Annotated in this window: 88 protein-coding genes and 1 riboswitch (1 of these 89 running past the window's edge); of the genes, 38 read left to right on the forward strand and 50 right to left on the reverse strand. The window is 67.9% G+C overall.

What is annotated here, in order from left to right; genetic code table 11:
• The first annotated feature begins 159 nt into the window (after window positions 1-159).
• Together ENSA7_RS39170 and ENSA7_RS39175 are read left to right on the forward strand one after the other, a co-directional pair.
• Window positions 160-660, forward strand: a complete 501-nt coding sequence (locus tag ENSA7_RS39170) for a YybH family protein (protein ID WP_181234552.1) — start codon at window positions 160-162, stop codon at window positions 658-660.
• Between the two features lie 40 nt (window positions 661-700).
• Window positions 701-1,675, forward strand: a complete 975-nt coding sequence (locus ENSA7_RS39175; RefSeq protein WP_106094559.1) for a DUF72 domain-containing protein — start codon at window positions 701-703, stop codon at window positions 1,673-1,675.
• Here ENSA7_RS39175 and ENSA7_RS39180 read toward each other — a convergent pair.
• The 4 genes from ENSA7_RS39180 to ENSA7_RS39195 all read right to left on the reverse strand — a co-directional run bounded on the left by ENSA7_RS39180 (window position 1,665) and on the right by ENSA7_RS39195 (window position 7,318).
• Complete coding sequence (locus ENSA7_RS39180) at window positions 1,665-3,068, reverse strand: DUF1552 domain-containing protein (RefSeq protein WP_106094560.1); 1,404 nt, start codon at window positions 3,066-3,068, stop codon at window positions 1,665-1,667. The two genes, ENSA7_RS39175 and ENSA7_RS39180, sit on opposite strands and share 11 nt — an antisense overlap.
• Before the next feature lie 14 nt (window positions 3,069-3,082).
• Window positions 3,083-4,681, reverse strand: a complete 1,599-nt coding sequence (locus ENSA7_RS39185) for a DUF1592 domain-containing protein (protein WP_146158665.1) — start codon at window positions 4,679-4,681, stop codon at window positions 3,083-3,085.
• A 303-nt stretch (window positions 4,682-4,984) separates the two neighbouring features.
• Window positions 4,985-6,304, reverse strand: coding sequence for a vWA domain-containing protein (locus tag ENSA7_RS39190; RefSeq protein ID WP_181234553.1), 1,320 nt, complete (start codon window positions 6,302-6,304; stop codon window positions 4,985-4,987).
• A 129-nt stretch (window positions 6,305-6,433) separates the two neighbouring features.
• Window positions 6,434-7,318 carry a phosphotransferase enzyme family protein gene (locus ENSA7_RS39195; protein ID WP_106094563.1) on the reverse strand — a complete coding sequence of 295 codons (885 nt, stop codon included), beginning with the start codon at window positions 7,316-7,318 and terminating at the stop codon, window positions 6,434-6,436.
• Between the two features lie 21 nt (window positions 7,319-7,339).
• Here ENSA7_RS39195 and ENSA7_RS39200 point away from each other — a divergent pair, with 21 nt between their 5' ends.
• Window positions 7,340-8,047: a hypothetical protein gene (locus tag ENSA7_RS39200; protein WP_244924059.1), complete on the forward strand. Its 708-nt coding sequence runs from the start codon at window positions 7,340-7,342 to the stop codon at window positions 8,045-8,047.
• 71 nt (window positions 8,048-8,118) lie between these two features.
• Here the strand turns inward: ENSA7_RS39200 and ENSA7_RS44715 are convergent, their stop codons facing one another.
• From ENSA7_RS44715 to ENSA7_RS39215, 3 genes are all read right to left on the reverse strand, one after another.
• Entirely contained in the window at window positions 8,119-8,640 is a 522-nt protein-coding gene (locus tag ENSA7_RS44715; protein WP_181234554.1) for a hypothetical protein, read from the reverse strand.
• A gap of 215 nt (window positions 8,641-8,855) precedes the next feature.
• Window positions 8,856-9,045, reverse strand: a riboswitch (cobalamin riboswitch).
• 54 nt (window positions 9,046-9,099) lie between these two features.
• The gene (locus ENSA7_RS39210; RefSeq protein WP_106094564.1) at window positions 9,100-9,588 is read right to left on the reverse strand and encodes a hypothetical protein; all 489 of its coding nucleotides are present in this window, start codon (window positions 9,586-9,588) and stop codon (window positions 9,100-9,102) included.
• Window positions 9,589-9,686: 98 nt separating this feature from the next.
• Window positions 9,687-10,340: a hypothetical protein gene (locus tag ENSA7_RS39215; RefSeq protein ID WP_106094565.1), complete on the reverse strand. Its 654-nt coding sequence runs from the start codon at window positions 10,338-10,340 to the stop codon at window positions 9,687-9,689.
• 167 nt (window positions 10,341-10,507) lie between these two features.
• Here ENSA7_RS39215 and thpR point away from each other — a divergent pair, with 167 nt between their 5' ends.
• Window positions 10,508-11,053 carry an RNA 2',3'-cyclic phosphodiesterase gene (gene thpR / locus ENSA7_RS39220; RefSeq protein WP_106094566.1) on the forward strand — a complete coding sequence of 182 codons (546 nt, stop codon included), beginning with the start codon at window positions 10,508-10,510 and terminating at the stop codon, window positions 11,051-11,053.
• Between the two features lie 19 nt (window positions 11,054-11,072).
• Here the strand turns inward: thpR and ENSA7_RS39225 are convergent, their stop codons facing one another.
• The 3 genes from ENSA7_RS39225 to ENSA7_RS39235 form a co-directional block, all read right to left on the reverse strand.
• The gene (locus ENSA7_RS39225; protein WP_106094567.1) at window positions 11,073-12,452 is read right to left on the reverse strand and encodes an MFS transporter; all 1,380 of its coding nucleotides are present in this window, start codon (window positions 12,450-12,452) and stop codon (window positions 11,073-11,075) included.
• Between the two features lie 12 nt (window positions 12,453-12,464).
• On the reverse strand, window positions 12,465-14,375 hold the full coding sequence (locus tag ENSA7_RS39230; protein ID WP_106094643.1) for an ABC-F family ATP-binding cassette domain-containing protein: 1,911 nt from the start codon (window positions 14,373-14,375) through the stop codon (window positions 12,465-12,467).
• Between the two features lie 183 nt (window positions 14,376-14,558).
• On the reverse strand, window positions 14,559-14,948 hold the full coding sequence (locus tag ENSA7_RS39235) for a hypothetical protein (protein WP_146158667.1): 390 nt from the start codon (window positions 14,946-14,948) through the stop codon (window positions 14,559-14,561).
• A 4-nt stretch (window positions 14,949-14,952) separates the two neighbouring features.
• Here ENSA7_RS39235 and ENSA7_RS39240 point away from each other — a divergent pair, with 4 nt between their 5' ends.
• Entirely contained in the window at window positions 14,953-15,465 is a 513-nt protein-coding gene (locus tag ENSA7_RS39240) for a hypothetical protein (protein WP_106094569.1), read from the forward strand.
• 21 nt (window positions 15,466-15,486) lie between these two features.
• On the opposite strand, the gene ENSA7_RS39245 is transcribed toward ENSA7_RS39240, so the two are convergent.
• The 5 genes from ENSA7_RS39245 to mtnB form a co-directional block, all read right to left on the reverse strand.
• On the reverse strand, window positions 15,487-17,625 hold the full coding sequence (locus ENSA7_RS39245) for a serine/threonine-protein kinase (RefSeq protein WP_181234555.1): 2,139 nt from the start codon (window positions 17,623-17,625) through the stop codon (window positions 15,487-15,489).
• Window positions 17,626-17,717: 92 nt separating this feature from the next.
• On the reverse strand, window positions 17,718-18,602 hold the full coding sequence (locus ENSA7_RS39250) for a PEGA domain-containing protein (protein ID WP_146158668.1): 885 nt from the start codon (window positions 18,600-18,602) through the stop codon (window positions 17,718-17,720).
• Between the two features lie 217 nt (window positions 18,603-18,819).
• Window positions 18,820-20,142: an adenosylhomocysteinase gene (ahcY, locus tag ENSA7_RS39255; RefSeq protein WP_106094572.1), complete on the reverse strand. Its 1,323-nt coding sequence runs from the start codon at window positions 20,140-20,142 to the stop codon at window positions 18,820-18,822.
• Between the two features lie 29 nt (window positions 20,143-20,171).
• The gene (locus ENSA7_RS39260; RefSeq protein ID WP_106094573.1) at window positions 20,172-20,618 is read right to left on the reverse strand and encodes a 1,2-dihydroxy-3-keto-5-methylthiopentene dioxygenase; all 447 of its coding nucleotides are present in this window, start codon (window positions 20,616-20,618) and stop codon (window positions 20,172-20,174) included.
• A gap of 9 nt (window positions 20,619-20,627) precedes the next feature.
• Window positions 20,628-21,311, reverse strand: coding sequence for a methylthioribulose 1-phosphate dehydratase (gene mtnB, locus ENSA7_RS39265; RefSeq protein WP_106094574.1), 684 nt, complete (start codon window positions 21,309-21,311; stop codon window positions 20,628-20,630).
• Window positions 21,312-21,464: 153 nt separating this feature from the next.
• Between mtnB and ENSA7_RS39270 the strand changes: the two genes are divergently transcribed.
• From ENSA7_RS39270 to ENSA7_RS39285, 4 genes are all read left to right on the forward strand, one after another.
• Window positions 21,465-21,908 (forward strand): hypothetical protein, encoded by a 444-nt coding sequence (locus ENSA7_RS39270; RefSeq protein ID WP_106094575.1) that lies wholly within the window; start codon window positions 21,465-21,467, stop codon window positions 21,906-21,908.
• A 124-nt stretch (window positions 21,909-22,032) separates the two neighbouring features.
• Window positions 22,033-22,860 carry an MYXO-CTERM sorting domain-containing protein gene (locus tag ENSA7_RS39275; RefSeq protein ID WP_181234556.1) on the forward strand — a complete coding sequence of 276 codons (828 nt, stop codon included), beginning with the start codon at window positions 22,033-22,035 and terminating at the stop codon, window positions 22,858-22,860.
• Between the two features lie 156 nt (window positions 22,861-23,016).
• Complete coding sequence (locus ENSA7_RS39280) at window positions 23,017-24,081, forward strand: DUF58 domain-containing protein (RefSeq protein WP_106094577.1); 1,065 nt, start codon at window positions 23,017-23,019, stop codon at window positions 24,079-24,081.
• Complete coding sequence (locus ENSA7_RS39285) at window positions 24,078-26,303, forward strand: transglutaminase TgpA family protein (RefSeq protein WP_106094578.1); 2,226 nt, start codon at window positions 24,078-24,080, stop codon at window positions 26,301-26,303. Before ENSA7_RS39280 ends, ENSA7_RS39285 begins: the two co-directional genes overlap by 4 nt.
• A gap of 41 nt (window positions 26,304-26,344) precedes the next feature.
• Here the strand turns inward: ENSA7_RS39285 and ENSA7_RS39290 are convergent, their stop codons facing one another.
• Window positions 26,345-27,766, reverse strand: a complete 1,422-nt coding sequence (locus tag ENSA7_RS39290) for a cytochrome P450 (protein ID WP_106094579.1) — start codon at window positions 27,764-27,766, stop codon at window positions 26,345-26,347.
• A gap of 150 nt (window positions 27,767-27,916) precedes the next feature.
• Here ENSA7_RS39290 and ENSA7_RS39295 point away from each other — a divergent pair, with 150 nt between their 5' ends.
• Complete coding sequence (locus ENSA7_RS39295) at window positions 27,917-28,483, forward strand: endonuclease dU (RefSeq protein ID WP_106094580.1); 567 nt, start codon at window positions 27,917-27,919, stop codon at window positions 28,481-28,483.
• Window positions 28,484-28,547: 64 nt separating this feature from the next.
• Complete coding sequence (locus ENSA7_RS39300; protein WP_106094581.1) at window positions 28,548-29,417, forward strand: tetratricopeptide repeat protein; 870 nt, start codon at window positions 28,548-28,550, stop codon at window positions 29,415-29,417.
• A 61-nt stretch (window positions 29,418-29,478) separates the two neighbouring features.
• Here the strand turns inward: ENSA7_RS39300 and ENSA7_RS39305 are convergent, their stop codons facing one another.
• From ENSA7_RS39305 to ENSA7_RS39325, 5 genes are all read right to left on the reverse strand, one after another.
• Window positions 29,479-30,906, reverse strand: a complete 1,428-nt coding sequence (locus ENSA7_RS39305; RefSeq protein ID WP_106094582.1) for a nitrogenase component 1 — start codon at window positions 30,904-30,906, stop codon at window positions 29,479-29,481.
• Window positions 30,903-32,894 carry a nitrogenase component 1 gene (locus ENSA7_RS39310; RefSeq protein WP_106094583.1) on the reverse strand — a complete coding sequence of 664 codons (1,992 nt, stop codon included), beginning with the start codon at window positions 32,892-32,894 and terminating at the stop codon, window positions 30,903-30,905. Before ENSA7_RS39310 ends, ENSA7_RS39305 begins: the two co-directional genes overlap by 4 nt.
• Window positions 32,891-34,015, reverse strand: a complete 1,125-nt coding sequence (locus ENSA7_RS39315; protein ID WP_181234557.1) for a nucleotide-binding protein — start codon at window positions 34,013-34,015, stop codon at window positions 32,891-32,893. Before ENSA7_RS39315 ends, ENSA7_RS39310 begins: the two co-directional genes overlap by 4 nt.
• A gap of 103 nt (window positions 34,016-34,118) precedes the next feature.
• Window positions 34,119-34,949 (reverse strand): DUF4215 domain-containing protein, encoded by an 831-nt coding sequence (locus ENSA7_RS39320; RefSeq protein ID WP_106094585.1) that lies wholly within the window; start codon window positions 34,947-34,949, stop codon window positions 34,119-34,121.
• Window positions 34,950-35,157: 208 nt separating this feature from the next.
• Window positions 35,158-35,631: a MarR family winged helix-turn-helix transcriptional regulator gene (locus tag ENSA7_RS39325; RefSeq protein WP_106094586.1), complete on the reverse strand. Its 474-nt coding sequence runs from the start codon at window positions 35,629-35,631 to the stop codon at window positions 35,158-35,160.
• Window positions 35,632-35,823: 192 nt separating this feature from the next.
• Here ENSA7_RS39325 and ENSA7_RS39330 point away from each other — a divergent pair, with 192 nt between their 5' ends.
• From ENSA7_RS39330 to ENSA7_RS45970, 4 genes are all read left to right on the forward strand, one after another.
• Entirely contained in the window at window positions 35,824-37,029 is a 1,206-nt protein-coding gene (locus ENSA7_RS39330) for an acetyl-CoA C-acetyltransferase (protein ID WP_181234558.1), read from the forward strand.
• A 23-nt stretch (window positions 37,030-37,052) separates the two neighbouring features.
• A complete protein-coding gene (locus ENSA7_RS39335) occupies window positions 37,053-39,209 on the forward strand; it encodes a 3-hydroxyacyl-CoA dehydrogenase NAD-binding domain-containing protein (protein ID WP_146158670.1) in 2,157 nt (718 codons plus the stop codon).
• A gap of 18 nt (window positions 39,210-39,227) precedes the next feature.
• Window positions 39,228-39,974 carry a hypothetical protein gene (locus tag ENSA7_RS39340; RefSeq protein ID WP_146158671.1) on the forward strand — a complete coding sequence of 249 codons (747 nt, stop codon included), beginning with the start codon at window positions 39,228-39,230 and terminating at the stop codon, window positions 39,972-39,974.
• Between the two features lie 196 nt (window positions 39,975-40,170).
• Window positions 40,171-40,293, forward strand: a complete 123-nt coding sequence (locus ENSA7_RS45970; protein ID WP_280524070.1) for a hypothetical protein — start codon at window positions 40,171-40,173, stop codon at window positions 40,291-40,293.
• Here ENSA7_RS45970 and ENSA7_RS44720 read toward each other — a convergent pair.
• Window positions 40,284-40,442 carry a hypothetical protein gene (locus ENSA7_RS44720; protein WP_181234559.1) on the reverse strand — a complete coding sequence of 53 codons (159 nt, stop codon included), beginning with the start codon at window positions 40,440-40,442 and terminating at the stop codon, window positions 40,284-40,286. The two genes, ENSA7_RS45970 and ENSA7_RS44720, sit on opposite strands and share 10 nt — an antisense overlap.
• A 139-nt stretch (window positions 40,443-40,581) precedes the next feature.
• Between ENSA7_RS44720 and ENSA7_RS39345 the strand changes: the two genes are divergently transcribed.
• Window positions 40,582-40,953 carry an RNA-binding S4 domain-containing protein gene (locus ENSA7_RS39345; protein WP_106094644.1) on the forward strand — a complete coding sequence of 124 codons (372 nt, stop codon included), beginning with the start codon at window positions 40,582-40,584 and terminating at the stop codon, window positions 40,951-40,953.
• An 11-nt stretch (window positions 40,954-40,964) separates the two neighbouring features.
• Here the strand turns inward: ENSA7_RS39345 and ENSA7_RS39350 are convergent, their stop codons facing one another.
• Together ENSA7_RS39350 and ENSA7_RS39355 are read right to left on the reverse strand one after the other, a co-directional pair.
• Window positions 40,965-45,938 carry a hypothetical protein gene (locus tag ENSA7_RS39350; protein WP_146158672.1) on the reverse strand — a complete coding sequence of 1,658 codons (4,974 nt, stop codon included), beginning with the start codon at window positions 45,936-45,938 and terminating at the stop codon, window positions 40,965-40,967.
• A complete protein-coding gene (locus tag ENSA7_RS39355) occupies window positions 45,917-47,623 on the reverse strand; it encodes an ATP-binding protein (RefSeq protein WP_106094591.1) in 1,707 nt (568 codons plus the stop codon). The genes ENSA7_RS39350 and ENSA7_RS39355 overlap by 22 nt, the downstream gene beginning before the upstream one ends.
• 353 nt (window positions 47,624-47,976) lie before the next feature.
• On the opposite strand from ENSA7_RS39355, the gene ENSA7_RS39360 reads away from it, so the two are divergent.
• On the forward strand, window positions 47,977-49,425 hold the full coding sequence (locus tag ENSA7_RS39360; protein WP_106094592.1) for a CotH kinase family protein: 1,449 nt from the start codon (window positions 47,977-47,979) through the stop codon (window positions 49,423-49,425).
• A gap of 40 nt (window positions 49,426-49,465) precedes the next feature.
• On the opposite strand, the gene ENSA7_RS39365 is transcribed toward ENSA7_RS39360, so the two are convergent.
• From ENSA7_RS39365 to ENSA7_RS39375, 3 genes are read right to left on the reverse strand one after another with little or no spacing between them, the layout of a single operon-like run.
• Window positions 49,466-50,356 carry a TapB family protein gene (locus ENSA7_RS39365; RefSeq protein ID WP_106094593.1) on the reverse strand — a complete coding sequence of 297 codons (891 nt, stop codon included), beginning with the start codon at window positions 50,354-50,356 and terminating at the stop codon, window positions 49,466-49,468.
• A gap of 53 nt (window positions 50,357-50,409) precedes the next feature.
• On the reverse strand, window positions 50,410-51,777 hold the full coding sequence (locus tag ENSA7_RS39370; RefSeq protein WP_106094594.1) for a DUF1552 domain-containing protein: 1,368 nt from the start codon (window positions 51,775-51,777) through the stop codon (window positions 50,410-50,412).
• The gene (locus tag ENSA7_RS39375; RefSeq protein WP_106094645.1) at window positions 51,774-53,519 is read right to left on the reverse strand and encodes a DUF1592 domain-containing protein; all 1,746 of its coding nucleotides are present in this window, start codon (window positions 53,517-53,519) and stop codon (window positions 51,774-51,776) included. Before ENSA7_RS39375 ends, ENSA7_RS39370 begins: the two co-directional genes overlap by 4 nt.
• Window positions 53,520-54,039: 520 nt before the next feature.
• Here ENSA7_RS39375 and ENSA7_RS39380 point away from each other — a divergent pair.
• The 3 genes from ENSA7_RS39380 (at window position 54,040) to ENSA7_RS39390 (ending at window position 58,112) form a co-directional block, all read left to right on the forward strand.
• Complete coding sequence (locus tag ENSA7_RS39380; protein ID WP_106094595.1) at window positions 54,040-55,995, forward strand: nucleotide-binding protein; 1,956 nt, start codon at window positions 54,040-54,042, stop codon at window positions 55,993-55,995.
• Between the two features lie 128 nt (window positions 55,996-56,123).
• Window positions 56,124-57,251 (forward strand): SprT-like domain-containing protein, encoded by a 1,128-nt coding sequence (locus tag ENSA7_RS39385; protein WP_106094596.1) that lies wholly within the window; start codon window positions 56,124-56,126, stop codon window positions 57,249-57,251.
• Window positions 57,252-57,296: 45 nt separating this feature from the next.
• The gene (locus ENSA7_RS39390) at window positions 57,297-58,112 is read left to right on the forward strand and encodes a mechanosensitive ion channel family protein (protein ID WP_181234560.1); all 816 of its coding nucleotides are present in this window, start codon (window positions 57,297-57,299) and stop codon (window positions 58,110-58,112) included.
• Between the two features lie 14 nt (window positions 58,113-58,126).
• On the opposite strand, the gene ENSA7_RS39395 is transcribed toward ENSA7_RS39390, so the two are convergent.
• Window positions 58,127-59,374 carry a Crp/Fnr family transcriptional regulator gene (locus ENSA7_RS39395; RefSeq protein ID WP_181234561.1) on the reverse strand — a complete coding sequence of 416 codons (1,248 nt, stop codon included), beginning with the start codon at window positions 59,372-59,374 and terminating at the stop codon, window positions 58,127-58,129.
• A 145-nt stretch (window positions 59,375-59,519) separates the two neighbouring features.
• Between ENSA7_RS39395 and ENSA7_RS39405 the strand changes: the two genes are divergently transcribed.
• From ENSA7_RS39405 to ENSA7_RS39415, 3 genes are read left to right on the forward strand one after another with little or no spacing between them, the layout of a single operon-like run.
• On the forward strand, window positions 59,520-60,926 hold the full coding sequence (locus tag ENSA7_RS39405; RefSeq protein WP_181234562.1) for an NHL repeat-containing protein: 1,407 nt from the start codon (window positions 59,520-59,522) through the stop codon (window positions 60,924-60,926).
• Window positions 60,927-60,971: 45 nt separating this feature from the next.
• Window positions 60,972-61,679, forward strand: coding sequence for a hypothetical protein (locus ENSA7_RS39410; RefSeq protein ID WP_146158673.1), 708 nt, complete (start codon window positions 60,972-60,974; stop codon window positions 61,677-61,679).
• A 10-nt stretch (window positions 61,680-61,689) separates the two neighbouring features.
• On the forward strand, window positions 61,690-63,429 hold the full coding sequence (locus ENSA7_RS39415) for an IgGFc-binding protein (RefSeq protein ID WP_106094601.1): 1,740 nt from the start codon (window positions 61,690-61,692) through the stop codon (window positions 63,427-63,429).
• Here ENSA7_RS39415 and ENSA7_RS39420 read toward each other — a convergent pair.
• From ENSA7_RS39420 to ENSA7_RS39455, 7 genes are all read right to left on the reverse strand, one after another.
• Entirely contained in the window at window positions 63,416-65,062 is a 1,647-nt protein-coding gene (locus tag ENSA7_RS39420; RefSeq protein ID WP_106094602.1) for a DEAD/DEAH box helicase, read from the reverse strand. The genes ENSA7_RS39415 and ENSA7_RS39420 overlap by 14 nt on opposite strands.
• A gap of 103 nt (window positions 65,063-65,165) precedes the next feature.
• On the reverse strand, window positions 65,166-66,854 hold the full coding sequence (locus ENSA7_RS39425; RefSeq protein WP_146158674.1) for an alkaline phosphatase D family protein: 1,689 nt from the start codon (window positions 66,852-66,854) through the stop codon (window positions 65,166-65,168).
• 23 nt (window positions 66,855-66,877) lie between these two features.
• Entirely contained in the window at window positions 66,878-67,579 is a 702-nt protein-coding gene (locus ENSA7_RS44725) for a hypothetical protein (RefSeq protein WP_181234563.1), read from the reverse strand.
• A 7-nt stretch (window positions 67,580-67,586) separates the two neighbouring features.
• The gene (locus ENSA7_RS39440; protein WP_181234564.1) at window positions 67,587-68,120 is read right to left on the reverse strand and encodes an OmpA family protein; all 534 of its coding nucleotides are present in this window, start codon (window positions 68,118-68,120) and stop codon (window positions 67,587-67,589) included.
• 127 nt (window positions 68,121-68,247) lie between these two features.
• Window positions 68,248-68,889, reverse strand: a complete 642-nt coding sequence (locus ENSA7_RS39445) for an RNA polymerase sigma factor (protein WP_106094607.1) — start codon at window positions 68,887-68,889, stop codon at window positions 68,248-68,250.
• A gap of 95 nt (window positions 68,890-68,984) precedes the next feature.
• Window positions 68,985-69,401, reverse strand: a complete 417-nt coding sequence (locus ENSA7_RS39450; protein ID WP_106094608.1) for a hypothetical protein — start codon at window positions 69,399-69,401, stop codon at window positions 68,985-68,987.
• Window positions 69,402-69,443: 42 nt separating this feature from the next.
• Window positions 69,444-71,792 carry a serine/threonine-protein kinase gene (locus ENSA7_RS39455; protein ID WP_181234565.1) on the reverse strand — a complete coding sequence of 783 codons (2,349 nt, stop codon included), beginning with the start codon at window positions 71,790-71,792 and terminating at the stop codon, window positions 69,444-69,446.
• Between the two features lie 194 nt (window positions 71,793-71,986).
• Here ENSA7_RS39455 and ENSA7_RS39460 point away from each other — a divergent pair, with 194 nt between their 5' ends.
• Genes ENSA7_RS39460 through ENSA7_RS39470 form a run of 3 tightly spaced genes read left to right on the forward strand, consistent with a single transcriptional unit; the run spans window position 71,987 to window position 79,827 of the window.
• Window positions 71,987-73,864, forward strand: coding sequence for a caspase family protein (locus ENSA7_RS39460; protein WP_146158675.1), 1,878 nt, complete (start codon window positions 71,987-71,989; stop codon window positions 73,862-73,864).
• On the forward strand, window positions 73,861-78,408 hold the full coding sequence (locus ENSA7_RS39465) for an nSTAND1 domain-containing NTPase (protein WP_106094611.1): 4,548 nt from the start codon (window positions 73,861-73,863) through the stop codon (window positions 78,406-78,408). Before ENSA7_RS39460 ends, ENSA7_RS39465 begins: the two co-directional genes overlap by 4 nt.
• Before the next feature lie 3 nt (window positions 78,409-78,411).
• Window positions 78,412-79,827 (forward strand): SIR2 family protein, encoded by a 1,416-nt coding sequence (locus ENSA7_RS39470; protein ID WP_106094612.1) that lies wholly within the window; start codon window positions 78,412-78,414, stop codon window positions 79,825-79,827.
• Between the two features lie 65 nt (window positions 79,828-79,892).
• On the opposite strand, the gene ENSA7_RS39475 is transcribed toward ENSA7_RS39470, so the two are convergent.
• The 3 genes from ENSA7_RS39475 to gspC all read right to left on the reverse strand — a co-directional run bounded on the left by ENSA7_RS39475 (window position 79,893) and on the right by gspC (window position 83,520).
• The gene (locus ENSA7_RS39475) at window positions 79,893-80,753 is read right to left on the reverse strand and encodes a gp53-like domain-containing protein (protein ID WP_106094613.1); all 861 of its coding nucleotides are present in this window, start codon (window positions 80,751-80,753) and stop codon (window positions 79,893-79,895) included.
• 19 nt (window positions 80,754-80,772) lie between these two features.
• Window positions 80,773-82,281, reverse strand: coding sequence for a gp53-like domain-containing protein (locus ENSA7_RS39480; protein ID WP_106094614.1), 1,509 nt, complete (start codon window positions 82,279-82,281; stop codon window positions 80,773-80,775).
• 297 nt (window positions 82,282-82,578) lie between these two features.
• On the reverse strand, window positions 82,579-83,520 hold the full coding sequence (gspC, locus tag ENSA7_RS39485; RefSeq protein WP_106094615.1) for a type II secretion system protein GspC: 942 nt from the start codon (window positions 83,518-83,520) through the stop codon (window positions 82,579-82,581).
• 261 nt (window positions 83,521-83,781) lie between these two features.
• Here gspC and ENSA7_RS39490 point away from each other — a divergent pair, with 261 nt between their 5' ends.
• On the forward strand, window positions 83,782-84,003 hold the full coding sequence (locus ENSA7_RS39490; RefSeq protein WP_106094616.1) for a hypothetical protein: 222 nt from the start codon (window positions 83,782-83,784) through the stop codon (window positions 84,001-84,003).
• A 32-nt stretch (window positions 84,004-84,035) separates the two neighbouring features.
• Here ENSA7_RS39490 and ENSA7_RS39495 read toward each other — a convergent pair whose 3' ends face one another.
• Window positions 84,036-84,290: a hypothetical protein gene (locus ENSA7_RS39495; RefSeq protein WP_146158676.1), complete on the reverse strand. Its 255-nt coding sequence runs from the start codon at window positions 84,288-84,290 to the stop codon at window positions 84,036-84,038.
• Window positions 84,291-84,523: 233 nt separating this feature from the next.
• Here ENSA7_RS39495 and ENSA7_RS39500 point away from each other — a divergent pair, with 233 nt between their 5' ends.
• Both ENSA7_RS39500 and ENSA7_RS44730 read left to right on the forward strand, forming a co-directional pair.
• Window positions 84,524-88,666, forward strand: coding sequence for a DEAD/DEAH box helicase (locus tag ENSA7_RS39500; RefSeq protein WP_181234566.1), 4,143 nt, complete (start codon window positions 84,524-84,526; stop codon window positions 88,664-88,666).
• Between the two features lie 181 nt (window positions 88,667-88,847).
• Window positions 88,848-89,996 (forward strand): hypothetical protein, encoded by a 1,149-nt coding sequence (locus tag ENSA7_RS44730; RefSeq protein ID WP_219908143.1) that lies wholly within the window; start codon window positions 88,848-88,850, stop codon window positions 89,994-89,996.
• Between the two features lie 305 nt (window positions 89,997-90,301).
• Here ENSA7_RS44730 and ENSA7_RS39510 read toward each other — a convergent pair whose 3' ends face one another.
• Together ENSA7_RS39510 and ENSA7_RS39515 are read right to left on the reverse strand one after the other, a co-directional pair.
• Window positions 90,302-91,708: an NHL repeat-containing protein gene (locus tag ENSA7_RS39510; protein WP_106094619.1), complete on the reverse strand. Its 1,407-nt coding sequence runs from the start codon at window positions 91,706-91,708 to the stop codon at window positions 90,302-90,304.
• Between the two features lie 192 nt (window positions 91,709-91,900).
• Window positions 91,901-92,527 carry an RNA polymerase sigma factor gene (locus ENSA7_RS39515; RefSeq protein WP_106094620.1) on the reverse strand — a complete coding sequence of 209 codons (627 nt, stop codon included), beginning with the start codon at window positions 92,525-92,527 and terminating at the stop codon, window positions 91,901-91,903.
• 94 nt (window positions 92,528-92,621) lie between these two features.
• Between ENSA7_RS39515 and ENSA7_RS39520 the strand changes: the two genes are divergently transcribed.
• From ENSA7_RS39520 to ENSA7_RS39545, 6 genes are all read left to right on the forward strand, one after another.
• Window positions 92,622-95,399 (forward strand): serine/threonine-protein kinase, encoded by a 2,778-nt coding sequence (locus tag ENSA7_RS39520; protein ID WP_181234569.1) that lies wholly within the window; start codon window positions 92,622-92,624, stop codon window positions 95,397-95,399.
• Window positions 95,396-96,418: a trypsin-like serine peptidase gene (locus ENSA7_RS39525; RefSeq protein WP_106094622.1), complete on the forward strand. Its 1,023-nt coding sequence runs from the start codon at window positions 95,396-95,398 to the stop codon at window positions 96,416-96,418. Before ENSA7_RS39520 ends, ENSA7_RS39525 begins: the two co-directional genes overlap by 4 nt.
• 12 nt (window positions 96,419-96,430) lie before the next feature.
• On the forward strand, window positions 96,431-96,886 hold the full coding sequence (locus tag ENSA7_RS39530; protein ID WP_106094623.1) for a hypothetical protein: 456 nt from the start codon (window positions 96,431-96,433) through the stop codon (window positions 96,884-96,886).
• Window positions 96,887-97,145: 259 nt separating this feature from the next.
• Window positions 97,146-97,529: a Nif11 family protein gene (locus ENSA7_RS39535; protein ID WP_146158677.1), complete on the forward strand. Its 384-nt coding sequence runs from the start codon at window positions 97,146-97,148 to the stop codon at window positions 97,527-97,529.
• Window positions 97,530-97,536: 7 nt separating this feature from the next.
• Window positions 97,537-100,821 carry a type 2 lanthipeptide synthetase LanM family protein gene (locus ENSA7_RS39540; protein WP_106094625.1) on the forward strand — a complete coding sequence of 1,095 codons (3,285 nt, stop codon included), beginning with the start codon at window positions 97,537-97,539 and terminating at the stop codon, window positions 100,819-100,821.
• 263 nt (window positions 100,822-101,084) lie between these two features.
• Entirely contained in the window at window positions 101,085-101,678 is a 594-nt protein-coding gene (locus tag ENSA7_RS39545; RefSeq protein WP_146158678.1) for a hypothetical protein, read from the forward strand.
• A gap of 692 nt (window positions 101,679-102,370) precedes the next feature.
• Here the strand turns inward: ENSA7_RS39545 and ENSA7_RS42815 are convergent.
• Window positions 102,371-102,562: a hypothetical protein gene (locus ENSA7_RS42815; protein ID WP_146158679.1), complete on the reverse strand. Its 192-nt coding sequence runs from the start codon at window positions 102,560-102,562 to the stop codon at window positions 102,371-102,373.
• On the opposite strand from ENSA7_RS42815, the gene ENSA7_RS39555 reads away from it, so the two are divergent.
• Window positions 102,561-102,803, forward strand: a complete 243-nt coding sequence (locus tag ENSA7_RS39555; protein ID WP_146158680.1) for a hypothetical protein — start codon at window positions 102,561-102,563, stop codon at window positions 102,801-102,803. The two genes, ENSA7_RS42815 and ENSA7_RS39555, sit on opposite strands and share 2 nt — an antisense overlap.
• Window positions 102,803-103,162: a DUF3703 domain-containing protein gene (locus ENSA7_RS39560; RefSeq protein ID WP_106094629.1), complete on the forward strand. Its 360-nt coding sequence runs from the start codon at window positions 102,803-102,805 to the stop codon at window positions 103,160-103,162. The genes ENSA7_RS39555 and ENSA7_RS39560 overlap by 1 nt, the downstream gene beginning before the upstream one ends.
• 39 nt (window positions 103,163-103,201) lie before the next feature.
• Here ENSA7_RS39560 and ENSA7_RS39565 read toward each other — a convergent pair whose 3' ends face one another.
• Together ENSA7_RS39565 and ENSA7_RS39570 are read right to left on the reverse strand one after the other, a co-directional pair.
• A complete protein-coding gene (locus tag ENSA7_RS39565; protein ID WP_106094630.1) occupies window positions 103,202-105,214 on the reverse strand; it encodes a calcium-binding EGF-like domain-containing protein in 2,013 nt (670 codons plus the stop codon).
• A 14-nt stretch (window positions 105,215-105,228) separates the two neighbouring features.
• On the reverse strand, window positions 105,229-106,545 hold the full coding sequence (locus tag ENSA7_RS39570) for an FG-GAP repeat domain-containing protein (RefSeq protein WP_106094631.1): 1,317 nt from the start codon (window positions 106,543-106,545) through the stop codon (window positions 105,229-105,231).
• Window positions 106,546-106,633: 88 nt separating this feature from the next.
• On the opposite strand from ENSA7_RS39570, the gene ENSA7_RS39575 reads away from it, so the two are divergent.
• The gene (locus ENSA7_RS39575) at window positions 106,634-107,737 is read left to right on the forward strand and encodes a hypothetical protein (protein ID WP_244924060.1); all 1,104 of its coding nucleotides are present in this window, start codon (window positions 106,634-106,636) and stop codon (window positions 107,735-107,737) included.
• Between the two features lie 8 nt (window positions 107,738-107,745).
• On the opposite strand, the gene ENSA7_RS39580 is transcribed toward ENSA7_RS39575, so the two are convergent.
• From ENSA7_RS39580 to ENSA7_RS39610, 6 genes are all read right to left on the reverse strand, one after another.
• A complete protein-coding gene (locus ENSA7_RS39580) occupies window positions 107,746-108,642 on the reverse strand; it encodes a hypothetical protein (protein ID WP_106094633.1) in 897 nt (298 codons plus the stop codon).
• A 57-nt stretch (window positions 108,643-108,699) separates the two neighbouring features.
• Window positions 108,700-109,335 (reverse strand): hypothetical protein, encoded by a 636-nt coding sequence (locus ENSA7_RS39585; protein ID WP_106094634.1) that lies wholly within the window; start codon window positions 109,333-109,335, stop codon window positions 108,700-108,702.
• Window positions 109,336-109,362: 27 nt separating this feature from the next.
• Window positions 109,363-110,139 (reverse strand): hypothetical protein, encoded by a 777-nt coding sequence (locus tag ENSA7_RS39590; RefSeq protein ID WP_146158681.1) that lies wholly within the window; start codon window positions 110,137-110,139, stop codon window positions 109,363-109,365.
• 14 nt (window positions 110,140-110,153) lie between these two features.
• Complete coding sequence (locus ENSA7_RS39595) at window positions 110,154-113,249, reverse strand: TonB-dependent receptor (RefSeq protein ID WP_181234570.1); 3,096 nt, start codon at window positions 113,247-113,249, stop codon at window positions 110,154-110,156.
• Window positions 113,250-113,414: 165 nt separating this feature from the next.
• Window positions 113,415-114,206: a TlpA family protein disulfide reductase gene (locus tag ENSA7_RS44740; RefSeq protein WP_181234571.1), complete on the reverse strand. Its 792-nt coding sequence runs from the start codon at window positions 114,204-114,206 to the stop codon at window positions 113,415-113,417.
• Window positions 114,207-114,413: 207 nt separating this feature from the next.
• A protein-coding gene (locus tag ENSA7_RS39610; RefSeq protein ID WP_106094638.1) for an efflux RND transporter permease subunit crosses the window boundary here: on the reverse strand, window positions 114,414-115,343 show its 3' portion. 2,238 nt of this gene lie beyond the right edge of the window; the window shows 930 of its 3,168 coding nt (coding positions 2,239-3,168); the start codon falls outside the window, past its right edge — the gene reads right to left on this strand; the stop codon is at window positions 114,414-114,416.

Below are 115,343 nucleotides of genomic sequence, written 5' to 3' on the forward strand. Positions count from 1 at the left end.
ACCCCGCTGAGCGAGTCCACCCCCAGCCCCTTGTGCGCCATCAGCTCGGGCACGAGCCGAAACCACAACACAGCCAGCGCAGCTCCCGTCGCGACGCCAAGCAAGATGAAGAACAGCTCGCGCGCGCGCAGCCGCGTGTTCTCTGGCACCTTGTTGCTCATGAGCGGCCGCATCATACACGCAAGCCTGACCGCGGCCAGCCTGCTGCTCGCGCCCGCCTGCGCGCCGTCCCCCACCCCGACCACGCCGCCTCCCTGCCCCGGCGCGTACGACGAGGCCGCGGTCGTCGCAGTACTCGAGACCCAGCGAGCGGCGTGGAACCAGGGCGACCTCGACGGCTTCCTGGCCGGCTACGAACCCTCCGAAGCCCTACTCTTCACCTCGGGCGCAAGCATCCGCCAGGGCTTCGAAGAAACCCGCGACAAGTACCGGGCCCGCTACGGCGACGCACCCGAGACCATGGGCACGCTGGCGTTCGAGATCCTCGACGTCCGCGCGCTCGGCCAGTGCGCGGACGCGGCGATCGTGCTCGGCCGCTGGGCCCTCACCGACACGCCAGAAGCAGGCGCGGGCGTGTTCTCGGTGATCCTCGAGAAACGCGGTGCCAGCTGGCAGATCGTGCACGACCACACCTCCGCGGAAATTTTACCGGTGCCCTGAGCGCCGATCGAAGCCGGCGCAAAGACGCTATCCTCCCCACGTGCCCGACCAGCTGGAGATGTTCGGTGCCCGCGAGGCCGGGAGCATCGGCCGGTCGAAGCTCGGGCTCGCCGAGCTGCCCGCGCAGGTCCACGAGCTGGGCCGGCAGCTGCCGCCGCACCTGCGCATGGGCACGTCGTCGTGGAGCTTCGCGGGCTGGACGGATCTGGTCTGGGATCGCGCGGCCAGCCAGCGCGTGATCGCCAAGCAGGGTCTCGCCACCTACGCACGCCACCCGCTGTTTCGCACGGTGGGGCTCGACCGCACGTACTACGCGCCCATGCGCACGGACCAGCTCGCGGCCCTGACCCACGACCTACCGGACGACTTCCGGCTGCTGGTCAAGGCCCACGCGGAGTGCACGACGGTCAAGTTCTCGGAGCGCTCGTGGCACCGCGGCCGCGCGGGTCAGCGCAACGAGCTGTTCCTCGAGCCGAAGTACGCGACCGAGGTGGTGGTCGAGCCGTTCATGCAGGGGCTGGGACGTCACGGCGGGGTCCTACTGTTTCAGTTCCCGGCCCAGAGCGTGCCGGGCGGGCCCAAGAGCTTCGCGCATCGGCTCGGCGACTTCCTGGCGGCGCTGCCGAAGGGGCCGCAGTACGCGGTCGAGATCCGCAACGCGGACCTACTGACGCCGCGCTATGTCAGCGCGCTCGAGCGGGTGGGCGCGACTCACTGTGTGGCCGAACTCCCGGGCATGCCGGATGTCCACAAGCAGTGGGAGGTCAGCGGCGGCAGCGATCGCCCGGCGTTGGTGATGCGCTGGATGCTGGCGCGCCAGCACAACTACGAGTCCGCGCGGCAGGCCTACGCGCCCTTCGATCAGCTCGTCGACGAGCACCCGAGCGTGCGCCAGGCCTACGCCAAGATGATCGTGAGCAGCAGCAAGCCGGCGTTCATGATCGTCAACAACAAGGCAGAGGGCTGCTCGCCGCTGTCGATCCAGCGGCTGGCCGAGCTGCTGATCAGGCCATGATGTCGGCCAGCGGCGTGCCGGAGCCGGCGCCCTCGCCCTGACCGTTGAGCTGCTCGCCGACCCAGCTGGCGTTGCGATCGAAGCCCTGCAGGATCGCCAGCAGGACGTCGGAGGTGTTGCCGCTGGTCGGGCCGGGGTGGCTGCCGTAGCTGTAGTTCCCCGACAGGGCCTCGGGCTGGTAGTGGACGCCGGGGTACTTGAGGTGACCGCCGCCGTGGCCGGCGACGAGCATGGGGTGGCGGCGGATCGAGTGGACCGAGCCGTCCGAGGCGTCGCTGCTCATGAGCACCATGGAGTTGTCGAGCAAGTTGGTGCCGTCGAGCTCCATGGTGTCGCGCATCTTGGTCAGCAAGTACGCGAAGCGCTCCATCATGTAGATCTGCCCGTTGTCGAACGGGGCCCCGAGCGCCCAGCTCTGGACGTTGTGGCTGTACTCGTGCCACGAGCTGTTGCTGCCGACGATCTCGTTCAGGGTCGGCTCGGCGGCGCCCTCGAGGAACAGCATGGTGGCCACGCGGGTCAGATCACAGTTGAACGCGTAGCAGATCAGGTCGCTCATGAGCTCGTTGACCAGGGTCAGCTGCTCGTTGTTGATCGACTCGTCGTTGGTGAACATCGGGTCGTTGGGCAGATCGCAGACCGGGGCGGCGGCGCTGAGCTTGGCCTCGAGCGCGGCGATGCTGTCGAGGTGGGCCTCGAGCCGGACGTTGTCTTCGGTGCCCAGCTTGGACTGCAAGGTGGAGACCTCGCCCTTGACGGAGTCGAGGATGTGCAGCCGCAGCTCGCGGTCGTCCTTGGGCTGGACGAAGCTGCCAAACAGAGCCTGCCAGGCCGCGCTGGGGTTGGTGATGGCCGGGTTGGGCTGCAGATGACCACGATGCGAGAGGTTGTGCATCGTGGTGCCCTCGTCGGCGGGGCTCTGGGCCTTGGAGGCGCCCAGGTGCACGCCGGGGATCGGGGTCTGACCGGCGAGCACTTCGGAGATCACGGCGTCGAGCGTGGGGCCGCCAGCGTTCGAGAAGAAGCCCTGTCCCTGGCCCTTGTCGGCGAAGCTGTAGCCGCTGAAGACCGTCATGCCCTCGTGGTGGGTGATCTGATCCTTGGCGCGGTTGGTGGTGCCCGTGACGACGTTGAGATAGTCCTTGAGCGCGGCCAGGGGCTGCATGTGATCGTTGAGCTGCCAGTCGGGGCCGACCCCAATGGGCTCGAAGCGATCGAGCATGAAGCCGTTGCCCCTAAACCACGAGATGTAGCGGCGCGGCTGCGAGCTGCCGTCGGCGAACGCGGTCTGCTCGAGGTTCATCATGGCGTCGAGGGCCGGCAGGGCGATGCTGGCGATCCCGCCACCGAGGGCTCCACGAAGGAATGTGCGACGTTTGAGGTGCTTGCGCATGGCGTGGGTCCTTCCTACTTGGGCTCCCCGACCTGCAAGAACAACTCGCTGGTCACGAACGCGATCAGCAGCTCTTGAAAGCGGTAGTTTGCGGTCTCGAACGATGCGTAGAGCTCCTGCAGCTCGGCGCTCTCTCGGGTCGGGTTCTCGAGGCTGCCGCGACCAAAGCGGATCATGTTGTTGACAATGCACTGGCCCAGGCGCGGGTCCATGGCCACGCTGGCGGCGAGATCGGCGGCGCTGCCGATCTGTCCGAAATCGGCGTACTCGGTGACGGGATCGACCGGGAGGCCGTTGGGCTCGTGGGTGCGCCAGGCTCCGAGCGGATCGTAGTTCTCGAGCGTGAAGCCGAGCGGATCCATGTGGGTGTGACACACCGCGCACGAGTCGACCTCGAGGTGCACGGTCTCCATCAGCTCACGCAGGGTCATCTGCGTGTTTGCGGGCGGATCGGGTAGGTTCGGGTTGACGTCGGGCGGCGGCGGCGGGATCGCGTAGCACAAGAACCGCTGCTGAATGTAGAGGCCGCGGCGGGTGGTGGAGTTGCCGTCGTAGTGCGAGTTGCGAGCGAGCACGCTGGCGTGGGACAGGAACCCGGCGCGGGCTTGCTCGGCCGGCAGCATGACCTGATCCCAGGCGTTGTCGGGCGCGGGCAGACCGTAGAGCTCGGCGAGCCGCTCGTCGACGAAGGTGTAGTCGGCCTCGATGAAGTCGCGGAAGTCGGTGTCCTGGGTCCAGATCACGTCGCGCAGCAGCAGCTCGGTCTCCTCGACCATCGAGTCGACCAGGGCGTCGCTGTAGAGCGGGAACGAGGCTGGGTTCTTGGCGGAGATCTCCTCGAGCGCGAGGTACTCGGCGAAGAACTCGGACACGGCCTCGGGCGCGCGCTCGTCGTTGAGCATCGCGCGGGCCAGGGTCTCGACCGACTCGACGCTGTCGTAGTTGCCAGCCTCGGCCGACTTCAGCAGCGTCAGCGAGGGCGCGCGCCCGATCAGCAGCAGCGACAGACGGGTGACGACCTCGGGGCCGGTCAGCCAGTACTCTTCGGGCTCACTGGGATCTTGCTCGCCGGTCTCGACCACATAGATGAAGTCGGGCGAGAGCAGGATGCGGACCAGCTCGTACTTGAGCCCGGCGTTGAAGTCCCCGCCGCCCCAGACCTGGGCCTCGAGCGCGATCTCGACGATCCGCGCGACCTCGTCGTCGGTCAGCGGACGTCGCCACGCGAGGTGGCCGAGCGTCTGCGCGACGGTGGTGTAGCAGGCTTGATCGGGCGAGTCCTTCACGCACGGGACGATCCCGGCGAGCGTGTTGGGGTTGGCGATCGCAGCGTCGGCGATCTGCAGCGCCGAGGCCTCGTAGGTCTCGACCAGATCGAGGCTGGGCGAGATCAGCGAGTTGCCGATCGCGGTGTAGCCGTACAGCGACTGATCCGCGGGTGGGATCGCGACGGCGCCGGCCTGCGGCCCGAACATGTACGCGATCGTGTTGATGTACTGGTAGTCGAGCAGGCGACGCATTCCACCAGGCGGAGGCGTGTAATCGTCGCCACCTGTCTCGTCACCGGACTCGCCACCGCCCTCGGTGCCAGCCGAGGTGTCATCGTCCGCCATCGGATCGTCGTCGCCCTTGCACCCCGGTGCAGCGACGAAGAGCGACAGCGCGCTCAGGCAGCGGACGGCGTTCAGAGCGAGAGGCTTGCGCAAATTCAAGAGGACCCCCTGGGTTTGTCGACCCACCCTGGATCGGCCCTCGGAGTCTATACGGGGACCCCCCTCGGCATCCAACAGGAACGGCGGTTTTTCTCGTTCCTTTACCTACGATTGACCCAGGAGCTTTACGCGCTTAACGCACATGGTGGGCGCCCATCCACGTCGTTCATGGATGGACGCCCACAGAAACTACCGATACGCAGCTCAGCCCGGGTTGCAGTGGTACTCCACGTCGGCCTCACCAACCATCTTCACGGCGTCACACGCAGCACCACACAGCTCGATCGCGTCGTAGGGGCCGTTGGGGTTGGTATAGACCCAGCCGTCCTCGTTGTTGCAGTTGTTGACCATGTCCCACTCCATGCCGTCGACGAACACCTTGGTGAACTCGGGGAAGAAGGGCGGCTCCTCGAGCGGGATCGTGCAGGTCTTGACGCTGTCGATCACCCCGGTGAGCGCGGCTTCGAGCTGGGCCTGATCCTGAGAGTTGAAGAAGCTGACGGTCCCACCTTCTTGGGCGACCGCGTTGAGCACGGTGGTGGGGTTGATGTTGTTCGGATCGCCGCCGACCCCGTCGTTGATGATCATGTTGGCGATGTCGATGCCGACCACGTAGGTGGGGATGTCGTCGTTGTCGAACGCCTGACCCACCAACGTCGGCAGCGCGCTGTCGTAGACCTCGAACAGCTCCTGGTTGTTCTGGGCATTCTCGTTGCAGTTCGCGGCGCCGTCGGTGACCAGGATCATCGCCCTCGGGATCTGCGGATCGAGGCTGCTCAGGTGCGCGTAGGCGGTCTCGATGCCGAGCGTCGCGGGCGTGCCCCCGTAAGAGTTGACCACGTTCGCCCCCGGGATGGCCGCGAGGATCGTCGGGCCGTTGGCGGTCGAGACCGTGACCTCGGGGAAGTCCGAGGTGATGCACGCGGCCGGGCCGTACACGTTCTGGGCCTGGGCCGACGGGAACAGGTTGGCGCCGAAATTGATCTTGGTGTCGAAGCTGCCCGTGATGTTGGAGACGACCTGGTACAGGCTGTTCCAGCGGGTGATCTGCGGGGTGCCGTTGTTGTTGTCGTGATCCCAGGAGTTCGTGAACATGCTGCGCGACTTGTCGAGCACCAGCATGACGTTGGGGGCGACGGGATCGACGGTGACCTGGAATTCGTCGCAGGCGTCCTGGGTGTCGCCATCGCCGTCCCCGCTGGTGTCGCCGTCTCCGTCTCCGTCCCCGGTGTCGCCGTCTCCGTCCCCGGTGTCGCCGTCTCCGTCCCCGCTGGTGTCGCCGTCTCCGTCTCCGTCTCCGTCTCCATCACCATCGCCGTCGCCAGGATCTCCGTCGCCATCGCCGTCCCCGTCGCCGTCGCCGTCACCATCGCCGTCGCCGTCGCCGTCGCCAGACATGGTCGCCGTGTTTCCCTCGGCGCTGTCGCCATCGCCGTCTCCGGTCGCGGTCTCGCCACCGGACACACCCTTCGTCTCTGCGTCCCCGCTGCTGCTGTCGCCGCAAGCAATGGGAAGCAGAGCCAAGACTACGGATAAGCGCTGGATACGGATCATGTTCAAGCTCTCCCGGTGCCCGCCACGAAGCGCGACGAGTCGACACCGCCACCATGATAGGGAGTCGCGCGCGAAAACTACAAGCTTCAGATCGACGGCTCAGGGTCCGGCCGGCGACCAAGCCCCGGCCCGCGCCAGGACCCGGCGACCGAGCGCGACAAAGCTGGGGTCGCCGTGCCGCAGACCCCAGGCCAAGCTGGCGACGCCATGGAGCATGAGCGCGCTGCGCAGCTGGGTGCACTCCCGAGCGGACAGCGGGCGACCATAGCCCTCGAAGAACGCGAGCTCGAGCGCGGGATCGGTCGCCCAGCTGTCGGCCACGAGCTTGGCGAGATCCACCAAGGCCAGGTCGTGGCGCGCGTGCTCGAAATCGACGAGGGCGAGGGTGCGGCCGTCCCACAACCAGTTGTCGGGGGTGAAGTCGCGATGACAGGGGACGCGCTGGGCGTCGTCGAACAGCGCCGCGCTCGGGGCCAGGTCTCGAACGACCTGCTGCTCACCTGGGTCGAGCGCGTCAGCGCAGGCGCGGGACCAGGCCCGGTGGCGCTGCGCCAGCGCGTCCGCGAGCGGCATGGGATCGTCGTCTGCGATCGGCAGCCGATGGAGGGCTGCCAAGCAGCGGCCGGCGGCGCGGTGGACCTCAGCGAGCGCCGGGGGTCCGGGCTCGCCCGCCACGCGGGTGGTGATGATCGTCCGCAGCGACGCGTCGGCGGCCAGCAACACGGGCACCCGCGCGCCGCCGAGCTCGCCACGGGCACCCAACCACTGCGCGAGGGCGCGGCGCGCTTGCTCGAACAGCCGGGCCGAGTCGAAGCGCTTGACCACGATCCCCAGCGCGTCGCCGGACGCAGCCTCGACGTCGGCCGCGAACACCCGGCCACGAGGATCGAGCGCCCGCAGCTGCGCCGAGCTCACCGGCCGCGGGCACCCGAGCGCGGCGGTCATGAACGCGAGCACGCGCTCGGGTGGATCGGAATGGGGCATCTTCGGGCTATGCTTGCGCGAATGAGTCGGCCGCTGCGCTTGATGATCTACGACGACACCTGCACGGGCGATTTTCCCAAGCCTGGGGCCAGTGGGCGGGATCGCTGGGTCGGGGACCGCGTCATGCGCCGCGCGGGGCAGCTGCTCGAGGGCGCGCCCTGGCCCGGGCTGACCCACTCATGGCAGCTCGGTGGACTGCTGTACCGGGGCCTCGGTCGGCTCGACGACCGACGCGGGTTCTCGGACTGGGGCAGCGCCCTGGCTTGGCTCGCGGACCACCGCGGGTCCGAGCGGATCGGCGAGATCCAGTTTTGGGGTCACGGCAAGTGGGGCTGCGCCAAGATCGATCGTTCGAGCCTCGACATCGAGTCGCTCGACCCTGACCACCCCCACCACGACGCGCTCGCGGCGATCCGCGAGCGCATGCGCAGGGTCGAGCAGCCGCTGTGGTGGTTTCGCACCTGCGAGACCTTTGGCGCTCACTCGGGTCACGAGTTCGCGCGCGCCTGGACGAGCTTTTTCAATTGCCGCGCCGCCGGCCACACCTACGTGATCGGCCCCTACCAGAGCGGCCTCCACTCGCTAGGTCCCGGTCAACGGCCGAGCTGGTCCGCGGAAGAAGGCTTGATCGAGGGCACCCCCGACGACCCACGCAGCGCCAAGTGGTCGACGCGACGCGAGCCAAACACGATCACCTGCCTCCACGGCCAGATCCCCGCCGGCTTCTAGTCGCGAGGAGCGAAGCGACCAGACGCGCCAGCGGCTGCAGTCGGCGAAGTGCGAAACCCTCTGTGGGGGTGCTAAAAAAGCTTAGTCCAGGCGAATCCGCCGCAGCCCATCATGAGATCATTGGGGTCGGCGCTGCCGGCCAGGGCGTCCTCGGCGGTCTCGCCGTCGTAGACCGACTGGCAGTAGTAGAGGTCCTCGCTGTCCCAGGCCCAGTCGAAGCGGCTCCACAGATCGGGGAAGTACATGTTGGCCGCCGCGTTCTGGGCGATCAGCCACTGCTGCTCGTTGTCCCACTCGGTGATCGCAAAGCTGCCAGCGGCGTTTTGCCATTGTTCGGCGGTGATCGTGTGCATGTCGCCAAACTCATCGGTGTAGCTGCCGATCAGCGCGAGCGACATCTCTTCGCCGGTCTCGCCGGTCTCGCCGGTCTCGCCGGTCTCGCCGGTCTCGCCGGTCTCGCCGGTCTCGGCTCCGCCGGTCTCGGCGCCGTCATCGGCGACTCCCGACTCGCAAGCAGAAAGGACAACGAGCAGGCACGCGCTCAGCGAGGTCAGCTTGCCAAACGAACCAGTGGTACGGGTATTGATGATCATCTGAATATTGTTCGTCTCTCGCCGACGCGCGGCCCGGCTGCAGAGGGGACCGGGAGCGCGCCGCCACGGGTGAAGGCCGGCGAGCACAGCGACACCGACAGACCAGGGGCACTCGTGCCGCCTGCCCTGTCGCTCGACTGTCGTGCTGATCGCTTGGTACCGGCTCATTGCGTTCATCCTCCCCTCGAGGATGTGTTGCAAGGCACCACCTCGAGATGAGATGGCGGCTTCCGGCAGGTCTTCGGACTCGTGGGTCTTCCTAGTTGCCGCTGCTTCCCAGCTCGAGAGCCAGTGCATCTTGCGGGGTTCGTCGCCACTCACCGCTGCGGGGGCAGTCCCGGTTTCTCACCGGATTCCCTCTTGCGACGCCCGCAGCGCGGGCGAACCGGAGCGCCCCGTGCTTACCCAGCCTGACACCAGGCGTCAAAGGGTTTCGGCGACCGGGGGGCAACCCTGAGCTCACACGGGCTCAAAGGTGCCCGAGTAACCAGCGCACGCCTCGGTGCCACCGTCGGCGCCGCCCTCGACCGCACGAAAGTCGATCGTGTACACGCTGGCCTCGCGGCTGACCTTGCCCTCACACTGCTCGGTCAGGACCTCGCAGTGATGCGGATCCACGCAGCGAACCGCGACGAAGCGCAGATAGCTCGGGGCACCGCAGTCGCTGCACGCGGCGGTCGCAACAAAGCCGGGCGCCAGGGTCAGCAGCCGACCGTTGGCGTCGTCGCCCTGCTGACGCAGCTCGGCGATCAGCTCTTGCGGCAGCTCGGTGCCGACGTGCTCGTGGGCCGCGATCGCGCCCGCGTCGTGAACCGAGCGCGGTCCAGTCGCGCCCGTCGACCCATCGTGGGGTGGCTCGGGCGGCGTGGCCGACGACGACGGCGAGCCCGCACCGCACGCCCCACCAGCGAGAACAACGAGCCCCAGCAACGCGACGCGGATGCGCATCACGAGGCTATATCTCGAATCCAAAACCAAAGACAGCCGGCCCGCCGAGGCGCGATGCGCCATCGACGGGCCGGCCGTGGAGCTCGAAACGAGCCGGACTATTCTTTGATTTTGTAGGACGAGCAGGCGCGATGAGCGAGCTCCTCGGGGATCGCCTCGCCCATGCTCGAGCCGAGGTTGGCCGAGCAGACCACGGTGACGCCGTTGACGTCGGCGATGTTGAGGTAGACCTCGCCCTTGTCGTCGTCGTACTTGACGACGGTCCACCAGCCCTGGTCGGTCGTCTGCATGTCCTTGGTCACCGAAGAGATCGCGGTGCCGACCTGCATCATCATGGGCGCGGCGGCCTTGAGCTCGTCCATGTTGGTCAGCTTGTCATCAACCACGCGGATGATGATGCCGCTGAAGAACTCGTCGTTGCTCCACTTGGCGACCTTGGCGTCGGCGTCCCACTCGGGCTGCCACGCATCGTCGAGCGGCTGAAGATCGAGGCCGAGGAAGTCCTTGTCGTTGCTCGGCTGCGGACCCGTGGGCGCGGGCGCGGGCTCGGGCGCGATCTCGGGCGCGGTCTCGGGCTGCACGGCCTCTTCAAGCTGGGGGTCGTCGGTCTTCTTCGCGTCGTCCTTCGTTGCGTCGGTCTTCTTCGCGTCGTCCTTCTTGGCGTCGTCCTTCTTGTCACAGGCGATCGTGCCAAGCGCGAACACAGAGGTCAGAGCGAGAGTCGAGATGGTCTTGATGGTCTTGATGGTCATGGGGAAAGTCCCTGCTGGCGCGGAACATAGCCGCAACTCGAACGCGCTGCGCAATCATTTTGTGCGCCGCCAAAACGGCAGTTCTGGCCTGGCGCAAAACCTGTCGAGCGCTAGTTTCGGTCGGTTCTGGTCGGGTCAAAGTGGTACGCTGACGCACCGGAGAAGCCATGTCTCGACTGTTCCTCGGCCTCGACCTCCCCGACGACGTCGACTTTGATCTGTCGCTCATGGCTGGCGGGATTCGGGGGGCCCGCTGGCAAGCTGTCGAGCAGCTGCACCTGACGCTGCACTTCTTGGGGGAGCTCGACGGCGGCGAGGCGCGGCGGCTGATCGCCGCGCTCGACCAGGTCGAGACCCCGGCGTTCGAGCTGCAGCTGGGCGGCGCGGGCGTGTTCCCTCCCCGCGGCCAACCCCGGACCGCGTGGATCGGGGTGACGCGCGGGGTCGAGCCGCTCGAGCTGGCGCACCAGCGCTGCGCCCGGATCATCGACGCGTGCGGCGTCGAGCGCGACCGCCGAAAGTGGACGCCGCACGTGACCGTCGCGCGCATGGGTCGTGACGCCGACAGCCGCGAGGTCAACGAGTGGGTCCGCAACCACGCGCTGTACGCCTCGGCCAGCTTTCGCGTCGAGCACCTGCGCCTGTACTCGAGCATCCGCTCGCAGCAGGGGCCCAAGTATCGGACCGAGGCCGTGTTCGCGCTGCGTGACTGACCTGTAGATACGTAGATGCTCAGCTAGTTGGTTGGGCGGGCGCGCGCCTGCCCGTGAACAACGAGATCAACAGCGCGAGCGTGCCCACGCCCGAGAGCACCGCGAACGCGATGACCACGACCTCATTGAACTCACGCGGGTGCTCCTCGACCGGCGCGTCGCCGAGCTTGGCCGAGATCAACACCACGCCGACCAACATGCCCAGGATCATGCCCAGCGCCCGTGACTTGGCCGAGAGCGCGGACGCGACCCCGAGCGTGCGGGCGGTCGCGCTGTTCATGATGATCGTCATGTTGGGCGAGGCGAACAGCCCGAAGCCCAGGCCCTGCATCACGACGATCCCCGCCACGTAGATCAGGCTGGTCTCGGGCCCCAGCTGGGTGGCCATGAGCGTGCACGCGAGCACGGCCGCGACGCCGACGCTGGCGATCACCCTCGGCGGCGCTCGATCCGACAGCGCGCCAGCGATCGGCGCAGCCGCGGCCATCAGCAGGGAGGCCAGCGCGAGCAACAGCCCGGAGGTCTGCGCCGTCTGCCCCAGCGAGACCTGGGTATAGATGCTGAGCATGAACACCAGGCAGTACGCGCTCATGTAGACCAGCAGCTGCACGAGCAGCGCGTCGCGCATGATCGGGTGGCGGGCCAGGCCGCGCACGTCGAGCAGCGGATCGTCGAGCCGACGCTGGACCAGCACGAACAGGACCGAGAGCAGGATCCCGGCCGCCAGCAGGCCGATGCCGAGCGACCCGCTGCGGAGCGTCGCGCTCCCGGCCACCACGCACGAGACGGCGGCGACGATCAGCGCGGAGCTGGGCAGCTGAGCGGGCTGGGTCGAGCGACGCCAGCGCGACGGCAAGGTCAGCGCGACCAGCAGGTACGCGAGCATCAGCAGCGCGGCGCCGACGAAGAACACCGCCCGCCAGCTCGCGACGCGGATCAACAGACCCGCGCAGACCGGACCCAGCGTCAGCCCGGCATACACGGCGCCGAGCAGCGCCCCGTAGGCCTTGCCGCGTCGCTCGGGTGGGACGATGTCGGCCACCAGCGCCGGGCCGGTGGCCGCGATCGCGGCCGACATCACCCCCTGGACCAGCCGCAGCAGCAAGATCCCCGGGATCCACGACACCCACCCGATCAGCGCGGTGGCGATCGCAAACCCGAGCAGCGCGAGCTTATAGATGGTGCGCTTGTCGGTCGCGTCGGCGAGCCGGCCGATCGGCAGCAAGAACGCCAAGCTGCCGGCCAAGAACACCGTCGCCACCAGGCCCAGCGTGGTCGCGCCGGCCTCGAGCTCGACGCCCATGCTCGGCAGCGCGACCGCGACCCCCGAGAACATGAACGGCGGCGCCACCTGTGACGCGACGATCGCCGCGATCAATATGCTGTCCTTGCTGGCCACCGACAGCTCCTGCTAGCGACGGTCCGCGAGCTCCGTCCAGCGCTCGGCCAGCCGCGTGGCCTCGGCCCGCGCGGCCTCGAGCTTGGGGAAGAACGCCTGCTGCGCGGCCACGGGCCGCTCGTAAAAGTCGGCGCCCGCGAGCTCGGCCTCGAGCGAGCTGACCTGCTGCTCGGCCTCGTCGACCCGCTCGAGCAGGCCCTCGAGCTCGAGCTCCTCGGCGTAGGTGAGCTTGGCCTTGGGCTGCGCGCGCTGGGCTGGTTCGGGCTCGGGCGCGGGCTGAGCTTGGGTCTGGACCCGCGCGGGCGCGGGCTCGTCCCGCGCGCTGAGCTTGCGGCGCTCGACGTAGTCGGCCCACCCGCCCGCATGCCGGACCAGCGCCCGGTCCTCGAACACCAGCAACCCGGTCGCGACCCGGTCGAGGAACCAGCGATCATGGGTGACCACGAGCACGGCGCCCGGGTAGTCACCGAGCGCGTCCTCGAGCGCCGTCAGGGTCATGACGTCGAGGTCGTTGGTCGGCTCGTCGAGGATCACCAGGTTGGCCCCGGTCCGCAGGGTCTTGGCCAGCGCGACCCGGGCCCGCTCGCCGCCCGACAGCGTGCCCACCTTTTGGCGCTGGGCGTGGGTGTCGAACAAGAAGCGCTCGAGGTAGCTGCGCAGATCGAGCTCGGTGTCGCCCAGCACCACCCGCGAGCTGCCCTCGCCGACGTTGTCGAACACGCTCTTGTCGTCGTCGAGGCCGCCGCGGGACTGCTGCAAGAACGCGATCTGGGTCCGCTTACCCATCCGCACTTCACCGGCCGCGGGCGCGAGGTCGCCGGTCAACACCCGCAATAATGTAGTCTTGCCGCACCCGTTGGGCCCGACGATACCCAGCCGCTCGCCCTTGCTCAGCTGCAGGTCGACGTGCTCGAGCAGGCGGCGCTCGCCGATCTCCACGTCCAGGCCCTCGGCGTCGAGGATCGTGCGTCCGAGCCGCTCGCCGCTGATCTCGATCCGGGCCGCGACCTCGCGCTTGGGCCCGACCTGATCGCGCACGGCCTCGACCCGATCGACGCGGGCCTTTTGCTTGGTGCTGCGGGCCTTGGGGTTGCGGCTGAGCCACTCGAGCTCGCGCCGCAAGAAGTTGCGCCGGTTGGAGTCGACACGATCCGCGTGGGCCTCGCGCTCGGCCTTGGCCTCGAGGTAGCGGACCCAGCCGCCCTGGTAGACGTGAATGACGCCCTGCTCGACCTCGATCGTGCGGGTGACCAGGCGATCGAGCAGGTAGCGATCGTGGGTCACGAGGATCAGCGCGCCCTTGAACCGATTCGCCAGCCAGCCCTCGAGCCACTCGATGGTCTCGAGATCCAGGTGGTTGGTCGGCTCGTCGAGGATCGCCAGGTCGGGGTTGGTGACCAGCAAGCGCGCGAGCGCGACCCGCCGCCGCTCGCCGCCGCTCATCCGATCGACCAGGGCCTCGGGCTCGGTGATGCCGACCATGCCGAGCAGCGCGAGCGCCTCGTGACGCTGATCCCAGCCGCCGAGGCGCTCGATCTTGCTGGCCAGATCGGCCTGCTCTTGCAGCAGCGCGTCGAGCCGCGGGCCCGGATCGCCGGACAGCAGCCGCGAGACCTCGTCGTGGCGATCGACGGCCTGCTGCCAGCTCTCGAGCCCCGCGAGCACGGCGTCCACGGCCCGCAGCCCCGCCGCGAACTCGGGCTCCTGCGAGAGATAGCCGACCCGCAGCCCGCCACGGCGGACGACCTCGCCAGCGTCGGGCTCCTCGGCGCTCGCGATGATCCGCGCGAGCGTGGACTTGCCCGAGCCGTTGCGGCCGACCAGACCGACCCGCTCCCCCTCGTCGATCGACATGCTCGCGCCGCGCAGGACCTCGTGGATGCCGTAGGTACGGCGAACTTCGCGTGCGCTGAGGATCGTCACGGCGCGGAGCATAACCGTCCGCCCCGACAACGCCATGGCTGCGGTGGCTGCTGGACCGGCGACCGGCTTGTCGCCGCGTGATAGCCTCGCGCGGTGGATCGACCCGTGGATAGACTCGCGCTCGCGCTGCTGGTGTTCGCGCTCGCCTGGCTGACGCCGCCGCGCGCTCATGCGCAGCTCCCGTCACCGATCGTCCGGGACTCGCACGCCGCCTTCGAGGTCGAGATGTTGGACGAGCTCGCCGCGCTCGAGCCCGACGTCCGCGATCTGTGGATCGAGGCCACCGCGGCTCGCGAGGAACGAGACTTTGATCGCGCGGCCGAGCTCTACGCCGCGGTGCTCGACAACCACCCGCGGTTTGACCACGCGCTGCGCCGCCGCTGCTCGGTCTACACTCAGCAAGAGCTCTACTCGCTCGCGATCACCGACTGCCGCGCCGCCTACGAGCTGGCCGAGCGCCCCGAGAACGCGGTGTCGCTGGCCCTGGTGCTCAGCGCCCCGTCGGCGCTGCGCGACGTCGATCGGCGCGGCCGACTGGTACAACCCGGCGTGGCTGTTCCTCGTCGGCTTCAACAAGGTGTTCTTGCGGATCTCGCAGGGCGCGTCGCGGCTGCAAGAGGTCCTGGCGGATCGCTGGGCGGCGCGCTGCTGCGGGGCCTCCAGCTTCGAGCGCGGGCTACGTCACGCGATCGCGGCCCAGCTTCGCTTCGAGCTCCACGCCAACGCGACGATCAACGAGGTCCTCGAGGCTCGCCACGGTCTGCCCAATCTCTATGCCTATACCCCGGCCCAGCTGCCCGCGGAGGCCGGCCGGATCGACGAGCTCGTCGAGGCCCACGTCAACGCCGAGCCCTCACCCAACGATAGCCACCCGCGACCGGCGGATCGGTTCCGCTGGGCCCACGCGCTGTCGACCCAGGCGAGCCATGACGACGCCCACGGCCAACCATGCTGGGAGCTGTTCGTGGACCGCGAGCAGATCGAGGAGCGGATGACCGGTGTCATCCGCGCCAACGTGGCCGCCCAGACCGCGAGGGTGATCCCGGCGGACCCGGACCAACGCGTGCGTCGCCAGCGAGTCCTCAGCTGATACGGCTGGCGGGCTGCTAGCCTAGCCCTTGGCTCGACCGAGCAGATCGGCGAGGAAGCTCAGGCGGTGCCGCGCTTGCTTGTCACCGAGCTGCTCGGCCCGTTGGTAGTGCCTCCGGGCCCGCCCATAGTCGAGGACCTTCATGCAGGCGTCCCCCATGAACAGGTGCAGCTCCGCGCGCTTGGGTCGCAGCCGCGAGGCCTGCTCCGCGTAGCGCAGGGCGTCGCGAAACTCGCCGCGATCGTAGCTGATGCGGTGCAGCCCAACGAGCGCGGTGATGTTGTGGGCGTCGAGCTCGAGCATGCGGTGATACAGGCTCGCGGCCCGCTCGAGCTGGCCAGCGCCGTAGGCCTCTTTGGCCTCCGACAGGGTGGAGTCGACGCTGTCGAGGCTGCCGCCGTCGGATCGGCGCCGCGGTGCGTCTGCGATCGGCTTGTCGCGCCGCGGGCCGGGGACCGGGCCGCGGGCCACCCGGGTCGGCTCGTCGTCCGAGTCCGCGACCTCGTCGGCCTCCGACTCGGCGCGCAGATCCTCGAGCAACACGTCGACCTCGGCCGCGGAGCGAGCGGGGAGCTGTCCCGCGTGGCTCAAGGTCTCCAACGCACGGTAGCGCGCCTCTGGATCAGGTTGCGCCAAGCTCGCGAGCGGCGCGACCGCGACGAGCTCGTAGTTCGCGAAGTCGCCAGCCGCGGCCTTGTCCCGCAGCCCAGCCAGCGCGATCAAGCTGAGCCTCGCGCGCTCGCCCGCGCGGGGATGATCGGGCTCGAACACCAGGGCCTGCGCGTAGAACTCGCGGGCAAAACCGCGGCCGCCGGGGCGCTCCCAGTAGGTGTCGCCGAGCCCAACTAAGGTGCTGGAGAACTCCTCGCGCAGCTGCTCGCCGACGTCGAGCGCCCGCTCGCTACCACGCGCGTCGAGCCGCTCGAGCTCGATCAGCACACGGTACGCGGTGTCGGCCTCGGGCTCGTCGACGGCGGGGTAGATCCAGCGCGCGTGGGCAGCCGCGACGCTGGCCCGCTCGCTCAGCGCGGCGAGCTCACGCTCGACCTCGGTGACCACGACCTCGCGCGCGTTCGCGTGGAGCTTCCAGCCAACCAAGCCACCGAGCCCGACCAGCCCGACCAGCGCAGCGGCGAGCACGATCCGTCGGTTCTGCGAGCGCCGGTCTTCGCTGCGCAGCTGGGCGAGCCCTCGCTCGAGCCGCGCCGTCGCGTCGCCAGGGAGCTCGGGCGCGGGCAGGTCATCCCACGCCGTCCGCAGGCCAAGCGAGAGCTGGAGCTCGATCAACGCGGCCTCGAGCTCGGCCGCGCTGGCGTAGCGGTCGCGCGACTGCTTGGCCATGCAGCGGAGGATCAGCGCGTCGAAGCCGACCGGCAAGAACCCTTCGACGAGCTCCGAGGGCGGCACGGGCTGCTCGAACAGGTGATCATCACGCAGGCGCGCGGCGTCGGTCCGGGCGAAGGGCAGCCGGCCCGTGGCGAGCTCGTACAGGGTGATCCCGAGCGAGTAGATGTCGGTCCGCGCGTCGGTGTTTTGGCCCTTGCACTGCTCGGGCGACATATAGGCCGGGGTCCCGGCTCCGTTTGACTCTTTGGGCCCCTCGAGCAGCGCGGCCAGGCCAAAGTCGACGATCTTCACATGCTCGCGACCGCGGGCATCGGCGGTGATCATGATGTTCTCGGGCTTGATGTCGCGATGCACGAACCCGACCTGGTGGGCGGCCTGCAGGCCCTTGCACACCTGTCGCGCGAGCCCGATCAGCCGGGCAGGATCACAGGGACACGCGCCGTCTCGGCCCGACCGTGCGACCTGGTCCGCGTGCAGGCTCACGCCATTGACCAGCTCCATCAGGTACATGAGTCGGCCGTCGCTCAGCTCCTGAAAATCGAAGATCTCCACGATCCACGGCGATCCAATGTGGCTGATCGTCCGCGCCTCTTGCCGAAAGTGTCGGGTCCGCGAGGGGTTCTCGCTGTGGTGCAGCAGCTTGGCCGCATAGTGCCGCTCGATGTCGAGGTGCTGGACCTCGAACACCATGCCCATGCCGCCCTGCCCTAGCCATCTCACGATCTGGTACCGGGTCCCGGGGATCTCACTGCCCGGGACGAGCTTGGGCTGGCGATCGTTGGGGCTGATGGCCGTCTCTGCCGTGCTCGACATCCGATCGGGCTGAGTGTGGCTCAGCTGCGATGTTCGGTGAGTGCCTGGGTGTATCGCTGCCATGTCGCTCCATCCTCAATGCTCGAGGAGACTCAAAATCGCCCCCGCAGGGCGAAGCCCCCCTCAGATTGGCCAGGTTCGCCGCGCTGGGCCCATACCACCAACCCAACGCCGGTCGCTGTTGCGATGCCACCGGCCGTAGCGAGGCCTATGCCGAGAGGAAGAGTATCGTACACGAACTTGCAATTGCCGTATGCGTCAATGTTGCGTTCTGAGCACCTGCCCATCCATGGCTTGTTGTCGAGGGCGATCAACACCGAGCCAGCCACGCCCATGACGAGCCCCAGGCTCATGGTCGCCCACCCCGGCGCGGTCGAGCGTCGCTTGGCGGCCGGGAGCAGCTCGAAGTGCTGGTGCTCGTTGACGCGGCTGACAATCTGGACTGTTCGTTCTTGGCGATGGTAGCCGGGCGCGTAGACCTCGATCCGGTGCTCGCCGCTCGGCAGCTCGCCGACCCACGGCGTCCGGTGGTGACGACCCGGCCTGCGTCCGTCGATCCGCAGCCGCGCGTCCGCTGGCGCGCTGCTGATCTGAAGCCGCCCAGGAGCGGTCTCGAGCGCGTCCAGACGCCCACACAGTGCATGGAGATCGCTCGCGAACTGATCCTCGAACTCGGCCAGACTGCATAGGTCGCAGCGCGAATCGACGATCAGCGGCGCGTCGAGCTGGGGCGCGGTCACCTCCCAATGCAGCGTGTAGTCGCGGGTGTTCCCACTGATCAACAGCGCAATTGTGGGGGCATCGTCGGGACAATCTTCGGTGCACGGTGGCGGCTCGCAAGCGCGCGGGAGCACGTCTTCGAAGGTTGCGAGCAGCGAGACCTGCTCGTGACTGGGGATCCCCTCGCCAAAGCTCAGACCCGGAGCGGGCTCCTGCATGACAATTTGGCCGAGCAAGGCCAGCGCGATAACGCTCACCGCCCACCTCCGCGACGCGGTCGCTCACACATGCGTGGCGTCCTCAATTCATTGGCCATCCCACCATGCTAGCTCAACAACTGTCGATGCGTGACAGGCCAAACGACCACTCGCCAGCTCGAACAATTGAAGAAGGGTCACCGCCGGTCGAAAACGACCATTGCGATGACCCCAGTGGCGCGAAAGTGGCCCGAAGGCCCACCTTCACCCGGAGTGCTCAATACCGGTAATGCTCGGGCTTATAGGGCCCCTGGACCGGCAAACCGAGGTATTCGGCCTGCGCGTCGGTGAGCTTGGTGAGCTTGGCGCCGACCTTCTCGAGGTGCAGCGCGGCAACTTCTTCGTCGAGGTGCTTGGGCAGCACGTAAACCTTGCCGGCCTCGTACTTCTCGGTTTCTTGCCAGAGCGTGAGCTGGGCCATCACCTGATTGGTGAAGCTGTTCGACATCACGAAGCTCGGGTGCCCGGTCGCGCAGCCCAGGTTCACCAGGCGGCCGCGGGCCAACAAGATGATCGCGTGGCCGTCGGGGAAGATGAAGCGATCGACCTGCGCCTTGACGTTGATCTCCTGGATCTCGGGATCATTGACGAGCGCGGCGACCTGAATCTCGCTGTCGAAGTGGCCGATGTTACAGACGATCGCCTCGTCCTTCATCTTCCGCATGTGATCGATGGTGATCACGTCGCAGCAGCCAGTCGTGGTCACGAAGATGTCGCCGATCGCAGCGGCGTCTTCCATGGTCGTGACCTCGTAGCCCTCCATCGCGGCCTGCAGCGCGCAGATCGGGTCGATCTCGGTGACCAGCACGCGGGCGCCGAAGCCCCGCATCGACTGGACGCTGCCCTTGCCGACGTCACCGTAGCCACACACGACCACGGTCTTGCCCGCGACCATGATGTCGGTCGCGCGCTTGATCCCGTCGGCGAGGCTCTCGCGGCACCCGTAGAGGTTGTCGAACTTGCTCTTCGTGACCGAGTCGTTGACGTTGATCGCCGGCATCTTCAGGCCACCCTTCTCGGCCATCTTGTGCAGGTTGTGCACGCCGGTGGTGGTCTCTTCGGACACGCCCTTGATGTCCCCGACCAGCTCCGGGTGGTCGCGGTGCACGAGCACCGTCAGATCACCGCCGTCGTCGAGCAGCAGGTTGGGGCCGCTGCCGTCGGGCCAGGTCAGGGTCTGCTCGACGCACCACCAGTACTCTTCTTCGGTCTCGCCCTTCCACGCGAACACGGGCACGCCGGTCACCGCGATCGCGGCGGCCGCCTCGTCCTGGGTCGAGTAGATGTTGCACGACGACCAGCGCACGTCGGCTCCGAGCGCGGTCAAGGTCTCGATCAGCACGGCCGTCTGCACGGTCATGTGCAGGCAGCCGCAGATCCGTGCGCCGGCCAGGGGTTTTTGGGCGCCGTAGCGCTCGCGCAGGCTCATGAGCCCAGGCATCTCTTTTTCGGCGAGAGCGATCTGCTTGCGGCCGGCCTCGGCGAGCGAGATGTCGGCGACCTTGTAGTCGGGAGTGTTGTCTTGACGCGCTGCTGACATGATGTGTCCGTGTTCTCGTTTGGGTGAATTCAGCGATAGTGCGGGACCCAGCCGGCGCTGTCTTGGAACAGGCGCACGCAGCGGATCTGCTGGCTATCGGTCAGGTAAAACCGGTGGTAGCGGTCCTTGGGGACCACGATGAGGTCGCCCGCTTCGACGGTCACGCGCATCCAACGGTCCGCGTCGTCGCGGATGTCGAAGATGCCCGCGCCCGCGAGCACGAACCGAACCTCGTCGTCCGTGTGGAGGTGCTCGTCGGCGAACTTCGCACAGATCGCGCCGAGGTTGGCGGTGTCCGGGTGCAGCTCGATGACGTCCTGCTCGATGTAGCCGCGCTCGCGCTTGAGCGCGTCGAGGCTGGGCTGGTAGGCGTCGTCGACCAGGTTCAGGCGCTCGTAGGTCACGCCGACGCTGCGCAGGTGCTCGACGTCGAGCGCGGGATAGTCGGTTTGGGGATCGATCCAGGCGAGCTGCATGGTGAAGCCTCAGGTGAGCGGAAGCCCCACGCGGTGAGCCTCGACGGCGGCGCGCATGAGGTAGTCCAGGCACTCGGCCTGGGTCTTGGCGTGGACCCAGTCACGGCCCCACACGTAGATGCCGTGACCGGCGACGATCACGGCGTCGACGTCGGGGTAGGCGCGCATGGCCTCCGCCATGGAGTCGGTGAGCTGGGACTCGCGGGCCGTGTTGGGGATGATCGGGACCCGCAGCTGGTCGAAGCAGCCGTGGCCGCGCAGGCCCTTTTGCATCTCGAGGTTGCTGGTGCGGAACTCGCCAGCGGTGCCGTCGGGGCTCGCGAGGCGGGCGGCGAGCACGGCCCACAGCGAGTGGCTGTGCAGGACCGCCCCCGCGTCGCGGTCGCGAAACGCGTTGAAGAACAGCGGCTGGCACTCGGAGATGCGCAAGCTGGGGTCGCGCGGGGGCTCGAGGACCTCGACGCGGTCCCACACGCCGTCGGCGAGCAGCAGCACGTCGGCGGGATCGATGCGCTCTTTTTGGACGCCCGAGGGGGCGATCCACACGCCGTGCTCATCGCGGATCGAGATCCCACCGCCGGTGCCGCTGACCCACCCGAGCCCGTAGAACTGCTGGCACAGCTCACAGATCAGCTTGGCTGTGCTGCGATCACGCCGGGGCAGGCGAGATGGTTCTGCGGCGGGCGAGGACATGCGAGGCGGGCGAAGGATATACCGTGATGCCCGCGCGACCACACCCCAGGCCACCTGCGGACCGTGCGTAAGCTCGTGCGAATTACGGTGTTTCCCGCCCTCTCAGCGAGGTGCGGCGCGCCCCGCCCTCGCGCCAGGCGATAGCATCTCGGCGTGCGCCACCAGCCTAGCCCTGCGATCTCCCTGGTCCTCGCGCTCGGCTGCGCGATTGGCTGCGCAGCCTGTCGGTCCGGCGAGCCGGCCTCCACCGCCAGCGACCAGCCGCCGCCCAAGCTCGCCGAGGCCCCGATCCCCGCCACGCCCGACCCGACCCCGTCGGACCCGCCACACGATCCCGACCGGGCCGACAAGCTGCGTGACCTCGACGACATGTGCAAGGCCGTCGACCACGACTACGCCGACGGCACGCTTCGCAACTACTACAGCGGGCTCGAGCTGCGGACCCCCTGGGGCACGACGCTGCGCGAGCTGGGCGACGAGTCGACCACGCCCGGGCGGACCCTCGAGCAGGCCGCCGCCGAGCTGGCTGTGAGCCCGACGGATCCGGGCCTCGAGCACTGCGCCAAGCTGTTCGACTACCTCGACGAGGTCGAGTGACCGGACTTCGGGTTCGCGAGCCTCGACTAGAGCCCAAGAAAAACTTGTCCACCAAGTGACGCAGCGCATGCAATGATACGCGCGCGTCCGCGTCGAACGCCCCCACGGAACCTAGCCCATGATCATGCGTAACTCCCTGTCCTTCCTCGCCAGCGCAGCCACGCTGGCATTTATCTCCCTCTACTCCTCCAACGCCGACGCTGGCCGGCTCGACGCCTGCGGTGACATCTTCGTCGAGGCTGGTGCCAACTGTGAAGTCCTGGTCGAAGGCGGCTGCCTGGCCGAGTGCGAGCCGGTCGCGTTCACGGCCTCATGCGCCGCCGAGGGTTCGATCTCGTGCCAGGGCGAGTGCAACATCGACGCAGACGTCGAGTGCACCGCCAGCTGCCAGGGCAGCTGCGAAGCCGAGTGCGAGGTCGACCCGGGAACCTTCGACTGCAAGGCCTCGTGCGAGGGCAACTGCTCGGCCGACTGCTCGGCCGCGTGTGCCTCCGACAGCAACTCGGCCGAGTGCCAGGCATCGTGCAAAGCCACCTGTGGGGCCGAGTGCGACGCCAGCTGCACGATCGAGCCGGGCCAGGCCGACTGCATGGCCCAGTGTCAGGGTTGCTGCGGCGGCGAGTGCCGGGCCCAGGTCAACATGGACTGCCAGATCGGCTGCCAGAGCGATCTGTACGTCGAGTGCAAGGCGGATCTCCAGGGTGGCTGCGAGGTCCAGTGCGAGAAGCCCGAAGGCGCGATCTTCTGCGACGGCCAGTTCGTCGACGTCGGCAACGTCCAGAGCTGCGCCAACGCGCTGCGCGATCTCCTGGACATCGAGGTCGAGTTCCAGGCCGAGGCCTCGGCCTCGCTCTCGTGCGCGGTCACTGACGATCCCGCCCGTGGCGGCGCGGCGCTGATGGGCTTCGGCCTGCTGTGCCTCGCGGGTCTCGGTCGGCGCCGTCGGGTCTGACCGAACCGGCGCCCGCCCGCCCGGCCCCGCCGGCCCCATTTGATGGCCGCGGGGTGACTTCGGTGGCAAACTCGACCCCCCAGGTCACGCCCGCGCAGATCCGCGCGGGCGTAACCGTGGGGCGAGCTGGGGCGAACGCCAGCCGGAGTGCCAACATTGACGCGAAGCACGAACGACGGCGGCCCGACCAAGAAGAAGCTGCCGTTCGTGCGGCGAATGTTGACCGCCCAGGGCCGCAGCCTCGAGATCACCAAGGCCGGCTACCTGTTCATCGTGCTGACCCTCGCGGTCGGGTTCGCGGCGATCAACTCGGGCGCGAACCTGCTGCATGTCCTGTTCGGCTGCCAGATCGGCCTGATCATTGCGAGCGGGATGCTGTCGGAGAACATGGTCCGGCGGGCGATCGTGCGGCGGCGCATCGCCTCGCCCCTGCACGCGGGCGGCCGCGGGGCGCTGATCGTCGAGCTCCGCAACGCCAGCGCCCGCGGCGACATGATCTCCGTCAGCGTCGAGGATGACGACCGGGTCGACAGCGCCGACAAGACCGAGCCCGTGTTCTCGGTCGCGGTCCCCGGCGGCGGCGTCACGACCTTGCACGCCAGCGTGACCATGCAGCGGCGGGGCCTCCACTCGCTGCCCAAGGCCGTCGTCGCCACCCGGTTTCCGTTTGGGCTGTTCGTCAAGCGCCGCGACCTGCCCGGCCGCGAGCGCGTGCTGGTGTATCCGCGCATCCACCCGGTCGAGCCCGCGCCGCTGCAGGAAGCCCGCGCGGGCGTCGGCGAGGCCAAGGGCGCCCGCGATCGCGCGGGTGAGTTCTTTGGCCTGTCGGAGTACCGCGAGGGCCAAGAGCTGCGACGGATCCACTGGCCCGCGACGGCGCGGCTCGGCCGAGCGGTCGTGCAGGAGTACGAGTCCCGCGGTGAGGCCGAGCAGATCCTGGAGCTCGCCCCCGGTCGCGCGGGCGAGGCCAGCTTCGAGACGGCGATCGAGCGGGTGGCCTCGCAGGTGGTCGCGCTGCTCCGCGAGGGCCGCGTCGCGACGGGCCTGCGCTACGCCGACGAGATCGCCATCGAGCCCGGGATCGGCCCGGCCCACGAGCGCCGCCTGCTCGAGTTCCTGGCGTTGGTCGGGCTCGAGCGCGACCCTCTCGACGCCGGCTTCGAGGCTGACGCTGCTGGCGACGGGCCCGAGCCAGCGCAGGGTAAGGGGCGCGCCGCGTGACCTGGCTCGAGCACCTCGCGCGGGTGTTTGGCGGCAAGCGTCACGGGCTGGTCCGCCTGCGCGACACCGCCAGCTTGCTGCAGGCCGCGATCGCGGTGGTGGCCGTGAGCGCGGCCCAGTCCGCCAGCGTGTGGGCGGTTGGCCTGACCGTCGTGCTGGCTGGCTGGGCGATGGCCCGCCCGCTGCCCGAGGTCGCGAGCAGGACCTCGCAGAACCTGTGGACCCTGGGCATCGTGCTGGCGATCGTGGTCAGCGGCGCGCGGGCGTTCATGTTTGGCGGCGAGCTGCTGATCGCGGGCGTCGACTTCTTCTTGCTCATGATCGTGCAGCGCCTGTTCAACCGACAGCGCTCCCGCGAGCACATGCAGCTGCTCATGCTCGGGTCCGTGCTCATGGTGATCGCCGCGGTGATCGACGCCGAGCTGCACTACCCGGCGTTGCTGGCCCTGTACCTGCCCACCGCCACGCTCGCGCTGATCGTCAACCACCTGCTGTCCGAGGGTGAGCGCCTCGGCCGGCGCGTCGAGTTCGAGGTCGATCGCTACGCGACCCGCGAGCTCTCGCGCCTCAACCGGGCCGCGCTGCAGGTCACGATGATCGCCGTGGCCGCGGGGCTGCTGACCTTCATGCTGTTCCCCCGGTTCGGCGCGGGCGTGTTCCTGCGCGGCAACCTGTACGGCAACGAGACCGTCGGCTTCTCCGACTCGGTCCGGCTCGGCGGGTTCGGCACGATCAAGAACGACGCCACCGTGGTCATGCACTTGCTGCCGCTCGACGGTGAGCCAGCGCAGACCCGGCTGACCTGGCACCTGCGCGGGAGCGCCTTCGACAGCTACGCGGCCGGCAGCTGGGGCCGCTCGCGCGACGCCATCCACGGAGATCTGAGCTCGAAGCTCGGCTACTACATCTTGCAAGAAGATGGCGTGCCGCTCGGCGAGGTCATCGCCGCGCCCTACCGATTCGGCGGGACCTCCGGCAAGACGATCGAGCCCCGCCGGATCCCGGGCTTCGCGGGCGCCAACCAGACCGTGCGAGTCCTGGTGACCATGGAGGACATCGGCACCGACCTGCTGTTCGCCGCCGGCCGGCCGTTGGCGTTCTCGCTGGCCCCGCGCGGACCGCTGGAAGAGCGCAACCGGCTCGGGCTCGACGTCGACGACCAAGTCCGCGTGCTCGATCGCCAACCTGGCCCGATCCAGTACGAGTTCGTCGGTCGCGTGGGCGAGCCCGAGCGCCGCGAGCTGCAGGCGATCGGCGACCCCGAGGTCCCCACGCCGCTCACGGCGTACATCGACCGCGCCCGGCTGTCGGCGGCGTTTCACGAGCTGGCCGTGAGCATCACCGCCGACGCGAAGACCCGGCTCGACAAGGTCGAGGCCGTGCAGCGCTACCTGCTGCAGAACTACAGCTACAGCCTCGATCAGCCCCTCTCCGATCGAGTCCGCAGCGGCGAGCTCGACCCGATCGAGGGCTTCTTGTTCGACACCAAGGCCGGCCACTGCGAGTACTTTGCGACCGCGATGGCGCTGCTGCTGCGCGAGGTCGACGTCCCCACGCGCAACGTCAACGGCTTCTACGGCGCCCACTACAACAGCCTCGGAAGCTTCTACGCGGTCCGCCAGGCCGACGCGCACTCGTGGGTCGAGGTCTACTTCGACGACCTGGGCTGGGTCACCTTCGATCCGACCCCGCCCGGTGGTCGCACCGCCGGGGACAACGCCAGCTGGTTCCCGCGCCTGGCCAACGTCGCCGACGCGCTGCGCGACGCCTACCTGGCCTACGTCATCGACTACAACCTCAGCGACCAGATCGAGGTCCTCGAGCAGCTCGGCGTCGAGCGCCAGGGTCGCAACCTTCAGATCAACTGGCGCCAGCTCGGACCGTGGCTGATCGGCGCGGCGGCGCTCGGCCTCGGCCTCATCATGCTGGTGTTCGGCTACCGCAGCTGGCGACGGCGCGCCGACCCGTCGCACCCCGAGATCCAGATCTACCAAAAGCTGCTCGCCGCCATGCAGCGGCGCGAGCGAGGCCGCCACGAGCACGAGTCCGCGCGCGCGTGGGCGGATCGGCTGCGGGAACGAGGTGCCCCGGAGGCCGCGGCGCTGCGTGAATTCGCGGCCTATTACGATGAACTTCGGTTCGCCGAGGACCGACCGAGCCCCGCGATGTTGATCGAGCTGCGTGCGCGCGCCGAGGCGGTCTTGGCGAGCGAGACTCGCTGACTGGTTCGGGGTTGTCTGTCGTGCGCGGGGGGTCCTCGAATCTAGCGCGCGCGCGGCCGCATCAGCAGCGGCCGAGCCAAGCGCAGCGTGGAGATCGGACGAACCCCGATCTCATCGTCGTCCACGCGCGTGAGCTGAAACCGCGAGACGATCGTCGCAAGCGCGACGATGATCTCGATCATCGCAAAGTGCTCCCCCAGACACGCCCGACGGCCACGCACAAACGGCAGGTAGCTGTAGGGGTCGATTGCATCGACGCGATCGGGCGCGAATCGGTCGGGATTGAAGCGCTCGGGATCCGCCCAGAACTCCGGGTGGCGATGGATCACGTAGGGCAGGATCGTCACGCTCTCCCCGGCTCGCACCTCGATGCCCTCGAACGCGTCGTCGGCCACCGCCCGGCGGGTGACCCCCGGCACGGGCGGGTACAGTCGCATGGTCTCGAGCACTACCTGTCGGGCGACCACCAGCGACTCGACGTCCTCGGGCTGCGCGGGTCGTCCCCCGAGCACGCGCTCGGCCTCGGCCAGGACCCGCGCCTCGATCTCGGGGTGACGCGCGAGCAGATACAGGGCCCAGCTCAGCACCAGTCCCGAGGTCTCGTGGCCCGCGAGGATCAGCGACTTGATCTCGTCGAGCAGGTGCTGATCGCTCATGCCCAGGTTGGTGTCGGGGTGCCTGGCGTCGAGCATGCGCGTGAGCATGTCGACCTCGCCCGCCCGGGCGCCGCCGCTGGCGAACGGACACCCGCCGCGCGCCTGGGCCACGCGGCCGTCGTCGATCAAGCGGCGAACGCTGCGGTTGAGGCGGTGCTCCGCTGCGCGGGCGCGACGGTTTCCCGGGGTCGGGAGCCACGGCGGGAGCAACCCCATGCTCAGCATCTGCTTGGTGCCCTGGGCCAGACAGATCTCGAGGGCCTCGCCGATCACCGCGGCCTCGTTGGCGAAGTCGGACCGGAAGATCGCGTTGCCCAACACCCGCAGCGCGAAGCCCTGCATGCTGTGGCCGACGTCCACGCTCTGGCCCTCGGCCGCTGCGGCCCGCCAGTGATCCGCCAGCACGGCGAGCTCGGCGTTGATCGTGGGCAGGAACCGGGCGACCTGATCGAGCCGAAATTCGGGCGCCAGCAGGCGTCGCTGCCGGGTCCAGACCTCGCCCTCGCTGACCAAGATCCCGTCGCCGATCAGCGGCCGCAGCAGGTCGTAGTCGGGGCCCTTGGGGTAGTTGAGCACGTTGGTGCGAAGCACATGCTGGACCAAGCGCGGGTGGCACAGGTACACGCTCGGGGCGCCCAGGCGCCGACAGAACACGTCGCCCTGGCGCTGATGATGATGCTGCGCGTCCGCGGTGTAGTTGCTCAAGAACACCGACAGCCGCCGGAGCTCCTCGATGAGCGGCAGCTTGCGCCGGACAAACCGAACCGGCGAAACACCAGCACCCGCCAGCTCCTCGACATAATCCATATCCAACCGAACATTAGCGCCTTCACCTCGAATTTTCACCTCTTCACGTGATCAGCACCCCAGAGGCCATGAAGGGTCGCACTCGGTGATCTTCGCACGCTGGCGATCCGCCGGTTGCACGCGGCCCCCGTCGCTGGTTCGATCGGCCCTGTGGCCCGTCGCCTGAGCAACTCCATCGGGATCGACGACGCGCCCTTCGATCGTCGTCACCGCGGCGACGTGGCGATCGTGGGGGTGGTGTTCACGCGCACCCGCCTCGATGGGGTGATGACGGGCAAGCTGCGGCGCGACGGGGCCAACGCCACACACGCGATCGCCGAGCTGGTCGAGCGCTCGCCGTTCGCCGCCCACGCGCAGGTGCTGCTGCTCGGCGGCATCACCTTCGCCGGGTTCAACGTCGCGGACATCCACGCGCTGCGCGAGCGGCTGTCTACGCCCGTGTTGGTGCTCGCGCGCAGGCGGCCGCGCCTGGCGGTGATCCGCGAGGCCCTGCTCGACAAGGTGCCCGGCGGCGCGCGCAAGTGGGCGCTGATCGAGAAGGCCGGGCCGATGGAGGCCTGCGCGGGGCTGTTTGTCCAGCGCGCCGGCCTCGAGCTCGATCAGGCGGCGCAGGTGATCCGCGAGCTGACGATCCACGGCAAGCTCCCCGAGCCGGTTCGGATCGCGCACCTGATCGCCGGGGGCTACGCGGAAGGCGTCAGCCGAGGCCGCGCGTGAGGCGTGAAATAAACTCACGAGATTGCTGCAAACCGAGCGCAGCCGGGCCGATAGCCCTCGGGCCATGTCCTGGAACCCACCGATCTGTCATCACTGTCACGCCTCCTCGACCCGGTTCGAGACCACTGTCCCCCACGGCCCGCCCTTCGCGTTCGGCGTCGGCTGGATCTGCTCGGTCTGTCGCGGCCGGACCCTCGAGCTGTGCACCGTCGGCCCCGAGCCGGACGATCCCAGCTGCTGCCTCAACTGTGGGGCGGCGGCGGTCACCGCCAGCGACGAGCCGCGCGTCCCCTGTCGCGAGTGCGGCGCCGATCACCAGCTGCTCGTCGCCCGGGTCCGCGAGCACTGCGGGCTCCCACCGTGCACGGAAAAGATCCGCGCCCTGCGAGCCAGCGGCCTGCATCGGGTGGCGTTCAACGCGGTGCTGCTGCAGCTGCGGGCCAACCCCGACGACCCGGAGGCCCTCCACACCAAGGCCAAGCTGCTCGTCGACGTGCATCGGCCCGAGCAGGCCCTGCCGCTGATGCGCCGGGTCGTGTCGCTCGGGGGATCGCTGGACGCCCAGGTCGACCTCGGCGTCGCGCTGGCCGACAGCGGCCATCACCAGGAGGCGATCTCGATCTATGAGCGCGTCTTGCTCGCTGATCCCCATCCCCCTGGTCGCAGCGTGGTGCTCAGCAACCTCGGTGGCTGCGTGAGCGCGCTCGGGCGCCCGCGTGAGGCCGAGGGTTACCACCGTCGGGCGATCGCCGCGGACCCCGAGCACCCCGGTCCGCGCTGGAACCTGTTCGCCAACCTCCAGAAACAAGGCCGCTTCGCCGACGCCATCGAGGTGCTCGAGCACCTCATGGAGCTGCCCTCGCTCGATGAAGACGACCGCGAGATCATGAAGGCCCTCCGATCCCAGCTGCTGAACCAACTCGAGCGCAACTGATCCCAACCTGAAGCCAGCTGCGTGACCTGCATGCACGCGTCCATGCAGGTGCGCAATTGCTTCAGTCCGGATCCGGCTGAAACTCCGCGCGCAGCATTCGTGGCCGCTTGACGATCGTGTTGACCATCTCCTGGACGAACCACGCCCACCCGCGAAAGCCCAGGAATGGGCTGTCGTAGAGCGCGTGCTTGAAGAAGTTGGGAAACCCAAAGTACATGCGCCCGGGCGCGCGGGCGTCGGCGCGGCTGGGCTCGTCAGCTGGAAACTCGCTGCCCGCGATCACCAGATCCAGCCCCACCCGACTGCACAGGCCCCGCACGTGACGCTCGAGCGTCTTGACTGTGGGCGCGAACAGGGGCGGCGGCACCGGTCCGTGGCGAGCGGCGCTCAGATCCACGCCAAACTCGGGCCGCCGCGCCGCCGCGCTCAGGTGCAGGACCTCCATCCCCAGCTCGCCAGCGCCCTCGAGCAGCCCATCGAACAGGGTTGGATCGCCGGAGAAGGCCAGCTTGCGACCCAGCAGCAGCGACGACACCAGCCACTCGAAGCGCGGCACCACCAGCGAGAGCTCGGCGTCGATCAGGCTCGCGGCTCGAGCCTCGCGGCCAGTCGCGGCCGCCAGCGCCCGGACCATGCGCGCGCTGGCTCGCAAGCCAAACGGCTGATCGACCTCGACCACCTGGGCGCCCGTGCGCTTGGCCAGCGCCCGCGCGGCGGCGACCCCGTGGGGCAGCGCCAGCAAGGTCGCGGCCCGGGTCGCGCCCAGCAAGTGCGCGAGCGGGCGGTTGCTCAGCCAGGTCGAGACCGGATCGAGGCCGAGGCCGGCGACCAGGCGCTCGAGCTCGGCGACGTTGGCGGTGTGATCGGCCTCCACGCGATCCATGAGCACGCCCATGATCGCGACCTGGTCGTCGATCAGCCCGCCAGGCGAGATCGGCAGGCGCCTGGCCAGGGTGTTGAGCGTCTCGGCGTAGGCGTCGATCCAGTCGCTCTCGAGCGAGCGACTCGGGACCTCGTAGATCCGCTGCGGCACCTCGTCCTCGACCGAGGCGATCAGCGCGTCGTACTGGGTCCCGATGATCTGCACGTGCGGCATGCTGTTGACCAGCACGAGCTCGGCCTCGGGCAGCTGTGAGAGCCGGCGCAGGCGCTTGACCACGGCCTCGCCCTTGGACTTGATGACCTCGCCCGAGTGCAGCAGCGTCGAGACCACCCGGTGCCGGCCGCAAGCGTCGAGCAAGCTGGAGCTGAGGTCATGCTTGCCGTGGATCCACTCGGCCTTGCGGTAGATGCAGTCGGGACCATCGATGATCACGAAGCAGCCGGGGATCGCGTTGACCGCCATGTACAGCCCGAGGTGATAGGGGAACCGGTAGGGGTGCCCAAACCGCTCGTGCGGGTGCGGCTCGTACAGGGTTGGATCGAGTCCGAGCGCGACCACGGCGTCGTGATCCTCGGCGGACAGGCCCGCTTTTGTGCCGTCGATCATGTTGATTCTCCCGGAGTTCGAGCAGCCCCACGCTCGAGGAAGGGCTGGCCGAGGTAGCGTGAATAGCTGCGGTAAAACGACATGTTGGCCACGCGCAGCATGCCCTCGAGCGAGTCGAGCGCCCCGAGCAAGCCAACGCTGAATTGCCGCATGGAGAAGGTGTTCTTGCCGTTGCGAGTCAGGCGGCGATCGTAGTGAAGCTCGGAGTACCACGCGGCGACTCGATCATCGGCGAGCTGGACATCGAGCTCCTCGACGGTCCGGTACCAGCGGACGTGGATGTTGTCGTAGCGCTCGCTCGCGGGCGGGCTCGTGCGCTCGCCACAGTAGGCCAGCACGTCGACGCCAAACCCCATCTCGCTGAGCAGCTCGAGCATCGGGACCCCGAGGCTGCGCTGGATCGACAGCGCCGAGCGCCAGTTGCCGTGCTCGATCACGAAGCCGACCCGCAGCTGCTGGGCCCGCCCACGCAGGAGCTGCCAGCGGCCGTAGACACCGGTCATCATCGCGTCGATCTCGGCCTCGACCTCGGCCCGGCGATCCACGGCCGCGCCGATGCTCGACAACCACTGCCGGGTGCCCGCCAGCCCAAACGGCGGGCGCAGACTCAGGATCCGGGCCGGCGCCATGCGTGCGGCGAGGCGCTCGATCGTGACGGTGTAGCGATCCCAGGGGTACCCGACCAGCACCGAGGCGCGCGCGAGCTGCTCGAGCGCGTCCTCGCCCATGTCGGGCAGCAGCTGGGTGAGCACCTTGACGCCCGCGCGGTCGAGCAGCCCCAGCAGCTCGCGCCGACCGGCGAGCGCGGGCATGCCCAGGATCGCCACGCCGAGGGGGTCGAGCTCGCGATCGAGCGAGATCGGGTGAACCGCGAGCATGTCGCCGAAGCTCTTGCCGACCACGTCGTTGTGCTGACCCACCGCGAACACGGGCAGCCGCAGCTTGTCGTGGGTCCGCGCCGCCGAGGCCACGATGTCGTCGCCCGTGACCTCGGGCAGGCAGCCGGCCTGGATCACGACCGAGTCCGGCCTGTCGGGGAGCTCGGCGAGCAGCTCGAGCGCCTGATCCACGAGCACGTCCGCGCCCTTGATCACGTCGATGTCGCTGATGTCGGTGAACAGCCGCTGGGCGCGACGCGGACCCTCGCCGCGCGACCCATCGACGGGCCCATCGACGGGGTCCGTCGACTCGACGCGCGGGCTGTTGAAGAAGCTCGGGATCCGCTCGTCCTCGGGCGCCTGGTTGAACAGACACTCGATATCGGTGTGATCGATGATCGCCACATTGCCGAGGTGCTGCCCGCAGGCCCCGCGGTACAGCTCGGTGCCCTCGAAGAACCGCCGCCAGCCCGACGAGGGCGCGAACGCGTAGAACACCGACTCGGGGTAGTCATTGACGAGCATGTGCTCGTCCTCCACGTCGGGGATGATCTGCGCGAGGATCGTGGCGAGCGGGACCCCGTCATAGCGGGCCAAGAAGCGCAGCAGCGCCCTGGCGATCACCGGGTTGAGCTCGCCGCCGTAGCTCAGGCCAAAGCTCTTGCCCTGCTTCCACGCGCGCTCGCCCGGGGGCGTGAGGACCCCGCGCTGCAGCGTGCCCTCGTCGTCGATCTCGGCGACGAATTCGAGGTTGTTGCCCTCGGTCCGCTTGAGCGAGCGGATCTTGCCGACCAGACCAAACGCCTTCTCGAACCGCGCGAGCGACTCGGCGCCCGCGGCGATGCCCGGGCGAAACAGACGGACGTCGGCCTGGTGATAGACGGAGGTCTCGCCCTCGCCCTCGCCCGGATCGGAATGGCCCGGTTCGCCCGACGTGCTCGACCTGCTCGACCTGCTCGACTGCGCGTCTGCGCCTGGCTCGCCCGCGACGCCGCCGAGCTGATCGAACAGCGCCTGGGTCGGGGCCGACCAGCGTGGATCCTCGCCGCTGCCGTCGCGCTCGGACGCGGTCCGCTCGTACGCGTCGAGCTCGGGGAACAGACCGCTCACGCCGTCAGCTCCTCTGCGCCGAGCTTGCTGGCGTGCTCGGGGAACGCCGCGCGCAGCCGCTGTACGGCCTCCTGCGCGCCGATCAAGCCCAGCCGGATCGCCCGGGACCCCGCGCGCAGCTCGACCGCGTAGCGAGCGGCCTGCTCCTCGCGCTTGGCCTTCGCGGCCGCGAGCGCGTCGCCGCGAGTCAGCGACGCGAGCGGCACCGAGACCTCGCCATCTTCGACGATCTTCGGGCCCGCGAGCGCGGCCGCGGCCTCGGCTTGCTCGGCCGCGACGGTCTGCATCATCTCGTGCTCGAGATCAGCGCGGAACCGGGCCCGCGCGCCCACGTGGAATTCCTCCTCGTTCATGGGCGTCGGCAGCGGGCGATCGGCCACGCTCTCGTCGTGGATGCGCTCGGCGAGCTCACGCAACACCCGAGAGATCGGCGCCTGCGGATACGCCTCGACCACGGTCGTGCGGTTGTACTCGGCCTCGCGGACCAGCGGGTCGCGGGGGATCCAGGCCAGGATCCGGGTGTTGATCCGCTCGGCGAAGCGCTCGACGACCTTGCGATCGGCCTCGGGATCCTTGAGGTTGACGATCAGCCCCGCGAGCGCGATCCCGTTGTTGGCGTAGTGCACGACCGCGCGCGCGATGTTGTTGGCGGCGTACAGGGCCATGAGCTCCTCCGAGGTCACGATCACCACCTTCTCGCCGATCCCCTTGCGCAGCGGCGCCGCGAAGCCCCCGCAGACCACGTCACCGAGCACGTCGTAGAGCGCGAGGTCGTACTTGCTCTCGTCGAGCAGCTCGGCCTCGTTGAAGATCTCGAGCATCCGGGTGATGCCACGACCGCCACACCCGACCCCTGCGGTTGGGCCGCCCGCCTCGACGCAGTCGACCCCCAGCGGTGAGCGGACCACGATGTCCTCGGCCGTGACGCCCTTGACCTTCTCGATCCGATCGACGACGGGCTCGATCAACTTGCCGCGCAGCAACGCCGCGGTCGAGTCGTGCTTGGGATCACAGCCGACATGAAGGACCCGCTTCCCGGCGGCGGCGAGGCTGGCCGAGATCCCACAGGCGACGGTGGACTTTCCGATCCCGCCCTTGCCGAAGATGACGATGCGCTCCATGGGCGCAACCATAACGGCTGCGGCGGGTCAGCCCCGACTATTCGCGACAATGTTTCGTGAGGCCGCGCGCGCCCGCTGGTCACCCAGCTCGCCAGCGTCGCGCTCAGTTGTTGACGCAGGTCCAGTGCACGGTCTGGCAGATCAGCGGCCCGAGCATGTCGGCCCCGCAGTTGCCCTGGCCGTTCCACGCGCCAAAGTCGAATTGCATGGTGCCGGGGTTCATGCAGCTGGTGCCCTGCTGACAATAGCCACACACGTTCCCACAGTTGCCACCCGCGGCGCCGACGGTGTCGTAGCCCATGTTCTGGCAGATCAGCTCCGGGTGGTACTGGCCCATGGTGTTGGCCGAGATCCACGCGGAGTCGGCATCGGCGGCGCACACGACCCACGGGGCGTTGGTGCCCGGGTCGACGCCCTGCGAGCAGACCGGCAGGAACTCGCCCTCGCAGGTGGCCGAGCACCCGTCGTTGGACATGTTGTTGCCGTCGTCGCACTCCTCGACGCCGTCAAACTCGAACCCGTCGCCGCAGTACGAGTCCTCGCAGCTGGTCGGGCACGCGTCGTCGTCGTCGAGGTTGCCGTCGTCACACATCTCGACGCCGGCCTGCAAGAACCCGTCGCCGCATGACGCCTCAATGCAGAAGGTCGGCAGGCACGCGTCGGTGTCGTCCATGTTGCCGTCGTCGCACTCCTCGACGCCAGCTTGGGTGTAGCCGTCGCCACAAAACGCGAGCTCGCAGGCGGGGCAGTCGTCGGTCGTGTCGGCGTTGCCGTCGTCACATTGCTCGCCGTCCTGAATGATCCCATCGCCGCAGCTGCCCGGCATGCACATGGAATTGCAGCCGTCCGCGTCGTTGTCGTTGCCGTCGTCACACTGCTCGACGCCCTCATGCACGAACCCGTCGCCGCAGCTGGCGGCCAGACAGCCGGTCACGCAGTCGTCGTCGTCGTGAGCGTGCCGAAGGTGAAGCCGCCTTCATCGGTGGCCCCGGACGAGCAGGCGCCGAGCACGAGAGGTATGAGCAATGACAATCGGGTGCCCAAGCGCAACATGAGCACTTGATACCACGCTCGCGCGCCAGTCCGCGACCAGATCCGACGACCCTCGCCCGCGAGCGGGCCAGCAACCTGACCCGCGCTGATCAGCCTCGGGGCTCGACGACCACGTTCATCCGCACCCGCTCGACCAGCCGCCCGAGGGTCTCGACCTCTTTTTTGGTGAAGCCCGCGAACGCGACGTCGAGCAGCGCGTTGCTGACGTTCAAGAACCTCGGAAACGCCCGATAGGCCCGCTTCGAGGGCAGGATCAGGATCGCCCGGGTGTCCTTCGGGTCGGCCTCGCGCCGGACCCAGCCGGCGCTCTCCAGCGCCCGCACGAACCGACCGACGGTGACCTCGGACAGGTTCATCTGGCGGGCCAGCTGTCGGGCGGTCATCGGCGACTTCTCCTGGAACAGGATCATCATCGCGTTGGCCTGGGCTGGCGTGACGTCCTCGAGCTTCTCGCGCTCGAGCAGCTGCTGGACGCGACGCTCGATCTCCCGGTTGATCCGCGACAGCTCGAGCGCGGCGTCCGCTTGCCTGCGACGCTGGGCGATGTCGGCACGGCTGGCCATGCCGCGCAGCTTGCCGCCGGCCTATTCGGCTGGCAAGCGCCCGGCCTGGCCCCGCGTGCTCGTGCCCCGAGCCCGGCGCCAGCGGGCGTTTGCTCGGTCCGCTTGCCGAAAACGATGAGCGTGCTTAGCATTTCCGCTCGCTGGCCCCCGGGTGCTCCGGTCTGCCAGCCATGACGCAGCAAGGAGCCCTCCGTGTCCGAAGCGATGATCTTCGACGCCGTGCGAACCCCCCGTGGCAAGGGGAAGTCCAGCGGCAGCCTCTACACCGTCCGTCCTGTCGACCTGCTCGCAACCACCCTGCGAGCGCTCCGCGATCGCAACGAGCTCGACACCTCGCAGGTCGACGACGTGATCACGGGCTGCGTGACCCAGACCGGTGAGCAAGGCTCGTGCATCGCACGGTTCGCCGCGCTCACGGCTGGCTACCCGCTGGCGACCTCGGGCGTGACCCTCAACCGGTTCTGCGCCTCGGGCCTCGAGGCCTGCAACCAGGCCGCGGCCATGGTCGCCGCCGGGTTCGAGGACCTGGTGATCGGCAGCGGCGTCGAGAGCATGTCGCGGGTGCCGATGGGCTCGGACGGCGGCGCGATCTGGGATCCGCAGACCCAGTGGGAGGTCGGCTCGGTCCCGCAGGGCGTGTCCGCGGATCTGCTCGCGACCTTGCGCGGGTTCACCCGCGAGGACGTCGACAGCTTCGCCGTGCACAGCCAGCAAAAAGCCGCGGCGGCGATCGAGCGGGGCGACTTCGACCGGTCGCTGGTCCCGGTCACGGATCGCAACGGCCTGACGGTGCTCGCCAAGGACGAGTACCCGCGCCCCGGCACGGATCTGGCTGGGCTGGCCAAGCTGAAGGCCAGCTTCGAGATGATGGGCCGGCAATTCGGGCTCGACGCGCTGACCAAGCCGGTCTATCCGCAGGTCGAGCGGATCGACCACGTCCACCACGCGGGCAACTCCTCGGGCATCGTCGACGGCGCGGCCGCGATCTTGTTTGGTTCCCGCCAAAAGGGCGAGTCGCTCGGGCTCAAACCACGGGCCAAGATCCGGGCGGTCGCCGCGACTGGCTCCGAGCCGATGCTGATGCTCGACGGCCCGATCCCGGTGACCCGCAAGATCCTGAAGCGCGCGGGCATGAGCATCACCGACATTGATCTGTTCGAGGTCAACGAGGCGTTCGCGGCCGTGCCCATGGCCTACCTGCAAGAGTTCGACATCGACCCGGCCAAGCTCAACGTCAACGGCGGCGCGATCGCGCTGGGGCACCCGCTCGGCGCGACCGGCTGCATGCTGCTCGGCACCCTGCTCGACGCGCTCGAGCAGCACGACAAGTCCGTCGGGCTGGTGACCTTGTGCATCGGCGGCGGCATGGGCGTGGCCACGATCATCGAGCGCGTGTGAGCGCCAAGAAAGGGACGAGCGACATGAGCGAGCAACACCGCAACGACGCGCTGAGCTGTGAATTCGACCCCGAGACCGGCGTCGCAACCTTGACGCTGGCGATGCCCGGCAAGGTCAACATCATCAACGATACCTACGGCCGCGGGCTGCAGGACGCGCTCGCGTGGGCCAAGGGCCGCGCCGGGCTAAAGGGCATCATCTTGACCTCGGCGCACAAAGATTTTTGTGCGGGCGCCGACCTCGACAAGATCTATCAGATGCGTGACCCCGCGGCCCTGTACGCGGCCGTCATGCAGATGCACCAGCTGTATCGCGGGTTCGAGACCGCGGGCGTGCCGGTCGTCGCCGCGCTCAACGGCTCGGCGCTGGGCGGCGGCTACGAGCTCGCGCTGGCCTGTCATCGGCGGATTGCGATCAACGATCCGCGCGTGAAGTTTGGGCTGCCCGAGGTTCAGCTCGGCGTGCTCCCGGGCGGCGGCGGGACCCAGCGGCTGCCCCGGCTGATCGGCATCCAGCCGGCCGCCGAGGCGATCCTGCAGGGCAAGGAGTTTCGCGCCAACAAGGCGCTCGAGGCCGGGTTGATCGACGAGCTGGTCGCCGACCGCGACGCCCTGCGAGCCGCCGCGCTAACCTGGATCGCCGCCAACCCCAAGCCCGCGCAGCCCTGGGATCAAAAGCGTGCCCGGATCCCCGGCCCGCGCCCGGGCTCGGCCGACGCCCGCAACCTGTTCATGGCCGCGTCCGCGATGCTGCGCAAGAAGACCGCGGGCGTGTTCCATGCGCCCGAGGCGTCGCTCAGCGCGATCCAGGAGGGGCTGAGCCTCGAGTTCGAGCGCGGGCTCGAGGTCGAAGCCCGCTACTTCGTCGGGCTGGTCGTCGGCGATCAGTCCAAGGACATGATGCGGACCCTGTGGTTCTTTCGCAAGGCCGCGCTCGCGCACGAGGGCCTGCCCGAGCTCGGGCCGGATCAGCAGGCGGGCATCGAGAAGGTCGCGATCTTGGGCGCGGGCATGATGGGCGCCGGGCTGGCGTTCGTGTGCGCGGACGCGGGCTACGAGGTCGTGCTGAAGGACATCAGTCAGGATGCGCTCGACAAGGGCGTCGCCCACTTCGACGCCGAGCTGGCCAAGCGCAAGCGCCACCTCGATGACGCCGGCCGGCAGGCGATCCGCGCGCGGCTCACCGCCAGCCTCGATCCATCCGCGCTCGCCGGCACCGATCTAATTATTGAAGCGGTGTTCGAGAACCTCGAGCTCAAGCACCGCGTCACCAAGGAGACCCAGGCGCAGCTGAGCACCAACGGGATCTGGGCCAGCAACACCTCGGCGATCCCGATCGCTGACCTGGCGGAGGCGTCGGATCACCCTGAGCGCTTCATCGGGCTGCACTACTTCTCGCCGGTCGAAGTCATGCCGCTGCTCGAGATCGTCGTGGGTCCCAAGACCAGCGATCAGACCCTGGCCCGGTGCCTGAGCTTCTGCCAGCGCATCGAGAAGCTGCCGATCGTCGTCAACGACGGCTACGCGTTCTACACCACCCGGGTGTTCTCGGCGTACATCATGGAGGGCGCGCAGCTGGTCGCCGAGGGCCACGATCCGGTGCTGATCGAGTGGGCCGCGCGACAGGCCGGCATGGTCGTCCCGCCGCTGCAGGTGTTCGACGAGGTCACGCTGACCTTGCCGCTCAAGGCCAGCGCCCAGAGCCGCAAGTACCTGGGTGACGCGGCCGTGGACAACGACGGGCTCCGCCTGGTCGAGGCCATGGTCCAGACCCACGCGCGCGGCGGCCGGGCGGCTGGCGCGGGGTTTTACGAGTACGAACGCGGCCGCCGGACCGGGCTGTGGCCTGGGCTCGCGAAGCTTGCGACTGGGGCCCCCGCGACGACCGGCGTCGACTACCTCGCGCGCCGACTGCTGCTCATCCAGGCCGTCCAGGCCGTCCACTGCCTCGAGACCGGGATCCTCCGCAACGCCCGCGACGGTGAAGTCGGAGCGATCTTTGGGATTGGCTTCGCACCCCACACGGGCGGGCCGTTTGGGTTCTTGGATCGCCAGGATCCCCGCGCGCTCGTGGTCGAACTCGACGAGCTGAGCCGCACCTGCGGCCCACGCTATGCCCCACCCAAGTCCCTGCGCGCCATGGCCGAGACTCGCGCGAAGTTCTTCCCTGACGCGCCCTGAGCCGGCTATCGTGCCATGGTGACCAGCCTCGACTGGCTCTCGGAGCAAATACGCCAACCGATCGACGCGGCGACGCCCGCGATCGTGCGGGCGCTCGCAGGCCAGCTGATCGCGGTGTGTCTGATCGGCCCCGCGGCCAAGCGTGGTCGCTCGCTGCGTGGCACCCACGCCGAGCTGCTGATCGTCGCCGAGACGCTCGACACCGCGCGGTTGCGCGAGCTGGCCCGGGGTCTGGCCCAGCCGCTGCGCGCGGGCCTGCAGGTCCGCACGGTCACGCGCACCGAGCTGGCCGGCTCGGTCGACGTTCAGGCCCTCGACATCGCAACCTGGCGCGACCACCACCTGTTGCTCGCTGGCAGCGATCCGTTCGTGGGTCTCGAGATCGCCGCCAAGGATCTGCGCCACGAGATCGAGCGAGCCCTGCGGACCCTCACCCAGCGCCTGCGCAACCGCATGCTCTGGTGTCTCGCAACCGAGCAGGTCCGCCTCGACGCGCTGCTGCGCGAGGGCATGGAGCTGCTGACGATGATCGGCCACCACACGCTCGCGCTGGTCGGCCAACGACCCCCGCGCGACGAGGCAGCCCTGCTCGGCCGACTCCTGGCCTGGTGCGGCACCTCGGTCGCCCCCGTCGCCCCCATGGTGATGGCCCTGCGCTCGCGGCTGGAGGCGACCCGCGCCCCCGACGATCCGCTCGCCGAGCTCGCGGCCCTGGCGACCACGACCGAAGCCGTGTGCGCGCGCGTCGACGCCCTGCGGGTCTGAGCGACGCGAGCGACTTACAGACTCGCGGCCTCAGATCGTGGGTGTTCCGCTGCGACTCGTATGCCACAGAGCTACGATCTGGACACGCTCGCCGCCGGCGACAACCTGGAAGTACACATAGTATCGGATTCGACTCGGATTCGACTCAGATGCACTCGCCGCACCGTCGGCCATTGCTCGAGCGCCCGGCCAACGCGTGCATCTCATCATCGACGGCATGCGGCGCCTTGTCTCGATTGGCGTGCCACCACTCGCGCGCCTGTGCGAGCTGCTGGCCCGCCTGCGCGGTCAACTCGACAGTGGGCATGTTCAGGAATGACGCTGGAGCCCACGAAGGAACGCGCGTGCGTCGACGAGTTCTCCGCGCTCAGCCTCAGCGACCCCCTTCCGGACCAGCTCGAGTTCTTCATCATCTTCTTCATTGAGGACGATGGCTCCCTTGACGACCTTGCCGGTGCGCAGCTCCATAATCCCATCCTAGCCCAACTCTGGGGGTGGCCCAACCTTGCAAAGTCCGCCGGGCGGGATTCGACGCGCGGAACGCCGCGTGGATCGCCGCTCCGAGCCCGAGTTGTGCCGCCCCGCGCGGCGCGGGATACTTGGCTCGATGCCCGACCTCACCGCGGTGCGGATCGACAAGTGGCTGTGGGCCGCGCGAATGTTCAAGACCCGCTCTGCTGCCTCGACTGCGTGCTCGGCTGGTCATGTGAAGATCGCAGGTGAGTCGGCCAAGGCCAGCAAGACCGTCAAGCCTGGCGACCTCGTCGACGTCTTGACTCCCGGTGGGCCGCGCAATCTGGAGATCGTCGCGCTTGGGGATCGGCGGGGCCCGGCCGCGGTCGCGGTGACGCTGTACCTGGATCACACGCCGCCTCCGCCCCCGCCCGAGGAGCAGGCGCTCGAGGGGATCCGGGAGCGCGGGGCCGGGCGGCCGACCAAGAAGAACCTGCGGGACCTTCGTAAGCTCCGGGGCTGGTAGCGCCAGCCCGATCAGGTGTCGAAGCTGCGCGCGTCGCCAGACGGCTCGGCGAGCGTGCCGGTCATCAACAGCCGGGCGTGGCCAGCGTGGAACGCGAGCTCGTCTTCGTCGGTGACCTCGTCGAGCCAGCGATTGAGCGCGGTGTAGGCCACGGAGGCCAGAAAGCTGACCCAGATCGGATCGGGATCGGCGAGCGCCCGCACGAACCGAGGGTGCTCACTGTCGAAGATCACGCGGTCGTCGATCTTCACGAGCTCGCGCCCGGGGCCCGGCTCGGCGTGGATGCAGTCGAGCAGGCCTTCGGTCAGCATGATCTGCGCGCGGCTGCGCAGCAGCCGAAGCTCCGCGCGCACGCGCTCGAGCAGCTCGCCAACATAATCTGGCTCTGGCTCTGGCTCCGGTAGCGGCGCCGGGATCGGCGTGACCTCGACAGGGTCGGCGACGGGCGAGCCCAGCTCCTCCGCCATGACCTCGAGATCCGAGCGGCTGAACTCGAGCGGGTCGTCGTCGTCTGCCGGTTCCTGGATCGCGGGCGTGAGCTCCGGATCGGGCACCGACGGCGGCGACTCCAGCGTGTCCAGGGCCTCCTGGGCGTGCGCCACCGGATCGAACCCGGGCACATCTGGATCCCAGATCTTCAAGTAGGCCAGCTCGAGCGGCCGCACCCGGCACGCCACGCTCGAGCTGATCAGCGCACCCGTCGCCAGCCGCAGCAGCGGCTCCTCGTTCAGCCGTCGCTCGAGGTTACCCAGGATCGCGTCGAAGCTGTCACCGCGCAGGCGCGCGCGGGCCAGGTTCACGACCGCGGTGCGCAGCAGTTCAATCGCGACAGCGCGACGACGGGCGACCTCTGGATTCGAGAACTCGACGGTCTCGGGCCGCGCGAGCTGAGCCTGGTGGTCGCTGAGCAGCGTCGAGTACAGGTTGATGATCCGCGCGTCGAGGTAGCGCCGCTGGGCCCCAGACAGCTCGACCGTCTCGAAGCGATCGTCGACATCCAGGGTTCCAGTGACGACGCCCTGAGCCGGGAGCAGCTCGAGCGGGCGCTGAAGCTCGACGACCTTGGCCTCGCTGCCGAACGCGACCGCGTGCTTGAACGGGTGCTCGTCGGGCAGCCACAAGCTTCCCTGGAGCCCATGCCGGTTGAGCTCGGCCGAGGCGAGCGACCGCTCGAGCGCCGTGATCGGGAGCGACGGCAGGTCCGGGGCCGCGGCTCGCCGCTTGGCGCCGGTGACCTGGTCGCGCCAGCGCCCGCTGAAGTCCTCGATCTTGGCGAACAGGTGCTCGAGCGCCGCGAGCGTGGGCCCGTGCGCGTGCACGACCGGAAACCGGGGCGCGACCGCGTGATGGTGGTGGTGGTGGACGTAATACAGGCAACCCTGGCCCTTCGCGCGGGTCGTTAATTGCTCGAGCGTGCGCGCGCGGCCGTCGACGTCCTCGAACAGCTCGAGCTTGGCGAACGCCTGACCGGCCGGGCTGAGTCGATTGGGGAGATCGCCAGCCCGGGGGCTGTGGCGGCGCCAGTGGGCGAAGATCCAGCTGCGCGCCAACCCCCGGGCGTGCTCGTCGAGGCTGGGGTAGCGGTGGGCGAGCGCTGGGAGCAGCTGATCCGAGAGCACCTCGGACAGCATCAGCCGCAGCGCGGCCATGCGCGCGCTGGTGGTGTTGACCGAGGCATAGTCAGCGGTGAGCTCCGCGTGCGGATCATCGACGATGCCGATCACGGGCACGCCCGCGTGAATCTCCAGCTCCTCCACGACCCGGCGATCATGGCAGAGGGTGATGCGCATGCTCCCGCCCTCGCCCGCCGTCCACCTGGGGATCGCCAGCTCACCCACGAACTCGTCGCGGTCGATCTCGACCCCGACCAGGCGATCGTGATCGGCCACGCGGATCTGCTCGAGCCGCGCGCGCGACTCGAAGCGCTGCTGGTGGCGACGCTCGTGAATCCACGCCGACGCCTCGGTCAGCCGCTCGCGGCCAAACAGACGGATCAGCGCGACGTGGTCGATGTCGTCGGCGCACACGATCGCCCGCTCGTCACCGTCCCAGCGCAGCGAGGGATCTTCGACGTAGCCGAGCTCGTTGCTGCGCTCGTACTCGACGGTCAGCTGGGCCAGGCTCATGGACTTGCCCGAGGTCAGGGCCACCATTGGCACGGCCTCGAGCTGCGCGTAGCACTCGAGCAATTGCCGGTGAAACTCGCGGTTGGTCACCGTTGCGTTGGCTCGACCGGCGCGACCACTGAGCGAGAGGATCGCCTCACGGGTCGGGACCGCGCCGTCGTCGAGCAACATCGTGATCGCCTCGCGCAGATCCGGCAGCCGGATGCCCGGAAACAGGGTCATCACGTCGAGGTAAGCCGCGACCGCGGCCGCGTGATCCGCTCCGTAGTGCCGACGCAGCGATCGCCACGCGCGGACGTGCTCGACGCTGACAAACGGCGACAGCATCGCCAACCACAGCAGCCGCCGGGTGTCGTCGGCTGGGCGCTGGGCCCCAGCCGCCTCCACGCAGGCAAGGATGATCTCGACCAGCCCGGACTCGACCGCGTCGATCAGGGGCTGCTTGCTGCCGGTGAGCGCGTCCCAGTTCTCGTTGGTCGGCGCGCGCTCCCAGGCCAAGACCGCCTCGACGCCCGGTAGCCAGCTGCGCTCCTCGACCACGCACAGCGAGCGATCATCGGTGAGCACCTCGATCTTCACGCGCCGGGCCGCGCTCGGATCCCAGTCGCGGACCCGGACGACGTCGATCCCCACGAACCCGCTGATCTTGCCGACCGTGTCGTCGCCGGGCTGCTCGACCCGGGTCGTCCAGGTCACCGCGGGTGGCGACGCGAACCGCTGCGGCTTGGCCTCGAACCGGCGTCGGCCCAGCTCGCTCCCGTAGGCCTTGGTGTCGTTGTGGAGCGCGGCGTGACCGAACGCTGCGATCAGCAAGCGACGGTCGTCGGCGTCGGCGTGGATCAGGAGCTCGTCGACCAGCCCGGAGATGGGCGCCGAGCGCTCGACGAACAGCACCTTGCCGGGCTGGCGCGCGCGTGTGTGGCGATCATGGTCGATGTCGACGAGCGTGACCCGGCGCTGATCGACCGTCACGAAGCTGATCGCGCGCGCCAGCGCGTTGGGCTGGGCTTCGGCGCCCTCGCTCCCCAACCCAAACTCGGGGGTCAGCTTGGGCTCGCCGAGCGCAACGAGCAATTGCTTGGCCAGCTCCGCCTCGAACCCAAACGCCGAGAGCCACTCGAACGCGAACCTGGGTCGGGTGACCGTGAGCACGCAGCGGCGCGCCGCGTCGCCGAGCTCGCCGCCGATCCCGGCCCCCGCGACCGTCGACAGCTGAATCAATCCAGGCAGCTGGGTCAGCAGCAACATCAGCGCGGTCGCGTAGGCGTGGTCGTGGCGCGGGCGGGTGTAGTCGCGGATCGGCTGGAACGGCCCGGTGATCACGGCGCACACGCCAATGAAGCCCAGGTCGAGCTCGAGCTCGCACAGCAGACACCCGTCTAACACGATCCGCACCGAGCTGCGCTGGCCTGGGCGCAGCGACGCGCACCCGCGGACCTCGCCCTGCTCGAAGCGGACGACCGGACCCGGCGTGCCGCGAGGTAGATCGATCGCGTGGGGCAGCGATCGCCACCGACGACGGTTGAGCTCCCACGGGACCTCGCGCTCGAGCGCCTCGGTCACCGAGCTGGCCTCCGGGTAGACCCGCAGCAGCCCCGCGGCCTCGGCCGTGCCGCCGAGCACGTGGACCACCGGGCCCCAGTCCTGCGGCGTCACGCCGTCGAACTCACGGTTGGTATACATGATCCCGCGCTCGGGATCGGCCCGCTCGACGAGGGCCCGCGGGCTCAGCCAGCGCCGATCCACGGTCCGCCAGATCGGCATGCCAGCCACCAGCGACAGCGGGCTCTCGTTGAGTACCAACCACTGCGGATCGCCCCAGCGGATGAAGCAGTCGCGGATCAGATCGAACACGGCGTTGCTGGTGGGCACGGTCTGCTCGGTGAAGTCCCCCGCGGCCCAGGCCCGCACGAGGTTGCCCAGCACCTGATCGCGGGCGGCACCGATCGCCTTCAGCGTCGCTTCATAGGTTGGATCGGTGCGGACCACATCACCCTGGGACACGTCCTTGCGAAACCGTGCACAGTCGACCCAAAACCACAGCCCGGGGATGCTGTCGCTCAGCTCGTGCGTCGCGATCTCCACGCCGTTGGACAGCAACACCATCGCCGAGCGCGAGCTGCCCCACCCGCTCCGCTCAAACCCTGCTGCGCCCTGCATGTGCTCCGCCTCAAATCGCGCCCCGGCGATCAGCGCGTCGGGCAGCCCGCTGCTGACGCGCACACCGTCGAGCGTGATCGCGCACGACGAGAACGCGCAGCGCTCACGGATCAGCCGCTCCTCGGGGATCTTGCCGCCCAGATCATTGAGAAAGCGAACCAACAACCCCGGACGGAACCGCTCCTTGACGTGGATCGTCGTCCACGGCGGCATCGTGGCTTCAGTCGGTGGGCTCAGCGGCGCGTCGTGCTGCGTGATCTCGTCTTCGGCGTCGGGTCGCAGCAACGCCGAGACCGCGTGCGGTCGCTGGCCCTGATCGAGCGTGACGCTCTCGATCCGGACCCAGCGGGGGTTGAGGGCCATCACCGCGTTGCAGGCCAGCGCCAGCTCCCGCCGCGACCGAACCTCCACGCTGCTGCGATCGACGAACAGCGAGGCGTAGAGCTCCTGCAAGTCCTCCCAGGTGAGGCCCGCGTCGAAGCGCATCCGCATGTCGTCGCTGTCGATCTCGAAGCTGATCGTGGTCGCGCCCCGCAGCACCGCGGCCTCGACCAGCAGCAGCACGTAGCGGTGAGGATCGGCCAGCTGAAACTGCCGCATCTTCTCGCGGGCCTTCTCGCGATCGAGCGAGAACGATCCGGCGGAGTCGAATTGCGCCTCGGTCTGCAATCCGGCGATTAGCTCAGCGGCTTTGGACATCGTGTCTCCCGGTAGCGCATGGACAGGTCGGCCAGGTCCGAGTCGTCGGCGGCCGAGATCGACCCACCGAGCAGCAAGAACAGCTTGACGAGCTGGTAGGCCGCGAGCTCGGGCTCGCGCTGTGCCAGGCCCAGCAGCGTGCGGACGGTGGGGTGATCGGCGTCGACGACCAGCACGCGTCGACGCGAGAACAGGCGCCGACCGATCTCACCGGCCTCGGCGACGGGGGTGACCTCGCCGAACTCGCGCTGGGTGATCGCCGCGCGCCCACCCAGCAGGCTGCCGCTCGCGGCGAACCGGCCAAACGTCACCTTGGCGATCCGGTGCTCGCTGTCGTGGAGCAGCCGATGGGCCGTGCTGCCGAGCCCGGCCCACTGCCGCTGCTCGGCGAGCTCGGGCGCGAGCGGCATGAAGTAGCGCTGGCCCACCCACGCACCGCCGCCGGTCGTGGGGCTGAGCAGCTTGCACGCTTGCAGCAGCGGCGCGAGCACGGTCTGGTCGAGGCGCGGGGCGTCATGATCGGCCTCGTTGACGCCGCCGTAGGCCAGGATCACCGCGCGGTCCTCGGCCTCGACCGCGTCGCTCAGCGGCGTGCGCCGACTCGAGAACAACGGGCCGGCCTCCCCCAGCGCCTTGCGCAGCTCCGCCCAGGTCCAGATCCGACCGCTCGGGCTGCGCGCGCAGGCCCAGCTACCCAGACTCCGGGGCAGCCCGCCGTTGTCGCTGAGGTGCCAGACCGCGGCCTCGTAGAGCACGACCAGCGTTGCGACGTCTGGGCCCGGGTCCGCGCGAACCTCCGCGTCGAGCAGCTCGAACACGCGCTCGCGCAGCTTCCCGCGGGCGAGCTCGCGCAGCCGCGAGACCACCTTGTTGAAGTGCCCGTCCTTGATCACGTCGTCGCGGGTCAGCGTGTGCTCGAGGTAGCGCGACGAGACCTTGAACACGAGCCCGAGCAGCTCCTGGATCGCCGAGCCGTGGGTCGCGTCGGCCTGAACCAGCGTCAGGCCGCCGTTGAAGAACGCGTGCAGGGTCTCGCGCGCGGGTCGGTGACCAATGTGGATGTGCGAGAATTCATCCTCGTAGGCGACGGCCACGGCGGCCTCGAGCCCGAACCGCTCGGACACCTGCTCGCCGCAGAACCGGACCTCACCGTTGGCGTGGCCACACCAGTAGCGCACGACCTGGCGGGCCCGGACCACGAACTCGTCGTAGTCGTCGCGGGTCGAGTTCTTGATGATCCGGATCGTCGTGCCCTCGATCGCCTGGTCGAGCCGCAGTCGCTTGAACTTGCGCTCGCGATCGAACAGCACCCGCCACGCCTCACCGGCCCGCGCGGTATCGACACACACGGCGTCGGGCTCGATCGCGAACACCGACACGAAGCCAATCCCGAACTTGCCGATCTTGGTCATGTCGCCGTCCTTGGCCGACGAGAACAGCCGGGTCAGCTTGCTGTCGATGATCGCCCGATCCATGCCCTCGCCGTAGTCGGTGACGGTCACGATCATCGCGCCCCTGTCCCCCTGCGCGGCGCTCGCCTCGAACTCGAAGTCGATGTCGACCTCGTCGCTGCCGGCGTCGAGCGCGTTTTGAATCAGCTCGCGGAAGAACGACATCGGATCCGAGAACTGATTAATCAGATCGTCGAGCGCGTCGCCGACATCGACCGGTGCGGGGCTGCCCATGGCTGGCAACGGTAGCGCGATCTGGAGCCTTCCTGCTCGACGCGCCCTCCTGCGTCACCACAGCCCCAAACCCCAGCGTTAGCCGCGCCGAGCCCCGCTCGCGGGAGACCCGAGCCGTCCACCGCCAAATTCCGCGGCGCGTCGAGTCCCCGGGGCGAGCTCGGTCAGCGCAAGAGCCAAACATCAGCGGTCTCGCGCGGACCGCCCACCCACGCGACCTCGGTCGGCCGGACCCACCGATCGAAGGGGCGTGCGCGGTATCGCTATGGATCAATATTACTTCCCAGACTGCCACTCATATACCATCATGAGACCCGGGCGCGGAGCACATGCAAGACCATATTCCTCGAACTTTGATAGCACTTTGCGTAGGCCTGGCTGCAGCTTGTTCGGACCAGACAGTCTCCGACTCGACGAGCAACGCCGACGCAACCTCGACGGACAGCTCGAGCGCCGACACGGATCCGGCCGAGAGCGGCACCGACGGCGAGACCTCGGCCGAGACCTCGACCCAGACCGACACCGACACCGAGACCGGTCCGCTCGACGAGACCGACACCGAGACGGACACGGGCACCGACGACGGGCCTCCGCCCGACATGGGCGTGCCGCCCGATCCCAACGAACAGATTCCGCCACCCGACGAGGAAGGCTGTCACGCGATCTACGCTCAGGATCTACTGCCCACCTTCGAGCTCGTCATTCATCCGGTCGTCTGGGCGCAGCTCGAGACCGAGTGGCTCGAGGGCCAGATGAACGAGGATCTGGGCGTGAATCCCAAGCCCTATCACCCGCTTCAGGAGTTTCGGTATGGCGACATCGTCATCAAAGACGCCGAGATCCGCCTGCGCGGCAACCCAACCTATTGGTACCCCGACGACAAGCTGCAGTTCCAGATCGGGTTTCACACCAACGACCCGGACGGGCGCTTCCTCGGGATCAAGCGGCTCGCCCTCGACGCCGCGACCTTCAACCGACACTTGTTGCGCGACCGGCTGGCCTACGCGGTCATGCGCGACGTCGGGATCAAGGCCCCGTGCGCCAACAATGCCCGGGTGAACATCAACGGCGAGTATTACGGGATCTTCACCAGCGTCGAGAAGGTCGACGAGGTGTTCCTCGAGCGCAATTTCGACGATCCCACGGGCGATCTGTGGAAGCGCGCCAATTGGGTCCTCAAGACCAACGAGGACACCTCCAACGACGACCGCGTCGACGCGATGCGGGACGCCGAGACGCTCGAGGAGCTGTTCACTTACCTCGACATCGAGCAGGCGCTGCGAGTGTTCGCCGCCGAGGCGGTGCTCCCCGACTCTGACGGCATGTGGGCCGGCGGGCTCAATTTCTACATGTACGATGAGCCGATCGGCGGCAAATTCATGCTGCTGCCGTGGGACATGGACAACGTGTTCGAGCGCTTCAACGACGAGCCAGACGGTGAGTACCCGGTGAACCCCGATCCCTTCGTGTGGGAGAAGCCGACCACCCACGGCCGGCCGTGGTACGACATCCCGGTCGCCGATCCAACATGGTTCGCGCTCTACATCGATCTCATCGACGAGATCGTCCACGACGGCTACACCCCCGAAAAGATGCACGAACGGATCGACACCTGGTCCGCGCAGATCCACGACGCGGTGTTCGAGGACGTCAACAAGCCCTACTCCAACAACCTGTACACCAACAAGGTCGCGGAGCTGCATGAATACGTGGACGGCCGCTACATCTTCGTCCACGAGTGGCTGCTGTGCTGGCAGGGCGGCGGCGTCGACAACGGCCAGGGCTACTGCGAACTCCCCTGACCTGGGGCGCTGACTGGACCGCCCCCGGGAGCTCCGGGGGTCAGGGCAGGTCCACACCACCGGGGAGCGACACGCTGGCCAGCTCCTCGATGCGGGAGTCGGCCGGGCGCTCCTCGCGAATCTTGCCGACCCCGTACGCGTACCACGACACCACGATCTCGCCAGCGGCCCCGCCTGCGCTGCGGACCCGCTCGACCTGCACGCAGTCGAAGGTGCCCGCGGGGACCGTGATCTTCTCGTTGACGGCCTTCACCGTGAAGATGTGGGCGCGGGCCTCGACGCTGGGGTTGAGGCCGTTGCCGTCATACTCGGTGCGATCGTAGAAGAACTCTTCGCTGAAATCGACCGTGTCCCAGCTGTCGTCGACGCGGGCGAAGCCGGGATCATAGTCGACGATCATCACGGTCCCGCTGTCGGACTTGATCTCTTTGTGTACACGGCTGGACAGCGTGCCGTCGCGGACGATCACGCTCTCGGTCCACTCACCCTTGGCGTTGATGTTGTCGACGATCATCCACGCCGTCTCGCCCTCCCAGTCGATCTCCGTGGTGTTGACGATCTCCATGCCGAGCACCTGGCCGTTGGTGTTCTTCGCAATGTAGGTCCACGTCGCGCCGTCCGCGAGCGGGTACAGGGTGTCGTCGAATTCCCCGGTGTCGCTGGTGTCGCTCGTGTCGTCGGTGTCGTCGGGATCGGTGGTGGTCGCGTCCGTGTCCTCGGTGTCGCTGGTGTCCGGCTCGTCCGTGCCGTCGCTCGTCGACGGATCTGTGGTCTCGCCGTCGGTGTCCGCCTCGGTCTCATCGTCTCCGACCGTGCCAGACGAACCCGGTGGCGGCGGCTGGTTGCAGCCCAGCGCCGCGCTGGCCAGCAGCGGCGCGAGCAGCGACAGACCCGACCACGAACGATGATGGATAGCTCGACGAGTGTGCATGACGAAGGGGTCTCTGGATCAGGTGGAGGACGTGGGTCTCAGGTCAACTCGAGTCAGGTCAGGCCGGACAGCGGACCGGCGTCGAACTCCGGGTCGCCGAAGCTGTCTGCGTCGATGTCCATGGCGTGGAGCAGCGAGACCAACAGCTTGTTGTGGGGGATCTGCGGCATCTCTGGCCGCGTCAGGTAGCGGCCGGTGTCGAAGTAGCCGCCCGCGCTGCCAGCGAGCACGTAGGGCATGTCGTAGCGACTGTGATTGTTGCCCTTGGCCTGCTCGTTGGTCCACAGGATCACGGTGTTGTCGAACACCGTGCCGTCGCCCTCCGGGATCGCCTTGAGCCGGGTGATGAGATACGCCAATTGCTCGGCGTACCACGCGTTGATCGCCGTGTTCTGCGCGACCTTGGGCGCGTCCTCGTCACCCTTGTGGGCGAGCGAGTGATGGGCCTCGGTGATGTTGGGATCGACGAACGAGAACACGTGGTTGGCGACCGAGCGGGTCCACATGATCGTGCCGACCCGGGTGATGTCGCAGGCCATCGCCATGGCCATGAGATCCATCTGGAGCTTGCCCATGATCGGCATGTTCGAGACCAGGTTTGGGTCCATGAACGCGCCTTGCTGCAAGGGTTGGCACTCGCCCCCAAAGCTGATCACGCCCTCGTCCAGGCGATCGCGGATCTCCTCGACGGCGGTCAGGTGATTCTCCAGCTTCTCGCGATCGTCGCCGCTGAGGCGGTCTCGCAGGGCGCGGTGCTCATCGCCGACCGCGTCGAGCACGGCCCGGCGACGCGCGGCCCGACGCTCGACCGCCAGCGGGTCGGCGATCGAGTCGCCGAACAGCCGCTGATACGCCGCGTATGGGCTGTTCTCCGGCGGCAGGGGCTGGCCTGCGCCGCGATAGGAGATCCGCGCGCCGACGTTGGCCGGATCTTGGACCGCGACCCCGAGCTCCAGCGAGGCGAACGGCGTGTGCTGACCGACGTGGTTGGCGACCTCTTGGTCGAGCGAGATGCCCCCCGCCCAACCAGCCGACTGGCCACCGTCACCAGCGAAGTCGCCCTCGAGCAGCGGCATCCCGGTGAGGCAGCTCCCCGTCCCCTTTTGGTGGGCGTCGCCAGGCCCCTTGAGCGAGGACATGAGGTCGAGGCCGCCGAGGATCAGCAGATCCTGCTTGTGATCGGCGAGCGGCGCGAGGATCGGCGAGAGCGTGAAGTCGGGCCCGTTGCCGGTCGGCCAGAAATTGGCTGGGACCGTGCCGTTGGGCGTGTACATGATGATCAGCCGCTTGGGCGTGTCTCCGGGCCCGGCGTGGGCGCGGTCACTTCGCATCGCGTCGAGCAGCGGCAAGGCGATGGCCGCCCCGCCGAGACCGCGAAGCACGTGGCGACGACTCAGGCGATGATTCTTGCGAATGCTCATGGGTTCTCCTCCGCCCCGATCACGTGGCGATAGCGGAACGCGTCGGTCAGGGTCAACGCAATGATCAACTCTTTGATGTCGTAGTCGGCGGCCGCGAAGTCTGCCTGAATCTCCTCGACGGAGCAGCTGTCTTCGGCGGTCTGGGTTCGACCGTAGGCGAACTGGAACCACTGGGTCGCCACGCAGTTCTTGACCTGATCACTCGCGGCCAGCTTGGCCGCGAGCTCGACGGCCCCGTTGTACGGACCGTCGTTGTCCGTCTCGATCAGCTCGCCGCTGGCGTCGATCGCCAGGCCCCACTCGGTCTCGCGGTAGCGACCAATTCCGTCGAAGTGCTCGAAGCCAAACCCGAGCGGGTCCATGAGCCGGTGGCAGCCCGAGCACAGGGCGTCGGCCGAGTGCTGAAGAAACTGATCACGCGTGGTCTGATTCTCGTCGACCGAGGGCGCCTCCGGGACGATGTCGGGCGGCGGCGGCGGTGACTGGCACAGCAAGATCTCGCGGACGAACTTGCCGCGGTGAATGGGCGACGAGCGGTCGGGCTTGGCGTAGAGCGCGAGCAGGCCCGCGTGCGTCAAGAAGCCCGCGTACCTTCCGGGGTCGAGCTCGACCCGCTCGAACTGATCGGTGGTCGGGCCCGTGACCCCATAGAAGTCCGCGAGCGGCTTGTTCATCATTGTGTAGTTCGCCGTGAACAACACCTCGACGTTGGCGCCCTGCTCGAACACCGCGTCGTCGATGAACGCCTCGGTCTCGCGGCGCCACAGCGACAGGAGCTCGTCGCTGTAGTCCGGGTAGATGTCGGGGTTCTTGCCGTTGGCCGCGATCTGCGGCTCGATCCGGCCGAGCCCCAGCCACTGGCGGTGGAAATTCTTGACCGCCTCACGGGCCCGCGGGGTGTCCATCATGCGCCGGGCCTGGGCCTCGATCTGGTCCGCGGTCTGCAGCTCGTTGGCGTCTGCGGCCTCGAACAGCGACGCGTCCGGCATGGTGTTCCACAGCAGGTAGGACAGGCGTGAGGCGATCTCGTAGGAGGTCAGCGGGACCACGTCCTCGCCCCCGTCCGCGAGATCGGACGCGCCGAACTCCACACGGTACAAAAAGTGTGGCGATTGCAGCATCGCCTGCAGGATGACCTCGACCCCGACCTGCGGATCGTAGGCGGCCTCGCCCAGGTCGGTGCCCGCGATGAATAGGTCGACATAGACGGCGACCTCATCGTCCGTCAGCGGGCGGCGATAGGCCCGCTTGCCAAAGCCATGAATGAAGGCCTCGGCGTCGGCGGTGCAGCTGTCGGGATCCGGCGCGCCGCCCCCACAGGCCGGGAGTTGATCCATGAGCGCGGGCGCGTGAGTCAGGGCGAGCTGCTCAGCGGCGACCTCGTACTGCTCGGCGAGCAGCGGACTGACGACCAACGCGGCGGCCTGGTTGTCGAAGCTGCCGGCCACCTCGTCCGCCGGGAAAGCGTTGGCGGGCTGGCTGGTATCGCCCAGCAGCTGATAGATCGTGTTGTTGTACTCGACCCGTGTCAGCCGCCGGATCGGGGACGGACCCGGCTCGATGGTGGCCTCGCACTCGGTCAGCTCGTCACCGTCGCCGTCGCCGTCGCCGTCGCCTTCGCTCTCCGTGTCCGCCGTCGACTCGCCATCGGCTTGCTCATCGGAGTCTGGCGCAGGCTGCTGACAACCCACGGATATGGTCGAGACGATCAGTCCGACCAGGAGTGGCAGTATTTCACGCATGTTCACGCTCACTTCGTTTGACCCCGCGGTCTTGCGCACCCACGCACACCCTCGCGTACCTGGCCAGCCTGACCGCCCCGACACCCGCGCGATAAGGCGCAACGTACGGTGTTCGATCGCAACCACCGTACCCGTCGCGCCCTCCGCTGGCAAGCGGGACCGTCGGGTTTCGAAGCGTCGCGGATTCGCGTGGCTCGCGGCTCGCGGCTCGCGGCTCGTGGATGGTGTGCCCGACCAAACCTCAGGACGGCCCGCAAACGCGCGCTCCGCTAATCGGGCGTGGGCGGCGAGTGAGCGGCCCGGAGGAAAACATCGTTGTCCACAATTGGGTGGTCACTCCAGGAGGATTCGTGTCATGTTGCAGCCCAGAACGATCATGACTATTGACGATGTTCGATTTCGAGCAGCCACCGCTCGGCTGTCCTGTTTGTTTGGAGTTTGCGGCGCGATCGGAGTGATGGGATTCGCGGGGTGCACAACAGGCGGTCCTGACAGTCCCATTTCCGACACCGGTACGGACATGGGCGACACTGTCGAGACCGACAGTGAGACCACGTCGACCGAGACCGACACCGAGACCGGTGAGCCGCTCGATTGCGACATCCCCCAGCTGTTCGTCGATCGTTGCGGGGGTTCGATCTGCCACAGCGCCGGCGAGTCGACGGCCGCGAGCTTGGATCTCACCTCTCCGGGTGTGGAGAATCGGGTGTCGGGTGTGGCGGGCGCCAGCTGTGCGGGGCTCCTCGCCAATCCGGCGTTCCCCGAGGACAGCCTGCTGTATCTCAAGGTCGGGCCGTCCCCCGCCTGCGGGTCGCGCATGCCGATCGGCGGACAGACGCTCAACGACGACGAGGTGAGCTGTCTCCGCGACTGGATCTCGGGTCTGCTGCCGCCGGATCCCACCGACACCGACACCGACACCGATACTGAAGACACCAGGGGCGAGTGTGGAAACTGCGTGTGCGAACCCGACGAGCAAGAAGACTGCTACGAAGGCCCGCCCGACACCGCAGATGTCGGGATATGTGCGACCGGCACGCGAACCTGTGAAGCCGACGGCCTGAGCTGGGGCCCCTGCGTGGGCGAGATCACGCCGCAAGGCGAAAATTGCTTCACGGAAGAGGTCGACGAGAATTGCGACGGCGAGACCCCCGCGTGCTCCGAGCTGTGGAGTCAGAGCTTCGGCAACGACCTGTCGCAGACCTTCGCGAGCGTGGCGGTCGACTCCAACGGCGATATCTATGTCACCGGGGATTTCGAGGGCGCCGTCAGCTTTGGTGGAGCGCCGCTCGTCGCAACTGGTGATAAGGCAGACATCATCATCGCCAAATTCGACCACTATGGAAACCCGGTGTGGAGCAAGCGATTTGGGGATAGCAGCAATCAATACTCGGCAAAGCTCATCGTCGATGCGCAAGACAACTTAATCTACGTCGGTCGAATCTACGGCCACGTCGACTTTGGCGGCGGCGAGCTCATGGGTGAGGGCGCCGCGGACGTGGTGATTGCCAAGCTCGACAGCGACGGCGATCACATCTGGAGCCGGAGCTACGGCGACCTCGACCCCGATCGCGCGGAGCGTGTCGCCGTCGACAGCCAGGGCAACGTGCTGCTCACCGGCACCTTCACGGGTGAGGTCGACTATGGAAGCGGACTGTTCGCCAGCGCGGGCATGCGCGACGCGTTCGTGCTCAAGCTCAATGGCAACAATGGCGCCCACATGTTCTCGCTGCAGATCGGCGGGCCGGGTGACGACTATGGGTTTGGGATCGACGCGGACGCCGACAACAACGTGATCATCTCGGGTCGCTTCCAGGACTCCCTGCCCTTCGACGGGGGCCTGGACAGCGCGGGTGGGCGCGACATCTACCTCGCCAAGCTCAACCCGCTCGGCGCGGTCCTGTGGAGCGACAGCTTCGGCGGGCCCGGTGAGGACGGCGTCCACGATCTGAAGGTCAACGATCAGACCGGCGACATCGTCATGCTCGGCTTCATGTCCAACAGCATGAGCTTTGGCGGCCCGAACCTGGTCAGCGCCGGCATGCGCGACATCTTCTTGGCGACGCTCGACGAAGACGGCGAGCACGTGTGGAGCAAGCGGTTCGGCGACGCCGCCGACCAGTTCACCAACAACTACGAGCTCAACACCTGGATGAGCCTGGCCCTGGCCCCCAGCGGCGAGATCTACGTCGGCGGCGCGCTGCTCGGGTCGGTCAGCTTCGGCGGCGCTCCGATCTCGTCGTCGGGCGTGAACCCCGACGTGTTCTACGCGCGGCTCACCGCCGCCGGCGACCTGATCGCCAACAACCGCTATGGCGGCAGCGGCACGGACATCGGCCTCGATATCGCCGTGACTGACTCCGGTCACATCGTCATGGCGGGGCGCTCGTTCGCCACGTCGCTGGACTTTGGAGTGTCCGGCGTCATCGAGACCCAAGGGCTCGACGACGCCTTCCTCGTCAAGCTGCAGCCCTAGCAAGGCTAGCAAACCATGGCACGCAGCCGCGCCCACGTGGAGATCATGGAGATCATGGAGATCATGGAGATCATGGGTCCCACGGCGGCGCGTCACGCTCCGGGGGATCACGTGCGATAGTCCGCCCCATGAGCGAACGGGCCCACCACGAAGCCGCCCAACTCAGCGTCGAGCTCGAGGTCAAGCTGCTCGAGCGATTGGCCTACGAGTGGCGCGCGATCAACTACACCTATTTCAAGGACGCGCTGCGCCAGCCGGTCCTGCGCCTGTCTGACACGCGGGCCCGACTCGGGCAGTGGCACGGTGAGCTGCGCAGCCTCGAGGTCTCGCTGCCGCTGGTGCTCGAGCGACCGTGGACCCACGTCATCGAGGTGCTCAAGCACGAGGTCGCCCATCAGTTCATCGATGAGCGGATGAACGTCGACGAGACCGCCCACGGGCCGACCTTCCGGCGAATCTGCGAGCGACTCGGCATCGACGCTCGCGCGACCGGAGATCCAGGCGACGCCGCCGGGCCAGACACACCCGCGGACGCCAGCGACAGCACGAGCCGGCTGGTCGCGCGGATCCGCAAGCTGCTCGCGCTGGCCCAGAGCCCCAATCAACACGAGGCCGAGACCGCGGCGACGGCCGCCCGCAGGCTGATGCTCAAGTTCAACATCGAGGTCGACGCGACCGAGGGCGTCGACGCGTCCCGGCGCCACTACGGCTATCGCCACCTCGGCCGCCCGACCGGACGCGTGCTCGAGCATGACCGCCGGCTCGCGCGGATCCTGCTCGACTACTTCTTCGTCGAGGGCCTGTGGATCCCCGTGTATCGGCCGCTCGAGGGCAAGCGCGGGTCGGTCCTGGAGATCTGCGGGCTCGAGGCCAACCTGGTCATGGCCGAGCACGTCCACGCGTTCTTGTCCGCGACCGCCCTGCGCCTGTGGTCCACCTACAAGCGCGACAGCGAGCGCAGCTCCAACCGTGATCGCCAGGCGTTCCTCGCCGGGGTCATGCGCGGCTTCGAGACCAAGCTCGCCGCGCAAAGTCAGCAGTTCACCGAGCAGGGCCTGGTCTGGGTGCCAGCGCCCGATCTGAACGGCTATTTTCGCCGCCGCTATCCCAAGCTCGAGACCGTGCGTCGCGGAGGCGCCCGGCGAAACGAGGCCTACGCCGAAGGCAGCCGCGCAGGCCGTCAGATCGTGCTCTCGCAGCCGGTCGCGTCGTCCACCAGCAGTGGTCCGCGCAAGGCACTTGGGCGCGGGCGCTGACCCGGTTTACTTGCGACACTGCAAAAAAGTGCCATGGTCGCGCCGATGGATGCGATCCCAGTACCCGAGCCCCTCCAGCCCTATATGCCGCTGATCATTGGTCTGGTCACGGCGCTGCTCATCTTCGTCGTCGGCTGGATGGTCGCCAAGTGGACCCACAACGGCGTGACTCGGCTCATGCGCAGGCGCCACCTCGACGAGGCGCTGGCCCGGTTTTTGGGCTCGATGGCGCAGTATTTGGTCCTGGCGGCCACGGTCATCGCTGCGCTCGGCCACGTGGGGGTCGAGACCACCAGCTTGATCGCGCTGCTTGGCACCGCAGGTCTGGCGATTGGCCTCGCGCTGCAGGGCAGCTTGGCCCACTTCGCCAGCGGCGTGATGCTGCTGGTGTTTCGCCCGTTCACGATCGGCGATTACGTCGAGGCCGGCGGGCAGTCCGGCACCATTGAAGAGGTCGGGCTGTTCGCGACCACGCTCACCACATTGGAGAACCAGCGCGTGACCGTGCCCAATGGCACGATCACGAGTGGCCCGATCACGAACTACACGATCCTCGGCAAGCGCCGCGCCACGATCGACGTCGGCGTCGCGTATGGAACCGACATCGAGGTCGCCACCCAGCTGCTGCTCGAGGCCGCACGAGACTCCGAGCTGGTCCTCACCGACCCGGCGCCGGCCGCTGTGTTCGTGAACCTCGGCGCCAGCTCGCTCGACTTCAGCGTGTACGTGTGGTCCAACAACGCCGACTTTGGCGGAGCCAAGCACGCCACCCGCAAGGCGATCTACGACCGCCTCAACGCCGCGGGGATCGACCTGCCGTTCAGCCAGATCGTCGTTCACCAGGCCCCGAGCGCGACCTGACCTTCACCTGATCCTCAGAGCCCGCGCAGCCGCTCGTTGGCTTCGTGCAGCTCGAGCCGCAGCCGCTCGAGCTCTTCGTCTAGACTGGCCACCACGCGCGCCTTCTCGGCGAAGCGCTCGGCGATGAAGCGCGTGAGGTTGAGCATCACCTGGTGTCCAGCCTCTGCGTCGCCCAGCGCCAACGCCCGCAGCGCGGCGTGGGTGAGCGTCAGCAGCCTCGAGGGGAGCAGCGCTCGGATCGTCGCGGTGCGCCGCCGCTCGGGGCTCGAGATCGAGACCTCACCGATCAGCTCGCCCCGTCCGGCCACGTCCACGCTCTTGCCACCGGCCAGGATCTCGAGGCAGCCGTCGAGCACCACGAACATCTCGCCGTCCTCACCGCCCTCGCTGACGACCTCCTCGCCCTCGGCGACCTCGCGCAGGGTCCCGCGGGCCATCAGCTCGTCGATGATCGCCTGACGCAGGCCCTCGAAGAACGACCAGCGCTCGACCCCACGCCGAAAGAAGCGCTCCTCCATCATTGGCCAGGTCTGCTCGGGGTCGACGTCGTCGCGCAGGTCGTCGACGAAGCGCACCGAGAAGCAGCCAATGTCCGCGCGAGCGCGACGGCCGAGCACGAAGGTCTTCCACGACAGCGGCGTGAACAGCGAGCCGACCCGCTCGAGGTGTGCGGTGTCCGAGACCGCGATCACCATGGGCACACCAACCCCCTTGCCCGCGCTGCGCTCGATCGGATCGCCGCCGTAGCGGCGCGCGCCAAACAGCTTGGCGTAGTGGGTGATCAGCCCCGGGTGTGCGTCGAACACGATCAAGTCGGCGCCGCCCGGCTCCATGCAAGCCTCGAAGCCAGCCTTGAACAGCGAGAGCACCGACAGCCGCTCCTGGGCCGCGGCGACCTCGGGCCGCGCGAGCAGCTCGGAGAACTCGGCGATCGCGAGGCTGTCGAGGTTGGTGACGAAGTCCAGCGACCAGCGCTCGCGGACCTCGTCGGGCACCTCGCCCGGGTTGAACCGGCGCATTCGGGCCACGGCATCGAGCTCGCCCGCCCCGTCAGCGGATCCACCGCTCGTGTAGAAGTGGATGGTGCGCGGCAGCTCATCGTAGACCGTGAACACCATCTGCCTGTCGTGGTCGACGCCTGCCCCCTCGACCTGGCCGCGCTGAGCTACGCGGATCTCGTAGCGCATCCGATAGATCGCGTCGCGCTCGGCCGCGCTGGTGGCCCGGTGAACAGTCGCTAGCCTGGTGGTGAGTTCGAGCACCCTCGGTCGCGTCTCCCGGGTACAGAGTAGCCCGACCTGGGCCGTCTCGCGCGAGATCGTTGGCGCATCCGCGCCAAACCCCGCACCGTTGCGAACGAACACTGGTACCATTGCGGCGGGCCCTGGCCCCGTAGGAGTTTACGCCATGCTCAGTCGCTCGCTCGCCCCCGTCACCTGTGCCCTGTTGCTCATTGCCTGTGGAGGCAACGGCGACGCGGACTCACTCAACGCCGACAGCAACACCACGCCCGGGACCAACACCACGCCCGCGGAGACCAGCGACGGCAACAGCAACAGCAACAGCAACGGAGATGGCGACGGCGACGCTGGCGATGGCGATCCCGGTGATGGCGATCCCGGCGACGGCGACGGCGATCCCGGTGACGGCGACGCGGACTCGGACGGCGGCATCAAGTTCGACCTCCCCGGTCTACCCGACGCTGGCGCTGGCAACTGCGAGGGCATGGGCGGCGCGGATCCAGAGTTCTCGTACATCTGGGTCGCCAACTCCAACGAGAGCACGATCTCCAAGGTCAACACCGAGACCCTGCTGGAGGAGGGCCGCTACCGCACCCGCGGCGACGGAAACGGCAGCCCCTCGCGGACCTCGGTCAATCTCTCGGGCGATGTCGCGGTCGCCAACCGTAACGGCGGGCTCACCAAGGTCATCGCGCTGCACGAGAACTGCGACGAGATGACCAACGGCCAGCCTGGCCTGCAGACCTCGACGGGCAAGAACGACGTGCTCGCGTGGGGCCAGGACGACTGCATCTCCTGGTACACGGCCGTCAACCCGGCCTACACCAGCCAGCGCCCGCTGGCCTGGACCTCGGGCGTGCTCAACCCCAACACCTGCACGGTCGAAGATCAGTTCTTGTGGAGCACCGCGTCGACCTCGGGTCAGCCAGGCAGCCTCCACGTCATGATGCTCGATGGCGTCGATGGCAGCATTGACGAGGAGTTTCCGATCCCCGAGATCTCGCCGGGCTTCTTTGGCGGCTACGGTGGCGCGGTCAACTCCGAGAACGACTACTGGTTCATCACCTACGACTCACCGCGCAAGCTGGTGAAGGTCGATTTCGAGAACCTCGACTATCAGCTCTGGGACGTGCCGCAGTCGGTGTGCAGCTACGGGTTCACCGTCGACTCGCTCGACCGCCCGTGGATCGGCGCGTTCTGTGACGGCAGCGCGATGTTCGACCCCGAGACCGAGCAGTTCACCGTGCTGCCTGGGCTGCTCGGGTACGGGCTGCAAGAGGACGCCAACAAGACCATGTGGCTGGGCACCTTCAGCCCGCCGGGCTTGCGCGCGATCGACATCGAGACGCTGCAGCCGGGCAAGTGGATCATGCTGCCGACCAACTCGTCGCGGGGGGTGAGCGTCGATTTCTACGGCTACGTTTGGTTTGTCGACATGCAGACGAGCGCTTGGCGGGTCGACACCGAGGCCGAGACCTGGGAGGCGTACGCGGGGCTCAATTCGCCCTACACGTACTCGGACATGACTGGGTGGGGGTTGAGCTTGGCGTCTGGTGGGATTCCGCAGGGGTAGCTCGGCCGCGTCGCGCTGTTCAACGGCTAGCGCCTTGGCATGCTCATGAACTCTCGAGCAAGCACGACCCTCGCCCCAGAGATCCACGCCTTGCTGGCAAAGGTGGACGAGGCACCGCCTGCGCGGATGGACGCGAGCCTGGGCGAACACGGATTCGTCGGGAGGGTCGTCGCCCTCGATGGCGCCGTGTTCTTGCCGATCGACCCACCGGAGACGGCCTTGCAGGTGCTGCTACCCATCGCGATCGGTTGCGTGGCGTTACTCGCGACGATCGCTGTCGTCCTGTGGTTCGAGCTTGGGGAGACGGCGTTCATGTCGGCGCTGCTCGGCGCTGCGTTGCTCGGGGCGGGCGCTCACGCGCTGCTGAACAGACTCGGCGGGCGGCGACTGGAGAGCACGGGGATCTTGTGCGTCCCCGACCAGCTCGTGATGCGCACTCGCACAAAGGTGCTGAGCCTCCCCCGCGTCGAGGTCGCCAAGATCGAAGAGCGCATGCAGGTGATCAATGTGCCGAAGCGAGGCGTGACGACCGCGTATCAGGCCGTGGTCGTGATGCGCAGCGGCCAACAGGTCGTGCTCGCCGAGTTCACGACCGAAGGCGAGCCCGACCTCACGTTCCGCGCAAGCCATGTCGAGGGTCAGTTCATCGGCGCCCTCGTTCGCTATTTGATCCGCGAGTGGCGGGACGCGGACAGTCTGCCGGGGACGAGCAGCGCCGATCGTCTCCCCATCAGCCGCGATTTTTCGCGATGATGCGCCCGCCATGGATGCCCCTATTCGATCCCATCTCGAGTTGAGCCTGCTCGGTCTCGTCTGCGTCGCGTTTTCTCCAGGCTGCTCGGACAACTCCAGCGGCACCAGCGAGAGCTCGATGTGCCTGACCTCAGGCTGCTACGGCGACGAGCTCAGCGACACTGACGTCGGAGGTGGCGACGGCGACGGCGATGGCGATGGCGATGGCGATGGCGATGGCGACGGCGATGGCGACGGCGATGGCGACCCCGGTGACGGTGACGGTGACGGCGACGGCGACGGCGACGGCGACGGCGACGGCGACGGCGACGGCGACGAGGCCACGTTCTGCATCCCGAGCGAGACCAGCTGCTTCGATCCCGACAACACCCAGACCTGCATCGACGACGGCTCCGCGTGGGGCCCCCCGGTCCCGTGCGGGGACACCGAGGGCTGCTTCAACGGCAACTGCATTCCGCTGTGCGAGCTGACGGAGCTCAACCCCAGCTCGGTCGGCTGCTCGTTCTTCGCCAACCGCATGGACAACCTTCACGCCAACCAGCCGGACTCGCTGGTGATCGGCAACGTGTCGTCCAGCAAGGACGTCACGGCGCAGCTGTACTTCGTGCCCAACAACGAGAGTAACGAGCAGGCGCTGGGCGGTCCTGTCGTGGTTGGGCCCGAGGGCACGCACACGTTCGAGCTAGAGAACGCACAGATCGAGAGCATCACGACCGTGCGCACCGGCGGCGTCTACCGGGTGCAGACGACGATCCCGATCGTCGCGTATCTGCACTCGCCGATCGGCTCACAGGCGACCAACGATGCGTCGATGCTGCTGCCCGAGCACGCGCTGACCGGCAACTATGTGGTCGCGTCTTACCCCGGCACCTTCACGACCCACTACCCCAGCTACTTCACCGCGATCGCAACGCAAGACAACACGCTCTTGGAGTTTATCGCTGGCGGCCCGACGGCGGCAGGTGGTGGTGTTCAGGGGCTGGCACAGGGCCAGAGCACGCAGGTGATGCTGCAGCGCTACGACACGCTCAACGTGGTCGTGGCCGCGCAGTACCAGGATCTGTCGGGTACGATCGTGACCGCGGATCAGCCCGTGTGGCTGGCGGGCGCCACCGAGTGCGGCAACGTCCCGGCCTACCCGACCACGTTCTGCGATCACCTCGAGGAGGTCATGCTCCCGCTCGAGTACTGGGGCGAGGAATACGTCGGCGCTCACGCCCCGCAGCGCGGCAACGAGACCTTCTACTGGCGGGTCTACGGCGGCGACGACGGCGTCAGCGTGAACACCGTGCCCGCGCAGCCGGGGTTCCCGCTGCAGCTCGACAAGGGCGAGTACTACCAGTTCGGCACCCAGCAGAGCTTCGTGTTCACGGGCGATGGACCGTTCATGCCCGTGCAGCTGCTCGAGGGCCAAAACGGCGGGGCCGGCACGGGCGACCCCTCGATGTATCAGATGGTCCCGACCGAGCAGTTCCTCGCCACCTACGCGTTCGTGACGGGCACGGGCTACACCCAACACTATGCCCAGATCATTCGCCCGGCTGGCGGCGACGACGTGCTGATCGACGGCGTCGTGGTCGATGGCTACTACGCCGTCGGGGCCTGGGAGATCAGCGATTTCCCCGTCACCGAGGGCGGGCACTTCGCGACCAGCAATCAGCCGTTTGGGGTCATTCAGGTCGGCTACACGAACGTGACCTCGTACGCGTACCCGGGCGGGCTGCAGCTCTCGGTCATCAACCCGCAGTAGGCTTGGCGGCTCGCTTCGCCGTCGGGCGCAGGCCGAGCTCCAGCGCCAGGTGGGCGATCGCGTCCCCGACCGTCTCGGCCCGGCGAGGCGGCCGAAGCTCGGCCACGGCGCGCTGCAGCGGCGCCGTGATCGGGTGCCGCCGCCACGCCGCGCTGGCCCGAGCGCTGCGCGGGTCGCCGTGCTTGGGCAGCTCGTAGTCCACGGCCTCGATCGCGGCGGACATGCTGCTGCAGCGCGTGATCCGTCGATCGTCGCGCCAGATCTCCACCCCGCTGCGGGCCGCGGGACGGACCTCGAAGTGCCGCAGCTCCCCCTGGTGATCCAGGTAGTGCAGCATCATCCCCCGGGCCCCCAGCGACAGCCACGCGTTGATCGAGATCGCCGCCGCCTCGTCACTCTGGACCATCGTCAGCGGGTCAAACTCGCGGAGCCGTCGCGTGATCTCTTCGAGGGTCGCGGGTGCCTCGCCGCGGTCGTCGTCGGGGACCGGCAGGTAGGCCGGGCGCTCGCCCGCGGCCTCGCGCTCGGGCGGGTCCACCTGCTTGCCGGCCTCGAGCGTGGCCGTGGTGATGATCTCGAGCGAGGACAGATCCACGAAGTCGAGCACCAGACAATCGCTGGCGCTCGGGTCGATACGCATGCCGCGACCCACACATTGCAAATACAGCGACTCCGAACGCAGCGGACGCACCATGGCGATCGCGCTGACGCCCGGATCATCGAACCCCTCGGTCAACACGCCGACATTTGTGATGACCCGAAACTGCCCGTCGCGGAACCCGGCCAGCGTGCGCTCGCGGGCGAGCTTGGGCATCTCACCGTGGACGATCGCCGCGCGCACGCCCATGCGATTGAGAGCTGCGCACAGGTTCTCCGCGTGGCGGACGCCCGCACAAAACGCGATGGTTCGGCGATCCCGGCACAGCTCGATGATGCTGCGCGCGACCAGCTGATTGCGGCCCTGGATGTCCACCGCCTCCTCGAGCGCGTCGGCGTCGAAGTCTTCGCCGACCGCTGTGACTCCCTCGAGCGAGACCTTGGTCTCGATCCGCAGCCCTCGCAGCGGTCGCAGGTAGCCCTCGGCGATCATCTGCTGGAGCGTGCGCTCGGCGACGATCTGCTCGAACACCTCACCGAGGGCGCGGCCATCCGCGCGCCGGGTCGTCGCCGTGAAGCCGACCAAGGTCCCGCGCCAGTCCGGCTCGAACGCGCCGATCCGCTCGAGCACCGCCCGGTTGGCGTCGGCGACCGCGTGGTGACACTCGTCGTAGATCACCAGGCCGAGCTCGCGGCCGGCGAGGACCCGGCCGATGCGACCCTCGTGGAGCGACCGGATCGACGCCACGAGCACCCGCGCGCTGGCGCTGGCCCGCGCTTCGCCTCGCTCGATCTGCACGCGCCGGTCATCGCCCGCGCGCCGCAGCGCCGCCTCGATCTTGTGCTTGGCCTGCGCCAGCAGCTCGTCGCGGTGGGCCAGGACCAGCACGTCACGCTTGGCGCGGCGGATCAGCTCCGAGAAGATCACCGTCTTGCCCGAGCCGGTCGGCAGCGAGACCAACATCCGACGCACGCCGCGTCGGCGGGCGGTGATCACCGCCTCGACGGTCTCGAGCTGGTAGGGACGCAGCCGCACCGGGTTAGCTCGCGCCCGCGGGCGTTGGCTCGGGGGTTATCTGGGTCATCTGGATCATCCGACCGAAACCTCTGTCATGAGTCTCGCCCGCAGCGGCGACCGCTCATGGCGCGAGCGGGGGCGGGTCGGCCTTCTCGGCCGCCGGCTCGGAGCCGAGGATCAACCGCGACACCAGCGTCTCGACCACATACGCCTGCGCATGCACAGGCGTGACCGGGTCCGGCAGCACGATCTGATCCTGCTCGATATGCCACCAATCACAGTGAATCCGATCGACGTTCACGTCGATCGTCATATACCCACGATGCTCGAGCTCGACCCACTTCACGTGCGGGTTCGATGCCAACAGCAGGTTGATCGTCGCCATGTCGACAGGCAAGCCCGGCGAGGTGATCCCGGGCGTCACGAATTCCACGGACACGGCCCCCTCGCCCGTGTCGGGATCGTACACGGCCGGATCCGCAGGATTGGCGGTCAGCTCATTGGCCCACGAGGTGTGAATGTCGCCAGTCAGGACCACGACGTCGGCGATGTCGTTGTCGGCGATGTGGGCGTAGACGGTCCGCCGCGCGGCCTCGTAGCCGTCCCAGGGATCCGTGATGAACGGCCGGTTGGGCTCGCCGCCGGAGCCGGCCTGCAAGATGATCTGGCCCATCAGGATCTGCTGGGCCAGCAGCTTCCACTGTGAGGTGCTGGTCGAGAGCCGCTCGAGCAGCCACGCCTCTTGCTCGGCGCCGAGCAGCTGACGCTCGGGATCGTTGATCTGCTCGAGGCTGTCGGACTCGCTGAGGGTGACCTGCTCTTCGCGGCCCTCGAGGCGAGTGTCGAGCACGATCAAGTCGACCAGGTCGCCGTAGGACAGCTGACGATAGATGCGACCGGGCTCGCCCTCGCGCACGGGCATCCACTCGAAGTAGGCCTGCTTGCCGGCGGCCTTGCGCGTGGACCAGTCGCCCTCGTCGGCGGTGTGATTCTCGGCGCCGTCGGTGAAGCCGTCGTTGGCGACCTCATGATCGTCCCAGGTAGTAATGAAGGGATGCTGACGGTGGGCCGCTTGCAGGTCGGCGTCACGCTTGTACTGCGCGTGCCGCATGCGGTAGTCGGCCAGGGCCAGGCACTCGTGCGCGGGCTCGTACTCGCGAATGTCGCCATAGGCACCGGAGGCGTACTCGTAGATATAGTCGCCAAGGTGGATCACGGCGTCGATGTCGGCGCGCGTGCCAATGTGCCGATAGCCATGGAAGTAGCCGTGCGCCAGGCTCGAGCACGAGCACACGACAAAGCGCAGATGATCGCTGGCGCCGTCGGGGGCCGTGCGCGTGCGGCCGATCGGCGAGACCACGCCCTGCACCCAAAACCGATAGTAGTAAGTGGTGGCCGGGTCGAGCCCGTCGAGATCCAGCTTGATCGTGTGGTCGCGGGTCTCGTCGGAGGTGCCGAGGTAGCCGGCCGCGACGCGCTGCCCAAACTCGGGATCGAGGGCGGCCTCGAAGAAGACCTCGGCGCTGGGATCGTCCGGGCTGATCCGCGTCCACAAGATCACCGAGTCGGCGAGCGGATCGCCGCTGGCGACCCCGTGGGTGAACACGCTGGCCGGGCCGGGATCGCCCTCCCACGCGTAGATCGGCAGGTCATCGGCGGGCCCGCCCGTGCCGTCCGTGCCACCCGTTCCGGTGTCGTCCGCCGCCTCGCCGCCAACGTCATCGGCCGCGCACGCGCTGAAGGTTGGGATCAAGGATGCGACGCCGAGCAAGCCAGCGCGGCGCAGTAGTTCTCGTCGGGTAATGCTCATGCCAAAGACTTTGGTTTTAGGGATCAGGGCGGCGGCGGCTGCCACGGCGTGTAGCGCAGCGTGAACTCGCGGCGGCCCGCGGTGTTGCGCTGATCGAGCAGCTTGGGATCGAGCCAGGCGGAGGACAGGGCTTCGGTCGCGCACGCGACCACAGGCCCGGGCGCGGTCGTGCCCGCCTCGACCACGTCGAGCTGCTCGAGCGCGCCCGTGTCCGGGTTGAACGCGTACTCGACGACCAGCTCACCGGTCGCGTCGCGGTCGACGTCGCGCAGGTGCGTCTCGTAGCAAGTCAACAGCGACGACTCGACGGCCTTGAACGGATCCGCTGGCGGGCGCTTGCGCGACCCCGGCGCGAACACCCAGGTGATCTGCGCGTGCGCGGGCTTGGCATCGGGCGGATCGAGGGGCATCTGCGCGATCTGATCGGTGACGCAGGCCGCGAGCGGCTCGGGCGCGGTGCTCTGCTGATCGTCCAGCGTGATGTTGGTCAGCTCGCCCGTGCGCTTGGTGACATCGAACGCCACGACGACCTGGCCCGCGGCCTTGGGATCGTGCTCGGCGAGGTAGCGATCGTAGCAGGCCTCGATCACCTCGTCGTGGGTCTCGAGCAGCTCCGTGAGCTCGGCCGAATAGAAGTCCGCGTCGCGCATCCACATGACGCAGCCAGACAGCGCGGACAGCCCGACGACGAGGATCGCGCGTGAGAGACGGAAGCAGGGATTCATCATCGCGTTACTCCTGCGCCTCGGCGCGCTTGCTGATCCGCAGCGCGACGCTGCGCTGCCCGTCCGGGGAGGCGCCGACGCTCGCGGCGATCAGGCGCTCGGAGGCGACGCCCTGGGCGACGAGGGCATCGACGATCTGCGTGGCCAGGCCGTTGCTGCGCTTCTTGTGGGCCCGGCGAGACCCCTCACCGATGCTGTGCACCTCGACGGTCAGCTCGAGCACCTCCGGGTGTGCCTCGAGCCAGTTCGCCAGCTCGCCCAGGATGTCCTGATGCTCGCTGGACAGCACGCCAGCGGCGTCGAAGCTCAGCGCCTCGTCGAGCCCGAGCAGGTCACCCTCGAGCGTCACACGAGGCGGCACGGGCGGCTGGGGCACCGCCGGGAGGTTGGGCAGGGGCGGCGCCGGAGGTTGGGCCTGGATCTGGATCGGCGACTCGGACGTGACCATCGTGACCTCGTTGCAGGCCAGGGTCTGCGTGCAGCCAGCGAGGATGAACACGGCCGCGAGCGCGCGAGCGTGGATTGAAGCGAAGCGCGTCATGGTGGGCGGCGCCGCGATAATCCGGGGCAGCGGTCCGCGACGCAAGCCGATCAGCGAATGCCACACAGCTGTAACATGGTGGATCCGGCGGCGACCCATCGCGCAGGTGGTCGAGCTCGAGTCGCGCTCACGCGCGGGGCTGGCCGCGGATCACGACGTCGCGGACCCGGGTCAACCCGCGGTCGAGGGCGTCGTCGGTCCACACCTCCGCGTCGGACCCGAGCAAGCTCATGAATTCGCGCAGCAGACTGCGGCGCGCAGCGTCGATCCGCGACTTGGCGGTGCCCTCGGGGATCTCCTGCAGCTCGGCGATCTCGCGCAGCGTAAACCCGTGAAAGTAGTAGAGGTCCAGCATGTCATGCTGGTCGCTGGGGATGTGCTGCATCGCGTCGAGCAACAGCTGCTGGGCCTGATCCTGGGCGACTATCGATGACTGGCGCCGGCCGCTGATCGCAAACAGCGACTCGCTGAGCGGATCGAACTGACCGTCCGGGCGGTGGAGCTCGCGCAGGGTCTCGCGGTACACGTTCTGCGCGATCCGGATCAGGAAGGTCCGCACCGAGCACCGCCCCTCGAACCGGTCGAGCGCCTCGACCATGCGGACGAACACCTCCTGGATGAGATCTTCGGTCGGTCGCTCGGGCACGCGCTTGAGAAAGTAGACGCGCAGCAAGTTGAAGTGGCGCGCGAGCAGCTCGCCGCCCGCGGGTTTGTCACCGTCGCGCCACCGCTGCAACAATTCCAGGTCCTGGTCGGGGTCCGGGTCCATCGGGCCAGCGTACCACCTGCGGGCCTGGACGCGGAGCGCGAGCGAGCGCACCCCAGCTCAGCCCGGGGCTCAGCTGGGGTGCTCCGCTCACGGGCTCAGGCGCGGGGGCGATCGGGCTGCGCGTCGGTCGGCGACAGCTTGATCCGGATCCGGCGAGTCTTGGTCACCGGCGGCGACGCGTCGCTGACCCCGGTGACGTCGACCTCCTGCTCCGCGGTCATCGGGCCGAAGTCGTAGTACGCATGATCCGTCCCGCGCGACCAGGAGATCGACCCGCTGCCGGGATCGTGGGTCGCGTCCAGCGTCCACGTCGTGCCCCCGGAGGTGAAGTCGACGATCTTCACCCGAACGATCCCCGTGGACTCGTGGAGGTCTTCATGCTCGGCGTGGGCAGTCTGGTCATAGTCGGCGAGGCTATCGCTGCCATGCAGCAGCTGCAGGTCGCTGTTGGTGTCGAGGGACCCGTCAAAATTGATCGGGTCTTCCTCACTGATACACAGTGGGTCGGGCATTCTGTCTTATTTCCTTTGTTGGGTTGTTGATTCGCTAACTAACTATTTGGGGGCTTCGATCATGGCTGCGATCGCGGCGTCGAGCTGCGGGCGATAGTCCAAAGGGACGCGGTCGCGCGCGGCTCGGAACTCGGGTCCATCGTCGCCGAGCGAGGCGAGCGTCAGCGCGACCGTCATCCACGACTCGACCTCGTGCTCGGGCGTGCGTGGGATCTGCGGGTCACGCAGGAGCGCGATCAGCTTCGCAACCTCGCCCGCGACCGCGGCGCGGTCATCCGATTCGTTCTGCAGGCCGAGCAAGCAAGTCGTGGCAATGAGCCGCAGGTCGTGTTCGTCGCTGGCGAGCACCGTCTCGAGCAACGCGCGCGCCTCGTCGAGATCGTGGTCTTCATTGGAGAGGAAGCGCGCGAGGTTGTAGGCAGCCTCTGGATCATTGGGGCCGAGGTAGAGCGCCAGCCGAAACGCCAGCTCCGCGCGCACCGGCTCGGCTCGAGCCCCGCGCAGATTGGCGAGGTTGGTCAGGGCTGGGACCCGCTGATTGTTGGTGCCGACCAACAGCTGACGACGAACGGCCCGCCGGGTCAGGGTCAGGGCCTCGTCGGGTCGGTCCTGCGCGCGGGCCAAGACCCCGGCGATCTCATCATATTCGGCCCGGCGTGGATCGTAGACACCAACTTTGAGCGCCGATAGCAGGTCGCGTGCCTGCGCGAGCAGCTCTTCACCCCGCTCATACTCCTGCTGGCGCATGATCACGGTCCTCGCCGCCTCGAGGTTGGCCCGCAGCCGCCGCTGTCGATCCGCGATCGACTCCGCGTTCAGGCGTGCCTGCCTGTAATTGGCCATAGCGAGCGACCAGTCGCCCTTTACCGAGCGCGCGCGCCCACAAATGAGGAGGAACGCCGCGCGGTCGGCCGGGGACTCCCAGCTGACGCGCTCGATCTCTTCGCACTTGGCGATCAGCTCGTCGACCCGCCACGCGTCATCGAGCGGCTTGACCTCGTCCAACAAGCGCTTGTAGCCCGAATCCGACATGGGCACCGTCGCCTTCGAGACAAAGTCGAGCTCGAACATGGCGACTCGCTCGGCCCATTGCGGGGTCGGCTCATCGGCGGCGGCATCCAGCAAGGTGCGAAGACTGCCCAGCAGGCTGTTCACGTGCTGACGCGAAGCCTCATCGCCAATCACGCACGAGCGCGCGGCGTCGGCCCGCATTGAGGTGAGACGGCTCTGAAGCCGATCGGCAGTTCTGCGCGAGGTTCGGCTCGCGACGGCATCCCAGTCCGTGCTTGCAGCCAATGTTGCGACCTCGTCGGCCAGCGGACAATCGGGGTATTTGGCTCGATACCCCAAGATCACCGCCACCAGCCCGGTCGACACGATGAGCCCACCCGCGACCCGCCGACGCCGGCGACGCCGACGCGCCGGCCGCTCGAGCAGCTCCTCGATCGCAGCGAGGAGCTCGGCGACGCTGGCGTGGCGCTGCTCGGGTCGCGCTGACAGTCCGACGAGCAGCGCCCGACGCAGGCGCCCGTCGATCTCTTCGCCGCCGCGCGGCTCGGTCTGCATGGCCTCGATCAGCGCGCGCGAGCTCGCACCCGCGAACGGTCGATCCCCGGTCAGCGCCTCCCACAGCGCCGCACAGAACGCGTATTGATCGGCCCGCGCGTTGGAGCCCTCGCCACGTAGTTGCTCGGGCGCCATGTAGCCGAGGGTGCCCAGCAGCTCGCCGGCCTGGGTCAACCTGGACGAGGTCGAGCCACCGCCGCCGCTACCGGCGATCGCCTCGACCTCGCCGAGCACGTGGGCCAGGCCGAAATCACCGACACGCGCGTGTCGGTCGTCGCCCACGAACACGTTGTCGGGCTTGAAGTCGCGGTGGACCACGCCCCGCTCGTGAGCAGCCACGAGCCCGCGGCCCGCCTGGATGTACACGGTCAGAAGCTCTGGGGTGGACAGAGCGCCGACGGCTTGCAGCTGGCGCAGCGTCGCGCCCCGCACGAACTCCATCACCAGGTACGCGCGGCCCTGGTGGCCGCCAGAGTCGTAGACCTTGACGACGTTCGGGTGGTCGAGCTTGGCGAGCAGCTGGGCCTCCCGACGCAGCCGCTGGCGCAGCACCTGCGAATCGCTGCCCGGTCGCGGCGCGATTAATTTGAGCGCCACTTCGCGCTCGAGCTCGGTGTCGTACGCGCGGTAGACCTCGCCCATGCCACCGCGACCGATCCAGTCGCGCAGCTCATAGCGACCGACCATCTCGGGCCCGCCCGCGCGCATGCCCAGGCGCACCCGGACCCGCTCGAACATGGCCTGAACCTCGACATCGAGGCTGGCGATCGGCTCGGGGACCGTGGCCTCGAGGGTCCCCGACTCGTGATCTGGCGCAGTGTTCACGGCGTTGGTCTTACGGTCGCGGCTGGTGACGACCGCGCTCGGTGAGCCGCGGGCATCCGCCTTGCTTCGCTTCGCCATGCACTTCAAACGTGCGGCTGAGGCCCGCGCAGTTCGGTCGCCGTAGAGTGAACATCCTCACGATTATTGGATTGTATCCCCCAAATCTCATCACCCGCCAGCGTCACGTGGTTTGCATGAGACGTGCGTTGCTGGTCGGCGTCGCCGACGACCATCCCAAGCAGCAATTCCGTCCAGGCCCCAGCCTCGACGCGATCGAGCGGCTACTCGAGGACCTCGGCGGTTGGACAATATCGCGCATTGAGGGTGCGCGAGCCGATCGCACGACCATCCTCGCGGGGCTCGTCGAGCTCGAGGCGGCGCTGAAGCGCGAGGACTCGGCGCTGTTCTACTTTGCTGGCCACGGCGGCATCGTCGAGATCGGCGACCTGCCGCCGCCGCTTGGCGGGCGCCCGGTGGTGTACCTGGCGACCGTGCGACCCGGGACCCAGTGGCGACTCGAGGGAGTCCTCGACATCGAGCTCTCGCTCGCGCTGGCCCGCATGGACCTCGTCTGCACCAACGTCTGCGCGATCCTGGACTGCTGCTACTCGGCGCGGATGGTCAGGGGCCCAGTCACGAGGCTGCCCCACGCGCCCGCCTGGCTGCGCGACCTCGCGGCGGTGCTGCCCGAGCCCGGCAGCTGCGACCTGCTGCTGCACCCCACGAGTCACCCGAACATCGTCCGGCTCGCGGCCTCGTCGTCGTTGCGGACGAGCTTCCCGGACCGCGTCGACGGTGGCCACCTCGGTCGCTTGACGAGGCTGTTCACGGAGGTCGTCCGCGAGGCCGATCTGCAGACGGAGCGGATCACCTGGGACGCGGTCGCGCACCGCGTCCGCGAGCAGGCGATCTGGCGGCTCGGCTGCGAAGAACAGTGGGTGAGCCTGGCCGGGCCGCGCCAGCGTCTGCTGTTCTCCCGCGCCGAGGCACCCCTGCCCCGGTCCGTCGGCTTCGTGCCCCGTGAACATGGTGAGGGCGGCTGGATCCGCGCGGGCGCGTTGCAAGGCGTGCGCGTGGGAGACGAGTGGGGCCTGGCCGACCTCACCCTCGATGATGACCTGCGCCCGCGGTGGCGCGCGCGGATGCGAGTCACGGCCGTCGACCTCGACCGCGCGACGCTCGAGCCTTGCGACGGAGGTGCTGACTTCAGCCCGCCGCCGGGTGTCAGCGCGCTGCTGCTGAGCGCCGCGGAGCGCGAGCTGGTGGGGGTCGACGGTCCCGCGGAGCTGCGTGAGGCGGTCGAGCGCTCCGTGCGACTGGTCTCGGTCGACGACGCGGCGCCCCCTGGGTCGCTGACCGTGCTCTCGTCGCGCGGCGCGGCGGTCGAGGTTCGCGGCGGCGCTCGCTCGGCGCTGTTTCCCGCCGACGCGAGCGGACTGGCCTCGGCGGTCGAGCGCATGGAAGCCTGGGCCCACGCGCGTACGCTGATCGCGGTCGCCCACTCGAAGGCTGGATCCCGACCGCCGTTCTCCCTGCAGGTCGACCGCGTCTTGGGCCGCGGCGTACGACCGCAGCGACTCGACCGGTCCGCGGTCGTGCGCCTGCACGTCGGCGACCGTCTGCGCTTCACGATCCAGGCCGGCCCCACGCCCGGCAGCTGGTTCGTGACCGTGATCCTGATCGACGTCGCCGGCTGTCCAACGCTGCTCGACGCGGCTGAACCCGACGGTCGCGAGATCCTCGCGGGTGACCGCGTGACGCTCGGCGTACACCCGCACCGTGACCAGCAAGGGATCGAGCTGCGCTGGCCCGCTGGTGTCGCCGCGGATCATTCGCGACCCGCGACGGTGATCGTGCTTGCCAGCCGTCGGCCGATCTGTCTGGGCCACCTCGTCAACGCCACGCCCGCGGCCGGGATCCCCCGCGACGTTCCCCGTCGGCCTCGCAAGCGGACCCGCGGACACGCCCCACAGCCGCGGGCGCGCACGGGGCCGGAGCTCTCGCCGGACTGGGCCGCGGTGATGTTCCGCCATGAGCTCGATCCGCGGCCGCGCGATGAGGCCAACCCATGACGGAGCACGAGCTCGACCCTGCACGCCCGCGAGCCTCGCCAACGATCCCGCCGGAGCTGCTCGATGCGCATGAGCGCGCGGAGTTGATTATTTGCGTGGGCCCCGAGCTGGCGCGCGGAGCCGGGCTGCCATCCCGCTCGGAGCTGGCGCTCGCGCTGCTCACCGACGTCGAGCAGCGCGGGCGCACGATCGACGCAGCAACAATTCGCGAGTGGATCGCCGACGGCCGCGTCGACGAGGCCCTCGAGGCGCTCGAGCGTCGCGGTGGATCGAGGTTCGCCCGGGTGATCGAGCGCGAGCTGGGTGAGCGCGGCCGACCGCTGCCGCCGCTGGCCCGGGTGATCGCCCGGCTGGAGCCCAACCTTCGCGCCGTCTACACGACCGGCATCGACCGGCTCCTCGAGCGCGCCTTCGCCGACGCCTGGCCCAGCTTTTCATCGGCGCAGGCCGACCTCGCGCGCCGTCGCAAGGTCATCGTCAAGCTGTGCGGCACGCTCGAGTTCCCCGAGACCTGGGCGCTGACCCGGGCGGCGCTCGAGCGGGAGTTTGGCGAGCGTTCGCTCCGTCGGCAGCTGCTGGTGGCCACCTGCCGCGCTCACTGTGTGCTGTTCGTCGGATTTGATCCCGCTGACTCGCTGACCGAGCGCGTGTTCGCGACCATCGACCGCAGCGACGCCGACGCGCAGCTGCCCAGTCACTTCGTGGTCCTGAACCACTGCGGATCAGAGACCCAAGCCCTGCTCGAGCGACGCGGCCTGCATGTGCTGCTCGCGGACCCCGTGTCGCTGCTGCAGGCCCTGCGTGGCGCGGATCCCCAGCGAGACACCAGCGCGCACGCCCAGCTCCCCGTGTGCCCCTACCCCGGCCTGCAAGCGTTCGATCACTCGCTGGCGTCGGTGTTTCATGGTCGCCGCGCCGAGATCAGCGCGGCCGCCTCGCGCCTGGGCGGGCCCGAGGGTCGACACCGACGATGGCTGGCGATCGACGGATCGAGCGGCGTCGGCAAGAGCTCGTTTGCCCATGCCGGGGTGGTGCCCGCGCTGCTCCGGGGATTCGCCGAAGGCACGCCGAGCCGATGGCGGGTCGCGTCGCTGCACCCGGGCCGACGCCCTCTGCCCGCGCTGGTCGAGGCGCTGGTGGTCGCGCTGGCGGGCGATCCCAACCGGTCCGGCGAGCGCCTTCCCTGCGACTGGATCGAGGCCGGAGACGCGCCGTCGAGCGTCACCGAATTCGTGCGCGAGTACCTGCCTCCGGGCGCGGCGTTGCTGGTCGTCGTCGATCAGCTCGAGGAGCTGGTGACCCTGGCCAGCGCTTCGGAGCGTGCACGGTTCGCGGCTTGCCTGACCCTGCTGCTCGACCAACAGCTGATCTACCTGATCACCACGCTCCGCTCGGACTTCACCGCCAGCGTGTCCACGACGATGCCCGCGCTCGCGCGACTGCTCAACGAGCAGGCCCAGCGCCACACCTTGGCCCCGATCTCCAGAGTTGGTCTGCGCGCCGCGATCGCCGAGCCGTCGGCCCAGCTCGGGGTGCGCTTCGAGGGCGAGCTGGTCGAGCGGATCGCCAGCGACGCCGAGCAACACCTGGCGCGGCGAAGCGTCGACGCGGACGGCGTCGTGCGAACCGACGACGCCGCGCTGCCCCTGGTTGCCCACGTGCTCCGCAAGCTGTGGGACATGCACGCCGACGACGAGCGGGAGATCGGCCTCGCCGACTACGAGGCGCTCGGCGGCGTGTCGGGAGCGCTCAGTCTGAGCGCCGACGCCCTGCTCGCCAGCCTCGGCGCCGAGCAAGTCGCCCGGGTCAAGGCGCTGCTCCTGCGCATGGTCAACCTCGATGACAGCCGGCTGACCCGACGAGCGCTGAGCCGACTCGAGGCCGTGACCCTCGCGGGCGGTGGCGAGCACGGCGAGCGCCTGCTGCAGTTGCTGTGCGGTGGCGCGGGGCCCCGCCTGATCGTGGTTCGCAGTGAGAACGACGAGACCCGGGTCGAGTTCGTGCACGAGGCGCTGCTGCGCGAGTGGGACAGGTTGCGCGAGTGGATCGCCGCCGATCAGGCCCAGCTCGCCCGCGACGAGGCGCTGCGTCGCCGCGCGGCCGGGTGGCGCAAGCAGGGCCGGCCGTGGCGGAGCTTGCCGCGCGGGCTCGAGCGGCGCGAGCTCCTGGCCGGACGCGCGCTCGGTCCGAGCGCGGCCGAGCAGCGTGACTATCAACGAGCGATGCGATCCGCGGGCTGGATCCGCGTCGCGGGGTGGGTCGGGTTCTCGGCGAGCTTGGCTGGCGTCGGCTACCTGGGCGTCGAGGAGCTGCGAGCGGCGGACGCGGTCGCGCAGCGCCAGCAGACCGAGATCGCCGACGCGCTCGACGAGACCCAGAAGACCCGGACCGAGCGTGATCACGCCAAAGCCAAGAACACGGAGAGTCACCTGCGCGCGGGGATCCAGGGCCTGCTCGACGAGCATCGCTGTCATCAGGCGCTCGACCGGGTCACGCGCGAGCTGCCAGATGACCGAGCGCTGCTGCGTCGAGCCGTGCGCTGTGAGGCGATCGTCGGCGAGCTCGCGCGCCTCGACGACTCGCACGGCGCCACCAGCTTGGCCGTCGACCCCACCAGCCAGACCGCGTGGTTCGGGACCACCGAGGGCGCCGCGGATCGCTGGAATTTGAAGACCCACCAGCTGCAGACGATTACGACGCTCGGCCAGGGGCTCCACGCGATCGAAGTCGCGCCTGGCGGCGAGCGGGTCGCCCTGGCGTCGAGCGGTCAGGTCCGGCTGATCGACAGCGACGGCGAGCCCGTCGCTGCACCCTTCAACGCGACCCAGCCAGTGTTCTCGCCTGACGGCGAGCTACTTGCGACCAAGCACGGGCAATATCGCATTGAAGTGCGCGAGTCGGCAGACGGAGCGCTCGTGTGGTGGCAGCCCACCGAGGGCAAGATCGAGACGTTCGAGTTCTCCAGCCAGGGTGACCGGCTGTGCGTGGGGAGCTCGGCGCGAGTCGGCAGCACGATCACGACCTTGGACTCAGAGACAGGCGACCCCGTCGGCGCGACGATCGAGGTCAACGACTTTCTACGCGACATCGCCGTGTCCCCCGACGGACTGCGGGTCGCGAGCACCGCCGACGACCGGTTCACGCGGCTGTGGTCGCTGGCCTCGGGTGAGCTGCTGAGCGAGCTCGCGTTTAGTCTCCGCGAGCCCAAGCACAGCTCGGTGTCGTTCTCGCCGCGCGGTGGATTCCTGGTCACGACCAGCACCGATGAGCGCGCAGCGATCACGACCCCCAACCTCGAGCCCCTGCGCGAGGCCAAGCCGGTCGCCCCCCAGGTCCGACCGCAGTTCTCACCCGGCGAGCAGTGGCTGCTGACGGCCGGCTTTGATGAGCACTCGAGCCTGCGAGCGGTGCGGACCGGGGCCGAGGTTGTCCGCCTCGACCTCGGCGCCCAGCCGCGGGCCCAGACCCTGTTCGTGGCCCCCGGTTCGCAACATCGCGGCGACATCGTGGCCGTCACGCAAACCGGCGGTGTCCTGCACTGGGCCATCGACACGCGCGAGCACTGGCGCGCGCCGACCCCTCACGCTCAGGGGGTCCGGTCACTCGCGTTCTCGTCCGGCGATCCGCGTCGCGTGCTCTCGGGCAGCTCGGCGGGGACCGTGCTCGCCTGGACGATCGGCGCTGACGATCAGATCCCACCCACGACGATCTCGGGCTGGGTGGTCGGCCTGGGCACCGCCGACGAGGGGGCCCGCAGCCTGGCGGTCGCGGACAACGGGGCGCTGATCAGCTGGACTGAGACTGCGCCCGCGCCCACCGTGCTCGCGACCGGTTGCCCATCGAAGATCGTCGCGATCGATGGTCCGAGCCAGCGGCTCGCGATCGCGTGTGGTGGTGGCGGCGGGCAGCTGTGGGACCTGTCGCCGCCGTCGCCCCGGCTCATGGCGGAGATCACCAGCGAGCTCGGCGTCAGCTCGATCGCGCTGGCAGGCGATCAACTCGCGCTCGGCGGCAGCGATGGCACGATCGAGCTGTTCCGCTACCGAGTCACCCACGCGGGCCGTCGATCTCTCACGCGCGATCGAGCGATCAGGGGCCACGACGGCGCGGTGAAGGGCCTGAGCTTCGACTTCAGCGGCCAGCTGCTGGTCAGCGGCGGCAACGACAACCTCGCCCAGCTGTGGGCCGCCGACGAGTCGCCCCGTCGCCTCCTGGACTTGCCCGTGTCCGGCCACAACGTCGAGTCCGTGGCGATCACCCGCGACGCCACGCTCCTCGCAGCCGGCGACGCGCAAGGAACGATCGTCATCTGGGATCGCCAGGGTGTCGAGCAAGAGCGGTTCGAGTCCGGCTGCGTCGGGCGTCGGGTCTACGCGCTGGCGTTCTCGCCCGATGATCAACTGCTCGCCGCCGGCTGCTCCGACGGCAGCGTGCACGCCTGGCCGATCGGCACCGAGGCCCTGCTCGAGCTCGCCTGCGCGCGCCTGGCCAACACCACGCGTCACCCCGAGACCCTCCCGCCGACCTGCCGGCCCAACCGTTGAACCATGTCCAGCACCATCGATCTGCAAGAGCTCCGCGCCCACCCAACGCCGCTCGTCGTCTACGTCGGGCATGAGCTCTCGCGTGCCGCCGGGCTGCCTTCACGGCGCGAGCTGGCCCGCGCGCTGCTCGACGCGCTGCCGGACTCCACCCCCGCCCGCCGACGCCGCGAGCTGGCCGCGCTGGTCGACGCCCCGGACCTCGCCGACCTGTTCACCGAGCTCGAGCGCGACCTGACCCCCGCGCGCTTTGGCCTGGTGGTCGAGCGCGCGCTGCGAGACGACGGCCTCGAACCTCCGCCGCTGGCCCGGGCGCTCGCCAGTCTAGGTCCGCGCCTGCAGGGGATCGTGACGCCCAACCTCGATCGCCTGCTCGAGCGCGCGTTCGAGGCCCGGCTGGTCGCCCACGTGCGCCCGAGCATGGGGCTGCTGCAGCGCGGGGGGTGGCTGCTCAAGATCAACGGCACGCTCAGCGAGCGCTCGAGCTGGGTGTTCACCCGCGATCAACGAGCCCGCGTGCGCCACCGCGAGCCGGTCCACGCCAGGGTCCTGCGCGCGCTGGTCATGGCCAAGCCCATGCTGTTCGTCGGCACCATGATTGACGATCCGATCTTCGACGACGTCGTCGCCCACGTCCGTGATCTCGGCGAGGGTGCGCCGCCGCGGCACTGGGCGCTGGTGGCCGGTGACCAGCTCACGCCAGCGACGCGGGCCAAGCTCGATGACGCCGGAATCGCGGCGATCAGCTACGACACACAGCACGAGGCCCTCGACATCCTCGCGTCGCTCGGGCCGGAGCCAGACTCGGTGCGGTCACGCCCCTCCCCCGTCTCGCCCCCCGAGCTTCTGCGTAGGCCCGCGAGCGGCCCACTCCGCGTGTTGTTTGTCTCGGCCAACCCCCGCGACCTCGACTCGCTCGCCGTCGATCGCGAGCAACGGGTGATCCGCGAGTCGATCGCCCGCGCCGTCGAGCGTGATCGCATCGAGCTCGAGGTCCGGGTCGCGGCGTGTTTCGCCGATCTATCCCGCGCGCTGCTCGAGGCCAGCTTCGACCTCGTGCACATCGCTGGCCACGGCGAGCCGCTCGGGATCTTGCTCGACGAGGGCGGGCACATGCACGTGCCGCCCGCCGAGCTCGCCGCGCTGTTCGACGAGTACGCCGCCCCGCGTGGTCGGCTGCGCTGTGTGGTGTTGAACGCGTGCTGGAGCGCCGACGCGAGCCAGCCGATCTCGAAGGTTCCCACGGTCATCAGCATGAACGGCCCGATCGATGACCGCGCCGCGCTCGCCTTCGCGGAGGGCTTCTACGACGCGCTGGGTGCCGGCCGAGACTTCGCCGCCGCCCACCGCGAGGGCGAGCGCAGGGCCCGGAGCTCCGTGCCCTGCGGCCCGTTCGAGGCGCTGCTGTCCCACCGCGGCTGACCCTCACTCAGGCTCAGCCGCGGCCGTTGCGGCCGACCTCAGCGAGGCCCCCGTTGCGGCCGACCTCAGCGGCCGATCGCAACCCAGTGAAACGCCCGCGCACCATCGATTGATCCGTCGCGATCGACGATGAAGCTGCGCGAGTTGATGGGGCGAGTCAGCGACAGCCCCTGGCGGAGGTTGCCAGCGGCGAGCGTCGTGATCACGGCAAAGTTCATGTCGGCAAAGGCCTCGTGCAAACTAAACAGCTGCTCGTGGTCCGAGTCGCTCACGGCCTGGCCCCACTGCAGCTTGAACCCGTCGAGATGCTGGATCCCCGTCGCCGTTCGTCCGGGCCGGGCACCGATGCTCACATGATTGAAGTCGATCGATCCATTGATGTCATTGTGGCGATTGAGCTTCAACTTGCGGCCGGGGCCATCGAAACTGACCATCGACAGGGCCGAGCGGATATCGGCCTCGGTGACCGTGAGCACGGCCGCCGACACGCCCGCGCCGAGGGCCGTGGGCGTCGTGAAGGTCTGATCCCCGTCGCTGGTGCTGGTCGCGTCCCCCCACTGGATCGTCGTGTCGCCACCGACGATCGCGGACCCGGGATCGCCGCCTGCGTGCCCGGGGGCGTCACCGATGGCGATCCAGTAGTAGGGATAGTGACCATCGATGGCGCCGTCGCGGTTGAGGACGAAGCTGCTCGCGCCCCGGCTGGTCGAGGGCATCGCGCTCCACACGTTCGAGCGCGAGCAGGTGGTCAGCAGCGCGTAGCAGCGGCTCGCAAACGGCTGGTGCAGGTCAAAGCTCTGGTTGCCGTCGCTGGTGCTGTTGGCTTGGCCCCACTGGAACATGAGGCCGCCCGAGACGGCGGCGTCGTGAAAGCCGTTGTAGTAGAGGCCGTCGTCGAGTTGAATGGTAAAGCGGGTCGCGGTCATGAGATATCTCCCGAGTCGATCACCAGCCGACGGCGATCCAGTTGAAGGGCACGGCGCCGTCGATGGCACCGTCGCGGTTGGCGACGAAGCCAGCCTCATTGATCGCCCGGCTGAGCGAGAGGCTGCTCTTGACGTTGGCTTGCAGGAACGAGGTGACGACGGCGAAGTTCATCGAGCCAAAGCTGGTCGGAAACTCGAACAGCTGCTCGCCATCACTGGTCGAGGTGCCCTGGCCCCACTGGAGGATCAGCCCCTCGTGGCGCAAGATCCCCTGATCGAGGCTCTGCCCAGGGGCCGGGCCAATCGCGAGGAACCTGAAGTCGACGCTGCCGTCGACGTCGTTGTCACGGTTGAGCTCGAAGCGCCCGGCCGCGGCGTTGACCGAGGTGATCGCCAGCGCGCTGCGAATCCCGGCCTCATCGGTGTTGACGACGACCGCGACCGGGCCGGTGCCAAACCCCGTGGGCAGGTTGAAGCTCTGATCACCATCGCTGGTGCTCGTGCCGCCGCCCCACTGAATCCGGACCTGGCCGAGATCGACGTGACCGCTGTCGGCCACGCTGTGGCCAGGGGCCGGACCGATCGCCAGCCAGTGGAAGGGCAAGTGGTAGTCGATGGCGTTGTCGCGGTTGATCGTGAACGTGGTGGTTGCGCGCGCGCCGACCGACAGCGACGACTTGATGTTGGGCCGGGCCATGTTGAGCAGCACCGCCTTGGCGTCCCCGCCGAAGGCCTGGGGCAAGGCGAAGCTCTGGTCGCCGTCGCTGGTGCTCAGCGCCTGCCCCCACTGGACCATCAGGGTGTCGAGGCTGGCCGCGTTCGCCGACGCGTTGATCAGAAACGGCGGCGGCGGCCCGTTGCTCCCGCCCCCGTCGAACAGGTCCGAGAACGCGTCGACGATCTGCCCGCCGAAGTCGGCGACGTAGCCGGCCACGGCCGTGCCCATGTCGGCCAGCTCGCCGGCCCAGCCGAGCAAGTAGGTCTCGATCGCGTCCTGAATTCCGCTGATCAGCGCCGCGTAGACCCGCGACGCGATGCTCTCGACCGTCGACGGGTCGGCCGCGATCGTGATCGGCCCGACGCTGACCGTGATCCCAAAGATCGAGGCCGACGCGGTGTAGGACTTGGACAGGCTCTGATCACCGAGGTCGATGCTGGTGATCTCGCGGTAGCTGCACACCGGAGTCAACGACACGCCCATGTACGCGACGGGCACGCCCACCTTGCCATCGACGGTCAGCGTCAGCGTGTCGCCCGCGAGCTTCACCCGGCCGCTGATCTTGGCGATCCCGATCTCCAGCGGCTCGAGGGGCACGTCGAAGCCCTGCTGGCTGACCTGCGCGAAGAAGCTCTTCTTGTACTGGCCCCCGAGCATCACCAGCTCGCCATCGAGGTCCCCAACCCACGGCACGTAGCTCCCCTGAATGTGGGCTCCGATGGTTGGGTCTTGGGCCGAGCTGATACGCAGAATATCGACGGATCCGGCCTGATAGACAATCAGATCCAGCTCACCGCTGTATCCACCCATATTATCATTTGAAACAGTGGCCGAGATGCCACCAATACTGACTTCTGTCATTTAGATCACTCTTCTCCCCTACGAGGTTGTTCAGGGCGCGAACTGTAGACACGAGAGGAACGCTGTGCAAGTTGTTTTTGTCGCTACTTCTCGGCCCCACCCTCGGGAACGGGCGTTTCAGCGGGCGCCCCCGACACCACAATTGCCATACTCCAGATTGGGACACCCTGCTCACATTCTCTCCGGTAGCGGCGAACACCTCACGCCCAGATCCAGTCGCCATTGCGACGTGGACCATTGAGCGGGTCAGCGGATCGCAATGTGGGTATCGAAGACCTTGCCCTTGCGCTCGACGGTCACGTTCAAGTTCGAGGCCCGGCGCAGCTTGGTGTAGAGCCCGACCGCCTGATCCATCGAGTCGAGCTTGATCCCATTGACTGCGAGCAAGGTGTCGCCGTTGTGAAGGCCGAGCAGCCGCAGCAGCGTGCCGCGTCGGAGTCGGGCGAGGCGAAACCCACGGATGTCGCCGTCCTTGACCGCTGGGACCAGCTTGGCCTGCCGGGTCAGCTGCGCGGGGTTGGCCAGGAGCTTGTCGACGAACTTTCGATCGACGGTGCAGTCGTGGCCGCTGCAGTTGATGGCCTCGCGGGCGCCGGGAATCTCCCTCGATCCGCGCTTCACAGGCTTGGGCTTCTTCTTGGGCTTGGCCTTGGGCTGCTCGGGATCGGGCAGGTCCAGCGTCCGCAGGCCCTGGTGAGTGCGCAGGAGCACGCGACCGCGCCGAATCTCGGCGATCACGACCCCGGCGCGCAGCTGCTCATTGACACCAAATACCCCGGTGGACCTGCTCTCGCTGTCCGCGATCGAAGCCATGGAGTCGGCCGGGTCATCCGACTCCATGGTTGCGAGCAAGATCAGCGGGAGCTCGGTCGGGGTGAGCGCGAGCTGTGGTTGGGCGCCAGGCTGCAGCGCAGGAGCCGGCCTGCACGTGGGACAAAACGGGTTGTGCTCGACGATGTACGCAGCGCTCGGTGCTCGCTCGCTCGACCCTCGCTCACTCGGCGCTGGAGGGCGCACGACCTGCTGGGGCCGCTCGGGCTCGTCGGGGGCCGTGGCGGCTGGGCGGGCGGCGACCTCGACGACCGCTTCCTCGGACACCAACAGGCGGCTGGCTGCCGCGGTGGTCAGGCTCGAGCCGGCCAGGCCGACCAGCGCCAGCCAACCGGCAGCGCGGACGAAGGGGAACATGGCGCGACTCGGCCGGGGCAGTGACTTAGAAAAGATAGGTGCTCCTCTCCCGCCGTGCACGGCGTGGGCTCCGAGCTGCGGAGGCCTCACCGGACGGCCTGCGACAGGCTGACACCTGTCGCGCGCGCGGCGGACCGAAGCTGCGGAGCCCCAAATGTAGCACACGAGCGCGGTGGCCTCATCGTGGGGCCAGGCCCCTGTCGGCAGAGCAGTCGCGCGATCGCCTCGCCGTCGCCGCACGCCACCAGTACACCCGGGGAGATGGCTGATCTGTCTCCCGCGGCCGTCCAGCGTCGGCTCGCGCGCTTGCGCGAGCTCTACGTACCCGAGACCCTCGACCAAGCCCGAGTTCGGCTCGAGGCCGAGCGCCCACGCACGACCGAGCGCCTCGTCGACGGTGCCAAACGTCGGCTCGCCGACCTACGCGCGCTGGACGAGTTTAGCCGCGCCCTCCATCGCGCCCGGTGGCCGGACGACGGCTGACCTGCGCGCACGGGCCGGACCCCGCGCCGCGGCTAAACGCGACCGTGGTGAACGGGAGGTGCATGAGGTCGCCCGTTGATCTCGATCTGGATCTGGCACAGGGCGATCTGTGCCTGCAGACGCAGCTCGAAGCCCCGAGCGTGGCCGATCGCTGCGCCGAGCACCGCAAACAGTCCCCCACCAATCGCGGCAGGGTGGAGCCCGACTCCCCAGAGGCCTGAGGCGTCGAGCGCCGCGCCGCCAGCCATACCGAACAGGCCAAACCCGACGGCGTAGAGAATTAACATGGCCTTCGCTCGATCGTAGAGCCGTTGGGCATGTTGGTGAATGACACTGGGATCGTACGTGACCATTTGCGGTTTCCTCTGTCGACCAAGTGCGTGGCGTCCGTGACCGGTTCGAGGTGCTCGCCGTGAGCTTGCGCGCGATGCCTGGCCACGAGCACTGAGTCGTGCAGGTCGGTGGCGAGCAAATTTGCCGGTTTAGCCGACTCGCGACATCGTCTATGTTCCGGCCAACGATGGCGTCGCCCGCTCCGCAGACTTCGCCCGCCGAGCCGCTCGCCGAGCTCGACATCTTCGACCGCGACGCGCTGGCGCTCCTCGCATTCGTGGGCCGCCCACAAACGGCGACCCAATGGGGCGAGTGGGTCAACGACTGTCAGCTTCGTGACTCGCGGGTTCGGGAGGCGCAGATGGCCTTGATCGCGTCGCGCCTGGCTGCCCTCGGCGTCGTCGAGGAGAGCACCGAGCACAAGCGATCCGTCTACTACCCGACCACGACCGCCCCCAGCCTGGTGCTGCCCTGGTTGCACGAGCACAACCGGCTGTCACGCCTGTGGAAGACCTTCAGCGCGGTCTCGACCTCGCCGCCGCCGGGAAGCAAGCAGCGCACGATGATGCGGCATGACTGGGACACGCAGATCGGCCGATTGATTGGCGAGCTGCGCGTGATGTTGACCCTCGGCAATCCCGATCGCGTCGACGCGATCCTGGTCCAGCTCGAGCAGTGGACCAAGTACCGCAATCTGTTCCCGCGGGTGCTGCTCGACGCGCTGGGTACGGAGCCGCCCGAGACCTGGATCGAGCAGCTGCCCGACTCGGTGCTCGACGCGTACCTCGGCGGACTCGTCGAGTACAGCACGCTCCTGCTCTCGCAGCTCCCGCGGCAGCTTCCGGTGTGGGTCGAGGACTGCGCCAACCTCACGACCAAGCAGCACGTCGCGCGGCTGCTGGGGCTGCGCGGCCAAGCCGACGCGGTCGCCGAGCTGGGCAAGCTACCCAAGTGGACCACCGAAGGGGCCAACCTGCTCACCCGCTTCGCGCTCGGCGACTACGACGGCGCGGCCGATCTCGGCGACGCCACCGTCACCGCCATGAAGCGCAAGCACAAGGAGCTGCCCGACCTCGAGGGGCTGATCCACGCGCTCGTCCGCGCCGTGACCATGGAGTCGAACCCGGCCCGGGCGGCGGCGTTTCATGCCAGCCTCACGGACAACAGCCGCGGGAAGGCGGGCTACGAGTCGTGTTACCTCGCGCTCGCGACGTTCGAGCAGGCCACCCGCAGCGCCACCCCCACGACCAAGCTGCCCGTCCGCCTGCGGATCGAGATCACCCTGGCGACCAGCTGGATCCAGCTGCTGGTTCGCTGCCTGTGCATTCACTGGCTCGGGCTGCCGCTGTCCAAGCACGCCGCGCACGCGCGGCCGTGGCTGTCCCACTGGCGCGACACCGCCAACGCAAACGGCTACCCGGCCGTCGCCCATGAGCTCGGCGCCGTGATCACGCTGATCGACAAAGGCCAGCCCGCGCCGCTCAGCCTCGCGGCCCGCTACAAGCAACGCCAGCCGTGGGAGACGATCCTCGAGACCTTCGAGGCCTCGCTCGAGGTCGCGCAGATCGACGCGTCCGCGGGCGCGAGCGACGGTGGGTTTCGCAAGCACGTGGTCTGGGAGGTCGCGCTCGGCCAGCACGCGGTCGACATCAAGGCCCGCCTGATCACCAGCGCGCGGACCAGCAAGGGCCAGGCGCTGTCGGTGGCCAAGCTGATGTCTGGCGATCACGACTACTTGACCGACGCCGACCGCCGCGTGCTCGCGACCGTGCGCGAGTCGGGCTGGCGTGGCCACTATTCCGAGTCCGCGCTCGCCCACAACTGGGAGACGCTGCAGGCCTTGATCGATCACCCCCGGGTGCGGCGAACCAGCGGCGTTCCGCTGCGGGTCACCCGAGGTCAGCCGACCATTCGCACCCGGACCGAGGCCGGCACCACGATCCTCGAGCTGTCCCCGGCCAGCCTCGCGATTCACGAATTCACGATTGTCGAGGTCACCCCGGAGCACGTGGAGCTCTACGCGAAGAAGCCCGAGCTCGAGCGGATCTACGCGCTGTTCGCCGCGACCGGTCAGCTGAAGATCCCAAACGCCGGGCGCGCGCGGCTGCTCGACAGCCTCGCCGGACTCGCGACCAGCACCGAGCTCGTGATCGAGGGTGAGGACAGCCTCACGGGACACAGCGTCGATCCCGATCCACGCGTGGTCATGCAGCTGCAGTGGAACGGCAAGACCTTCGTGGCCGCTGCCCAGGTCACGCCGCTCGGGCCCGACGGCCCCCACTTCGCGCCCGGCGACGGACCCGTCAAGCTCGTCAGCCGGGTCCACCAAAAGATGCTCGCGTGCACCCGCGACCCGGCCGAGGAGAACCGGCGGTTCGAGGCCATGCTCGCCGCCTGCCCGTGCCTGGACAGCCAGCCCGAAGACGACGGTCGCTGGTCGATCCACGATCTCGACACCGCGCTCGAGGTGTTGATCGAGCTCCACGCGCTCGGCGATGAGGTCACGCTGACCTGGCCGCAGCAGCGCAAGCTGACGATCCCCCGCGAGCTCACCAGCAAAGATCTTCGGGTCGCGGTCGAGTCCAAGCAAGACTGGCTGCGCGTCGACCTCGAGCTGAGCGTGGACGAGAGCCGAGTGCTCGGGTTCAAGCAGCTGATCGACAGCCGCCGCGGCAGCGGGCGCTTCGTGGCGATCGGTGACGACCAATTCTTGGCGCTGACCAGCGATCTTCGCAAGCGCATCGACGCGCTCGAGAACCTGGGCACGCTCGAGAAGAAGTCGTCGTCGCTCGAGGTCCACCCGGTCACGCTGCCACTGATCGAGCAGATCATCGCCGACCCAGACGCGCTTCGGGCCGACGAGCAAGCCCGCGCACGGCTCGACAGCCTCAACAAGATCGCCGGCAAGACCCCCCGGCTGCCGCGCGGGTTTCAAGCCACGCTGCGCGACTACCAGAGCGAAGGCTTCAAGTGGATGGCGCGCCTGGCCGAGGCCGGGCTCGGGGCCGTCCTCGCCGACGACATGGGCCTCGGCAAGACCATCCAGGCGCTGGCGCTGCTGTGCCAACGCAGCAAGCGCGGCCCCGCCCTGGTCGTCGCGCCGACCTCGGTCGTCGGCAACTGGCTGAGCGAGGCCGAGCGCTTCGCCCCGCGGATGCGCTGCCACCTGCTCGCCAGCGCCGATGATCGGGCCGCGCTGGTGGCCACGCTGCGCGGCGGTGACCTGCTGCTGTGCAGCTACGGGCTGCTGGTCAGCGAGGCCGCGGCCCTGGCCGAGCTGAGGTTTGGCACCGTCGTGTTCGACGAGGCCCACGCGCTCAAGAACTCGAGCTCGCAGCGGGCCAAGGCGGCCCACGCCCTGACCAGCGAATTTCGCCTCGCGCTCACGGGCACCCCGATCGAGAACCACCTCGGCGAGCTGTGGAGCGTGTTTCGGGCGACCGTTCCCGGGTTGCTCGCGAGTGAGAAGCGGTTCGAGCAGCGCTTTACCAGGCCGATCAGCCAAGGTCAGCGCGAGCGCGCTCGGCAGCTGCGCGCGATGGTCCGGCCGTTCATGCTGCGACGGACCAAGTCGCAGGTCCTGGACGAGCTGCCCGAGCGGACCGAGGTGACGATCCGGGTCAGCCCCGGGCCAGCGGAGAAGGCCTACTACGAGGCGCTGCGACGCGACGCGATCGAGCAGACCAAGGGGATCACCGCCAGCGGGGCCAAGGGCGGCAAGTCGCGTCTGCGGATCCTCGCGTTGATCACCAAGCTGCGACAGGCCGCCGTCGATCCGCGCCTCGTCGACCCCGAGCACGGTCCGCCGGGGGCCAAGATCGAGGCGCTGATCCGGCGCTTGATCGACCTGCGCGACGAAGGCCACCGCGCGCTGGTGTTCACCCAATTCCTGGGCAGCATGGCCGCGATCCACGAGCGCCTCGACAACGAGGGGATCCAGTACTTGGGCTTCGATGGCTCCACGCCCGCGGCGCAGCGCACCAAGGTCGTCGAAGCGTTTCAGGCTGGCGAGGCCGACGTGTTTGTCATGAGCCTCAAGGCCGGCGGGGTCGGGATCAACCTGACGGGGGCCGACTATGTGATCCACCTCGACCCTTGGTGGAACCCGGCCGTCGAGGATCAGGCGACCGGTCGCGCCCATCGGATCGGGCAGCAGCGACCCGTCACCGTGTACCGGCTGGTGACCGCGGGCACGATCGAGGAGCAGATCCTGGAGCTGCATGGGCGCAAGCGTGATCTGGCTGACGACCTGCTAGCTGGTCTCGACAGCGCGAAGAAGCTCGATCTCGACGAGCTGCGTGCGCTGCTGCAGGGCGCGAGCTCGGCCTGACTGGGCGGCTGCGGCGGGGGGGATACGCTGTCGGGTTTTCGTGCGAACCTGGCCCGACAGGATGGCTTCGATGCAGCGCAACTCACTCTCCCTTGGCACCGCTCCCGTGTTGGCTCTCTACCTGCTCGCCGCCTGTGGCGACGACGGCGGCAGTTCTTCCTCCACTGCGGAAGCAGGAACCATGGGCACAGACACGGGAACCGAGAGCACGACCGTGGGTGATGGCGACGGCGATCCCGGCGACGGCGACGGCGACGGCGATCCCGGCGACGGTGACGGTGACGGTGACGGTGACGGTGACGGTGACGGTGACGGTGACGGCGACGGCGACGGCGACGGTGACGGCGACGGCGACGGCGACGGCGACGGCGACGAGCTGTGCGGTAACAGCCTGATCGATCCAGGCGAGACCTGCGATGACGGGAACGGTCAATCCGACGATGGCTGCGCCTCGAACTGTGTGGTCGAGTGCGGCTTCCTGTGCCTCGAGCAGGGCGAGTCCTGCATCCCTGGATTTCACGCGGTCCAGTGCGCGTCCCCGGGCGCGCCCTTCGGCCAGCCGAGCCCCATCGCCAACACCTGCCGACTGGCGACGCTGTCGGTTGACGGGAACTACATCGCGCTCAGTCCAGAGACCACCATCGATGGCCAGCCGCGCCACCTCGACGCGATGTACACCGACCCGGTCAACGCCCTGTTCGGGTTCGCGGGGAACACCGAGGATCTCGAAGCGGGCAGCCACCTCGTGTCGGTCGACGCCGCCACGGGCGAGCTGACGCCGATCGGACCGAACCTCGGCGTCTGGGTCATGGGGGCGGCCATGAACGACAATGGCGCGCTGTGGGTCACGGTGTTCGACACCTACGAGCTGAACCAGACCACGCAGGTCAGCATCGCGCAGATCAACCCCAATTCGGGTGAGATCATCGACGGACCCACCGTCCTCACCGAGGAGGGCGAGCCCGTCACCGTGTGGTCGATCCACGTCAGCGACGTGGCCTTTCGGTTCGACGGGGCCATGTTCATCTCGGCCAACGAGCCCGGTCCGCCGCCGCCCGAACCCCTCAGCCGCTACCTCGAGGTCAACCCCGCCACGGCGACCGTCATCTCCTCGGTCGAGGGGCCCGACGATATCTACGCGGCCGGCATCGTGTTCGTGGGCGAGGCGGATCAGATCGTGGCCATGGACATTCGCGGTGAGGACGACATCTTCATCCTCGACCTCGCCGCCCCGCCCACGCTCAACGAGAGTCTGCTGTACGCGGATCCGATCCCGACCAACAGCGGCACCGCCGATCTCGCGGGCTGCGCCCAGCTCAATCCGCAGTGACGGAACGGGTCAGCGAGCGCCCCGCGAGACTCTGCGAACAATTCGTGAGAATGTGGCTCGACCCGAGACATCGAGTCGTCGGGCGATACATTCCCTACCAACTCGCGGTACCGAGCAAGGGGTAAGTGCGTTGTGGCATTCTCGAGCACGGCGTCGCTCACCTCGCGTGTAGTCGCTGCGGTCACTCGATCGTGGTGGCCTTTTCCTGCAAGCGCCGAGGATTTGCCCGTCGTGCCTCGGCCGGCGGATGTCGGACATCGCGGCTCACCTCGTCGACGAGGTGATGCCCAAAGTGCTCAGCAAACTCACTGCGGCGAGGCACGAGTGCGATGGACGAGCAGCTCGCCGAGATCGGTGACCGTGTCGGCGCGCATGTTCGTGGCACCGGGCACCGCCTGGGTCCAGCGGTCGCCGATCTGTGCGGAGATGGTGTACGCCGCGAGGGGCAGATCAGTGATCTCGAACCGTCCGGCCTCGTTTGTCGTCGCCGACCAGCTTGGCTCGACCCCGTCGCACAGCGAGCGTGGGCTCCCTGGCTCGTAGTTTGGGCCCGGCAACGCGCTGCAGACCTCGACCTCGATGCCGTGGACAGGCCCCTCGACGAACAGAGTCCCCGAGATGCCGCCGCGTCGCTCGTGCCCCAGCTTGGGCGGCGGCGGCCCTTCGCCCTGGACGAGTATGTCCACAGACGGCCCAGACATGTCGTGGAGCCGGGCGATCGGGAGCTCCGTGATGCGGTTGTCGGCGTCGATGATCGTGAGGCCCTCCGCGGTCCCGACCCAGAGCCGGCCGCTGTCGTCGATCGCCACGCTGCGCGGCGCGACCCCCGTCCACTTGCCGGTCTTTCGCATGAGTCGTTGGGGCGCGCCGTGGGGCGCGTCGAGGGTCAGCCGCACGAGCCCACACCAGCTGCCGACGGCCGCGAGCTTGGCGTTGGGGCTGACGCTCAGCCAGGCGAGCTCGAAGCACTCGTCGAGTGGCAGCGAGTAGTGGGTCTGGTGATCGCCGCTGTAGCGAACCAACTCGCACGACTCGGTATCACACTTGGCCAGCAACATCATCGTTCGCTGCGCTGCCCGAGCCACGAGCTCGGGGGGGCTGGGCATGTGGTTCACGGGCACGTCGACGGTTGTCCACTCGCCGTCGACCATGCGCTGGATCTGATTCCACACAATCCACGGTGCACCGTGTTCGTCGACCGCGATGCCGCTGCCCATCGGCCCCTCGCCCCAGGCTGCGGGGACCGGCGTGACCTCCCAGGTGCCTGCCCAGCGCCCGATCTGGTGGCCCACGTCGAGCACCCAGAGATCGTTGGTGTGATTGCCGGCCATGCGCCAGGGGATGAACCCGGCGTCTTCGTCGAAGCGCACGACGGTGGTCGGCGCGCCGTCCTCCTCGAGCCGGTGGACCCCGGATGACGACAGCAGGTGCAGCTTGCCCTCGATGTCGGCCATGTGCTGGATCCGGTCGGGCGACGGGTAGTGCAGCCGCCAGCCCTCGGCGTCGATGACAAACACGCCGACACCCGCGACGTTGATGTAGGCCCGGTCCTGCGACGCGGCGACCGGCGCAGGAGCAGGAGCAGGAGCAGGAGTGGCCGTGCGCGGCGTCTCGCCGGCTGGCGCGGGCTTGGGCTCGCTTGCTTTGCAGGCGAACATGAGCCCGGCGACGAGGCAGGTCGCGACGAGGGGAGAGCAAGCGGCGTGGCGCATGCCCAGGTTGTAGCGTCCTCAGTCGCCGCCTGCTTGCTCGAATTGACATGCGATGGCTTCCATCGCGCTCGCGCCCATCCCGGGATTTCAAGCGCTCTCGCGACGGAAGATGTTCGGCAAGCTCAGGTAAGGAGACGCTTCACGAAACTGAGCAGGCAACGTTGCGATAACTTCATGAGCGTTTTTACCCATCTACCCAGCCGGCTCGACCACGTTGAGCCGCTCTCGCAAACTTCGAGCCCAGCCCTCGAGATCCTGATCCGAGCTCTCCGGCACCCCCGCGAACCGCTCGAGTCGCAGGTACTCCTTCTTGAGCGCGAGCTTGGCCCTGCGCAGTCGACTTCGCACTGTATCCTCGGGGATCGCCAGCACCTCCGCGAGCGCAGGTCCGCTGAGGCCCTCCCAATAGTAGAGCTCGAGCAGCTCCTGGTCCTTGAGCCGGATCTGTCGAAGCGCGTCGAGGAGCCGCTTTTCCGCCCGGTTGCGGGCCAGCACCGATGACGCCCCGGCCCCGAGGTCGGCGAGTGACAGCTCATCGACCGGGACGTCGCGGTCCCGATGTCGGCGACTCTCCCAATGCTGCAACAACAAATGCCGCGCGATACCGCGCAAATAGGCCAAGAAGCTCGAGCGCCCCTCAAATCTCTCCTGCCCCTGTGCACACGCCTCGAAGGTGCGCTGAATTATGTCTTCGAGATCGGTGTCCACTTTGTTGACGAAGAACCTGCGGACCGTCTCGTAGTGGCGACCAAACAGCGTGCTCCCCGCTCGTCGGTCGCCCGCTCGCCAGGCCGCGAGTAGCTCGTCGTCGCTCACCATCGCAACACTCTACCACCGACGCATGATAAAAAGGGACGGATCGAACCCGGCTACGCACTGCTCTTGCGTGCGACCGGAACCGAACACGAGGCCCATGGGCATCGACATCGACCCCGATAGCACGCCGTCGTTCGACCTGCCGGCGCCGACCGAGTCGCACGCCAGTCGCGCGATGCGCTCGCGCATCGCCGAGCGCCTGTTCGACGAGGCCAGCCCTGCCCAGTCGATCGCCCACTACCAGGTCCTGCGTCGGGTTGGCTCGGGCGGGATGGGGGTCGTCTACGCGGCCCGAGACTCCAAGCTCGACAGGGTCGTCGCGATCAAGCTGGTCAAACGATCATCCATGGCCGGCGGAGGCCACGAGCGCTTGATCAGCGTGGCGCGGGCGCTCGCCAAGCTCTCGCACCCCAACATCGTTCAAGTGCATGAAGTCGGCGCCCACGAGGGTGACGTCTATATTGCGATGGAGTTTGTCGAGGGCCAGACGCTCAGTCACTGGCGTCGCCAGACCCGGCCATCGCTGAACAAGCTGCTGCAGGTGTTTGTGGCCGCCGGTCACGGCCTCGTCGCAGCCCACGAGGCGGGCATCATTCATCGTGACTTCAAGCCCAGCAACGTGCTGGTCGGGTCCAACGGTCGCGTGCGCGTCGTCGACTTCGGCCTCGCGTGTACGGCGATCGAGGGCGCGCCGACGACCACGGACCATGCGACGACCTCCGGCTCGCCCACGTCGAGCACCCGGGTCGTCGGGACGCCGGGCTACATCGCCCCGGAGCTATTTGCGGAGCGGCCCGCCGACGAGCGCAGCGATCAATTCGCGTTCTGTGTAGCCCTCTGCGAGGCGCTGAGCGGCCAACAACCCACCACTGGTGAGCTGCTTCGGGTGCGACCGCTGTGGCTGCGGCGCGCGCTCGAGCGTGGCCTCGCCGAAGATCCGGCGCAGCGCTGGCCAAGCATGGCCGGCCTGATCGCGACCCTCGACCGCACCCGTCGCATCCGGCGTCGCGCTGGCGTCGTGCTGCTCGCGGCTGGGCTACTCGGCGGATTCGGCTTGGCACAGGCCATGAGCCCCAGCCGGGCCGATTGCAGCGAGATAGGCCGGGAGTTCGACGCCGTGTGGAACGACGAGCGCCGGGATCTGGTGAATGCCCACCTCGACGCTGGGGGCCCGGCGTGGACCAAGGCCGTCAGCAATCAACTCGAGCTCGCGTTCGCCGAGCAACGCGAAGCCTGGCTCGACGTGCGTGAGCGTGTGTGCAAGGGCTCGCTCGTCAACGATGAATCTGGCGATCTGCAGCTCGCCCACGCTTGCCTCGACCGGCACCTGCAGCGAATCGATAGTCTCGTCCAGTTCGTGTTGTCGGCGGACCCGCGGACGCTCGTCAACATCGACGATCAAATCGCTGAATTAGGTGATCCACGAGCGTGCGGCGACGGCTCGAGGCTGCTGGCGGCGCCTCCTCCTGGCGAACACGTCGACGAGATTCGGCAGCTCGAGCTCGAGCTCGACAAGCTCGGCTTGCGGGTGGCGGGTGGCGACTTCACGACGGCCGTGTCGCAGAGCTCGCGCTTGCTCGAGCGTGCGCAAGCCGTGAACTATCCCCGGATCCTCGCCGAGGTGCTCGAGCTGCAGTCGGTGATCGCCAGCGAGCGTGGCGACGCACACAGCGCTGTGGCGGCCAGCATCGAGACCGCGCTCGCGGCCGAGTCCGCCGGCGACGACCTGCAGGTGTTCCTGGCCCGGCGGCGCCTGGTCGATCTGTACGCCGAAGAGCTCGACAATCTCGACGCCGCGAAGCTGTGGTACGCCCAGGCCCAGGCCAGCTTCGCGCGCCTGGGCTCGCCCGCGGTGTTGGAGGTCGCGCTGCTCGACGCGAGCTCCGAGCTGGCCGTCGCCGCCGGGGAGCTCGAGCGCGCCCAGATCGAGCTCGAGCGCGCGCTCGAGCGCGCCCGCTTGCTCGACCCGGCGCACCGCCGCGTCGAGCAGCTCGAGCTCTCGCTCGCCAACCTGCTGGCTGATCGCGGTGATCACCCCGGCGCCCTCGCTCGCTATCGGTCGCTCGCCGAGCGGCAGGCTGCCCGACTCGGGGCCGACCATCCGAGCGTCGCCAAGATCGAGCACAACCTCGGGCTGCTCCACTTCGAGCTCGACGACCTCGACCAGGCGCAGGTGCACCTGGACCGGGCGCTCGACATCCAGACCCGTGCGTTCGGCGATGACGCTCCCCAGCTGCTGCCGACCCTCGCGCTGCTCGCCCAGGTCGCGCTGGGCCGCGACGATCCCGAGCAGAGCCTGACGATCGCCACGCGCATGATCCCGCTCGAGCACGCCGGCTTTCCGATCGAGGACGATCGCCACTTCAACGGCTCCCGCTTGCTCGCCAGGGCCTACATGGTCAAGCACGACTACGCGGCCGCGCTGGCGGTGGACGAGGCGCTGCTGACGGATCCGCCTTCGCAGATGCCCGCGGAGATCCGCGCGGACCTCGAGCTCGAGCGCGGATGGTTGTTGTGCCGACTCGAGCGATGCATGGAAGCTCGGGCAGCCTTTGAATTTGCGGGCGCCTCGGCCGACCCCGCCACGCAACAATGCGTGGCGCTGGGGCTGGCCGAGGTCGACCTCGCGCGAGGTGACGCGGACGCGGCGTGGGCGAGGCTCGAGGCGCTGGACGAGCTGCTGCCTGAAGATGCGTTCGATCCGGGGTTTCAGGCGGAGCTCCACGCGATCAGAGCGCTGACGCTCGCCCAGCGCTCGCCCGCGAGCGAAGCGCTCGACGCAGCGCTCGCGCTTGCTGCTAAACATATTGATAGCTTGCCACCTGATCTATCGAAGCACGTCGAGGCATTGCTCGACAGCCAGGATCAACAATGAAGCATCAACACTCGTTCCACATCATGACTCTTACATCCGCTCTCATACTCGTCAGCGGCTGCGGCCAGAAAGCAAACAGCCTAGCGCCGGAATTGGCAACGGACCCCACCGTAGACTACGAAGCGTCGACTATGGCGAACCCAGCCAACACTGATTTGCCGGCCGTCAACTCGACCGCCTTCATGGTGTCCACATTTGGTTCCATTCATCACCTGGGCGACGACGGCAAGACGCTCATGCTCCACAGCGGCAAGCCACTCTACCAAGCGTACGACAAACCACCATGCCCGAACACGATGCTCGCCCCCTTCGCCAATGAAGCACGAGTCACTGGCTGCACGGCGACCTTGATCGCTCCCAATCAGGTCCTGACTGCCGCGCATTGTCTGACCGGCGACAACAAGGATCTGAGTCAAACCTACTTCGTCTTCGGTCGCACAATCCACTCCGATCTCGCTGGGCCTAAGTCGCCTGGAGAGAAAATTGAGGTCTCCCCAGATCACTGGGTCCGGGCCGAGTGTGTCTCGGCCGGTGATCTTGCCCCGGGCGACGTCCCACCAGATTGGGTCGTCGTGCAGCTCGAACAATCGGTCGTCCGCACAGTCGCCCCGCTGGCCCCGGCGGACGAGCCAGAGGGCGAGGTGGCCATGTACGCGCACCCGCTCGGGCTTCCGCTCAAGCACATTTCCGTCCAGTTGAGCGCACGTCCTGGCGAGGCCGAGTTCGACGCAGCGAACGGGAACTCCGGCGCGGCGCTGCTGGACGCCAACGGAGGCGACATCATTGGTGTCGTCAACGGTGGCAGTCACGTTACAGGTGCCCGCTCGGCCTTCGGCCAATGCGCGACACCGGCCTGGTGCCCGCGGAACCACTGTGGGGGACAGCCGTATACACCAGTGTCAGCGTTCGCTAACTGGAAGACAGCCGGTGTTGCGCCGCGGCTTCGAAAGTATCTCTCCAAGCACGTTCCGAACTGCCCTAAACCCTTATCTACCCTCACCAGCAACACACGCGAATAGAAAGCCCAACCCATGCCACTCATATACCAAATCTGGTACGCGCCCAAAGACCCTGGTGATCCTGCTGATGTCTGCGCATCAGGGTCGTCGCTGAGCCTCACGCTCGTCAACAATCACGAGTGTACCTACACGGATACGGCCGGCCCTCATGACGTCGCCTTCGTCAAGGTCATCTACTCGAAGGACGCCGGCGGCAATTTCCCGACCAGCAACTTCACCATCACGGCTTCGCCGAATCGCTGGAAGGTCGAGCCGATCTACGGCTCTGCCTTCTCGGGCACACCGACATCGATCGGGACCTGCTATGCCGCGGATACCGGCGAAGCTTGGCTGCTCACGATCACGCCGCCCGAGTACGCGACGACCGAGACTGCGGCGTCGACCCTGTGGACGTTTGGCGTCACCACCCCACCACCGAAGCTCAAGGTGATCGTCAAGCGCCAGGACCTCACGCTCGCCTGCCCGTGAGCGTCTCCACGAGATCGAGCCGGTTGTCGGCAGACTCTCGCAAAATGCGAGCGCTGGCGCCAGCCAGCGCTCGTTTGCTCGTTGGCCCTCACGCAACGCAACTCGAGCCGCCAGATCTCATCAAGTCCCTCAACAACGCCTCACACGCGCCGTGGCTCCTCTTCGCAGCTTGCGAGCGTGAATATCGCGTCGATCACGACCCCCAACCCGCACGCGGGTTGCGCTGAGTCGCCCCCCGATGGTAGTGGTGGTCGTTGACATGAGTCTGAAAGCAGAGAACGCGATCGATTCCTTCACGCAAGCGGTCCGAAAGAGCCCGGACCTGCAGCGTAGCTTCATGAAGTGCAACACGCTGGAGGAGGTCGTGGGTCTCGCGGCCCAGGGCAAGTACGCGATCGAGGTCAAAGAGATGGTCGAGTACATCCTGAGCAGGAAGGACACCTCCTGGAGGGCGTTCTTCGAGCAAAATGGCGTGGACTTCGAGCTCTACGTCCGGGCCCGCACGACCGTCGAGCAGGAAATTCTCGACGCGCGCGCCGCTCGATTCAAGAAGACCGCGACCAACACCTACTGCGACTCGGCTACGGTGATTTCGTGCTACAGCTGTCCGACAGGGGTGCGCATCGGCTGCCCGCTCTGCTGACAGACTCATGCCCTCAAAGCCTGATTCCAAGCTCGTACATGACATTGTAGAGCGCGCTCGAACTATCCACGAGCGGCTCACGCAGGTTCGCGGCGGTTCGATCGACGTCCCACGAGCAGACACGTTCGCCGGGGCCGAGGGCCTCCAAGCGTGGCAGGAGGCGCTCTCCAGTCGCGGGAATCCTGAGCTGTTCGCGCGACGGCTGCACTGGGACGATCTCGAACTCAGCGATGCAGCAGCGGTGTACGCGGAGCTCCCGTCACCCGACCTCCCGAGCTGGGCGCGAGCCCTGCTCGAGATCCTGCGAGAGCTCGGGTCCAGCCCCGCGGCGGGCTCTTTGGCCGACCAAGCGCCAGCGGACGAGGCTCCGGTTCCCTTCGAGCATGTCTTGGGTCCGCTCGTGAGCATCGCGCGCGCCCGGCTCTGTCGTCAGCTCGGCGCCGAGCTCGACCCAAGGGTCGCGGCGTCGGCCATTCGCGACCTCGAGCGCCGATTGTTGCTCGACCTGAGCGAGATGTCGGCCCGAAGTCTGTGGGTCTTGTTCATCAACGATGCGCCACTCGGGCTGACGATCCTCTCGGCGATGGTCCCGGGTGCCGCTGACGCCCAAACCGAGTACTATGACCGCTTTGTCCAACAGCAACTAGACGATCGATTTCACACGCTGCTGACCAAGTTCCCCGTCGTGGGTCGAATGTGGGCAACGCGGATTTGTCAGTGGGTGGAGACCACCGCGGAATTCCTGGTCCGCCTGGGCAACGACTGGGCTGATCTGCAGGCGTTCGCAACCGATCAGGCCGCCGCGACCCAGCCGTTTCAGTCACTCGTATCGATTGCGACGGGCCTCTCCGACGCGCACAACGGTGGACGCCAGGTCAGTATCCTGACCTTCGACAACGGGTTTCGCGTTGTGTACAAACCGCGAGACCTTGGCGTGTCAGTCGCTTATCACGCCTTCCTGCGCTGGTGTGAGGCGCAGGGGCTCGGCCTTGGCCTGAAAGCCCTGAGCATCCTCGAAGGGGCGGGCTACGGCTGGGTTCAGCACGTCCCGCATGCACCGTGTGACTCGGACCGGGAGTTCTCCGTCTTCTACGAGCGTGCTGGCGGCCTGCTGTGTGTTCTGTATCTGTTGGGCGCCACGGATTGCCACTTCGAGAACGTGATCGCTTCGGGCGAAGATCCCCACGTCGTGGACGGCGAGACCCTCCTGTCGCCTCGCCACGATATCCGAGACGACTACGAAGACGCGAGCCTGGGTAACAACGTCGCCGAACGACGGTTTCGTGAGTCTGTCATTCGGACCAATGTGATACCCCAGTGGCGCTTTGCCCCGGAGCTCGGGAGCGTCGCGGACATCAGCGCACTCGGCAGCGCCTCGGAGTCGGCGGCCGATGTTCAGGTGCTCCTGTGGACGGCGATCAACAGCGACGGCATGCGCCCCCTGTACGGGAGTGCGCCTCAGAGCCGACTCCAGAATGTGCCGTTCTCGTCCGCTGGGCCGGCGGACTTCATTCAATTTCTCGACGAGCTTCGGTCGGGCTTTCGGACCACCTATCGGTTCTTGATGGCGCGGCGGGCAGAGTTGTTGTCGACACAATCGCCGCTCCGTGAGTTCCAGGGCAAGCGGGTTCGATTTGTGTACCGCCCAACCCACGTGTACCAAGGCCAGATCCGCGCGGGCTTCGACCCGGCGCTGCAGCGCGACGGGCGGGAGTGGAGCCTGAATCACGAGCAGCTGGTCCAGGCCTTCCTCACCGCGCCAGACAAACCCCGGGACTGGGCGGTGTTCCGCGACGAGATTCGTGAGCTCGAGCAGCTGGACGTGCCCTATTTCTACTGCGCCGCAAACGGCACCAGCTTGTGCTCCCGAACCCAGCAGATCGAGAATTTCTTCGTCGAGACCGCATTCGACGGGCTCCTCGAGCGACTGAAGACGCTGTCGCCGGAGGACCTCGAGTTCCAGGACCAGCTCATCCGGGCGTCTTATGCGGCCCGCCGGGTCCAGGCGTTTGGCCCGGTCGAGGAGTCGGCGAGCGAGGGTCATCTCGATCCGCAAGCCTCGCCCCTCGATCCCGCCCTGGCCTTGGAGGAAGCGGAGCGAATCGCCAATGATCTCGCCCGCACCTGCATCCGTGATGAGAACGGCACGCCACATTGGTTGGACTTCTCATACTCGCCGTCATTTGGGACCGTGGAGCTGAACCTCACGGGCCCATCGCTGTACGCCGGCTGCTGTGGGATTGCCCTGTTTCTCGCTAGCCTCGACGCCGTCAAGCAGACCGACGATTACGGCGATCTCTGGCGTTCTGCGCTGTTGCCCATCGAGGGAAAAGTCGGCGAGTACAGCCGCGACGACTGGGCCGAGAAGCTCGGCATCGGCGGCGGAAACGGGCTTGGTGGGATCCTCTATGCGCTGTCGCGGATCGCGGACCTGCGGCCGATGGAACACGCACGGATGCGGCATCTGGCCGGGCAGGTGATGAATCTGGATGTGCGGGGCCTGGTCCGGTCCAAGCAGGAAACCGACATTATCGCGGGCGCCGCCGGGTTCTTGCTTGGCGCGCTGTCGGCGTTTGATGCGTTCGGCGACTCCCGCTACCTCGAGCTGGCTCAGTTTTGTGGCGAGTCCATTGTCGCCAAACAGGAGCGGGACGGCGGCGGCTGGAACCAGGTCGGGTGCCATGTGCCCGCGACAGGTTTCTCGCATGGTGCCGCTGGGATCTCCCACGCGCTGATGCGGCTGCACGAGCTGGGCGGGGACGAGTCGCTCCGGGAGGCCGCCGAGCGGGGGGTGGCCTACGAGGCGTCCGTGTTCGACCGGGCGAGCGGCAACTGGCCGGTGCTGCGCGACTCCTTCTCAATCGCTGACGCGGATCATTTTCGAGTCAGCTGGTGTCACGGCGCGCCCGGGATCGGCTCGAGCCGCCTGGCTGCGCTCGAGAGCCATGATCATGCGGCGGGTCGTGCTGACCTGGAGGCCGCCATCGAGACCACGCGAGCGCATCCCGTCACCGCACTGGACCAGGTGTGCTGCGGAAATCTCGGGCGCTTGTCGTTCCTGTTCACGGCCGCACGCCACCAAGGGGACATCGCGCTGGAGCGGGCGGTGCTGACCCGGGCCCGCTGGTTGGTGGAGCGAGCCCGACAGCAAGGCCGCTACGGCCTGTTCCACGGGGAAGAGCTGCAGGTCGACAACCCCGGTTTCTTTCAGGGGAACGCCGGGATCGCCTACACGCTCCTGCGGTTCACCCACCCCGAGCTGCTGCCAGATGTCCTCGTGTTCGGCTGCTAGAGCACCAATCAGTTTGAATTCACGACGCCATGCACATCTGGGGCCGCTCCTGCCGTTGTCGCTCGGCGCTCGCAGTATGCCGGATACAGCTTCGGCCTCGCTCCTAGGCAGGAACGGCCCCAGACGCACCTGACGACGCGACTCCAAACTGATCGGCGCTCTAGGGCGAGCGGCTGTGATGGGCCCGACGAATCTGAGAGCGAATTGAAGAAGCACTGGCGCTGACAACGGGAGTGGGTAAACTGCCGGCTCCGGTGGGACTCATGAGTGATCGGCTGCCCCTCTTTCCGATTCATGTTCACTTCTCCGATGGTAACCATTGGACCCTGGACACTGAGCTTGAGCTGACCCAAAACCTCGAATGGTTCGACAGCGACGACCCGGAGGAGGAGGCCGAAGTCACCGACGCTCTGGGCCGGCGTGTCTCCGTGAAGATCGAGTGCTTCAGGATGCTTCGTCTGGAGCTCGTGTCGTTCCCGATCCGCGGGCCACTGATCTTTGTGGGGTCCAGTGGGGCATCGGACGTCAGAGCCTTCCGCGATGCGGCCCACGCGATCTCTCGTGTCGAGACGATCGATGTGTCAAACGGAGGGTATGGCGACCACGGATGGGACGCGGACGGGCGCTTGATCAAGTTCGTGTTGCGAGAGCCTGGGCCGCCCGGAGTCCTTCAACGACTATTTCGCGTCGTGCCCGCCGCGACGGTCGAGTTGCGCATGCTCGACACATCGCCAGAGCCCGAGGCTTTGCGTCGAGTTCTCATCGCGTGTCTCGTTGAACAGACGGTCGCTCAGGCTGCCGCGCTGGAGGCGATGTCGCTGGGCGAACTGCTTGGCAGCGTCCCGATCAGCGCTTGACGTCAGTGAGCTTCGCCAAGGACTTCGACGCGCAGCGTGGAGAACGCGAAGGCATCTGCTGGCGTACCATCGCGCCGATGCCATTTCGTGCACGGACTGTGCCGACCGAGCGCCAACATGCATCAGGCGCCAGCACGGGCAAAGAGTGACTCTCTATCTACCCGGGATACCGTTCAATCCGGATCCCGTCACAATAGAGAAGGCGACGACACGTGTCACCATCTACGCTAACGGTGCAAGAGGCCCGCGCTACCCCCCCGAGGATCAGCCGCTCCTGCATATTGCTCCGATGCCAACCATTCGTGACGAACAGGTTCGCCGTGATCTCCCCGTGGTCGTTTCGTCTCGGTACCATGGCGTCGTCGCTGATGGCACCTGGCACTATCCAGTCCACACCCCCCTGATCCTCGAGCGTGGAGCAACCGCCCGCGGTAAAATGTACATGTGTGCCTTCACCCGTGAGGAAGCAGTCGCCCGAACCCACGGTCACAGTTCCTTTGCGTAGCTCATCGGCGACAGCTTCATGGAAACGGTCACAGTCGAGCACCTCGACTCCGTAGAGCAGGATGGTATTTCCCGCCACTTCGACCCGCCCACACTCACCAGGCACCGCGTCGTTGTATCCTCGTTCGTTCGTGCACGCCACGAGCGCGGCGAGCACGACCACAACCCGGGAGGTGGAACGCACGGGGCTAGTGCCCCCCTGCCCAATCATCCTGGTCGTACCCGATGCCCACTGTCGAGCCTGCGTTGATACTCTGGCTGATGATCCGCCCGCCGGCGTCGAGCCCCCACGACACCGTCCCCGCTGTGTCGCCGCCGCTCCATTTCTCCGAGATCAGCACCGAGCCATTGTACGTGAAGTCGCGCGGACGCGCGCCCATGATCAGCACAAGCTCACCGCCACTCGGGTACGCCGCGGTCTGCGTGTTGGGGGTTGCTGCCTGCGCCCGGACCACCACCACCGACGAGCCCGAAGATCTCGCGGGCATGGCCGAGATCCCCGCTGAGTTGTACGGTGGCGGTTGTGAAGGGGGACCGCACGTCTCGGATCAGAACCTGCCTCGCCACGAGGTCACATTGAAGCAGTCGATGTTCCGCGGCGATGGCTGGGTACGGTCGTGATGGGCCGGCCGACGCCCGAACTGCGCGACCTGCTGCGATCTCACCTCGTGAAGGCGCGCTCGGCCGAGCGCGCAGGCGATCACGCACAGACGTGGGTGTTGCTGGAGGACGCGCATGTGCTCAGCCAGCCATGGGCCGTGTGGCACATCCGGGTTCACGCTGCCATGTTGAGGGTCGGTCTTCGTCGTTGCGATCGTCGCGAGGTGGTCGGCCAGGTCGTGCGCCTGCTCGTGGCCGGTCCCGGCTCGTTGACCGGCTGGTACCCAGTGGGCAACACCGGGCGGGCGTCGGTGTCGGCGACCCTTCCCATGCCGGTGCGTGCCGACCTTGCCGACGTGCTGCGCCGGTCGGGTCATTGACGCCCGCCGGCTCCCCCCGATCGCCCGAGGCCGCAACCATCACTCGATCGTAACGCAGGCGAAGCGCCCGTTCTCGTTCTCCGGCATGGTCACGCTCGCCTCGGACCGGTAGTAGACCCCATAGGTCCCCGCGACCAGGTTGGCCGTATATACCGAGAACGAGTCGCCGAGCAGCACCGAGTCTCCGCCGGGGGCGCGCAGGTACAGCTGCCCGCCATCGCTGGGGCTGTTCGGGGCCTCGCCGCCCTCGAGCACGATCGCGCCGCTGAGGCTGACGATCGGAACATCGACATCAAAGGCCATGCCCAGGCCGATCGACACGGTCTCGAGCAGCGCGTTTTGATTGCCGGGCACCTCGCCGCCGGCCTCTTGCACGTAGAAGACCTGGTACTCGCCAGGCACGACGACCGCCGAGTAGCTGCCGTCGTGGGTGCTGCCGAGCAGCACCGAGTCGTCGGTCGTGGTGCTGCGCAGGTAGATGCGCCCGTCCTCATAGTCGGAGGCGGGCGGCGGGGCGCCAGCGAAGGTGAAGCTGCCCGAGATCACAACGGCGTCGACGTTGAGGTCCAAGCTGTCGGTGGCCATGATCGACGCCCCCGCGAGCACCCGCGCGGCCTTGTTGTTGGGGACCGTGCCGCCCGAGGTCTCCAGGGCGTAGAAGGCGTCGTAGCTGCCGGGGATCAGGTTGGCCAGGTAGGCCCCGTCGTGGGTGTTGCCGAGCAGGACCTCATCGTCAGAGTCGACGCCGCGCAGGTAGACCACGCCGTCGTCGAACTGGTTGGCCGGCGGGGCGCCGCCGTTGATCGTCAGCGCGCCCGAGAGCTCGACCATGGGGATGTTGATCGCGGTCACGTTGGGGTCGGGCGCGTCGATCGATCCAAACTGGGCGCGCTCGTTCTGCGGCACGTTGGGGCCGGTCTCGTGCTTGTAGATCAGCCGGTAGCTGGCGGGGATCACGTTGATGTCGTAGCTGCCGTCGTGGGTGTTACCGAGCGCCACGGTCCCGGCGGTGTCCGACTCGAGCACGATGTTCGCGTCGTCGTACTCGCTGGCGGGCGCGGGCGCGTCGTTGATCATGAACTGGCCCTGCATGGGCGTGCTCGGAATGTCGATGTCCAGCAGCCCGTTGCTGACCAGGTTCGCGGTGGTGAGCTGCGCCCCGTCGTTGCGAGGGGTGATCGGGCCGGGGGTCTCGACCCGGTAGATGATGTCGTACGCGCCCGGGACCAGCCGCACGCTGTACATGCCATCGTGGGTGTTGCCGGCGAGGACCTCGTTTTGGGTCTCGTGATCCCGAAACCGGATAGTGGCGTCGTCGTACTCCATGACCGGAGGCGGCGCCCCGTCGAGCGTGATCGCGCCAGCTTGCGCGACGACCGGAATGTCGATGTCGCTGATCTCCAGCTGGTCGAACAGCGCGACCTGCCCGAGCCGGGCCCGGGGATTTTGCGGCATCAGGTCGCCCGCGGTCTCGACCTCGTAGATGACGTCGTAGATGCCCGGGGTCACGCGCACGGCGAACTGCAGATCATGGGTGTTGCCAACCCACACGCGGTCGCCCGTGCGCGGGTTCTCGAGCCAGATGTTGGCGTCGTCGTACTCCTGCTTGGGCGGCATCGCGCCAGCGAGCAAGAACTGACCCTCGAAGCTGACGATCTCGAGCCCGAGATCGTGGCTGTTGGCGTCGATGACCAGACAGTCCCCACAGTAGTCGCGGTTCCAGTCGGTCCCCTCGGGGCACTCGCAGTAGTGCTCGCCGCCGATCTCCACGCACGAGCCATCCTCGCCACACCAGAGCTCGCACGTGTCGTCGCCGGAGTCAGCGTCGCCGTCACCAGGATCACCGTCACCGTCACCGTCGGGGTCCGTGTCGTCGGTGTCAGCGTCGGCGCCATCGACCGAACCGCTGGTCTCTTCACCAGTGAAGCCCTCGCCTGCCCCGCTGAAGTCGGCGCCGGAGCACGCGGTCGAGCTGGTGAGCGCCAGCACGACGAACAGCGAGAGGGGGTGACGCGTGGCGATCTGGGGGTAGGTTGGACGCAGCTTGTTCATGGTGAGCACTCCCGCTAATGACTAGACACCAACAACGTCACGCCGCCGCCGCCGCCGGAGCTGGCGACGAGCACGTCGTCGACTCCATCGCCGTTGACGTCCCCGGCCGCCAGCGCGATCGGGCCAGCGATGACGCCGTAGTTGACCTGCTTGGCGAATCCGCCCGCGCCGTCACCGATCAAGATCCCGAGCCGGTCCTCACCGCGGTTGGCGACGGCGATGTCGAGGATGCCGTCGCCGTCGAAGTCGCCGAGCGCGACGTCGCGCGGGGTGTCGCCGACCAACAGCACGTGCTCGTCGACGAGCTCGCCCAGGCCGTCGCCAAACAGCACGCTGAGATCGTCGCTGCCCTGGTTGGGGACCACCAGATCGAGCGCGTCGTCGCCGTCGAGATCGGCGACCGCGACCGCGCGCGGCTGGCTGCCGACCCCGTGAGCGACCGGCAGCGGAAACCCGCCGCCATCTTGCAGCAGGACCACCGCGGCGTCGCTGCCGACGTCGGCGAGGACCAGGTCGCCCAGCTCATCGCCGTTGAAGTCGGCGACGGCGACCGCCAGCGGCACGCTGCCCGCGGGGTAGTTGGTTGCGATCCCAAACGAGCCCGCGCCGTCGCCCACCAGCACGCTCAGGTCGCCGCTGTTCTCGTTGGCGACGACCAGGTCCAGGGCCGAGGTTCCACCGAGATCCGCGAGCGCCAGACCGCGCGGCGCGGCGCCAGTCATGTAGCCCTGCCCCGCCGCGAAGCTGCCGTCGCCCTGGCTGAGGAACACGAGGACCTGATCTTGCTCCGCCACGCTAGCGATCACGTCGGCGTGTTGGTCGTTGTCGAGATCGCCGACGGCGACACCCAAGACCCCGCCGCCGCTGGCGAGCACGACCGGCCGCGAGAAGCCGCCGTCCCCGACGCCGAGCAGCACGATCGCGCGATCGAGCTGCCCAACGACGACATCGAGGATCCCATCACCGTTGGTGTCGCCGACCGCGATCGCGCCAGACGACTGACCCACGGCCACGTTGATCCGCTCGAAGCACAGCTCCCCTGGCGCGACGACACCGTCGCCGCAGCCCGAGTCCACGCCGGTCTCACCGGTCTCGGTATCAGTCTCAGTCTCGGTCTCGGTCTCGCCCGACTCGGTCTCCGGCAGGTCCATGTTCGGGCCGGACTCGGTCGTGTCGTCGGTGCTCTCGCTGCCAGTCTCGAACGTGACCAACGGGGGCTCGTCGTTGCAGCGGCACCCGTCCAGCAGCACGACGCCCACGACCAGCAACCATGCCAGCCGATCGTGCCTCGCACAGCGAATTCCCAGACCCGAGTACCGAACACGCTGCATGGTCGCCAACGATCCTACGGGCTAACTCGGCTGCTGAAAAGCTGATAGGGTCGGCGCGTCCGATATGCACCCAGCGTCGCCACACGTCATGTTTCGCTCCAGCTGCTTCATCGCCCTGGCCGGCGTGATGGCCATGGTCGTCGGCTGTTGGAGCGGCGAGGGCTCGCTCGGTCTACCCTGCGAGACGCAACAACACTGCGGCGTCGGGCTCGAGTGCGTCGCCGGGTATTGCGGAGGCGAGCCCAGCGACGCCCTGTGTGGCAACGGCTACCTCGATCCCGGTGAGGGCTGTGACGACGCCGATCGAAACGCCGAAGACGCCGCCTGCCGGCCCGACTGCACGCCCGAGACCTGCGGCGACGGGGTCCAGGGTCCAACCGAGATCTGCGACGACGGCAACACCAACCCCGGCGACGGCTGCAGCCCGACCTGCATGCCCGAGACCGGCTGCGGCAACGCGGTCGTGGATCCCGGCGAGGCGTGTGACGACGGCGGCGAGTCGGCCAGCTGCGACGACGACTGCACCGCGCCCGCGTGTGGCGACGGCAACCTCAACGAGACCGTCGGCGAGCAGTGCGACGACGACGATCCGCTGTGCCTGGACAACTGCACGCTGCCGCTGCTGTGGGACGACATGGAGGTCGACACGCCCTCGGTCGCGTGGACCCACGAGTTGGTCAGCGGTGGCCCGGTCGTGGCCGACAACTGGTCGGTCACCGGCCGCAACGCGCTGGGCAGGCGGTCTTGGGACAGCGGCCTGCCAGCGACGACGTCTGGCGATGTTCGGCTGATCACCCCGACGCTCGACCTCGCGCCGTTCGTGGGCGAGGGGATCGAGCTGCGCTTTGATCACGCGCGCAAGTTCAGCGACTGCGGCCTCGCGCCCTCCTACGAGGGTGCGGTGGTGGAGGTCTCGGTCGACGGCGGCCCCTACGAGGTGATCACCCCCGAAGACGGCTACACGCCCCCGGTGGTCGGCGACGGGCTGTGCGACATGAACCCCAACCCGCTCGACGGCCAGCAAGCGTTCACGCTGGACACCGACTACCTGACCGAGACCTTTGACCTGAGCGCGTACGCGGGCAGCTCGATCGCGGTCGGGTTCCGCGTGGGCTGGGACTGCGGCAACTGTCCGGTCGATCAGACCGGCCGCGGTTGGTTCATCGACAACGTGATGATCTCGCGCAAGTGAGCGCGGCGCTAAAACCGACCGACCAGCGCTAACCCGGCTTGGGTTCGATCGAAGCTGGGCACGAGCGCGACTCCGGGTGTGGCCGCGGCTCGGTTCTTGTTCAGCCCGACCACGAGCAGTCCGACGCCAGCGGCGAGCAACAGGCCGCCACCGACCCCTCCGGCGATCGCCAACGCGTTGCCGAGCCGGCCTTGCGCGAACCTGGCCCCGCGCGCGTCGAGATCATTGGTCGGGAGATCGGTGACGTCGTTGTTCTGGCTGCCCAGTACCATGCCACCCGCCATCACGCCGAGCCCGGCGACGCCCAGGCCGGTCAGCACGCCGCCCCCGATGACCAGACCGCGACCCGGCGCGCGTGACGACTCCGACTCCGACCTGGGCTCGGGATCGGTCTGTCGCGCCGCGGCCTCGCGCTCGGCGACCGCCTGCAGCTCGGCGTCGATCTTGGTCAGGCGCTCGACGACCCACGCCAGCTCCCGATCGCGCTCGTCCGCCTCTTCCTCGGTGTAGATCGTGTCGATGCTCGCGCGGTAGCTCTCGAGCAGGATCTTCGCCTGGTTGAGGTGCTCCACTCGCTCGTCGACCGCGTACGCGCGCTCGTGCGCCGCCGAGAGGTTGGCGATCAGCTTGGCCTTGATCACCGAGTACTCGGGCACGCTCGGCACCAGCCCATAGGCCGCCGTCCACCGCTCGATCGCCCCGGCGTAGTCAGCCGTCTCGAACATGAGGGCGCCCTCGCTGAACAGCCGCTGGGCTTCGTCGAGCGCGGGGTCATCCTCGTGGGCCGGCTCGGCCGACGGACTCACCTCACCCTCGGGCTGGGTGCGCGCGTGTGCGGACAGCGGCTGACACCAGGCGAGGAGCATCGCCGGAACGAGGAGCACGCAGGTGCCACGCGGGTCCATCGCGCGGACCCTAGCACGAGCGGCGCCGACAAGCGCCGCCGAACACTGGTCCTAGATCTAGAACCGTCCCGAGATCACCAGGCCACCGAGCGCTGGCGCCACGCGAACGCGCGCCTCGGTTCGTGACCGAGCCCCACGCCTGATCGCGGTGGACAGGACGACCCCGCCGACGGCCACGAACGCGAGACCCGAGGCCAACAGTACGCCACCGACTCGGGCCATGGCGTCACGCTGCTCGATCCGCTCGATCGCTGGCTGGTCTGCCGACTCTTGCAACCGGTCGCCGAGGACCGTGAACGTGATCGTCAAGCCCAGGCCGGTCGTCGCAACCACCCCACCCCCGGCCAGCAGCCCGATCCCGACCTTGCGCATGGTCTCGAGGTCTGGGCCCGGGTCGGGTGCCAGCACGATCGTCGGCCCGATCTCTGACCCGATCTCTGGCTCGGTCTCCGGCTCGGCGACTGACTCCTCGACTGGCTCGGCGCTGTCGACCTCGGGCTCGGGCGGCTCGCCCGCTGGCTCCGCCACGACAGATTGCTCGGCGTCGGCTGGCTCCGGCGCGTCGCCGAGCTCCACCTCATCGCCACTCGGCGGCGTGGCTGCGCTCACCGTGACCGGCGCGAGGACCAGCGCCACCGCCACCGTCAGCGCGATCCCCCACTCGCCCGCTTGCTCGATCGTCGTCGTTCGCATCTGCTCGCTCCTTGGATATCCGTCAGTTCACTCGTAGGCCGGCAGCGCGGCGTCCAACACACACAGCCCAAGCTCGACGTTGCACCGCAGCGCGAAGTCGGGGTTGATGCCGTTCTTGTCGTCGTCGCACTCGGCGTCGCTCTCGCAGGGCACGGCCGGGTAGACCCCCACGACGTGATACGAGGCCGAGCAGCCGTCTCGGGTGTACTCGAGGTCGGCCTCGAACTGGGTCCCCTGAGCGTCGGCCGAGACCACAAAGCGTGCATCGCTCCATTCGTAGGTGATCTCCGTGGCCGGCTGGGCCGGCAGGCTCTCGTCTTCGTCGGGGGTGTTGGGGTCATCCGGCGCGGCCTCGAGCTCGGGCAGCGAGACCTGGGCGCGCTCGAGTTCGTCCACCAGGCAGAAGTCGTCGGCGTTGGGGAAGCCGGCGCCAAAATCCCCGATCGCGTTCGCGTCGTAAAATTTATCATCGATATCAATGGCATCGCGCTGCGCGGCGTCGGCGATCAGCTCCCCGAGCGACTGCGGGCGAATCGCCACCTTGGCGTTCTGGTAGTCCGGCGTGCCGTACTTACCCCCCTCTTGCGAGTATGTCTGCATGCCGAGGACGTCGCCCACGAGCTGTCCGCACGGCGAGTCTGGATCTCCCTGCGTCAGCACATACTCGGCCGCAAAGTAACCGTGGGCGCTGGTGCAGTTGATCACCGGCTGCGTGCAGCTGGTCGTGAGCGCGGCCGCACCCGCGATCACCAGCAACGCCGAGGCCAGACAACGTGTCGAGGATATCGAGGACTGAGTCGTCATCTTTGTCACTCCGATCAAAAGTTCATCCGCACACCAAAGCGAAACAGCCGCGGCGACTGGTACGCGACCGGATTGCCAAAGTTCGGGTTTCGGTCGATCGGCGCGCCGGTGACGTCGGTGTGGCGCTCGAGATCCTCCAGGCTGCCGCCGGGGATCGGGACCACATCCGAGAATGTATAGTTCTGATCGATCCCGGTCACGGACTGGAAGTTGATCACGTTGAACACATCCATGGTCAGATCCATGGTCAGATCCTCGGTAAAGTACTTGCGGTAGCCAATGTTGGTGTCGAGGCGGAACACCCAGGGCAGCCGCTCACCGCCGCCACGATCGACCAAGAACGCCTCGCCGCTGCCGTAGAGCTCGTGCGAGCCCAGCACGTTGGTCGGGCCGCCCGACGTCGCCCGGAACGCGCCGCCGAGCATCACCGTGTTGCCATTGCCCAGCGGGATCTCACCCGCCGCGAACAGCTTGAGCGAGTGCCGACGATCGCCGGGCAGCGGGCCATAGCGATTGGCCAGCAGCGAGATCAGGTCAAAGTCAGAGTTGATGTTGGGGTCGAGCTGACCGGTCTCGGGCCGAAACAAGCCCGCGATGTTGCCCCGCAGCCACGCCAGGGTGTAGCTGCCCGAGAGCATCCAGTTGGTCGCAAAGCGCTTGTCAAAGTAGAGGATGACCGCGTCATACACCCGTCGGCCCTTGGGGAAGTCATTGGCGATCCCATAGCCGGGGTTACCGATGAAGTAGGTCGTGGCCTCGTCCCGACTCATGTCCTCGATCACGCGACTGAGCCAGCGGTGCGTGTAGTTGATCCCCAGCTTGCCGCCGGGGATGATCTCGTACTCGCCGCCAGCGACGATCTCATCGCTCGACTGCGGCTTCAGGTCGGGATCGACGGCGGTCTTGCCGGCCCCAAACGCGCTCCAGTAGCGATCGGGATCGGCGGGTCCGCCGGCTGGGAGCCGGCTCGCGTCCGACTGACACGCGGTGGCCTCACTCTCGGGATCGGCAGGATCGCAGATTGAGGCGTCATATAGCCGACGCACGCTGGGCTCGCCCGAGCCCGCACGATCGGCCAGATTGAGCGGCACGCTCTGATAAAAGCGCGCATAGTTGGCGAAGATCTTGGCCTTGCCGATCTGCGTGGGATCCCAGATGACGCCCAGCCGCGGCGAGACCTGGTTGGGCAGCGTCAGCGACAGCAGCCCATCGCCACCAAACAGCTGCTGGGCGTCGTAGCGCAGGCCAGCGTTGAGCGTGACCTTGTCCATGATCGACCAGCTGTCCTGCACGAAGCCGCCGATCGTGGTCGAGAACACGGTCCACTGCAGCGTGGGCAAGACCGTGGCCTGGTCGGGCCCGGTCAAATAGCCATAGCGCCGATAGTCGACGAAGTACGCGCCGTTGGGGCTCTCGCGGTACATCGTGGTCCCCGAGTAGCCGCGCTCGCTGTCGTACTGCATGTACTCGAAGTCGATGCCGAACTTGATGAGGTGGTGACCGGCGCCGGTCAGCAAGCGGGCCGCGGTCGAGCGGAACTGCAGGCGGTTGAGGCGGCGATCGTAGAGAAACCCGGGACCGCCCACGCGAAACACCGTCGCGGGGCAGGTGACCGTGCGCTGGCTCGTGTCGGTCGGATCCACCCATGGATCGCAGGCGCCATCCGGAGCGTCCGGGGGCAGCCGCATGAAGTCGGTGACCGAGTGATACTCGGGGCTGCTCTGGCGGTAGACCACGGCCGGCGTGCCCGCGAGTCCGGTGTCCGAGCCAAGCGCGCTGCCGTCGACGGGCTGGCTCTGGTTGACCTGATGGTGCCAGCCAAGGATCGTCGTGATGTCCCAGCGGTTGTCGTCGGCGAGCACGTTCCACTCGAGCTGCACGTCCGCCGCGTCATCTTTGTAGCGATGGGCCAAGGTGCCATAGGTGCCGAGCACCGACGCGACCTCGGGGCTGCCCGTGCTCGCGTCCAGTCCGTAGGTCCCGTTGCCACCCGAGAACGCGGGCGCATAGATCCCGAGCAATTCGAGGGTGTGGTTCGGTGCCGGCGTATAGGTGAGCTTGCCGAGCGCCTGCACCGTCGTGCCCTGGGCTTTGCGGTGGACCTCGGTGCCAGGGATTCGCTCGGTCAGGTTGAAGCCCGTCTCTGGGTCGGTCTGGATCTCACCGGTGTCCTGATCGACGATCACGCGGTTCCAGGTGGTTTCGATGTCGTAGGTGGTGTGCGAGACGCTGACGCCGCCATAGAACCACAGCTTGTCCCGAATGATCCGACCGCCCAGGTCAAAGCCAGCGTCCCCTAGCCACAGCAGCTGTCGCTCGGCCTGCACCGTCACGCCTTCACGCACCGGTGGCTTGCGGTAGCCCTCGAGCCGTCCGGGCGTATAGAAGACCCACACACCACCATGAAATTCGTTGGATCCGGTCTTGGTCACCGCGTTGACGATGCCGCCCGTGGCCCGACCAAACTCGGGCATGTAGCCGCCGGCCTCGACCCGAACCTCCTCGAGAAATTCGATGGTCAGCGCTGTACCATTTAGTCCAAAACCGGGGTCATTCACCGAGAGGCCATCGACATAGTATTTGTTCTCGGGCGAGCTCGTGCCCGCGACCGAGGTGCCATACATGTCCGACGTGGCCCCAGGCGTGGCCTCGGCCACGGACTCGAACGAGCGATTGGCCCCGCCCTTCCCGGTTGGCTGGGCGATCGGCACGCGTCGCATCATCTCGCGGTCGAGCGCCAAGCCCGTCGAGCTCGAGGCGGTGTCGACCGGCGGTGAGGTCACCACCAGCACGGTCTCCTCTTCGATCAGGCGCAGCGTGAAGTCGAGACGCGTGGTGGTGCCCGCGCGCAGCTGAATGTTCTTGCGCCGCTTGTCTTTGGCAGCGAGGTACTTGATCGTGATGTCGTAGATGCCGGGCGGGAGGTTGGGGATCCGATAAAACCCCGTCTCGTCGGTCGTCATCGTCCGCGCGCCCTGCAGCTTCTCGCCGGTGATGATGACGATCGCGCCCTCGATCCCCTCGCCTGTGTCGGGGTCGCGGATGACCCCGGTAAGCACGGCGTCGTTGGCAGCCTGAGCCGTCGGCACCAAGACAACCTGTGAGATCATCACTGCGACGATAGACAGGAAGATCGCCAGCCGGATTGTTCTGGACATTCAGTGCTGCTCCCCGCGACGGCCGAGATGGTGGGTGGCGGTCGCGGGTTTGTATCTATCTCCCTCGCCGGGTTTCGCCGGCGATTTATTTGCGCAGCAAGTCGACCCGGACCGGGGCTACGGGAGCGCGGCTTGGATCTCGGCGTTGGACGGCACGCCCATCTTGTTGACCTTCATGCCGGGCTCGAGCAGCATCGTGCCGGGCAGCGCGATCGACCAGCTGTTGCCGCCCTGGTTGACGCCGAATGGGTACCAGACGTCCTGGTGGCCGCTATATACGACCAGGCCGTTCTGGCCGTACTGGTTGGCCCACGCGACCACGTCGGCCTGCGCCGCCGGACCACCCGAACCATTCTCGCTCATGTAGCTGAGCGTCATCAACCCTTGGGTATCGTACATGTTGAACAGGCCTGCGACCGCGGGTGCCTTGGCTTGGCAAGAGCCACACCACAGGGCTACATATTCGAAATAGATGGCTTCGTGGCAAAAGTCGTACAGGCGGACCGCGTCACCAAACTGATCATTGAAGGTCCAGTCTGGGATCACGGTGCCAGGCCCGATCTGGCCGGGTTGCCAGCCGCCAGGCACGACTTGGTCTTGGCAGCACCCGATGTCCCACCCGCCCATGTACGGGCTCTCGCCGTCGCATGGATCGGCGTCGCCATCGCCGGTGGTTGGGTCGCCGTCACCGTCACCCGTGCCCGGATCGCCATCGCCCGTGCTGGGGTCGCCGTCGCCGGTCGGATCGGTGTCGCCGTCACCATCTCCATTGCCGTCACCGTCACCGTCACCGTCACCGTCGCCGCCGTCGGTCCCATAGGTGTAGGTGCCGAGCCCATCGCCGAACGGGTTTGAGCCGTCGTCTTCGGCGACGCAGCCAGAACCTGCGACGACGAGGCCCAAGCTCAACGAAACCCCAGTGATAGCTACCTTTGACATTGCGTGTCAGTCTGCGCAGACCGCTCACGGAAGATCAATCTGTATTTGGCGCCGCGTCCCGGAAAATCGAGGGACGGCGCGCAGCTCGACTTCATTGGTGAAAATCGAGTGATGCGCAGCGACCTTTGATGCACGCTTAGTAGCGAAATCGCCCGCGTGTGTGCGAACGACCGCCCACTACTCGCCGGCTGGGCCGCCGCTGCCGAACACCCGCGCGAACCACCGCTGGACCAGCTCGCGCAGATCATCGAACGCCGTGTAGCTGACCGGCACGACCACCAGGGTCAGGATCGTCGCGGTGGTCATGCCCCCGACCAGGGTCTTGCCGAACGGACCGTACGGGATCCCCTCGGCTGGCGCGTCGGCGAACGCGAGCGGCAGCATCCCGCCCACGGTCGTCAGCGCGGTCATGAAGATCGGCCGAAACCGCTGGATCCCGGCCTCGACGATCGCCTCGGTTCGGTCCAGCCCCTGCTCGCGCGCGCCGTTGATGAAGTCGACGAGCACGATCGCGTTGTTGACCACCACGCCGAGCAGCAACAACAAGCCGATCCCGGCGAGCGGATCGAGATCGCTGTCGGTCAGGTACAGGAACCACCACACGCCCACGAAGCTGAGCGGGATCGCGGGCAGCACCGAGAGCGGCAGCACGAAGCTCTCGAACAAAAAGCCCATGATCAAGAAGATGAACACGGACGCGAGGATCATCGCCATGATCAGATCCGTGGTCCCGTCGCCGATGCTGCGCGCCTCTTGATCGCTGTCGAAGGACACCCCGGGCGGCAGCTCGTAGGCGTTCAAGTAGGCCTGGACGAGGGCGACCGTCTGTTGCCGATCCTCGGGCTCGAGCTCGAGCTCGATCAGCGCCGCGACCCGCTTGTTGTTGCGGACCAGCACGGTCTCGCCCTTCTGAACGTGTTTTTGCGTCACCGTGCGGATCGGGACCGCGGTCCCGGCGTTGGTCGGGACCTTGAATTCGAGCAGATCGTCGAGCTCTTCGCGATCGGCCTCTTCGTAGCGGATCCAGACGTCAATCTCACGATCCTCGCCGTGAAAGCGTGGCAGCGGGCTGCCACGCAGGGCGTAGGCGATCGTGTTGCCGACCAT

It is taken from the genome of Enhygromyxa salina (genome assembly GCF_002994635.1).
GTDB classification, from domain to species: Bacteria; Myxococcota_A; Polyangia; order Nannocystales; family Nannocystaceae; genus Plesiocystis; species Plesiocystis salina_B.

What these genes read in the sequence shown, in the direction of transcription:
- ENSA7_RS39170 (WP_181234552.1), top strand. Translation starts at nt 160, where the DNA reads ATGAGCGGCCGCATCATACACGCAAGCCTGACCGCGGCCAGCCTGCTG.
- ENSA7_RS39180 (WP_106094560.1), bottom strand. Translation starts at nt 3,068, where the DNA reads ATGCGCAAGCACCTCAAACGTCGCACATTCCTTCGTGGAGCCCTCGGT.
- ENSA7_RS39185 (WP_146158665.1), bottom strand. Translation starts at nt 4,681, where the DNA reads ATGGCGGACGATGACACCTCGGCTGGCACCGAGGGCGGTGGCGAGTCC.
- ENSA7_RS39195 (WP_106094563.1), bottom strand. Translation starts at nt 7,318, where the DNA reads ATGCCCCATTCCGATCCACCCGAGCGCGTGCTCGCGTTCATGACCGCC.
- ENSA7_RS39200 (WP_244924059.1), top strand. Translation starts at nt 7,340, where the DNA reads ATGAGTCGGCCGCTGCGCTTGATGATCTACGACGACACCTGCACGGGC.
- ENSA7_RS44715 (WP_181234554.1), bottom strand. Translation starts at nt 8,640, where the DNA reads ATGATCATCAATACCCGTACCACTGGTTCGTTTGGCAAGCTGACCTCG.
- ENSA7_RS39210 (WP_106094564.1), bottom strand. Translation starts at nt 9,588, where the DNA reads ATGCGCATCCGCGTCGCGTTGCTGGGGCTCGTTGTTCTCGCTGGTGGG.
- ENSA7_RS39215 (WP_106094565.1), bottom strand. Translation starts at nt 10,340, where the DNA reads ATGACCATCAAGACCATCAAGACCATCTCGACTCTCGCTCTGACCTCT.
- thpR (WP_106094566.1), top strand. Translation starts at nt 10,508, where the DNA reads ATGTCTCGACTGTTCCTCGGCCTCGACCTCCCCGACGACGTCGACTTT.
- ENSA7_RS39245 (WP_181234555.1), bottom strand. Translation starts at nt 17,625, where the DNA reads ATGTCGAGCACGGCAGAGACGGCCATCAGCCCCAACGATCGCCAGCCC.
- ahcY (WP_106094572.1), bottom strand. Translation starts at nt 20,142, where the DNA reads ATGTCAGCAGCGCGTCAAGACAACACTCCCGACTACAAGGTCGCCGAC.
- ENSA7_RS39260 (WP_106094573.1), bottom strand. Translation starts at nt 20,618, where the DNA reads ATGCAGCTCGCCTGGATCGATCCCCAAACCGACTATCCCGCGCTCGAC.
- mtnB (WP_106094574.1), bottom strand. Translation starts at nt 21,311, where the DNA reads ATGTCCTCGCCCGCCGCAGAACCATCTCGCCTGCCCCGGCGTGATCGC.
- ENSA7_RS39275 (WP_181234556.1), top strand. Translation starts at nt 22,033, where the DNA reads ATGCGTAACTCCCTGTCCTTCCTCGCCAGCGCAGCCACGCTGGCATTT.
- ENSA7_RS39290 (WP_106094579.1), bottom strand. Translation starts at nt 27,766, where the DNA reads ATGGATTATGTCGAGGAGCTGGCGGGTGCTGGTGTTTCGCCGGTTCGG.
- ENSA7_RS39300 (WP_106094581.1), top strand. Translation starts at nt 28,548, where the DNA reads ATGTCCTGGAACCCACCGATCTGTCATCACTGTCACGCCTCCTCGACC.
- ENSA7_RS39305 (WP_106094582.1), bottom strand. Translation starts at nt 30,906, where the DNA reads ATGATCGACGGCACAAAAGCGGGCCTGTCCGCCGAGGATCACGACGCC.
- ENSA7_RS39315 (WP_181234557.1), bottom strand. Translation starts at nt 34,015, where the DNA reads ATGGAGCGCATCGTCATCTTCGGCAAGGGCGGGATCGGAAAGTCCACC.
- ENSA7_RS39325 (WP_106094586.1), bottom strand. Translation starts at nt 35,631, where the DNA reads ATGGCCAGCCGTGCCGACATCGCCCAGCGTCGCAGGCAAGCGGACGCC.
- ENSA7_RS39335 (WP_146158670.1), top strand. Translation starts at nt 37,053, where the DNA reads ATGAGCGAGCAACACCGCAACGACGCGCTGAGCTGTGAATTCGACCCC.
- ENSA7_RS44720 (WP_181234559.1), bottom strand. Translation starts at nt 40,442, where the DNA reads ATGGAGCTGCGCACCGGCAAGGTCGTCAAGGGAGCCATCGTCCTCAAT.
- ENSA7_RS39345 (WP_106094644.1), top strand. Translation starts at nt 40,582, where the DNA reads ATGCCCGACCTCACCGCGGTGCGGATCGACAAGTGGCTGTGGGCCGCG.
- ENSA7_RS39350 (WP_146158672.1), bottom strand. Translation starts at nt 45,938, where the DNA reads ATGTCCAAAGCCGCTGAGCTAATCGCCGGATTGCAGACCGAGGCGCAA.
- ENSA7_RS39355 (WP_106094591.1), bottom strand. Translation starts at nt 47,623, where the DNA reads ATGGGCAGCCCCGCACCGGTCGATGTCGGCGACGCGCTCGACGATCTG.
- ENSA7_RS39365 (WP_106094593.1), bottom strand. Translation starts at nt 50,356, where the DNA reads ATGCACACTCGTCGAGCTATCCATCATCGTTCGTGGTCGGGTCTGTCG.
- ENSA7_RS39370 (WP_106094594.1), bottom strand. Translation starts at nt 51,777, where the DNA reads ATGAGCATTCGCAAGAATCATCGCCTGAGTCGTCGCCACGTGCTTCGC.
- ENSA7_RS39375 (WP_106094645.1), bottom strand. Translation starts at nt 53,519, where the DNA reads ATGCGTGAAATACTGCCACTCCTGGTCGGACTGATCGTCTCGACCATA.
- ENSA7_RS39380 (WP_106094595.1), top strand. Translation starts at nt 54,040, where the DNA reads ATGGGCGACACTGTCGAGACCGACAGTGAGACCACGTCGACCGAGACC.
- ENSA7_RS39385 (WP_106094596.1), top strand. Translation starts at nt 56,124, where the DNA reads ATGAGCGAACGGGCCCACCACGAAGCCGCCCAACTCAGCGTCGAGCTC.
- ENSA7_RS39390 (WP_181234560.1), top strand. Translation starts at nt 57,297, where the DNA reads ATGGATGCGATCCCAGTACCCGAGCCCCTCCAGCCCTATATGCCGCTG.
- ENSA7_RS39405 (WP_181234562.1), top strand. Translation starts at nt 59,520, where the DNA reads ATGCTCAGTCGCTCGCTCGCCCCCGTCACCTGTGCCCTGTTGCTCATT.
- ENSA7_RS39410 (WP_146158673.1), top strand. Translation starts at nt 60,972, where the DNA reads ATGAACTCTCGAGCAAGCACGACCCTCGCCCCAGAGATCCACGCCTTG.
- ENSA7_RS39415 (WP_106094601.1), top strand. Translation starts at nt 61,690, where the DNA reads ATGGATGCCCCTATTCGATCCCATCTCGAGTTGAGCCTGCTCGGTCTC.
- ENSA7_RS39425 (WP_146158674.1), bottom strand. Translation starts at nt 66,854, where the DNA reads ATGAGCATTACCCGACGAGAACTACTGCGCCGCGCTGGCTTGCTCGGC.
- ENSA7_RS44725 (WP_181234563.1), bottom strand. Translation starts at nt 67,579, where the DNA reads ATGAATCCCTGCTTCCGTCTCTCACGCGCGATCCTCGTCGTCGGGCTG.
- ENSA7_RS39440 (WP_181234564.1), bottom strand. Translation starts at nt 68,120, where the DNA reads ATGACGCGCTTCGCTTCAATCCACGCTCGCGCGCTCGCGGCCGTGTTC.
- ENSA7_RS39445 (WP_106094607.1), bottom strand. Translation starts at nt 68,889, where the DNA reads ATGGACCCGGACCCCGACCAGGACCTGGAATTGTTGCAGCGGTGGCGC.
- ENSA7_RS39450 (WP_106094608.1), bottom strand. Translation starts at nt 69,401, where the DNA reads ATGCCCGACCCACTGTGTATCAGTGAGGAAGACCCGATCAATTTTGAC.
- ENSA7_RS39460 (WP_146158675.1), top strand. Translation starts at nt 71,987, where the DNA reads ATGAGACGTGCGTTGCTGGTCGGCGTCGCCGACGACCATCCCAAGCAG.
- ENSA7_RS39465 (WP_106094611.1), top strand. Translation starts at nt 73,861, where the DNA reads ATGACGGAGCACGAGCTCGACCCTGCACGCCCGCGAGCCTCGCCAACG.
- ENSA7_RS39470 (WP_106094612.1), top strand. Translation starts at nt 78,412, where the DNA reads ATGTCCAGCACCATCGATCTGCAAGAGCTCCGCGCCCACCCAACGCCG.
- ENSA7_RS39475 (WP_106094613.1), bottom strand. Translation starts at nt 80,753, where the DNA reads ATGACCGCGACCCGCTTTACCATTCAACTCGACGACGGCCTCTACTAC.
- ENSA7_RS39480 (WP_106094614.1), bottom strand. Translation starts at nt 82,281, where the DNA reads ATGGGTGGATACAGCGGTGAGCTGGATCTGATTGTCTATCAGGCCGGA.
- gspC (WP_106094615.1), bottom strand. Translation starts at nt 83,520, where the DNA reads ATGTTCCCCTTCGTCCGCGCTGCCGGTTGGCTGGCGCTGGTCGGCCTG.
- ENSA7_RS39490 (WP_106094616.1), top strand. Translation starts at nt 83,782, where the DNA reads ATGGCTGATCTGTCTCCCGCGGCCGTCCAGCGTCGGCTCGCGCGCTTG.
- ENSA7_RS39495 (WP_146158676.1), bottom strand. Translation starts at nt 84,290, where the DNA reads ATGTTAATTCTCTACGCCGTCGGGTTTGGCCTGTTCGGTATGGCTGGC.
- ENSA7_RS39500 (WP_181234566.1), top strand. Translation starts at nt 84,524, where the DNA reads ATGGCGTCGCCCGCTCCGCAGACTTCGCCCGCCGAGCCGCTCGCCGAG.
- ENSA7_RS44730 (WP_219908143.1), top strand. Translation starts at nt 88,848, where the DNA reads ATGGGCACAGACACGGGAACCGAGAGCACGACCGTGGGTGATGGCGAC.
- ENSA7_RS39510 (WP_106094619.1), bottom strand. Translation starts at nt 91,708, where the DNA reads ATGCGCCACGCCGCTTGCTCTCCCCTCGTCGCGACCTGCCTCGTCGCC.
- ENSA7_RS39515 (WP_106094620.1), bottom strand. Translation starts at nt 92,527, where the DNA reads ATGGTGAGCGACGACGAGCTACTCGCGGCCTGGCGAGCGGGCGACCGA.
- ENSA7_RS39520 (WP_181234569.1), top strand. Translation starts at nt 92,622, where the DNA reads ATGGGCATCGACATCGACCCCGATAGCACGCCGTCGTTCGACCTGCCG.
- ENSA7_RS39525 (WP_106094622.1), top strand. Translation starts at nt 95,396, where the DNA reads ATGAAGCATCAACACTCGTTCCACATCATGACTCTTACATCCGCTCTC.
- ENSA7_RS39530 (WP_106094623.1), top strand. Translation starts at nt 96,431, where the DNA reads ATGCCACTCATATACCAAATCTGGTACGCGCCCAAAGACCCTGGTGAT.
- ENSA7_RS39535 (WP_146158677.1), top strand. Translation starts at nt 97,146, where the DNA reads ATGAGTCTGAAAGCAGAGAACGCGATCGATTCCTTCACGCAAGCGGTC.
- ENSA7_RS39540 (WP_106094625.1), top strand. Translation starts at nt 97,537, where the DNA reads ATGCCCTCAAAGCCTGATTCCAAGCTCGTACATGACATTGTAGAGCGC.
- ENSA7_RS39545 (WP_146158678.1), top strand. Translation starts at nt 101,085, where the DNA reads ATGAGTGATCGGCTGCCCCTCTTTCCGATTCATGTTCACTTCTCCGAT.
- ENSA7_RS39555 (WP_146158680.1), top strand. Translation starts at nt 102,561, where the DNA reads ATGATCAGCACAAGCTCACCGCCACTCGGGTACGCCGCGGTCTGCGTG.
- ENSA7_RS42815 (WP_146158679.1), bottom strand. Translation starts at nt 102,562, where the DNA reads ATGGGCGCGCGTCCGCGCGACTTCACGTACAATGGCTCGGTGCTGATC.
- ENSA7_RS39560 (WP_106094629.1), top strand. Translation starts at nt 102,803, where the DNA reads ATGGGCCGGCCGACGCCCGAACTGCGCGACCTGCTGCGATCTCACCTC.
- ENSA7_RS39565 (WP_106094630.1), bottom strand. Translation starts at nt 105,214, where the DNA reads ATGAACAAGCTGCGTCCAACCTACCCCCAGATCGCCACGCGTCACCCC.
- ENSA7_RS39570 (WP_106094631.1), bottom strand. Translation starts at nt 106,545, where the DNA reads ATGCAGCGTGTTCGGTACTCGGGTCTGGGAATTCGCTGTGCGAGGCAC.
- ENSA7_RS39575 (WP_244924060.1), top strand. Translation starts at nt 106,634, where the DNA reads ATGTTTCGCTCCAGCTGCTTCATCGCCCTGGCCGGCGTGATGGCCATG.
- ENSA7_RS39580 (WP_106094633.1), bottom strand. Translation starts at nt 108,642, where the DNA reads ATGGACCCGCGTGGCACCTGCGTGCTCCTCGTTCCGGCGATGCTCCTC.
- ENSA7_RS39585 (WP_106094634.1), bottom strand. Translation starts at nt 109,335, where the DNA reads ATGCGAACGACGACGATCGAGCAAGCGGGCGAGTGGGGGATCGCGCTG.
- ENSA7_RS39590 (WP_146158681.1), bottom strand. Translation starts at nt 110,139, where the DNA reads ATGACGACTCAGTCCTCGATATCCTCGACACGTTGTCTGGCCTCGGCG.
- ENSA7_RS39595 (WP_181234570.1), bottom strand. Translation starts at nt 113,249, where the DNA reads ATGATCTCACAGGTTGTCTTGGTGCCGACGGCTCAGGCTGCCAACGAC.